At 41.0% G+C, this 115,343-nt stretch carries 92 protein-coding genes and 2 pseudogenes (1 of these 94 running past the window's edge); 35 read left to right on the top strand and 59 right to left on the bottom strand.

All coding sequences use genetic code 11. The annotated features are described in order from the left end of the window. The 16 genes from WH223_RS14205 to WH223_RS14130 all read right to left on the bottom strand — a co-directional run. Nucleotides 1-416, bottom strand: the 5' end (the start) of a protein-coding gene (locus WH223_RS14205; RefSeq protein WP_340048405.1) for a DUF4434 domain-containing protein. 520 nt of this gene lie to the left of the window's left edge; 416 of the gene's 936 nt are visible here — the first part of the coding sequence; it begins with the start codon at nt 414-416; its stop codon lies off the left edge, out of view. 1 nt (nt 417) lies between these two features. Beyond that, the gene (locus WH223_RS14200; protein ID WP_340048404.1) at nt 418-1,101 is read right to left on the bottom strand and encodes a GDSL-type esterase/lipase family protein; all 684 of its coding nucleotides are present in this window, start codon (nt 1,099-1,101) and stop codon (nt 418-420) included. Between the two features lie 3 nt (nt 1,102-1,104). Continuing rightward, nucleotides 1,105-1,788, bottom strand: coding sequence for a GDSL-type esterase/lipase family protein (locus WH223_RS14195; protein ID WP_340048403.1), 684 nt, complete (start codon nt 1,786-1,788; stop codon nt 1,105-1,107). Nucleotides 1,789-1,819: 31 nt separating this feature from the next. Then, the gene (locus WH223_RS14190; RefSeq protein WP_340048402.1) at nt 1,820-3,220 is read right to left on the bottom strand and encodes a DUF5009 domain-containing protein; all 1,401 of its coding nucleotides are present in this window, start codon (nt 3,218-3,220) and stop codon (nt 1,820-1,822) included. Nucleotides 3,221-3,230: 10 nt separating this feature from the next. Further along, nucleotides 3,231-4,109 carry a hypothetical protein gene (locus tag WH223_RS14185; RefSeq protein ID WP_340048401.1) on the bottom strand — a complete coding sequence of 293 codons (879 nt, stop codon included), beginning with the start codon at nt 4,107-4,109 and terminating at the stop codon, nt 3,231-3,233. A 7-nt stretch (nt 4,110-4,116) separates the two neighbouring features. After that, a complete protein-coding gene (locus WH223_RS14180; RefSeq protein ID WP_340048400.1) occupies nt 4,117-5,316 on the bottom strand; it encodes a copper amine oxidase in 1,200 nt (399 codons plus the stop codon). A 5-nt stretch (nt 5,317-5,321) separates the two neighbouring features. Further along, nucleotides 5,322-6,242 carry a DUF5017 domain-containing protein gene (locus WH223_RS14175; protein WP_340048399.1) on the bottom strand — a complete coding sequence of 307 codons (921 nt, stop codon included), beginning with the start codon at nt 6,240-6,242 and terminating at the stop codon, nt 5,322-5,324. A 15-nt stretch (nt 6,243-6,257) separates the two neighbouring features. Beyond that, the gene (locus WH223_RS14170) at nt 6,258-7,832 is read right to left on the bottom strand and encodes a RagB/SusD family nutrient uptake outer membrane protein (RefSeq protein ID WP_340048398.1); all 1,575 of its coding nucleotides are present in this window, start codon (nt 7,830-7,832) and stop codon (nt 6,258-6,260) included. A gap of 19 nt (nt 7,833-7,851) precedes the next feature. Further along, entirely contained in the window at nt 7,852-10,989 is a 3,138-nt protein-coding gene (locus WH223_RS14165; protein WP_340048397.1) for a SusC/RagA family TonB-linked outer membrane protein, read from the bottom strand. 39 nt (nt 10,990-11,028) lie between these two features. Beyond that, a complete protein-coding gene (locus WH223_RS14160) occupies nt 11,029-12,897 on the bottom strand; it encodes an FAD-dependent oxidoreductase (RefSeq protein WP_340048396.1) in 1,869 nt (622 codons plus the stop codon). After that, nucleotides 12,897-13,922, bottom strand: a complete 1,026-nt coding sequence (locus WH223_RS14155; RefSeq protein ID WP_340048395.1) for a phosphodiester glycosidase family protein — start codon at nt 13,920-13,922, stop codon at nt 12,897-12,899. Before WH223_RS14155 ends, WH223_RS14160 begins: the two co-directional genes overlap by 1 nt. A 208-nt stretch (nt 13,923-14,130) precedes the next feature. Next, a complete protein-coding gene (locus WH223_RS14150) occupies nt 14,131-15,450 on the bottom strand; it encodes an alpha amylase family protein (protein ID WP_340048394.1) in 1,320 nt (439 codons plus the stop codon). Nucleotides 15,451-15,524: 74 nt separating this feature from the next. Continuing rightward, nucleotides 15,525-17,201 (bottom strand): DUF5018 domain-containing protein, encoded by a 1,677-nt coding sequence (locus tag WH223_RS14145; protein WP_340048393.1) that lies wholly within the window; start codon nt 17,199-17,201, stop codon nt 15,525-15,527. A 4-nt stretch (nt 17,202-17,205) separates the two neighbouring features. After that, complete coding sequence (locus tag WH223_RS14140) at nt 17,206-18,894, bottom strand: RagB/SusD family nutrient uptake outer membrane protein (protein ID WP_340048392.1); 1,689 nt, start codon at nt 18,892-18,894, stop codon at nt 17,206-17,208. A gap of 11 nt (nt 18,895-18,905) precedes the next feature. Further along, nucleotides 18,906-22,079, bottom strand: a complete 3,174-nt coding sequence (locus tag WH223_RS14135) for a SusC/RagA family TonB-linked outer membrane protein (RefSeq protein WP_340048391.1) — start codon at nt 22,077-22,079, stop codon at nt 18,906-18,908. Nucleotides 22,080-22,689: 610 nt separating this feature from the next. Next, nucleotides 22,690-23,973, bottom strand: coding sequence for an MFS transporter (locus tag WH223_RS14130; RefSeq protein ID WP_340048390.1), 1,284 nt, complete (start codon nt 23,971-23,973; stop codon nt 22,690-22,692). A gap of 262 nt (nt 23,974-24,235) precedes the next feature. Here WH223_RS14130 and WH223_RS14125 point away from each other — a divergent pair, with 262 nt between their 5' ends. After that, complete coding sequence (locus tag WH223_RS14125) at nt 24,236-25,465, top strand: ROK family protein (protein ID WP_340048389.1); 1,230 nt, start codon at nt 24,236-24,238, stop codon at nt 25,463-25,465. Between the two features lie 61 nt (nt 25,466-25,526). On the opposite strand, the gene WH223_RS14120 is transcribed toward WH223_RS14125, so the two are convergent. Then, entirely contained in the window at nt 25,527-26,114 is a 588-nt protein-coding gene (locus WH223_RS14120; RefSeq protein WP_340048388.1) for an outer membrane beta-barrel protein, read from the bottom strand. Between the two features lie 300 nt (nt 26,115-26,414). On the opposite strand from WH223_RS14120, the gene WH223_RS14115 reads away from it, so the two are divergent. Further along, nucleotides 26,415-29,429, top strand: coding sequence for a glycosyltransferase family 117 protein (locus WH223_RS14115; protein WP_340048387.1), 3,015 nt, complete (start codon nt 26,415-26,417; stop codon nt 29,427-29,429). 30 nt (nt 29,430-29,459) lie between these two features. On the opposite strand, the gene WH223_RS14110 is transcribed toward WH223_RS14115, so the two are convergent. Next, a complete protein-coding gene (locus WH223_RS14110) occupies nt 29,460-31,130 on the bottom strand; it encodes a glutamine--tRNA ligase/YqeY domain fusion protein (protein ID WP_340048386.1) in 1,671 nt (556 codons plus the stop codon). Nucleotides 31,131-31,282: 152 nt separating this feature from the next. On the opposite strand from WH223_RS14110, the gene lipB reads away from it, so the two are divergent. Next, complete coding sequence (gene lipB, locus WH223_RS14105) at nt 31,283-31,987, top strand: lipoyl(octanoyl) transferase LipB (protein ID WP_340048385.1); 705 nt, start codon at nt 31,283-31,285, stop codon at nt 31,985-31,987. A gap of 67 nt (nt 31,988-32,054) precedes the next feature. Here lipB and WH223_RS14100 read toward each other — a convergent pair whose 3' ends face one another. Further along, nucleotides 32,055-33,566, bottom strand: a complete 1,512-nt coding sequence (locus WH223_RS14100; protein ID WP_340048384.1) for a SusD/RagB family nutrient-binding outer membrane lipoprotein — start codon at nt 33,564-33,566, stop codon at nt 32,055-32,057. 10 nt (nt 33,567-33,576) lie between these two features. Then, nucleotides 33,577-36,630 (bottom strand): SusC/RagA family TonB-linked outer membrane protein, encoded by a 3,054-nt coding sequence (locus WH223_RS14095; protein ID WP_340048383.1) that lies wholly within the window; start codon nt 36,628-36,630, stop codon nt 33,577-33,579. Nucleotides 36,631-36,880: 250 nt separating this feature from the next. On the opposite strand from WH223_RS14095, the gene WH223_RS14090 reads away from it, so the two are divergent. Continuing rightward, nucleotides 36,881-37,756 carry a helix-turn-helix transcriptional regulator gene (locus tag WH223_RS14090; protein WP_340048382.1) on the top strand — a complete coding sequence of 292 codons (876 nt, stop codon included), beginning with the start codon at nt 36,881-36,883 and terminating at the stop codon, nt 37,754-37,756. Nucleotides 37,757-37,804: 48 nt separating this feature from the next. On the opposite strand, the gene nagB is transcribed toward WH223_RS14090, so the two are convergent. Next, entirely contained in the window at nt 37,805-39,727 is a 1,923-nt protein-coding gene (gene nagB / locus WH223_RS14085; protein ID WP_340048381.1) for a glucosamine-6-phosphate deaminase, read from the bottom strand. 311 nt (nt 39,728-40,038) lie between these two features. On the opposite strand from nagB, the pseudogene WH223_RS14080 reads away from it, so the two are divergent. After that, a pseudogene (locus WH223_RS14080) lies at nt 40,039-40,710 on the top strand (TlpA family protein disulfide reductase). 83 nt (nt 40,711-40,793) lie between these two features. Here the strand turns inward: WH223_RS14080 and radA are convergent. Beyond that, the gene (gene radA / locus WH223_RS14075; RefSeq protein ID WP_340048380.1) at nt 40,794-42,179 is read right to left on the bottom strand and encodes a DNA repair protein RadA; all 1,386 of its coding nucleotides are present in this window, start codon (nt 42,177-42,179) and stop codon (nt 40,794-40,796) included. A 90-nt stretch (nt 42,180-42,269) separates the two neighbouring features. Here radA and WH223_RS20125 point away from each other — a divergent pair, with 90 nt between their 5' ends. The 7 genes and pseudogenes from WH223_RS20125 (at nt 42,270) to recG (ending at nt 47,791) form a co-directional block, all read left to right on the top strand. After that, nucleotides 42,270-42,434, top strand: a complete 165-nt coding sequence (locus WH223_RS20125; RefSeq protein ID WP_445265619.1) for a sigma factor — start codon at nt 42,270-42,272, stop codon at nt 42,432-42,434. 12 nt (nt 42,435-42,446) lie between these two features. Beyond that, nucleotides 42,447-42,788, top strand: a pseudogene (locus WH223_RS14070) (RNA polymerase sigma factor); the annotation flags it as partial. Continuing rightward, nucleotides 42,776-43,393, top strand: coding sequence for a hypothetical protein (locus WH223_RS14065; protein ID WP_340048379.1), 618 nt, complete (start codon nt 42,776-42,778; stop codon nt 43,391-43,393). The pseudogene WH223_RS14070 and the gene WH223_RS14065, both read left to right, overlap by 13 nt. A gap of 188 nt (nt 43,394-43,581) precedes the next feature. After that, entirely contained in the window at nt 43,582-43,968 is a 387-nt protein-coding gene (locus tag WH223_RS14060; RefSeq protein ID WP_340048378.1) for a RidA family protein, read from the top strand. A 2-nt stretch (nt 43,969-43,970) separates the two neighbouring features. Continuing rightward, entirely contained in the window at nt 43,971-44,894 is a 924-nt protein-coding gene (locus WH223_RS14055; RefSeq protein WP_340048377.1) for an EamA family transporter, read from the top strand. 58 nt (nt 44,895-44,952) lie between these two features. Beyond that, nucleotides 44,953-45,648, top strand: a complete 696-nt coding sequence (locus WH223_RS14050) for a hypothetical protein (RefSeq protein ID WP_340048376.1) — start codon at nt 44,953-44,955, stop codon at nt 45,646-45,648. A 37-nt stretch (nt 45,649-45,685) separates the two neighbouring features. After that, nucleotides 45,686-47,791 (top strand): ATP-dependent DNA helicase RecG, encoded by a 2,106-nt coding sequence (recG, locus tag WH223_RS14045; protein ID WP_340048375.1) that lies wholly within the window; start codon nt 45,686-45,688, stop codon nt 47,789-47,791. Between the two features lie 8 nt (nt 47,792-47,799). On the opposite strand, the gene hflX is transcribed toward recG, so the two are convergent. The 9 genes from hflX to surE all read right to left on the bottom strand — a co-directional run bounded on the left by hflX (nt 47,800) and on the right by surE (nt 57,199). After that, nucleotides 47,800-48,990 carry a GTPase HflX gene (gene hflX / locus WH223_RS14040; RefSeq protein WP_340048374.1) on the bottom strand — a complete coding sequence of 397 codons (1,191 nt, stop codon included), beginning with the start codon at nt 48,988-48,990 and terminating at the stop codon, nt 47,800-47,802. 45 nt (nt 48,991-49,035) lie between these two features. Beyond that, entirely contained in the window at nt 49,036-49,521 is a 486-nt protein-coding gene (locus WH223_RS14035; RefSeq protein ID WP_340048373.1) for a GNAT family N-acetyltransferase, read from the bottom strand. Beyond that, the gene (locus tag WH223_RS14030) at nt 49,521-50,090 is read right to left on the bottom strand and encodes a thiamine diphosphokinase (protein WP_340048372.1); all 570 of its coding nucleotides are present in this window, start codon (nt 50,088-50,090) and stop codon (nt 49,521-49,523) included. The genes WH223_RS14035 and WH223_RS14030 overlap by 1 nt, the downstream gene beginning before the upstream one ends. Nucleotides 50,091-50,139: 49 nt before the next feature. Then, on the bottom strand, nt 50,140-51,333 hold the full coding sequence (locus WH223_RS14025; RefSeq protein WP_340048371.1) for a M20 metallopeptidase family protein: 1,194 nt from the start codon (nt 51,331-51,333) through the stop codon (nt 50,140-50,142). A gap of 11 nt (nt 51,334-51,344) precedes the next feature. Then, a complete protein-coding gene (locus WH223_RS14020; RefSeq protein ID WP_340048370.1) occupies nt 51,345-51,800 on the bottom strand; it encodes an SPOR domain-containing protein in 456 nt (151 codons plus the stop codon). A 16-nt stretch (nt 51,801-51,816) separates the two neighbouring features. Further along, nucleotides 51,817-55,110: a preprotein translocase subunit SecA gene (gene secA, locus WH223_RS14015; RefSeq protein WP_340048369.1), complete on the bottom strand. Its 3,294-nt coding sequence runs from the start codon at nt 55,108-55,110 to the stop codon at nt 51,817-51,819. Nucleotides 55,111-55,245: 135 nt separating this feature from the next. Beyond that, nucleotides 55,246-56,118, bottom strand: a complete 873-nt coding sequence (locus WH223_RS14010; RefSeq protein ID WP_340048368.1) for a 1,4-dihydroxy-6-naphthoate synthase — start codon at nt 56,116-56,118, stop codon at nt 55,246-55,248. 29 nt (nt 56,119-56,147) lie between these two features. Next, nucleotides 56,148-56,423: a hypothetical protein gene (locus WH223_RS14005; RefSeq protein WP_340048367.1), complete on the bottom strand. Its 276-nt coding sequence runs from the start codon at nt 56,421-56,423 to the stop codon at nt 56,148-56,150. Then, complete coding sequence (surE, locus tag WH223_RS14000) at nt 56,420-57,199, bottom strand: 5'/3'-nucleotidase SurE (protein WP_340048366.1); 780 nt, start codon at nt 57,197-57,199, stop codon at nt 56,420-56,422. The genes WH223_RS14005 and surE overlap by 4 nt, the downstream gene beginning before the upstream one ends. A gap of 174 nt (nt 57,200-57,373) precedes the next feature. On the opposite strand from surE, the gene WH223_RS13995 reads away from it, so the two are divergent. Then, nucleotides 57,374-58,546, top strand: coding sequence for a trans-sulfuration enzyme family protein (locus tag WH223_RS13995; RefSeq protein ID WP_340048365.1), 1,173 nt, complete (start codon nt 57,374-57,376; stop codon nt 58,544-58,546). Nucleotides 58,547-58,603: 57 nt separating this feature from the next. On the opposite strand, the gene WH223_RS13990 is transcribed toward WH223_RS13995, so the two are convergent. The 3 genes from WH223_RS13990 to tpx all read right to left on the bottom strand — a co-directional run bounded on the left by WH223_RS13990 (nt 58,604) and on the right by tpx (nt 60,894). Next, nucleotides 58,604-59,281, bottom strand: a complete 678-nt coding sequence (locus WH223_RS13990) for an ABC transporter ATP-binding protein (RefSeq protein WP_340048364.1) — start codon at nt 59,279-59,281, stop codon at nt 58,604-58,606. Further along, nucleotides 59,256-60,197: a hypothetical protein gene (locus WH223_RS13985; protein ID WP_340048363.1), complete on the bottom strand. Its 942-nt coding sequence runs from the start codon at nt 60,195-60,197 to the stop codon at nt 59,256-59,258. Before WH223_RS13985 ends, WH223_RS13990 begins: the two co-directional genes overlap by 26 nt. A gap of 199 nt (nt 60,198-60,396) precedes the next feature. Further along, nucleotides 60,397-60,894 carry a thiol peroxidase gene (gene tpx, locus WH223_RS13980; RefSeq protein WP_340048362.1) on the bottom strand — a complete coding sequence of 166 codons (498 nt, stop codon included), beginning with the start codon at nt 60,892-60,894 and terminating at the stop codon, nt 60,397-60,399. 174 nt (nt 60,895-61,068) lie between these two features. On the opposite strand from tpx, the gene WH223_RS13975 reads away from it, so the two are divergent. Together WH223_RS13975 and WH223_RS13970 are read left to right on the top strand one after the other, a co-directional pair. Further along, nucleotides 61,069-62,289, top strand: a complete 1,221-nt coding sequence (locus tag WH223_RS13975; RefSeq protein ID WP_340048361.1) for an OmpP1/FadL family transporter — start codon at nt 61,069-61,071, stop codon at nt 62,287-62,289. A 5-nt stretch (nt 62,290-62,294) separates the two neighbouring features. Beyond that, complete coding sequence (locus WH223_RS13970) at nt 62,295-63,614, top strand: SGNH/GDSL hydrolase family protein (protein ID WP_340048360.1); 1,320 nt, start codon at nt 62,295-62,297, stop codon at nt 63,612-63,614. Between the two features lie 125 nt (nt 63,615-63,739). Here WH223_RS13970 and WH223_RS13965 read toward each other — a convergent pair whose 3' ends face one another. The 3 genes from WH223_RS13965 to WH223_RS13955 form a co-directional block, all read right to left on the bottom strand. Then, complete coding sequence (locus WH223_RS13965; protein ID WP_340048359.1) at nt 63,740-64,027, bottom strand: hypothetical protein; 288 nt, start codon at nt 64,025-64,027, stop codon at nt 63,740-63,742. Between the two features lie 124 nt (nt 64,028-64,151). Beyond that, nucleotides 64,152-64,511, bottom strand: coding sequence for a hypothetical protein (locus tag WH223_RS13960; RefSeq protein ID WP_340048358.1), 360 nt, complete (start codon nt 64,509-64,511; stop codon nt 64,152-64,154). 124 nt (nt 64,512-64,635) lie between these two features. Continuing rightward, nucleotides 64,636-65,571, bottom strand: coding sequence for a hypothetical protein (locus WH223_RS13955; protein ID WP_340048357.1), 936 nt, complete (start codon nt 65,569-65,571; stop codon nt 64,636-64,638). A 208-nt stretch (nt 65,572-65,779) separates the two neighbouring features. Here WH223_RS13955 and WH223_RS13950 point away from each other — a divergent pair, with 208 nt between their 5' ends. Further along, complete coding sequence (locus WH223_RS13950; RefSeq protein WP_340048356.1) at nt 65,780-66,196, top strand: OsmC family protein; 417 nt, start codon at nt 65,780-65,782, stop codon at nt 66,194-66,196. Here WH223_RS13950 and WH223_RS13945 read toward each other — a convergent pair. Continuing rightward, nucleotides 66,189-67,235 carry a DUF2157 domain-containing protein gene (locus WH223_RS13945; protein WP_340048355.1) on the bottom strand — a complete coding sequence of 349 codons (1,047 nt, stop codon included), beginning with the start codon at nt 67,233-67,235 and terminating at the stop codon, nt 66,189-66,191. The two genes, WH223_RS13950 and WH223_RS13945, sit on opposite strands and share 8 nt — an antisense overlap. 155 nt (nt 67,236-67,390) lie before the next feature. Between WH223_RS13945 and uvrA (WH223_RS13940) the strand changes: the two genes are divergently transcribed. Genes uvrA (WH223_RS13940) through WH223_RS13920 form a run of 5 tightly spaced genes read left to right on the top strand, consistent with a single transcriptional unit; the run spans nt 67,391 to nt 74,866 of the window. Then, nucleotides 67,391-70,249 carry an excinuclease ABC subunit UvrA gene (gene uvrA, locus WH223_RS13940; RefSeq protein ID WP_340048354.1) on the top strand — a complete coding sequence of 953 codons (2,859 nt, stop codon included), beginning with the start codon at nt 67,391-67,393 and terminating at the stop codon, nt 70,247-70,249. A gap of 12 nt (nt 70,250-70,261) precedes the next feature. Next, nucleotides 70,262-72,136: a DNA mismatch repair endonuclease MutL gene (gene mutL / locus WH223_RS13935; RefSeq protein WP_340048353.1), complete on the top strand. Its 1,875-nt coding sequence runs from the start codon at nt 70,262-70,264 to the stop codon at nt 72,134-72,136. A 16-nt stretch (nt 72,137-72,152) separates the two neighbouring features. Continuing rightward, complete coding sequence (locus WH223_RS13930) at nt 72,153-72,863, top strand: rhomboid family intramembrane serine protease (RefSeq protein ID WP_340048352.1); 711 nt, start codon at nt 72,153-72,155, stop codon at nt 72,861-72,863. 2 nt (nt 72,864-72,865) lie between these two features. Then, nucleotides 72,866-73,744, top strand: a complete 879-nt coding sequence (locus WH223_RS13925; RefSeq protein WP_340048351.1) for a rhomboid family intramembrane serine protease — start codon at nt 72,866-72,868, stop codon at nt 73,742-73,744. 3 nt (nt 73,745-73,747) lie between these two features. Beyond that, nucleotides 73,748-74,866 carry an endonuclease/exonuclease/phosphatase family protein gene (locus WH223_RS13920; protein ID WP_340048349.1) on the top strand — a complete coding sequence of 373 codons (1,119 nt, stop codon included), beginning with the start codon at nt 73,748-73,750 and terminating at the stop codon, nt 74,864-74,866. On the opposite strand, the gene WH223_RS13915 is transcribed toward WH223_RS13920, so the two are convergent. Continuing rightward, complete coding sequence (locus tag WH223_RS13915; RefSeq protein WP_340048348.1) at nt 74,863-76,311, bottom strand: S41 family peptidase; 1,449 nt, start codon at nt 76,309-76,311, stop codon at nt 74,863-74,865. The two genes, WH223_RS13920 and WH223_RS13915, sit on opposite strands and share 4 nt — an antisense overlap. A gap of 388 nt (nt 76,312-76,699) precedes the next feature. Here WH223_RS13915 and WH223_RS13910 point away from each other — a divergent pair, with 388 nt between their 5' ends. The 3 genes from WH223_RS13910 (at nt 76,700) to WH223_RS13900 (ending at nt 79,278) form a co-directional block, all read left to right on the top strand. Then, nucleotides 76,700-77,269: a hypothetical protein gene (locus WH223_RS13910; RefSeq protein WP_340048347.1), complete on the top strand. Its 570-nt coding sequence runs from the start codon at nt 76,700-76,702 to the stop codon at nt 77,267-77,269. A 73-nt stretch (nt 77,270-77,342) separates the two neighbouring features. Next, nucleotides 77,343-78,740 carry a class II fumarate hydratase gene (gene fumC, locus WH223_RS13905; protein ID WP_340048346.1) on the top strand — a complete coding sequence of 466 codons (1,398 nt, stop codon included), beginning with the start codon at nt 77,343-77,345 and terminating at the stop codon, nt 78,738-78,740. Nucleotides 78,741-78,744: 4 nt separating this feature from the next. Continuing rightward, entirely contained in the window at nt 78,745-79,278 is a 534-nt protein-coding gene (locus WH223_RS13900; RefSeq protein ID WP_340048345.1) for a fumarate hydratase, read from the top strand. Here WH223_RS13900 and WH223_RS13895 read toward each other — a convergent pair. After that, complete coding sequence (locus WH223_RS13895; protein ID WP_340048344.1) at nt 79,275-80,459, bottom strand: dipeptidase; 1,185 nt, start codon at nt 80,457-80,459, stop codon at nt 79,275-79,277. The genes WH223_RS13900 and WH223_RS13895 overlap by 4 nt on opposite strands. Beyond that, complete coding sequence (locus tag WH223_RS13890; protein ID WP_340048343.1) at nt 80,434-82,170, bottom strand: serine hydrolase domain-containing protein; 1,737 nt, start codon at nt 82,168-82,170, stop codon at nt 80,434-80,436. The genes WH223_RS13895 and WH223_RS13890 overlap by 26 nt, the downstream gene beginning before the upstream one ends. 151 nt (nt 82,171-82,321) lie before the next feature. Between WH223_RS13890 and xseA the strand changes: the two genes are divergently transcribed. The 5 genes from xseA (at nt 82,322) to WH223_RS13865 (ending at nt 85,474) form a co-directional block, all read left to right on the top strand. Then, on the top strand, nt 82,322-83,593 hold the full coding sequence (gene xseA, locus WH223_RS13885; RefSeq protein WP_340048341.1) for an exodeoxyribonuclease VII large subunit: 1,272 nt from the start codon (nt 82,322-82,324) through the stop codon (nt 83,591-83,593). After that, complete coding sequence (gene xseB, locus WH223_RS13880) at nt 83,583-83,831, top strand: exodeoxyribonuclease VII small subunit (protein WP_340048340.1); 249 nt, start codon at nt 83,583-83,585, stop codon at nt 83,829-83,831. The genes xseA and xseB overlap by 11 nt, the downstream gene beginning before the upstream one ends. Nucleotides 83,832-83,958: 127 nt before the next feature. Next, complete coding sequence (locus WH223_RS13875; protein ID WP_340048339.1) at nt 83,959-84,582, top strand: hypothetical protein; 624 nt, start codon at nt 83,959-83,961, stop codon at nt 84,580-84,582. A gap of 131 nt (nt 84,583-84,713) precedes the next feature. Further along, nucleotides 84,714-85,076 carry a hypothetical protein gene (locus WH223_RS13870; protein ID WP_340048338.1) on the top strand — a complete coding sequence of 121 codons (363 nt, stop codon included), beginning with the start codon at nt 84,714-84,716 and terminating at the stop codon, nt 85,074-85,076. 149 nt (nt 85,077-85,225) lie between these two features. Continuing rightward, nucleotides 85,226-85,474 carry a hypothetical protein gene (locus tag WH223_RS13865; protein ID WP_340048337.1) on the top strand — a complete coding sequence of 83 codons (249 nt, stop codon included), beginning with the start codon at nt 85,226-85,228 and terminating at the stop codon, nt 85,472-85,474. Nucleotides 85,475-85,545: 71 nt separating this feature from the next. Here WH223_RS13865 and WH223_RS13860 read toward each other — a convergent pair whose 3' ends face one another. From WH223_RS13860 to WH223_RS13845, 4 genes are all read right to left on the bottom strand, one after another. Then, entirely contained in the window at nt 85,546-87,777 is a 2,232-nt protein-coding gene (locus tag WH223_RS13860; RefSeq protein WP_340048336.1) for a HEAT repeat domain-containing protein, read from the bottom strand. 128 nt (nt 87,778-87,905) lie between these two features. Then, entirely contained in the window at nt 87,906-89,465 is a 1,560-nt protein-coding gene (locus WH223_RS13855) for a DUF6850 family outer membrane beta-barrel protein (protein WP_340048334.1), read from the bottom strand. A gap of 5 nt (nt 89,466-89,470) precedes the next feature. Next, complete coding sequence (locus WH223_RS13850) at nt 89,471-90,655, bottom strand: DUF4876 domain-containing protein (RefSeq protein WP_340048333.1); 1,185 nt, start codon at nt 90,653-90,655, stop codon at nt 89,471-89,473. An 11-nt stretch (nt 90,656-90,666) separates the two neighbouring features. After that, the gene (locus tag WH223_RS13845; protein WP_340048332.1) at nt 90,667-93,429 is read right to left on the bottom strand and encodes a TonB-dependent receptor; all 2,763 of its coding nucleotides are present in this window, start codon (nt 93,427-93,429) and stop codon (nt 90,667-90,669) included. Nucleotides 93,430-93,628: 199 nt separating this feature from the next. Here WH223_RS13845 and uvrA (WH223_RS13840) point away from each other — a divergent pair, with 199 nt between their 5' ends. From uvrA (WH223_RS13840) to WH223_RS13830, 3 genes are all read left to right on the top strand, one after another. Further along, a complete protein-coding gene (gene uvrA, locus WH223_RS13840) occupies nt 93,629-96,442 on the top strand; it encodes an excinuclease ABC subunit UvrA (RefSeq protein ID WP_340048331.1) in 2,814 nt (937 codons plus the stop codon). A 14-nt stretch (nt 96,443-96,456) separates the two neighbouring features. Next, nucleotides 96,457-98,094 carry an alkaline phosphatase PafA gene (gene pafA, locus WH223_RS13835; RefSeq protein WP_340048330.1) on the top strand — a complete coding sequence of 546 codons (1,638 nt, stop codon included), beginning with the start codon at nt 96,457-96,459 and terminating at the stop codon, nt 98,092-98,094. Nucleotides 98,095-98,156: 62 nt separating this feature from the next. Beyond that, nucleotides 98,157-98,591, top strand: coding sequence for an RrF2 family transcriptional regulator (locus WH223_RS13830; protein WP_340048329.1), 435 nt, complete (start codon nt 98,157-98,159; stop codon nt 98,589-98,591). A 60-nt stretch (nt 98,592-98,651) separates the two neighbouring features. On the opposite strand, the gene WH223_RS13825 is transcribed toward WH223_RS13830, so the two are convergent. Both WH223_RS13825 and WH223_RS13820 read right to left on the bottom strand, forming a co-directional pair. Further along, complete coding sequence (locus tag WH223_RS13825; RefSeq protein ID WP_340048328.1) at nt 98,652-99,959, bottom strand: UDP-N-acetylmuramoyl-tripeptide--D-alanyl-D-alanine ligase; 1,308 nt, start codon at nt 99,957-99,959, stop codon at nt 98,652-98,654. Nucleotides 99,960-100,043: 84 nt separating this feature from the next. Beyond that, nucleotides 100,044-100,862: an ATP-binding protein gene (locus WH223_RS13820; RefSeq protein ID WP_340048327.1), complete on the bottom strand. Its 819-nt coding sequence runs from the start codon at nt 100,860-100,862 to the stop codon at nt 100,044-100,046. 351 nt (nt 100,863-101,213) lie between these two features. On the opposite strand from WH223_RS13820, the gene uxaC reads away from it, so the two are divergent. Beyond that, the gene (gene uxaC, locus WH223_RS13815) at nt 101,214-102,635 is read left to right on the top strand and encodes a glucuronate isomerase (protein WP_340048326.1); all 1,422 of its coding nucleotides are present in this window, start codon (nt 101,214-101,216) and stop codon (nt 102,633-102,635) included. An 88-nt stretch (nt 102,636-102,723) separates the two neighbouring features. Here uxaC and WH223_RS13810 read toward each other — a convergent pair whose 3' ends face one another. The 4 genes from WH223_RS13810 to WH223_RS13795 all read right to left on the bottom strand — a co-directional run bounded on the left by WH223_RS13810 (nt 102,724) and on the right by WH223_RS13795 (nt 107,536). Continuing rightward, nucleotides 102,724-105,168 carry an outer membrane beta-barrel family protein gene (locus tag WH223_RS13810; protein ID WP_340048325.1) on the bottom strand — a complete coding sequence of 815 codons (2,445 nt, stop codon included), beginning with the start codon at nt 105,166-105,168 and terminating at the stop codon, nt 102,724-102,726. A 373-nt stretch (nt 105,169-105,541) separates the two neighbouring features. Then, nucleotides 105,542-106,828 (bottom strand): PspC domain-containing protein, encoded by a 1,287-nt coding sequence (locus WH223_RS13805; protein ID WP_340048324.1) that lies wholly within the window; start codon nt 106,826-106,828, stop codon nt 105,542-105,544. Between the two features lie 66 nt (nt 106,829-106,894). Further along, nucleotides 106,895-107,170: a hypothetical protein gene (locus tag WH223_RS13800; protein WP_340048322.1), complete on the bottom strand. Its 276-nt coding sequence runs from the start codon at nt 107,168-107,170 to the stop codon at nt 106,895-106,897. 21 nt (nt 107,171-107,191) lie between these two features. Then, the gene (locus WH223_RS13795; RefSeq protein ID WP_340048321.1) at nt 107,192-107,536 is read right to left on the bottom strand and encodes a PadR family transcriptional regulator; all 345 of its coding nucleotides are present in this window, start codon (nt 107,534-107,536) and stop codon (nt 107,192-107,194) included. A 250-nt stretch (nt 107,537-107,786) separates the two neighbouring features. Between WH223_RS13795 and WH223_RS13790 the strand changes: the two genes are divergently transcribed. Then, nucleotides 107,787-108,125, top strand: a complete 339-nt coding sequence (locus tag WH223_RS13790; protein WP_340048320.1) for a VanZ family protein — start codon at nt 107,787-107,789, stop codon at nt 108,123-108,125. Between the two features lie 130 nt (nt 108,126-108,255). On the opposite strand, the gene WH223_RS13785 is transcribed toward WH223_RS13790, so the two are convergent. The 4 genes from WH223_RS13785 to WH223_RS13770 all read right to left on the bottom strand — a co-directional run bounded on the left by WH223_RS13785 (nt 108,256) and on the right by WH223_RS13770 (nt 111,885). Further along, nucleotides 108,256-108,948 (bottom strand): ComF family protein, encoded by a 693-nt coding sequence (locus tag WH223_RS13785; protein WP_340048319.1) that lies wholly within the window; start codon nt 108,946-108,948, stop codon nt 108,256-108,258. 128 nt (nt 108,949-109,076) lie between these two features. Then, a complete protein-coding gene (gene rlmN / locus WH223_RS13780; RefSeq protein ID WP_340048318.1) occupies nt 109,077-110,141 on the bottom strand; it encodes a 23S rRNA (adenine(2503)-C(2))-methyltransferase RlmN in 1,065 nt (354 codons plus the stop codon). A 43-nt stretch (nt 110,142-110,184) separates the two neighbouring features. Further along, nucleotides 110,185-111,228 carry an LLM class flavin-dependent oxidoreductase gene (locus WH223_RS13775; RefSeq protein ID WP_340048317.1) on the bottom strand — a complete coding sequence of 348 codons (1,044 nt, stop codon included), beginning with the start codon at nt 111,226-111,228 and terminating at the stop codon, nt 110,185-110,187. Nucleotides 111,229-111,303: 75 nt separating this feature from the next. Beyond that, nucleotides 111,304-111,885, bottom strand: a complete 582-nt coding sequence (locus WH223_RS13770) for a tRNA-(ms[2]io[6]A)-hydroxylase (RefSeq protein ID WP_340048316.1) — start codon at nt 111,883-111,885, stop codon at nt 111,304-111,306. Nucleotides 111,886-112,215: 330 nt separating this feature from the next. Here WH223_RS13770 and WH223_RS13765 point away from each other — a divergent pair, with 330 nt between their 5' ends. Beyond that, the gene (locus WH223_RS13765) at nt 112,216-112,641 is read left to right on the top strand and encodes a hypothetical protein (protein ID WP_340048315.1); all 426 of its coding nucleotides are present in this window, start codon (nt 112,216-112,218) and stop codon (nt 112,639-112,641) included. Nucleotides 112,642-112,830: 189 nt separating this feature from the next. Here the strand turns inward: WH223_RS13765 and WH223_RS13760 are convergent, their stop codons facing one another. The 4 genes from WH223_RS13760 to WH223_RS13745 form a co-directional block, all read right to left on the bottom strand. Next, nucleotides 112,831-113,076, bottom strand: a complete 246-nt coding sequence (locus WH223_RS13760) for a hypothetical protein (RefSeq protein ID WP_340048313.1) — start codon at nt 113,074-113,076, stop codon at nt 112,831-112,833. Nucleotide 113,077: 1 nt separating this feature from the next. After that, nucleotides 113,078-113,650 carry an RHS repeat domain-containing protein gene (locus tag WH223_RS13755; RefSeq protein WP_340048448.1) on the bottom strand — a complete coding sequence of 191 codons (573 nt, stop codon included), beginning with the start codon at nt 113,648-113,650 and terminating at the stop codon, nt 113,078-113,080. 136 nt (nt 113,651-113,786) lie between these two features. Continuing rightward, nucleotides 113,787-114,287 (bottom strand): SMI1/KNR4 family protein, encoded by a 501-nt coding sequence (locus WH223_RS13750; protein WP_340048312.1) that lies wholly within the window; start codon nt 114,285-114,287, stop codon nt 113,787-113,789. Nucleotide 114,288: 1 nt separating this feature from the next. After that, a partial coding sequence (locus tag WH223_RS13745) for an RHS repeat-associated core domain-containing protein (protein WP_340048311.1) occupies nt 114,289-115,343 on the bottom strand: 1,055 nt, incomplete at its 5' end.

The following is a 115,343-nucleotide window of genomic DNA, read 5'->3' as shown; positions in this document are numbered from 1 at the left end:
GTTTGGCGACTTATTTCCATACTTAAATACCAACCACCAAAGCTGCTATAGTGCCCATATTTCGCCCATACTTCATCAATCACAAAGCGGTTAGCATCAATCTCATGCTGCATATTTCCGGTATCCCAATACTTACCGCTGTCGTAAAGGCCGAAGTAGAACTTCATACCATGCTTTTCTGCTAGCTGCAAAAACAGCTCGACCAAATCTGCAGGAGGCTCGTAGCAGCCCATATTATCTTGCAACCATAGTGAAGGATAAGTAATAAATTTTCTATACCCACTACGAATCATAATCACCGTATCAATCCCTACAGCTTTCATGTATTCAAAATCGCGGTCCCACTCTGCTCTACCCCAATTTTGATGGGGTATATCGTGGCTTATCTCATCTAAAAAAGTCCCAGTAATTTTCATCTTATAAATAGTTCTTATCCTTTAAATACTTCACCCAACGCAAATAGCCGTCGGTGTTTAAGTGTATACCGTCGCCAGTATATTCGGCCTTTAATATATAATCGTCGGCAAGCACTTCTTTCACATTCACGAATGTTAGCTTATACGTCTTCGCCAAGCGTTCTATACCTTCATTTAAACGACGTATACCTGCTTCACGATTTAGGAGATAGTCGTACTTCAACACCGACTCATTGAGTGGTAGTGTGCTTTGCGCATATATTTTTGTCTTCGGACTTTCGCGTTGAATAATTTTTATGATAGCCTCCCAATTTGCCAAGGTCCACTCTGTCGGTAAGCCTCTACCGACATCGTTAATCCCCATCATCAAAAATATTCTCTTGGGTTTATCCTTCACAATATGCGCAATACGCGCTTTCATCCCAAAAGTATTATCGCCGCCAATACCCCGATTTCCTATTGTATATTTACGACCGATTAGCTCCTGCCATGGTCCACCTTCGGTGATGCTATTTCCAAAAAATACAACATCGTATGATGTCCCCTCCAAGGCCGTATACAGTTTTTCACGCGAAGCGTAATACCAATTTGTATAGCTGCTATCGCGCGAAAGATCTTTTTTCTCTTGCGCCACAGCGGTCAACATACAACATAGACCGAAACAAAGTGTTAGTATCTTTTTCATTGTTTACAGGGCTTTTAACTTTCTTAAATAATTAACTAATTCTACGTAAGCTGCCACTTCAAGGTGTATACCATCGGGTGTAATCTCTTCACGTAGATTCCCCGAATCATCTGCCACAACCAGGTGTAGATTAATAAACGTAACGTTCTTCGTCTTAGCACTCAACGCCTGCAAGCCGACATTCAACGTAGCGATATCGCCATTGTTTACCGCTTTAAAAGAAGCTATCAACTTCGTTGGATGTATAGGCAAAATACTGTTCAGATAGATTTTCGTCTTCGGTGAATCTTTTTGAATCTGCTGAACGATACGTGCATAATTAGCGATAATAGTAGTCGTAGGAATTCCGCGCTTTAGGTCATTAACACCAATCATCAAGAAAACCTTTTTAGGCTGATGCCTTGTGATTTCGTCTAAGCGCGCCAATACACCATAAGATATATCACCACTGATTCCACGGTTAAGAATCGGAAGATCAGGAGCGATATCATTCCATCGTCCAGCGTCGGTCAAACTATTCCCCAAGAAAATTATAGCTCCTGGCAGGGTCGGCATCTTTTTATGTATAGCCAGCCTGTCGGTATATCCTGAAAACACATAATTGCTATCTATAGCAGTCGTCACCTGACTTTTAGCTGCCGTTAAGGCAAAGCACAAGGTTATTAAGAGCAAACAGCTTTTTTTCATTTTTCTTATTTTTAGTATAATATCTAATGTATTAAGAGCGCCAAAACCACTTTTTATTCGTCGCGAAATTGGTAATCAACACCATCAGCAGAATAAAGACAGCGGTGCGTACTAAACCCAAATAAGGATTCATTGCCGCCAGCGTATCAAAAAGAGGCAAGATATGGAGCAGCCCCAAAACAGGCGTAATGCAAAAAGCCGAAACGCAATAGGCAATCATCGGATTTTGTCCATTTTTAACAACAGCGGAAACCACCATATTATGTGGAAACACTTTCGTTATATAGTCACAAACGATGTAGAAGATAAAAGCTAATCCACTCGTTAAGAACCAATAGCTAAAGGAAGAAGGATCTTTTTTAATTCCACCATCTAGCGGTTCAAAGAACAGCGCAACCGAAGCAAAGGTGAAGCCCCACGCCACGAGGATTTTGTAAAACCCAAATTGTCCTTCATTTCGTTGACGAAAGAAAAAGTAAAAAGCAAGTCCAAAAAGTGCATGTCCAGCCAGATTAAGCTGCAACAGACGCATATACAAGGTGACAACATGAAAAGCGACAAAAGCGAAGCCCATAAGCGCCAAAATACGTGCTCCAGCTTTTTCTTCCAGCGTATAGGCATTATTGGTTATGGTTTTATGCTTGACAAGCAAATCTCCTAGAATCGACCCCGGAAGGACAATGCATAAGTACTTTAAGAAAGCAAAATTGTAAAACCACTTGCTATCAGGGTGAAAATTCCACACCGCAGCCGTCCAGCTTCCGGGTAGATCTTTGGTAAACCAAATACCCATGAAAGCAATTAAGATGGCGATTCGCAATAAGAAACTTTCGGCTGTCAACAACCAACAAAGCGAACCAAATACGGCCATATTGGCCAATACCAAAATGATAATATTGTTCTTAGACTTACTGAAGGTATTCCCTAACACTTCACTGTGGTAATACACCAACAATCCAATTAATAAGAAGCCCAACAGCTGCAATCCATAACGTTTTGCTTTGCTTCCTTCGAGGCGTAGAAACACAAGGAAGAAACAGAAAAAGGTCAACAAAGAACTGAGGTAGTTCACCCATTTTGGGCCCGTTAGATTATCTGGCGTTAAGTAGGCTAATATAATGGCAAAAAATACCAATAATGCCCCGCGCTTCACCAATCCCGTACCGATCAGGGTATATTGCTTGGCGGCAAGCTTATTACGTAAAGCCAACGGAAAAGCCGCTCCCATGGTAAATAAGAAAAAAGGGAACACTAAGTCGACCCAAGTTATCCCAGGATTATTGGGGTTAAATTTAAAATCCGGCGGAGCCACTTGCGCATGGTACATCCATCCCGGAAAATCGGCCGTCCAAGGAAGTACAGCGGCCAAGACCATCCCTATGATGGCCAAGCCGCGCAGTAAATCTATGCTATAATTTCTTTTGAGGAGCATCTGTTATTTTTTAATATCCAGCACCATTTATATTGATTACCTCTGCCCCTATTCCTTTATCCTTCGCATCTGCTTGGATGGAGAAAAATTTGAGTTCAGGACAGCTCATTTCCGTGTAGCGACCCTTATGGAAAGGAGTTTTCACCACTTTACCATCTTCTAGACGCAACAAATCGGTATGTTTCCACTTCCCTTGTGTCACCGCCGTTTTGGTGGCTTGCGCAGGCTTACCCTCATTACTCATTTGGTCGATGGCATTTACACGCTTGAACTCTCCTTTATTTTTTAAGGAATAACCAGCGCACTCAAAAGTCGTTTCATAACTCTTACCAGCTCCTTTAATTGTAAACTTCACCAAGCCGTCGCCCACTGTTTCTAGCGACATGAAAACTTCATCACCAGGATACCAATAATAGGCAGCCTCCGCCGGACCGTTGACAAAAATGGCCTGTTGTCCAGATTTATGACCTGTACGACGCAAAAACGGACGAAAAGCAACGCGGGATTCTGAAACTCGCCCTTGTTCATCTTTTATCACTTCCCAGCTTAAGCCAATATCTGTCTCTTGACCATCCACCAATCCGCCTAGATACACGGAAGGATTATCTAGATATTGCTTTAAGTTCTTGGGATTTTTACGCGTCTCATCAAAAGCAATTTGTGGCAAAACTACCGTTCCACTAATACCCACCCAGCTGTCCGTACTAGACACTAACTTACGGTAGTAAGCACCAGCAAAACATGGTTTTGAGGCTACAGGACGAACTTCATTGCTAAAAAAAGGATACGTAGCAACTTCTGGTTCTACCTGCTTTTGCTGTACATTTTGTTGTTTAGCACAGCCCATAAGACCAAGCAGCGGCACAGCGATATAAAACAATCTTATCATCTTCATCTTACTTCAAATCAATAGGTATAAGAATCAAAGGTGTCGGCAAGCAGGAAGCTCCTGGCGGCGAATAGGTGAAATTAATCTCCTGGATAGCCTTCGTCGGGTCGGGCTTATAGATTTCAATAAGGATAGTCTCTGGCGCCGCCTTGGTCACTAAAGCATCAATCGGCAACTGGCGAACCACTTTATTTCCCTGTTGGTCGAACAGCTCCATGGTTAATCCCATGCCGCCACACCATTGATTATCCGCGGAACGCGAGTTCCACGTCACAAGAGCTAAGCCTTTACCATCGGTACTTTTCCATTTTATTTTCGTGTTGTACAAGACGCCGTAGTTTCCAGCATTGCGGGCAAAAGCTTTTTCAGCACCTATGGTTCCGGTGATCCAGGGGTCATCCTGTCCATCCGCGATAATCAATTGGGAGATTCCATTTTTTGTATCTAGGGTATCCGTTGCCGCTACGGCATAGTTGGAAATGCCAAATAAGCCTCGTCCTGCATTCCCATGACTATGGGGAATAATATTTTTAATCTTCGCAAAAGCTTCTGGTCCTTTGTTTTCTGGAGCCGTTTGTAGCACCGAAATTTGTGCCGGCTGATCGACGACAAACTCATAGAAGCCGTGTACGAGCTCGTCATAGCCGACAATATTTTTTTCTAACTGCTCATCAATAGCGATTACCTCACCGGGTTTCACTTTACGGACATCGTTTTGCACCGTAGAAGAGAAATAGTCCTCCAATCCCCTTTTTCCTACATCAAAATAATTCGTACTAGGCTTCTGTGAGGCATACTTCAACATGCGCAGCGACATCACCTCTTTCCCTGTATTCTTAATCACAGCCGTTATCTTACGCGGCATCTTCTGTGGTTCTTTCACCCCATTTACGTTATAAACATACAGACGTACGGCACCAGGAACGACATCTTCCTGCAAGGCGATTGCTTCTGGAACACGAATATATTCCGGATCATCAGAGATGATGAACTCCGGTCCTGGCTGTACCGTTTGCTTAAATTTTATTTTGGGAAAATCCGTCCGTAAAAAATCAGGCAATTTGATGATGCTTCCCACTTTACCTTGTTTAATAATTTGCTGCACGCTGCTATTCGCATCGTGTCGAGCGGGGATAGCTTGCGCGACAGACTGTTGACTATAAGTTAGGGTAGCACATAAAAGAGCTACTTTAAGGATATTCTTCATGAGTATTATTTTACGATTACTTTTACGGTCTTTACGGTTTCTTTTACGTCGTTATAATTGCCATTGACAAATACAAAAGTCACTTCGTACTCCCCTGCTTTAGAAAAGGCGTAGGCAAATTTTTGCATCTTATTATCTGGGTATTTTTTTATAGACTGCCCATTGTCGGGCGCCACCTTGTTTGGATCAAAACGTTTCGAAATAGCCCATCTTTCTACGTCCAAGAGATTGCTCTCTGGGTTGTAGTAGATCATATCGCTATTGTTAAAAATCCATACTCCTTTGTCGGATGGCACCGTCGTTACGGAGGTCCAGGCAGCACCTATGCGGTTGGATACAGGAACAATCTCTGTGTCGGAGAATTTATTCTGAACATTAAACTGGTAAACCCGCCAAGTACGCTGCTGTGCAGCTCCTGTTGTAGACTTTCCACCTTTGTATTTAAAGCCGAAATAAATTGGCTGCCCCGGCTTTAAAAGGTCTTTGATACTCGCGTAATCAGATACCGTGCGCACTCCTACTGCACCGGAAGCTGCCACACACCATTTGAGGCGGTCGCTGATATCTACCCAATTGGCTGCAGCAACGCCATCAGCAGTGTAGGTTCCCGTAAAATCAGTCGACACAAATAGTTTCAGGTTATCGGTTTGCGTCCCGTACAAAACTTGCGTTTCCATATTTAAACGCAGGTCTCCACCTTCAAGCTCAACGCGATTGCGGTGTTTATATTCTTTACCTTTTTCGCCCGAATAGAAGGTTATCATGTCGGCATCATCGGTAAATTGAAAGCGAACAGAATCGTTCACATTATACACGACCTTATCGGTTGTTATTTCGGCAGCAGAAAAATCAACTTCATCGCGTTGACATGCGCTTAATGCCGCTGCCAATAGGGCTACGGTCAAAAATTTCTTAAACATTTTCATAAAAAATAGGCTTAATTACCATCCTGCATTTTGTTTCATGAGTTTATTAACCGTCATCTCATCGCGTGGAATGGCATACAGCGTATCCCTTTCGGTGATGTACTCGGCCGTTCTAAAGCCATACTGATAACTCGCATTAGCGGCTGCTTTATGAGGTAACAGGCCCTTCATCGTTTGCACAAAAATTCCCCATCGCGTTAGGTCAAAACGACGCATACCTTCAAAACCAAGTTCTTTAGATCGTTCTTCTTGAATCTGCTGTTGAAAATCAATCGCATCGAGACCTTTTGGCAAGTCGGCCACATTCACATCCGTAGCACCTGGCTTCAACTTCCCATAGGCTCTTCTACGCACCAAGTTTACATACTCGTCCGCTTCAGCACCACGCCCTTCTGCTGTGGCATTTGCCGCCTCTGCATACATTAATAAAATATCCGCGTAGCGTAAAAGAGGAAAGTTGATAATGGTGGTGTTTGTACTTTTTACAGGGGAGTTTTCAAACTCACGACGCCATTTTGCGGCACAGCGGTTGTAATAGATGGTTGCCGCGCTGCCTGTATACAGGATGCGCCCAACACTAGGTGCTGTTTCATAGTAATAGTCGTTGATATTCCAGTCCCGACGCTCATCTCCCGTCTTAAACAAATCATAGTAAGGCTTCATCACTTTCTGTGCACCATAGCTATACCCGATTGCCGTATTTGCGGTACCAATACCATTGATAGAGCCCACACTACCTTCTTCATATTGACCACCAGAAATATAGGCAAACTCCACCTCCCAGATAGACTCACGGATATCGTAAATTTTCTGTGAATGGTTTTTAAAGACTTGTGTATAGTCGGGATTCAGACGATGAAAGCCCATATCAATCACTTTAGCGGACCATTTTTTCGCTTCGGCATACCGACTTTTATCTTTCAGCGGTGCGCCAGCCATTTTTAAATTTACACGCGCCAAAATCCCCCAAACGGCAGATTTTGAAATGCGGCCAGCATGGTTATACGTCGTGATATTGCCGACTTTATCCGCTGCAGTTTCCATATCTTGGACTATCTGCGCGTAGATTGTTTGTAAGGGCGCTGGTGCCATATCCACTTCTGATGGTGATTTAGTGGCTTGCAAACGCAAGGGTACCGCCCCCCAGTTGGAAGTCAGTAAAAAGTAGTAGTAAGCACGTAGAAATAGTGCTTCACCGCGGTATGTTTCCCGCACGGCATCCGACATGTCTGCTTTATCGATGTTCTCCAACAGCATATTTGCACGGTTGATACCATCGTAAAGTGTAGACCAAGTATTTAAAAGTTTGGTATCACCGATATCGTAGTTGTATAATGCTATATCTTGACTATTGCTGGATAGCGCAAAATAGCCTTCATCACTCATATCCATCTCGAAAAACAGGTAACGACCATACGTAGCCGATTTCCCCAGCACATCGTAAACCCCTGTTAAAGCCGAAAGGACTTCTTTTTCATTTTTATAATAATTGGATGGCGCTACAAAATCAATAGGATCCTCATTCAAGAACTTATCACATGCGCTAAACAACAAAGAGCCAAGGATGCTCGTTAATATTATCTTTTTCATTGTTTCCTTCATCTAGATTTTAAAATGTGACATTCAAACCAAAGGTGTATGTCTTCGCACGTGGATAGGCCGAATAGTCAAAGCCTGTTGTCAATGCCGAATTGCGCACCGATACTTCAGGATCATAACCAGAATAGTTCGTCCAGGTGTATAAATTCTGTGCAGAGAAATAAATCCGCGCTTGCGCAATTTTCAATTTGCTGAGGTAGGCTGTCGGAATGGAATAGCCGAAAGCCAATGTTTTCAAGCGTAAGAAAGAAGCATCTTCGACAACGCGGTCGGAATAGGTTTTATAAATTGATCCACGCGCCGCTGGTAGGGTTCCTTCCGGATTACTTTCGGACCAACGGTCTTTGTAACTCGCAAACTGATTAGTGTTATACTTGTAACCAGACTCCATGATAAGGCGATTGGCGTTCAACACATCGTTGCCATACGACCACTGGAAGAAAACATTTAAATCAAATCCTTTATAGCTGAAATTATTCGAGAAACCACCAAAATGTTTTGGTATCGGATTGCCGATAACGACTTTATCATCATCATTAATCATACGGTCGCCATTCACATCTTTATATTTGATATGTCCAGGCTGCACATTGGTTGTTCCATTTGTCGCAACAGTTGACTTCAAGACATAATTTTTTCCATCGAAGTCGAAGTCATCATATTGGTAGACACCGTCCCAAAGCACACCGTAAAATTGCGACACAGGCTTACCGATTTTTGCGACATACGCTGGCACGGTACGCCAGTCATCGCCCCAACCCATACCGGTAAGGCGTGCCGTCTGGTTATCGACAAGAGCCAACACCTTATTTCTATTGAAGGAAATATTAAAATCCGAAGTCCATGTAAAAGCCTTTTTAATAGGCACGAAGCCTAAGGTAATTTCGATACCGTCGTTTTGGATTTTACCGATATTCTTAATAGCTGCAGCGTAGCCTGTAGATGGCGAAAGACCAGCATTCATCAATAAATCGTGACTTTTCTTACGATACAAATCAAGCACAAGGGTTAGTCTTTCGTTGAAGAACCCTAAGTCTAATCCGACATCGGTTTGTTCAGAGGCTTCCCATTTCAAGGCTGCATTTCCGAGCGACGTAGGAACCATACCACGAACGATTGTTCCTCCATAGCTATACCCGGAAGCATTTAAACTTTGTAAAGCAGCATGTGCAGCGAAGTTCCCTACAGCATTGTTTCCTGTACGTCCCCAAGAAGCACGTACTTTCGCATTCGACACCCATTTCACCTGTTTCATAAAAGGCTCGTTATTGATGCGCCATGCCGTTGCGACGGATGGGAAAAAACCGTAAATATTATTCCCCAAGAAGCGCGAAGAGCCATCTAGACGGTTCGTTAGGGTAACCAAGTAACGTGAATCATACGAATACATCGCCCGCGCCATAAAACTCGCCATTGTCGCTGCCGAGCTTGCTGAAGTGATGCTACTAGGCTCTCCTTCATTTAAGCCTGCAAGGCCAAGATTTTCATTCAACAGGCGAATCGCCGAAGCACCAAACGTCAAGTTTGTAGAGCGCTCGGCCGTAAAGGCGGCCATCGCATTGATATAATGTTTCTTCGCAAGCGTCTTTACAAAGGTCAGCTGGTTGGAAACATACCAACGATCGGATTCGATAAAGCTACGTGAGCCGTTCAATTTAGAGTTCGTAAACTCATGACCGGTACGCGAATTAGAACCATTATAGGTATCATAGCGTCTATTTCCTTTGTAGTAGGTTCCAGAAAGCTTGTATTTTAAATTTTTAAGAATCTCGTATTCTCCGTAACCATTTACCGTAAACGTGGTACCATAATTTTCACGCAATTCATTTTGCGTAGTCATAATCGGGTTAAAACGGTGTTCCTGTGAGGATTCAATCTCCGGGTCGATACCTTCTTCTAACAGGTTAACATTCGTCACAGAAACTGGTCGAAAGGCCCATACGCTAAATAGTAAGTTCAGCTCATGGTTGTAGCCTGCCGCTGAAGTTGGCGTTCCGTAGTTTTTGTAATTCGAATAGTTCGCATCAAGACCAAGTTTCAACTTTTTATTCACCTGCTGATCAAGCGTCATCCTTCCTTGCGTTCTGCCGAAGCCTGAATTTAGGATAATACCGTCTTGGTTAATACGTGATAGCGAAGCGCTATATTTTGTTTGTGCCGTTCCACCAGAAAGTGAAAGGTGATGGTTTGACATACGCGCCGTACGCATTACCTGATCTTCCCAGTTGATGCCATCGAGCAACTTATAGTCTTCCATATCGACCTCTCCATTCTGCAGATAAAGTGACTTTGTACGAACAGGGTCGATATCCCATTGTAGCTTCACAAAGTCATAAGGGCCTAAAACTTTCTGTCTTTTAGAGCTATTCTGAAACCCATAATAGGTATTGTAAGCAATCTTAGGTGCTGATAAAGCGCCACGCTTCGTGGTGATGATCACAACACCATTTCCGCCACGCGCACCATAAATAGCGGTAGCCGAAGCATCTTTTAAAATATCAATAGAAGCGATGTCTGCTGGGTCGAGCGCATTAATCGGGTTAGCGGCCATATTTCCATCGTTTGGATTTTCTACCGGCATCCCATCGATAACATATAAGGGACCCGTATTTTGCGTGATAGATCCTACACCACGAATCACAATATCAATGTTAGAGCCAGGCTGTCCTTCGGAGGAAGTTACCTGTACCCCTGCCACTCGTCCGGCCAATGCTTCATCGAATGATTTCACTGGAGCCTTTTGCAGATCTTGCATTTTAACACTACCAATAGCTCCCGTGAGGTCGGCACGCTTTTGCTCTCCATAACCAATCACGACAACATCTTCCAATACAGAATTGGTCTCCAACAAGGTGACTACTATTTTTGTTTGTTCATTTAGGGTAATGGTTTGTGGCTCATAGCCCACCAAATTAAAGAACAATTTGTTGTTTGGATTTTCCACGCGAATAGTAAACTCCCCTTTACTATTTGTTTGTGTAGCAGTAGTCGTTCCGACCACACGCACCGTAACCGCCTCTAAAAGCTCCCCTTTACGGTTAGTCACTTTCCCTCCAAACTGCTTTACTTGACCGACTGCACTACTAACAAAACAGAGTAGTAACAGCACAATCGTTCCCCGTGAAAACCAATGAATTGATTTAATCATAATTTGTTATTTTAGGTTTTCTTATAAAAATTAGTCTTTTTAGCCCCGCTTCAGCTGCCCCTTAAAATCAACAGGACGCTCAAACACATACAGGTAATGCTCCAGCAAAATAGATACAGCACGACGGTTCAATATCGTTTGCTCATCTGCAGCAACAGAAAGTCCGGCTTTTGCCAGCACCTCTTGTATGCTACGCACCGTAACATCTACTTGCACCGCATGGATGATTTCTTGAAAATCTTTAATGGTTAAAGCTGCCCCCGAAGCCGTCCAGTTGTTTTCCAACACCGGATAATAAGCGCGTAAACCAAGCATCAGCTCATAGCCACTGATTTCACGCTCTGGATAAAACCAAGTTTGATTTGCCCACTTATAAGGAATGCCCACTCCTTTTAATATGCCTGTAGCGCCAACTTTCTGTAATATCTTGAAGTGAGGGTCGCTCGTTGGCACATCGATATAAGGCATGATATAGGCCTTATTATCCAACAATGTAGCCTGTACATCGCGTATAGCCACCTGCGAAGGTGACACATTTTGTTCTACCGCAAGCGCTGCCACAGCGCCAGCGGCTTGACCAATGCCAAGCACAACAGGCTGTAAACGTGTCGCTCCATTTACAATATTGCTTACACCAATACTTTTTTCCGCAACAATAAGCCCTTCATAATTCTCCGGAATCAAAGATCCCATCGGCACATTATAGGAAGGAACGCGAATTTTTACAAAATCAATTTCAGGTGCATTCCCATATTTATAATGGTGATGGTCAATGGTGTAATCACCCACGACAACGCCTGTACGATAATAAGCCTCTGCCGTCTCAAAAGGTGACATAATATGCTGTAGCGAGAAAAAAGATTTTGCTTGTAGACGACGTGATTCCCGGTGATAGGGAATCATCGGAAAGCCATCTTTCGTAGGGTATTCCTTATAATCGATTCCGAAATGTTTATAGCCCAATTCATGTTGAATATAGTAGACAAAACGTAAGGTCATTTGCTTGGCTTCTTCCAACAGTAACGTACGCTCTTCGGGTGTTTTCTCCACGATATTGAGATAAATATCGTTTCCTTTCTTCGGCCAATTAATCATAAACTTATTATTCGGCAAACGACCGTAGGTCAACATCTTGAAGCAGTCGTTATTATCTTTGTTAAAAGTCGCCGGATCCGAAACATCACAACAGCCCGCAAACTCTTCTTTTTTATAGTTCTTTGGCTCTTTAATCGTCTTGTCAGCACCTTGCCCGAAGTCTTTTAGCGTCACCACATAGGTTAAATCTTGCACGATATCATTTCCTTGCTCCAAGGCAAAGGGCTCATTATTCAGGCTTTTGCTATCCATCCCCAGATAATAAGGAACCTGTAAAGAAGCCATTACATCACCCAACTCCGTTGCATCAATCAATACCTTAGCATCGACGGTACTTTCTTTTCCATTTTTAGCTTTTACATGCAAGGTCCATCCCGTAGCAGTTTTTGTTGCCTTTGTCCAGCGCGTCTCAAAAAGAACCTGCACATTTTTTTCCGCAGCAACCATCTGCTGCAATATTTTATTTCCTACAGAAGGTTCAAATAACGTATTGCTCACCCAGCCCGTCTCTACCGCAGCAGGACCGCCATAATAAGCATACAACTGTTGACGGAATTCCCCCCATAATCCCGAAGGAAGACGATGGTTACCATCAATTGCCGATACACCAGCCGAAGTCAACATGCCGCCCAACCAAACTGTTTCCTCCACCACGGTTGCTTTCACACCCAAACGGGCAGCTTGGATCGCTGCCATGGTGCCACTCGCCCCGCCTCCAACAATAAGAACATCGGTTTTTAGCTGAGCAAAAGCCAGCTGAAAGGTTCCTACACATACAACTAGACTTTGAAAAAATAGCTTCTGTATCTTCATTATTTCTTTTTAACTAAAATTGCACTCATTACTTTACGTTCTCCTGCCGCGTCAGAAGGTTTTATCGTTTGTTGTCCATCGACAATCAAGGAAGAAGAACCTCCACCATCAAGATTAATAGCACCAACACAGCCTGCTTCCAACATCACTTGCGCAAGCTCTTTTAACGTCAATCCAGGTGCCGTCGTTGGCGTCCCTCCATCGGCAGCAACCAAAACAATATTGCCGTTTTTAAGGTAGCCTATTGCTGAACGAGCGCGTGAAGATGTATTATCTACAGCAATCAACTCTTGTATATCAGTGATGTTAACAACAGAATCTTTAACCAACATAGGCGACCCACCAATAGCGGAAGTTTGTTGCCAAAGCGCTCCTCCAGCAGGGAAAGCGGCCGTCGGAACGGCTTGTGGAGCCTTACCTTCCTCATTCGAACTCGGCTGCGGATAGGCATACAATTCTCCATTGCCCGTACCTACACTATACACCCACGCAACAGCAGGCACTAAATCCTTATTTAAGCCAAATGCAGCACGTGTAGGGTAATAGGTAGCATTAGCGCCGTTCAAGGTGCGCGTTAAGCTTTTTACATTCACAGAAGCGGTTACGTTATTTTGTAAGACCAAGCTTAGACTGCTCGTTCCAAAGAAGAAACCAGCGTTAATACTCGCGTAGACCGTCCCTGGCTCATCTGCGAAGAATTGAGATGGCGTTTTAGCGGTCGTCGAAAGTACCGGTTTAAACTCGATATTAGCCTTCGGATTAAAAGCAACGAGATATAGCTTTGTTCCTTTATTATTAATGGTTTGCACACTGCGATAAACCTCAACCCCCTTTGGGAATGTCGCGGTTAAGCCTTCTTGCTTTTGCCAATGATCAGCCAAGGCAACAACAGGCTTTGGTACTGGATTTTTATATTTATCGAGTTGATAAATAGAGTATAAGCCAACTTCCTTCTTTTTATCGCATGCCTGAAAAAGGCACAGAAGTAGGCATAAAAACGGGATAATAAATATATAACGTTTCATAATTTGGTTTTTGCAACACTAAATAAGAAAAAAAATACTAAAACAACAAGCTAATTTTAATTTATTTTAAAAATAAGATTAAAATTAACGCATTATATCATTAACTAACCCTATCAAGTATCCGTTTTATAGAAAAAGCCCCTTCCTGTCTTTACAAGACAAAGGGGCTTTAACGAATTTAAACACGGCTAATAAACAACATAAACGCTTATTGTTTACGTAATCCTACGGCTAAGTGATCCCACCAGCCATAATTAATAATATGAACGATATCAAAAATCATAGCACCTTGTGATTTTGCGCGACACATTTTTAGCGCCTTTACAAATTGTGCTGGATTATCTTTATATTGTTCTACGTAAAGGCCAGCATAAACTGGTGTCTTCCCCATGGTAACTTTATTAACCAGCTCCGCAGATCCTTCTACGGTATACCAATCTTCTTTTTTCACCACCAAACCAGATTCCAGCGTTTTCTCTGCATCGGCCGCCTGTTTTGCTAACTCCGATTTTTCAACCTCAAAATAGTAGTTTCCTGTTGTGAAAAGATCCAATGCTTCGGCATAGCCATTGTTTTTGTAGGTAGGTGATGCCCAGTCAAAATCAGCACTTGGATCATACGATTTACTCGCAAAGTTAACGCCCACATCAAAGTATAATGGATACCAAGAACCGGTGTAGTCACCAAAAATAAGCTTAGAATTTATCGCTTTCAAGGCGCCTCGAGCTTCATAAATAAAGTCGTGAATAATTTTTGAGCGCCATTCCAACCAAGGCTTAAATAGCTCACCATCTTTACGTTCTTTATTTTCAAAGGAGAATATATCTGCAGGAAAATTAGTTACTTTCTTACCAATATAGTCTTCAAAAAGCAATCGACTAGCGTCGGAAAAATCAGCGTTTAGATTATCAAACCGTACTCTATCTAGAATAACACCATCCAGCTTAGGGTATAATTCCACCAGCTCTTTCAAAATAGCCAATTCGTAGTCCCTCACTTCTTGAAGCGCCGGGTTAATCATCGCTGAATATTTATTCTTTTGCTCCGTAATAGGCTTCAATCCCTCTGGCAAGTAGGAAATTGTTTGCCATTTTGCTTTAGCACTATCCGAATAAACAACACCACGGTTGAAGTAATTATGGCCAGCCACAAAAACATTCGTCGATGCATGTACCGTCAAGCCAAGCTTATGCCCTTCTTCAATAAAGTAACTCAGCATATCCCAAGAAAGATCCTTTTGCACCTTACTGTCCCCCCATGAGGTCATAACAGGAGCAATCTTACTCGGGTATAAAACTTCACCCGTAATAGGCTTAACATCGACAACAACGTCAGTAATACCGGCTTCTTTGGATTTTTTCAAATAATAAACAATGGAATCTTTGTGGCAAAACCGGTCAAAATTAGCCGTTGCATCGAACCATAAGATATTACGATCTATAAAATAATTGACTTCTTTTTCTTCCTTTGGAGAAGACGCACATGAAATCAGGGTCGTCGCAAATAATAGATAAAATAAACGTAGCATATAAATAGGTAATTAGTTTTTCAAATCGATAAAATGGTACAGGACAAAACATATCCTGTACCATTTCGCTTTTTCTATTTCAAGGAATACTTGGTAAACTCTTGTGCTAGCACACCACCATTGGTTAACAATAGGTAGGCTTGCATCGTTTCACCATCGGCACTCACACCAAAGCACACATCAGAAGTCGCATTTCCATTGCTTACCCCGGCTTTAATCTCTTCCGAAGCAAAAATCCGGAAATCAGCAAAATTAGAGTTACTCGTTTTCAGCAGGTAGTTGGTCGGATTTGTTATATCATACACCACCAAACGTGCTGCATCATAGAATGTGCCTATCAATCTTAAATCGGCCATTGCTAAGAACTTCGCATTATTAAACTCCACGTAGTTTAAAGCACCAGCATACCCCGCTTGGTCTACATCGATATTGTTGAGTACCGATTGTGAAGCACCACTCATATAACGCAGTTGGTCATTTTGGAATCCCGCAAAGTAATTGCTACTACTCGATAGGCCAAGTGGCTGAATGGAATTCTGTACACCAATAAGCTCTGGCACATCATTCATTTTCACCAACTCTGGAGTCGTGCTAGCGATAACACCATTTGCGAGCTTCCAACGGTAGAAATATGGCGTATTCGCGATAGAAGATACCAAAACTGCATCCCCGTTAAAATCACCAAAAGCACGTACTTTTCGTCCTAATGCACGGTCGCCAGTCGTCACCCCTACAGGAGGTGTATGCACATAGCCCATTAAACGGACAGGTGCTGTATCGTTTACATTTTGATATTTATACACTTGGAAAGTACCGTTCAACCCGGTGTAGGTTGTCGTAATGATATGCCCCTTAGCATCACTAACAATTTGGAAAATCTGTGGACTTGCAATCGGTTGGTACATATCTTTAACATATGCACCTGTAAAGCGGTTATACACTTTAAGTACCGACGGTAGGGTACGATGCAATACAATTAAATAATCGCCACTCACCGCAATCGACGTGTTATTATTTGTTGAGAACCCCAAATCGGCACTCGATTTAAAGAATAAACGACGATTTATCCCTGCTCCTACAGCCAGCTTAATCGGCTCTCGAACTTCCACCGTATAAGCCTTCACTTTATTGCCTGGTGCTGTAATAACGAAAGGTAAAGTCCCCGAAGTTAAATTGACAACAGACTCGTTTTTAATACTGCCACTAGCATGTTTATTCAACACATAGCTAAACTTCGCTTGCGAAAGATCAATCCCTGGAAGAATAAAAAAGATAACCTTATCACCATTGATAATTCCATCGGCCAGCTTCTCTTCCCCATCTTGTTTGTAACTAATTTTAGCCGATTTTAAGTTCGCATCGCCTTGCTTAACCGCAACGACCACATACTTCTTCTCCGCACCATCACCAGCAACGACGGTAATGTTTTTTGGACTCGTTAAGTCTGTAAAACCGTCCAATGACGGAACGATACGTGAATCTTTTGGAATAGATGCTTTTAAAAGCATCTTCGTCAAATCAACCTCCGTATCAGAATCTACAGGATAATGGTAATTCACATCGACATAGATGGTATCGTTAGCCATCCGACTTTCAAACAGTCTATTGGTGCCATAACCATCCGTCGAGGCGTAGAAATCCGAAATCACATTCTCCGTGTTGGGATCTACATAGTTAGGCTTTTCACAGGATGTAAACATCCCTACCAGAACAGCCACAGCACTTGCTATTTTTATAAAATATCTTTTCATCAGACTACCATCCTTTAATTTGTGTAAGACCTTTATTTTTCTGAATCTCGGCTTCTGGAATCGGTAGATAATAAAGCCTTGCCGGGAACTCCCGATTAGCGATATCAGCATCTACGAATTCGTAGGTATACCCACTTCCTTCTGGCGTAATTTTATGCCCTTTCACCCGCTTACCATCAAGCAGTATGTGCGCCTTACGCAGACGTCGCAAATCCCAGAAACGCTGCCCTTCAAAGGCCAATTCCACGATACGCTCATGCTCTACGCGTGCCATCGCATCGGTAATAGTATTGTAGTTAACATCGGGAAGGCCTCTCTTTTGTCGCAACGCATTCAGCGCCGTCACCGAACCCGAAAAGTCATTCAGCTGCGCTTTCGCTTCCGCTAAGACAAGATATACCTCTGCATAACGCAGCTCGATCCAATGTTGGGTACTTTTATTTTGCACAAAGGTGGTGTTATTAGGATCTAAGAACTTCTTCGTGTAATAGCCTGTAACCGTTCTTTTAGGGTCACTCATCTGTCCAAAAGGGATAAAACCTTCTTTCACATCCGCCACGGTAGTATTTAGCACCCGTCCTTTCCAGGCAGCACCATTATGAAGGATACTCGCATAGAAGCGTTTTTCACGATTCGCATACGGTGCTGCAGCATGCACCGGATTACTCCAAGAGAATTTAGTACCATCTGCCATTTCAAATTCATCGACAATATTCGCTGTTGGCACCCCATAAACGGAAGTCTGCCCTTCAGCATCCCTCGGTGGAGCATAACCTGCGTCGTACTGATGCACCACATCAGGGGCAATATAAGTCACCTTATAAATTGCTTCTTTGCTCTCCTTAGCGGTGAACACAGTCGCAAAATCATCTGCTAAAGCATACATACCAAGGTCAATAACAGCTTGCGCAGCATCTCTAGCCTGCCCATAATAAGCATCTGCTTTAGCCTCTGGAATGCCTGTTAGCTCATCTGTATTAAACTGCTTTTTATCGAAACGCGCAATCGAAGCCGCATGGAGTGCCACGCGTGCTTTTAGCGCATACGCTGATCCTTTGTCAGCCTTGCTCGTTGCCACCTTAGTTGGTAAGTTCTGCGCAGCATAGTCCAAATCGGCAAGTATAAAATCATAAATAACCCCTTCGCTAGCACGCGGATGGTCTTTCACACTATACTCATCGATATTTTGCAACAATACCACACTCCCGTGCAATTTGGCTAACCAGAAATAACAGTAGGCACGCACAAAGCGTGCTTCTGCTTCAAATCGAGCTTTGGCACCTTCATTTAAGGAGGATTTATGGAGCCCATCCAAAAATTCATTCACACGTCGGATACGGTCGTAGCCGCTATTCCAATAGTTTAATCCAACACTTGCCGGCGAATAGCGCCCAGCATCCCCGATGAAAAGATTGACAGTACCATTACCTGCCGTGTTGGAGGTAAACTTCATACCATCCGCTAAGGCATCCATAGCATTATCGTAGCCTAAGCCCGGGAAAAAGGTGAATTGGAAACGACGGAACTCCGCATACATTCCATTCACATACATCTCCACATTGGCTTCATTCTTCCATACATTCTCCTCGACGAAGCGATCTTGCGGTACAACATCAATATTACAGCTACTTACGAGGGCAATAGCTCCACTCATCAAGCCTAATACTTTATATTTAATTTTAAAAATCTTCATGGTTGATACAATTAAAAAGTAACACTTACACCAAATGCATAAATCTTCTGTTGCGGATAAAATCCGTTATTCACATTTGGCATCTCTGGGTCTAGGTATTTTAAAGAATCCCAAGTGAAGAGGTTAGACCCTGTAATGCTTAGGCGTACATTTTCGACCTTTGCTTGTTGAAGCCATGCTTTTGGCAGGGTGTAGCCCAACTGAATAGATTTCAGACGTATGTAATCTCCTTTACGTACCCATCCTGAGTTTTTATGCGCATTATGTGCCGTATAAGTAGATGCTTTATAAGCCGATAAACGTGGAAACTCGGCATCGGTATGGTCAGGACGCCAAGCATTCTCTACTAAGAAATAAGGAGAGTTACCATAATTGTAGAAAGCACGGGTGAACGGTGTGTTATCGTCTACACCCGAAGTACCAGAAGCCCCTTCATAGGTACCCGCTAAACTTACATTTACCAAGCCTGCCCCTTGGAAAAGAGCCGAGAAATCAAAGCCTTTATAGGCCATGTCGATATTCAAACCATACATCAGCTCGGGCACATTCGGGCGACCGATATACGTCATATCCTCACCACGGGTAATTTTACCATCACCATTCAAATCTCTATATTTAAAGAATCCTGGAGGCGTGAAAGTTACTGATGGCGAAGGTGTATTCCTTCCTTCTTCCCATGTTTGCACCATACCATCTACAACAAATCCGATTTTCGTATCAATAGGTTTCCCTATCAAACTTTGATAAGAAGGGGTGCCTGGTGCTTCATCCAGTTTTAAATAACGGTTCTTAGACCAGTTAACATTTCCAGTTAAGCCCAATTTAAAATTGCCGAACGTATTGTTATAGCGAAGCTGCGCATCAAACCCTTTATTATCAGCTTCACCAACATTGGCAATACTCGGGTAATAGCCACCAATAGATGGCGGATATAAATTGGACACCGGCGCTAAGATGCCTGATGTATATTTGTAGAACCACTCGAAATCAAAACCTATTTTACCATTAAGGAAACGGGATTCAAAGCCGACATTATACATCGTAGAGGTCTCCCATTTCAAATCTGGATTCTGTAAAGGATTTACGTAAATTGGGTAGACAGGAACGCCTCCGATAACAACTCTATTTTTTTCCAAACCATTAGAGCCATCCGTTTGTGAGAAACTACGCATGTAGGGGAACTTGCCTAAGTTCGCACGGTCATTTCCGGCAACACCAATAGATGTTTTCACCTTTAAATAATCCATAAAGGGAACATTACGCTTGAAAAAATCTTCCTTGGAGACCACCCAGCCTAAACCTGCTGCTGGCGAAGGCTTCCAGCGATTTTCTTTCGCAAAATTCACGGAAGCATCCCAACGCGCAACAAGCTCCACCAAGTATTTCTCCTGAAAACTGTAGTTTAAGCGGGTAACAATACCGGCTCTAGACTCATCCGCTGAGGTAGCCCCTGTGGAAGCAATAACATCATTCGGCGCTTTAGAGCCGAAGTCAATATCCTGGATAATATCAAGCGGAAAATTACTCGCTCCTGCAGCGAAATAATTGCCCGTACCTCTAGAGTATTCGTACAAAGCCAAAACGCCAACCTGATGATCTTGTGCAAAAGTGCGTGCATAGTTAATACTTCCTTGTAACGTCTTGCGTGTGCTCGCTCTATACTGTTGGCGTAAGCTTGACTTATCAATGCCTGGAACAGTCGTCAATGCAATATAATCACCCGTAATCTGCTCACGTGCTCTACCCATTAATGGGTAAGGAGAAAGCCAAACTTTGGATTCCATCCCCGAGTTGTCGTAACCTAAATTCAATTTAGCGGTCAATCCTTCAACTTGTGGAATAGTCAACTGCACATGAGCCTGCCCCTGCACCACATTATTTTTATAGTTTTGATAACCCGATTTCTCTACCGAAGCGATTGGATTTACCCAGCCTGCACCCGCCTGGTAGGCCGTTGGCAAGCCATTTGGCGCATACATCGGTAGGTTTGGTAACATACGCACCGCTTGGTAAAAAGGATTCATATACGCCGTATTATCAGGCGAAAGCCCTGGTGTACGCGTGAGCTCTTGGCGCAAACCGAGATTCAAACCAAAACTGATGTAATCATTTACTTTCGTAGATAAATTTGTACGTACGTTATAGCGTTTAAAATTTGTATTATCTATAATTCCGTCTTGATCAAGATGATTAATAGCCGCAAAATATTGCGTATTGTCGGATCCGCCCGAAAGGGTAGCCGAATGATGCTGTGAGTGCGATTTATTATCCAGAAGTAAACCAATCCAATCTGTATTCCCAAATAATGGGTTTGCATTAGAACCATCACGAACCGCGTCGATAAGCTCCTGTGTATACAAGTAAGGAACTGTTTTCTGTCCTGTATTTTCCAATAGCTCATTATCCACCTCAGTTCCTTTATTGTACCAAGTCATGTAATCTGGTCCATCTAAGAACTTAGGAAAACGGGTATTCTGACCAATATTGTAGCCAAAGTCATACGAAATCTTGGCTTTCCCCCGATTACCAGATTTCGTCTTCACGACAATAATTCCGTTGGCAGCCATTGCCCCATAAGCCGCTACTGCAACCGCATCTTTAAGCACAGAAATAGATTCAATCTCGTTGGCATCTAAATTTGCTAACGTTGAAGCAGGACGTTCAATATCATCGACAATAATTAAAGGGCCTCTTGTTTCGCCATAGGTTCCTATACCACGAACATACAACTGCGCATTATCAGCACCTGGCCGCCCCGATTGTTGTACCGCCGTCAATCCCGGCAAACGACCAGCTAGAGAGTTGGTGATATTCATCGCAGGAGCCTTTTTAAGCTCATCACTTTTAATCTGCGCGACAGAGCCCACCATCGTACTTTTCTTCTGCGCACCGTAGGCAACTACGACAACCTCATCGATAGAACCGCCTTTATTTTGCAGCTGTACATGAAGTGATTGACGGTCTGTAGCACGTAGCGACACAGGATCAAAACCAACATAGCTGAATTCCAATTGTGCGGGATATTTATCCACCGTCAGTTGAAATGCTCCATTAGCATCCGTCAATGCTGTTAATGTCGTTTGCTTAACGCGGATGGTAACTCCCGCTAAAGGCTTGTTTTCTGCATCCACCACCGTACCACGAACAGGTACCTGTGCATGGGCAAGAAACCCCTGAACAAGCATAAAAAGCAAACAACAGGTCCGTATACAACAGAACCTTATACTGTTTAGATACTTCATAATTAAGTGTTTATTAATTTGTTTACAAAAATTGTATGTATAAAATGGTTTTAAGGTTGTCTACTTATTCTGCTTTTTATCAGCCGCAAGCAATTTATTACCTTTGCAAACTTTGAAATCCAGCCTATCCATACGTGTAGTCTTTTTGCCTACAACATGCTACGTTGATATGCTTGCTCATTGACAGCGGTCAGTGAATAATCTCAAGGGCTTATAATAAATTATAAGCCTAATCTACAAGGGCATACAGCCTACGTAAACCGGTACCCGCTAAACGGGTGAGTCAGAATAATGGTAAAATTTATTTAGTGTTTATAGGGCACTAAATAAGAAATAAAATATTTAATATCCAATATATTTTTAATTTTATTTTTTAATAAGCGTGTTTATTAAATTTTATTTACAAAAAAGAAAGTACGAAACCTTTTTCTGGAGCGGAGCAATACAGCTTGACATAATAGCTCAGTAGATCAAAGGGAAGCGAAATATTAAAACAAAAAAAAAGAGCTTCCTAAAAAGCTCTTTCCTCAACTATAACCTGTAAAATAAAAAATTAGTCTTCTGTTTCAATTTCTTCGGCCTTACGCAACGGCACTAACCAAGTCACAATAAAGGCAGGTATGGTCGCAATAAGCACCCAAATAAAGAATTCTTTATACCCCATTAAATCACTTAACCATCCACTAATCATAGACGGAATCATAAACCCTAGATTCACCAAGCCACTAGCAAATGCATAGTGCGCCATTTTATATTTACCCGGCGCTATGTTTTGCATGATAAAAAGAATCAATCCAACAAAACCAAAGCCGTAGCCAAAATACTCAACAACAACAGCTGTTCCGATGATGTACAAATCTGTCGGTAACTCAATCGCCAAAAAAGCATAAGCGGCAAATGGAAGATTAAAGAAAGCACATAAAAGCATCAATGTATTTCTATTCAGCCCTTTCTTTGCAATATAATTTCCGGCCACGATAGAGCCCAACACAAAGGCTATAGCGCCAAAAACGCCATATAACAGTCCTATTTGAGAGGTCGTTAGCTCCAAGCCTCCTTCTGCACGCGTGGACTTAAAAAATAAAGGGATAATTTTTATAGCCTGTCCCTCCGCAAAGCGATAGAGCACAATAAAACATAAGCTGTATGCTATATTCTTCTTTTGGAAGAAGCTAATGATCACATCTTTGAGGGTAGCAAGGCCTTCTTTCAAGGAGGTCGTCGAAGCTGCATGCTGCCCTGAGGGCAACATACGCATGCTATACAAACCTAAAAGCAGCATGATGATACCATAGGTAAACATCACGACCATCCAAGCATTAGCAATGCCTATTTCTTTCTCCAATTGTCCTGCCAAATAAACCAGCGCTCCTCCCGAAAATACCTTCGCCAAGTTATAAAAAGCACCTTGCCAACCGACATACTTAGCTTGTAACTTGGGTGTCAATTCATTCAGATAAACCCCATCTGCCGCCGTATCATGCGTGGCACCACTAATTGCTATGATGGTAAAAATGGCAATAGAAAGGCTAAAAAAAGCATCTAGCTGCAAGCTCAATCCAACCAATCCGAATAGAAGTCCTGTGAAAATTTGTGTGATATAAACAAAGAACTTTTTCGTTTTGTACAGCTCAAGAAAAGGGCCCCATAAAGGTTTTATCGTCCATGGAAGCATAATTAAGGAAGTCCAGAATGCAATTTTCGTATCCGAAATATCCATATTTTTATACATAATGGAGCTTGCTCCAGACAAGGCGACAAAGGGTAATCCCATGGCAAACCAAGTAGTAGGAATCCAAAAGATTGGACTTATTGACTTCGCTTTAATATCTTCCACTTTAAATTGTTATTTTAGGTTTATGGAGCGGAGTTTTGTTTTCCACTCTATTTTTGATTCTGTAAGACAAGCCTTCTCGGTAGGTCATTCTTGCAGACGAAGAATCAAAGGCCAATTTTATCAATAAAAAACTTATCAAGCAAGTAATTATTAAATTATTTTAATAATATTGAGAAATAAATAGCTTTTCGCAAAGTATAACAAGAGCTTAAGTAACTTTTTTATTATATTTAACCACAGATTGATTTATTAATAAAAAAGAATGAGCGCAAACTTTCTGACCGACTTACACAATGCCCACATCAGCGGTGTGGCCTATAAAAACATACGTCTTAAAAAGAAAATATTAGCCTACTTCGCAACACATGAATTGGGAACGATTGCTGAATTAAGCAAGGCGTTTAATATTAGTATTCCAAAGATAAATGAATCAATCAATGAGCTCATTGAGGAAAAACTGGTTAAGGATTATGGAAAACAGACCTCCAACGTTGGGCGTAAGCCTAACAACTATGGTCTTGAGGCCAACTCGGCCTTTTTTCTAGGCGTTCAAGTTAGCCATGACTATTTAAGTATAGCCATGATAAACATGAAAAAAGAACTCGTAGCGAATAAACATGAGATACCTTTTTCACTGGAAAACAATGAAGAATCGCTCAAAAACATCTGTAAAGAAATAAAAGACTTCATCGGTAAGTTGAATATAAAAAAGGAGAAAATACTAGGAATAGGCATAAACCTCTCCGGACGTATTAACTACCGCACCGGATATTCTTACAGTTACTTCAATTTCTACGAAGATCCACTATCTAATTATTTTGAGCAAGAAATCGGCATCCGCACGTTCCTAGAAAACGATACCAAAGCACTTTCCTATGGCGAATTTTCAAGCAGCTTGGTAACAACAGAAAAAGATGCGCTATTTATTAACGTCGATAACGGAATCGGACTTGGCATCATGATTAACAATCAAATTTACTATGGAAAATCAGGCTTCTCCGGGGAATTTGGTCATATCCCTATTTTTGATAATGATATCATCTGTAAATGTGGTAAAAAGGGATGCTTAGAGACGGAAGCTTCTGGCTACGCCTTACGCCAACGTGTCATCGAAGAAATAAAAGGAGGTGCAACGAGCATTCTTACCAAAAAGTTCACGAATATCGAAGATATCCGATTACATGATATTATTGCGGCAGCAAAAATTGATGATACCCTATCTATTGAAGGCATCAATAGTATCGGGGAGAAACTAGGCCGCGGATTAGCAGCGTTGATTAATATTTTCAATCCAGAGTTGATAATTATTGGCGGTTTATTGGCTAATTCAGAAGAATACCTAAGCCTTCCGCTAAAGAACGCGATTAACAAATATTCATTATCAATAGTCAATAAAGACACTAAGATTGTGATGGCTCACTACAGCCAAAAAAGCGCCGCTATTGGCGCCTGTCTACTACTTCGCGACAGACTGTTATCCATCATCGAGTAAAAATAAAAAAGCCTATGCGCATACGCGCATAGGCCTCTACTTATGTTATAGGGCGATCTGCTTAGAAGATATACTTCAATCCAAATTTTACGCCGTTCTGAAACCCTGAATTAATTCCAATTCCAAAATCATTACTTGTATCACCATCTTTAGGTTTTGATGCAGTCCATCCTACTAAACCAAATGATGCTTCCATAGAGAAGTTTTTGCTGAAGAAGTAATCAACACCAGGAGATAATTGAATACCGTAACCTGTTGTTTTTTGCTCTACTTTAGCAGCACCACCTTCAATTGTTTCTTTACTGAAAGTTAATGGCACTGCCGCTTGACCGAAAATCAAGAAGTTATCAGCAATACCCCAATATTTACGTGCTAAAGGTTGCACAATAAAAGTGTTACTTTTTCCAGTAAGAATCTCAGATGTATTATCTTTCGATCCTAAATAACCTACACCTAATCCGATTGCTGTGGTAGGCGCAACAAATGTTCCTACTACTGGCAATATACTATACTGTTTAATGTCACCATCCGATTGTGTCGAATAGCCGGCTTCTCCCATAATAAACCATTTACCTTTAAATCCTTGTGCTTGTGCTGCAGAAACTCCCATTAAAAGGAACATACCCATAGCAAATACTAATTTTTTCATAGTGTTAATTTTTGTTTTACAACACTAAGGTAGCCCTCATGCTACCTGAAAAAGATGACTATTGTCATGAATAAAAATAAGTCTGACAACAATTAATTGCTAAGAAAAAACAAAGAAGAAAAACACTGTAAATCAGCTATTTTGTTAAAAAACGTTAACTAATTGTAGATAAAAATGACTTTTCTTAATTTCAGTATCATATTATGAATAAGAAAACACAATTTGTATCAGGAGCTGTTGTTATCGGAGTCCTCTTTCTTATAAATTGACACACAAACTATAGTACCTAAATAAATGATCATGCATTACCAAAAGATTAACAATCTTATCGGCTGGCTTTGTGCTATACTAGCTACCCTTGTCTATGGCTACACAGCAGACCCCTACACCAGCTGGTGGGACACGGGCGAATTTATAGCCTCAGCCTATCGGTTACAAATCGTTCATCAACCCGGTGCGCCGTTATTCCTGATGATCCAGAATGTTTTTTCCAACCTCGCTCTTTCCGATCCCACCAAAATCGCTTATGCGATGAATATAGGGTCGGCCGTCTGTAGCGGACTAACTATTTTATTTTTATTTTGGACCGTCACCGCGCTTACGCGCAAAGTATTAGGCAGACAGGAAACCGTTGAAGGCAACCGCTGGCAAACAGCCAAAGTGATGCTGGCAGGGGTAATTGGTGCCATGGCCTACTGTTTTACCGATAGTTTCTGGTATTCTGCTGTAGAATCAGAAGTCTATGCTATGTCTTCCTTATGTACTGCGGCCGTCTTTTGGTTGATTCTGAAATGGGAGAGACGTGCAGACGAACAAGATGCTGCACGATGGCTCATCCTCATTGCTTACATCATGGGACTATCCATTGGTGTCCATCTGCTGAACCTACTTACGATTCCTGCACTAGCCTTGGTGATTTATTTCAGAAAGCAAGAAAAAATAACGCTTCTAGGTGCTGCTAAAGCTTTGGCGATTGGCATTGCTGTTCTCGCCGGAATATTATGGGGCATTATTCAGTATACCGTTCGCGCAGCAGCAATTACAGATGTTTTCTTTGTCAATCAATTGGGACTCGGTTTTGGTTCGGGTGTCATCTTTTTCACTTTACTCGTTATCGCACTCCTAGCCTGGGGAATCTATTACAGCATAAAGCGACACAAACCAATATTAAATATCGGCCTGCTTGCCACAAGCTTTGTTTTATTTGGCTACATGTCTTATGCCATGCTTGTGATACGCGCACATGCAGATCCATCACTCAATAATAATGCACCAGACAATGTATATTCCTTTCTCGGCTATGTCGCTCGCGAGCAGTACAGCAGTGAGCCGCTGTTTAAAGGACCTACCTTTGATGCAAAGGTTAATCAAGTAAAACCTACGGAATCATACAAAAAAGGAGCTACTAAATATGAAAAAATAGCAGGCCGTTCCAGCTATAGCTTCGATAAAGAAATGTTGTTTCCGCGCATCTACAGTGATAAGCATGCCGACTTTTATCGCTATTACTTAAACCTGTCACCAACGGAGTCTCCGACGTTTTCCGACAACGTAAAGTTCTTCCTCAACTACCAGCTAAACAATATGTATACGCGGTATTTCCTGTGGAACTTTGTGGGACGCCAAAATGATGAAACAAACTACGTCGATGCACGTAAAGGAAATTGGTTAACTGGAATTAAACAGTTAGACCATACTGCGCTAGACAATCCGTCGCAGCTACCAACAAGCATGCAAACCAACCCCAGTAGAAATGTTTATTACGCACTACCCCTACTTTTAGGGCTCATTGGCTTATTTTGGCATGTACGCAATGATAAACGCTCTGCAACCATTGTGGCGCTACTCTTCTTTTTTACGGGTATAGCTATTGTTCTCTACCTCAACCAGAGCCCCATGCAGCCACGAGAAAGAGACTATGCTTATGCGGGATCTTTCTATGCCTTTGCTATCTGGATTGGGCTGGGCGCTATCGGCATCACCGAGTTCTTTCAACGTAAGCTACACCACAAAGCGGCCCTGTTATCAGCAGGCCTACTATGTTTATTTGCAGGCCCATTGTTACTCCTGCGGGAGAACTGGGATGATCACGACCGCTCTTCAAGATCTGTCGCTAGAGATGTTGCCTACAACTACCTAATGTCTTGCGAACCCAATGCCTTATTATTCACCTATGCAGATAACGACACCTTCCCTTTATGGTATATGCAAGAGGTCGAAGGAGTACGTACCGATGTCCGTATTATTAATCTGAGTTATCTACAATCTCATTGGTACGTTCGTCAATTGAATAATCAAGTCAATGCTGCAGCTCCGGTAAAGCTCGGTTTTGACAGCGATAAAATGCGTGAAGGCGTACGCGACTATCTTCCTTTTGTCGACAGAGGAATTAGTAATCCCGTAGATTTAGACACGTTAATTGCTTTTTTGACATCTGACAATCCAAAGAATCAAGTAGAGATGCAGAATGGAGAAATGTTTAATTACCTACCGGCCAAACGCATAGAGATGCCGGTAGATAAAAAAGCAGCATTAGCGAGCAACACCATACCGCAACAATGGCATAACGCTATTGTTGATAAAATGGAATGGGATTATCCATCGCAATACATGACTCGGGCCGAATTAAGTTTAATGGCAATTATCCTGGAGAACAATTGGAAAAGACCAATATACTTCACCAATTACCTACCTTCCCAAAGTTTGATAGGTTTAGATAACTATATCGTGGACGAAGGCTTGGTAAAGAAATTATTGCCGATAGCCTTTTCTGAAGAGCAGCATGCTGGCACAATTGTACATACGGAAAAACTTTACCAACACATCACGCAGGATTTCAAATGGGGAGCATATAATAAGGTAAACCACTTGGATGTCGATTCTCGACGGTATTTGGAAGGATTTGTGTATCCTGACATCTATGTTCGCGCTTCGAGCTTGTTGAAAGAGGAAGGTGAAATGGAAAAAGCACGTGAAGTAGCTATTAAATCATTGGCCCTACTGCCGAAACGTGCCTACAGTATCAACGAAGCTTATTATTATAGCGATATCGTAGACACCTTGTACAAAACTAAAGAAGTAAGCTTAGCGAACGAATTGACAAAACGCAACTTAAACCTGATACAGGATGAACTGCACTATACTGAAAGCCTCGCGCGTGATAAGCCCGAACTTTTGGACGTTCGAAGCATCAAGTTTGCTTTGAGCACACTGGAATTATACGATCGTATATTAAGTCAGACAGATGACAAGGCGATGTATGCTAACGTAAATAAAGTATATCTGCATTATAAAGAAAAATACGGTATCAAATAAAAAAGGAGGTTTAAAAACCTCCTTTTTTATTTATCCTTTTTTAACCTCTTTTGCCCAAGAGTCTTTCAGCGTCACCGTACGGTTAAACACAAGCTTGTCTGAAGTAGACGTTGTATCTAAAGTATAGTAACCTAAACGAATAAACTGATATCCTTTGCCTAAGGTAGCGTTTGCTAAATCAGGCTCGATATATGCCTTTTCGATAATCTGTAAACTATCTTTATTAATAGAAGCTTTGAAATCTTCTGCGGCCACAGGGTTTTCCTCGTGGAACAGACGATCGTATAAACGCACTTGCGCTTCTTTGGCATGTGCCACAGAAACCCAGTGAATAGTACCTTTAACTTTGATGCCTGAAGTATCTTCACCTGATTTTGAAGTCGGCTCATACGTACAGTGCACTTCTGTTACTTTACCATCAGCATCCTTCACAAAATCATGACAAGTAACGATATAACCATGTTTCAAACGAACAGAAAGGCCTGGACCTAAACGGAAGAATTTCTTAGGAGCATCTTCCATAAAGTCGTCGCGCTCAATCCACAACTCGTTAGAGAATGGAATCTCACGTACGTCACCACCACCTTCAAGCTCTGGGTTATCTTCACCGTGTAGCGTCTCAACTTGTCCCGCAGGATAGTTGGTGATTACTAACTTAATCGGGTCTAAAACAGCCATTCTACGGCTTGCTGTTTGGTTCAAGTCTTCACGAATACAGAACTCTAATAAACTAACGTCAATCATGTTCTCACGCTTCTGAATACCAATACGCTCACAGAAGTTACGAATAGAGGCCGCTGTATAGCCACGACGGCGTAATCCAGAAATCGTAGGCATACGTGGGTCATCCCAGCTTTCTACGAAGCCTTCATTCACCAATTGCAACAACTTACGCTTACTCATAACCGTGTAGGTCATGTTCAAACGGGCAAACTCATATTGCTTAGATGGGAAAATTTCAAGCTTATCAATACACCAATCATATAAAGCACGGTGCGGAATAAATTCCAACGTACAAATAGAATGCGTAATTTTTTCGATAGCATCCGACTGACCGTGTGCAAAATCATACATCGGGTAGATACACCATTTATCACCCGTACGGTGATGGTGTACATGACGAATACGGTACAATAAAGGGTCACGTAAGTGCATGTTCGGATTTGCTAAATCAATCTTTGCACGCAATACTTTCTCTCCATCTTGGTATTTACCAGCACGCATATCTGCAAAAAGCTGTAAATTCTCTTCCACGGAGCGGCTACGTCCAGCTGTAGGAACACCTGGTGTCGTTGGCGTACCTTTTGCTTCCGCAATTTCTTCTGCCGTGCTATCATCAACATAAGCGAGCTCTTTCTTGATAAGATCTACAGCATATGCATATAAAGTCTCGAAATAATCCGATGTATAAAGTTCTTCAGCCCATTGAAATCCTAACCACTGGATATCCTGCTTAATACTATCTACATACTCGGTATCTTCCGTTACCGGGTTCGTATCATCAAAACGCAGATTGGTTTTGCCACCGTACTTCTGCCCTAAACCAAAGTTTAGACAGATAGACTTTGCGTGCCCAATGTGGAGATAGCCATTGGGCTCTGGTGGAAAGCGTGTTAACACGCGTCCATCATGCTTCCCTGACCGAAGATCCTCTTCGATAATCTCCTCAATAAAATTCAGTGATTTTTCTTCATTCAACATAAGAACAAAGTTAGGTATTTAGGCCGATATGTCATGCGCCCGTATAAAATTTATGGGAACCGCACATTCGTAGATAAATCCGTAAATTTGCCTAGCAAAATTGTCTTTCATAAAGAAGAAAGCCAAAGCCATAGCAGAGAGGAGCTAAACGTATGCAAAATAAAAAAGTTGAATTTATAGATTGGGGCTTAGTAGACTATCAGGAGGCCTGGGATAAACAGGAACAGATTTTTACGCGCACCGTAGAAGTTAAGCAAAGCAATAGGCTCAATGAGGTACACGAGCCAACGCCAAATAGCCTCATCTTTACAGAGCATCCCCACGTTTATACCCTAGGAAAAAGTGGACACCAAGACTATCTGCTGCTCGATGAAGCAGGCCTAGAAGAAAAAAATGCTAGCTTTTATAAAATCAACCGTGGAGGCGATATCACCTACCATGGTCCAGGGCAATTGGTGGGCTATCCCATCCTTGACCTCGACAATTTCTTTACAGATATTCACCTCTACCTACGCACTCTAGAGGAAGCCATCATCCGTTTATGTGCTGACTATGGCATTGCCGCAGGCAGATATCCCGGCTATACAGGTGTTTGGCTTGATGCCGACAACGATAAAGCCCGCAAAGTATGCGCCATGGGCGTGCGTGCCTCCCGTTGGGTAACGATGCATGGATTTGCCCTAAATGTAAACGCTGATTTAAATTATTTCGGCCATATTATCCCTTGTGGAATTGAAGACAAGGCCGTCACCTCTTTGGAAAAAGAATTAGGACAGCCCCTGGTGATGAGTGACGTTAAAGAGAAGCTCAAAAAACATATAGCCGATCTATTTGAAATGGAATTGTTTCAAAAATAGAAATATATAAAAAGGGGTTAAACATGTATGTTTAACCCCTTTTTCAGTTAAATAGTCAATACTTTAATTAGCGAACGTGCCACCATACTTTGGCCGTCAGCACGCCATTATCTCCTTGAGCCAATACATTTTTCTCATTGGTATTGATCTCGGTCTCTGGATACATAAAGCGCAACGGATAAGAATTACCATCAACCGCAGCAACAGAATTAGGGAATTTAGGATAGCCTAAACGTCTAAAGTCATTCCAAGCACGAATGTTATTAATACCCGATAGGGCTAACCATTTCTGCTGAATAATGCGTTCAATCTTGTTAGATGCCGATGAAAGTTTCACCTTCTCTTGATCCAAATAACCTACAATATTGTGGTTTTTCACATTGAACAGGTAATTGAAAGACGCTTGAATACCGTCTTTATAGTAAGCATCCGCAGATCCATCAACCCAACCACGCGTAGCCGCTTCGCTCAACATAAAATTAGCCTCAGCCAATGAAATCATTACCGTCGACTGGTTAAACGACTTTAATAAGCCTGCAGGAAGATTACTAGATTCGTTAGGTCCTTTGAAGGATGAGGTATTCACAGCGGCATATTCCGTTTTTATGCTATTCTCACCAAAGATAACACCTGCATAGTCACCTTTCACAGCATTAAAATTTTGCGCTAAACGCGTATCAGCAAGCTCCTTATATTTCGAAATCAAATATTGTGTCGGACGGATGTTCGTATGGTTTGCCACCGCAACACCCGCGTTATTACGGTAAAAGTTTTCATAGAAAGGATTCATCTTTCCTTGGGTATTCAAATAACCAGGATTAACACCGGCATCTTCTAAGATAAAACCAGCTCCATTAGCTTTTATTTTTGCGAGCTCCGCTCGGATATAATCTGCCTGAGCGGAAACCTCCGACTGCGTCAATAGTGCACGTAGCTTTAATGTATTCGCGAAGCGGAACCATTTATTTTTATCTCCTTTGAATAAAACGTCATCACTCGTCGGCAATAAAGAAGCATCCTTAATCTCCTCAATTCCTTCATTAATTAGATTAATTGATTTCTCGTATACATCTTTGCCCGTATTATAGGTCGGGTGAAGAAATACAGATCCATTTAAAGCGTCGTCAAAAGGAACATTATTATAGAAGTCTACCAAAGTGAAGAAATGGTAAGCCATCATAATTTTAGATATACCCATATAATAACGAGCATCCTCTTCGATGGCCTGATTAAGAATCTTTTTGTAGAATAATAAAGTATTGTAGTTATTCTCCCATACAGGCACCCCATCGCGGGAATCACGAATAGCAGGGCCATTATACAATTTTAAAGCGGTAAAGCTATTTACGCCTTCATTGGAGGTACCCCAGTATCCTCCCCATAAGCCTCCAATTTGATTGAGAGTCGTCGTCTCATAGTTTGCCGAAGCAACCAATGCAGCAGGAAGCTTCACATTTAAACTTAAATTCTCTTCTACCGGTCTGTTAGGGTCTGTATTAACATCAAAGAAGTCGCTACAGGAAACGCTTGTTAACGCTAAGACCGATAGTAAGCCTATTTTATAGAGTGTATTTTTCATTTTTGTCTGATTAGAAAGTCAAGTTCACATTAAAACCTACGGATCTCGAAGTTGGAATTTGTCGGAAACTAGCATAACCATCCGTTTGGTTATACAAAGCCTCTGGATCACCAATTTTATTAGATGAATGACGGATAATAAACAAGTTGTTAGCCACAAAGCCGATACTTGCTTTTTTCAAGAAATTCTGCTTCTGCAATACTTTGGCAGGCAAAGCATAACCGATGTATAGCTCACGAAGCTTTAAATAATCAGCTTTTGCCGCTGTAACAGTCTGCACATTACTGTAGCGCGTCCACCAGTTTTTATCCCCTGCAGAATACACGCTTGTATTCTCTACAATAGAACCATCATCTTGCTTAATCATAGAATTTGGTAAGATAAATTTATCACGTCCATATTGGGCTGTCTCTGGGTGTGTTCCTGCAGCATACATACGAGGAACAACCTCTGAATACATCCAGCTACCAAGACGTGAATCAATCTGTAGGCCTAAAGAGAACTCTTTATAACGGAAGTTTGTGTTAAATCCGAAAAGGTATGGAGGAACCATCGTCCCTAAAATCACCTCTTCTTCATTCATGAGAACATTTCCATTTTTATCTAAAACGATTTTCCCATCTTGACGTAAGAAATCGCTCATCTGTAAGGTTGGATAAGCATATCCCTTAATTGCATAGGCTTGACGGAAGATTTGGAAACGATCGCCAGCATACAAATCCTTAGCTTTAGTATCCGTATACGTGAAGTTCAAACCGAAGCTCAATTCCATTTCTGGCTTGCGAATAGCCGTTCCTGTCAACATCACCTCTAATGTTTTATTGATCATACGACCAGCATTAACTTGCGTAGAATTGAATCCTGTAGCACGCGACATGCCGGCATTAAAAATTTGTCCATCAGAATCAGAATACGCATAAGCAATATCCGTATTCAAGCGACTGTTGAAGAAACTTAACTGTGTTCCCACTTCATAAGAAGTAACAAACTCAGGCTTCAATAATCTATTAGGCTCCACTAAGGATGGTGTAAACCCAACAAGGCTACCAAATGGGAAACCATTAAGTTGGCTATAGGTAAGGTTTAAGCTATAGGGATCCAACGTTACATTTCCCGTACGGTTGAATGAAGCAAAAACACGACCATAATTCAACAATGAAGAACCTTTCAACGATTCGATAGCATCTGTAAATACAAAAGAAGTACTTACGCCAGGCGTGAAATAGGTATTATTCTTAGGATCTAGTGTAGATACTTTATCGCTACGTCCCACTAATGTCAAGAACAAATAGTTACGATAATCAACGGTAAACTCACCGTAGCCAGCCATCGAGCGATATTGCGTCAAGGTAGAACCTCCCGCCAATTCGCCGATGCGTGAACCTTGATTAAAGATGTCTTCTAAAAGTAGATTGTTGGCCGCCACATTCATGTCTTTACGATCATCCATGCGCACATTGTAACCTAATAATAATTTTGTAGAGAAATCACCGAACTTCTGACGGAAATTTAAGATGAAATCATTATTCAAACGCTTAAAGTTTGAGCCTGTATCGTTTACCGTTCCGTTGATATTACGCGTTGAAATATTAGAAACTAGCTTCTTATTTGTTACACGTCCATCCTGTGATTGCAAATAATAACCCGTTCTATTTGTTGCTGAAAACCAGTCCGTAAAATCATAGGTAAACTCTAATTTTGAATTTAACGTATGCTGATCGAAGGTATTTCTGTTATTATCCGCCATAAAAATAGGATTTCGGGTTGAAGCCACTGGGTTGTACCAGTTCAGCGGATGGTTTGGAGAAGTAGGATCTTCCCAATTGCGCGCTTCTTTATAGTCAATGTTGGCCGGCTGTGTATACACCGACAACCAAGGGCCATCACTCGTTGTATTGTTCTTAAAGAACACATAGTTTACGGCATAAGAAGTTGATAATTTATTGAAAGAACGTGAACCGTTAAAACGGGCCCCTGTACGACTCGAGCGGTCTCCTGGAATGACACCTTTGATACGTACATCTTGCAAAGACATAAAATAGGTACTTTTCGCATCGCCACCAGAGAATGATAAATCGTTCTGCGCTGTAATTCCAGTATCGAAGAACCCTAAACGGTTATCTTTACTTGGTGCAGCATATAATTTTTGCGGCTGAACGCCATTAATCGGCAAGCCGAAATCGCGCATAGAGCCATCAAACAAATCACCCCATGAATCATTGGCAACAGCACTATAAACGCCGTTTTGCCCCTGTCCATATTGGTTTTGAGCTGGTGGCAACAAATATACATTGGAGAACGTTGTGCTATTAGAGAAGTTAATCTCGCCTACATCAGAACGACCCGACTTGGTGGTAATCATAATCGCACCATTCACCCCTTCAGAACCATATAATGCGGCTGCATTGGCTCCTTTCAATACAGTAATATCGGCAATATCATTTGGATTGACCCGTGTAATATCTGGCAATGGCACTCCATCCACCACATAGATAGGATCATTCTTACTACGATTTAAAGAACGTGTACCACGCATACGAATTTGAATGCCTGGATCAGTCTTTCCAGAGGTAAGATCCGTTGCATTAATACGAAGGCCAGCTACTTTACTCGATAAAGCCAATAAAGGATTTACAGCTTTACCTAAGTTTAAAGCCTCATTGTCTACAGATTGCGCTGAAGTACCAAGCTCCCGTGAAGAACGTTTAATCCCTAAAGCTCCTGTTACAAATACTTCAGAAATAGCGTTAATATTGCGCTCTAAGCGAATAATAAGGTTATCATCGCCCCCTTTTAATACTTGCGAATAGCTATGATGTCCAATCATCTTTACTTGAAGCGTTTGCCCCAGATGTGCATTCAATAAAAAGCCTCCTTGACTACCCGAAATCGCAGAACCGGAGCGGGTATTTTCTAAAATTGTAATTGTTGCCCCTTCAAGAGCTACACCTGTTTCGGAATCTAGGACCTTCCCTTTGATGACGATATGCTGCTGCGCATAGGCAGTACTCAACATACATAAAAGTCCAATGGAGAGCAGGACTCGTTGAAAGAAAAATTTCATATAATTAAGAATAAATAAAATTAAAAAAGCGCTAGCGTTTAGAACTAGTCTAAATAATTACGGCCAAAATTAGAATTAATCTAAACAAGCTGATGACGTAATCCGAAAAATATATTACAGTAAAAGAAAAATAATAGGTAGTTGGGCCAAAAGAATCTTCCCTTTCTTGATGAAAGGAATTTGTTTACGTAAAGAAAAAAGCTATCTTTGACATAATTAGAATAAGTCTAAATAAAAATGATTTATTGACATGCCTTTTATTTCTGCACAATATAATTTCAAACACAAGCTTGTCGAAGGAGCACATACGTTAGCTTATAACGCACAGGAAGCCCATTATTTAAACATTATATTAAGCGATGACTCTGATTCCATCAATTACCGAATAGATGACCACCAGTTTCTACTCGAAAAAGGATTCAACACCATCCATTATATTAATGCAGGTGCTACTATAGACTTTATCAGTCCTTGCCCTAGCAACCGTTGTGTCATCATAATTTTCTCGCCCGAACACTTACATTTTTTTCACGAAAAGTACCACCAAGAGACAGACCGTTTCCTTTCGGGCTATTTTACGCGTAGTGATCAACACTTACGTTTACTATTTGAACAAATTTGTGGACAAACAGAAAGTGAAGATTTCTTTAAGCTGAAAAGGGAGCTTATCCTTTTAGAAATTATCCTGCGCCAAGCAGAAACGCTGGTTGTAGAGAGTGAGAATCATGAGGTTATTGCCTTAAAAAGCCATTACGACAAAATAGTGCTCGCCAAACAAATCATAGAAGACGATCTATCGCAAAGTCATAGCATCCCAGAGCTGGCGAAGCAGGTGGGCACAAATGTTCAATACCTAAAAAAATATTTTAAGCAATATTTTGGAAAAACGGTGATGAACTACATCACGGATAAGAAAATGGAATATGCAAAAGAGCTCATTATGACGGGGCAGCACCGTATTTCAGATGTAGCACACATGACGGGTTATAAACATTCTACCCATTTCACAACGGCTTTCAAAAAACACTACGGTTTTATTCCGAACTCCTTAAAATATACATTTCTATTACAGCAGGGAGCTACGGTGCTCAGCGAACTAGAAACAATCATTCAACAGATTTTATAATAACAAAAAAAGGGGCTTCATAAAGAAGCCCCTTTTACTTTTATCTTATTATTGGAAGTCCCATCTTACGAATGCTTCGATAGCTTCATAATCTGCTAATCCCAACTTGTGGTATAAACCAGCTGTTTCGCTTGTACGATCCTCAGCACGCACCCAGAATTCACGTGGATCATCACCCGGGAATACAGGAACATCTTTTTGTGACTGGTGCTTGAAGATGGCTAGACGCTTACGCTTAACCTCCTGCGGAGAAAGTGGAACAGCCATTTGAATCTCGTGGATTGGATATTCATGCCAAGCACCACGGTATAACCATAACCAACAATCTTTTGTCCACTCGTCAGTTTTCGCTAAGCGCTGTAATGCTTCAAATAGGATATCAAAACATACGCGGTGCGTTCCGTGCGGATCGGCAAAATCGCCTGCCGCAAATACTTGATGAGGCTTCACATGGCGTAATAACTCCATCGTTTGTTGCACATCATCTTCGTAAGAAACTTCCTTAGAGAATTTCCCTCTATCATAGAAAGGTAAATCTTGGAAGTGGATATTTTCGTTAGGTAACCCTACAAAACGCGCTCCAGCGATAGCTTCACCTTTACGGATTAACGCTTTAATTGTACGGATAATTTCTGGATCTACCTGATTTGGTTGTTTTGTTTTAAAGAACTCTTGTGCATCGGTATAGATTTTCTTCGTCAACCCTTGATCATCATCGATAGCACCAGCGAAATCTTGAACAAACTCTAAATAACGTAATACATCATCATCCCATACCGCTGTATTTCCTGAAGTTTGGTAAGCAACGTGAACGTTGTGTCCTTGATCAGCCAAGCGGATGAATGTTCCACCCATAGAAATTACATCATCATCTGGATGTGGAGAGAATAAAATTACATTTTTACGCGCAGGCTCAGCACGCTCCGGTCTGTTGGTGTCGTCCACCCCTGGTTTACCACCTGGCCATCCCGTAATCGTACGCTGCAATTCGTTAAAAATCTTGATATTGATGCTGTAAGCTGGTCCTTTTTCCGTTACCAACTGTGCCATACCATTATTATTGTAGTCTTCGTCAGTAAGCTTCAAAATTGCTTTGTTCAATTTCAAAGACAACCAAACAACTGCTTTTTTCGTTAGGCTATCCGTCCATACAACTTCATCGGCTAACCAAGGTAAGTCGAAACGTGTCAACTGAGAAGCAGCTCCTTCGTCAAGAATAAATTCTACATTCGGCGATAGCTGTAAGAATGTCGCTGGAATTTCTCCAGAAATTTCCCCTTCTACGGCTTTCTTAATGATTTCAGCCTTTTTCTCATTCCAAGCCAATAACACAATCTCCTTAGCTTTGAAGATTGTTCCTACCCCCATAGTAATGGCCTTGGTTGGTACATTTTCTTTACCACCGAAATCACGTGAAGCATCACGACGCGTTAAATCATCTAAAATAACTAAACGTGTTCCCGAGTTTGGCGCTGAACCAGGCTCATTAAAGCCGATGTGTCCTGTACGTCCGATACCCAATAATTGAATATCTAAACCACCAAGGCTGGAAATCTTCTGCTCGTATGCCTCACAGAAAGCATGAATTTCACTCTCTTGTAAAGTACCATCAGGAATATTGATATTCTCAACAGGGATGTCGATGTGGTCAAACAAGTTTTTCTTCATGAAAGTCACATAGCTTTGATCAGCATCTGGCTTCATTGGATAATACTCGTCCAAGTTGAAAGTAACCACATTCTTGAAGCTTAATCCTTCTTCTTTATGAAGACGTACAAGCTCTTTGTAAACTTTCACCGGAGTCGCTCCAGTTGCGAGTCCGAGAACAGCCGTTTCACCTTTTTCTTGTTTTTGTTTAATGATGGTAGCTATGCGCTGAGCAACATCAACAGAGGCAACGTTTTGATTCTCGGATACCGTTACTGGTACGCGTTCAAAACGTGTCTCCTCTAGTAAATTTAATCTTGCCATTTAATTTAGGAATATATACTGTTTAACAACCTGAATAACAAATTTAAAAATAAAAGATTGGGAAACCGAAAAAATCATGCGAAATCCTGCAAAAAAATGCATTTTTACCAGCTAAATCGATTGTGTTGACTTATTTCTCTTAATTTCAAGGACTTCAAGCGAGAGAAATCAGCCTACATTTCCCATTTTTAAGACGGAAAGGTCCTAAAATTTGTTTAATTTCGAATTGAAAGCTTTTTGTCATTTTCCAAACACGCATAACCTACTACTCTGGTAGATTTTATATATTTGGCTATTAAATATTAAAACGCATGAAAAAACTTTGGTTAACTACCCTACTTGCTATACCGTTTTTCCTTTTCGCACAAACCGAAAAGGAGACACTAAAGGAACAAGTAAAAGCGAATCCAAAAACTGTAGAAAGTATTAAATTGATACAGAAAATTGGTGGCTATGATCCGGATTATCGTGAACTACGCACGCTATTCAGCGGACTGGACAAATCAGTGCGTAAATCAAAGGAAGGCCAAATTTTTGATTACTATCTAAAACGACTAGAAAATGCGGCTGTTGGTAAAAAAGCACCTGCAATTACGCAGCTCACACCCGATGGTGATCCTTTTTCGTTAACGGATTTAAAAGGCAAATACGTATTGGTTGATTTTTGGGCTTCATGGTGTCCGCCATGTCGTGCCGAAAACCCAAATTTAGTGGCTACCTACAATTTATATAAAGATAAAAACTTCTAAATCTTAGGGGTTTCCTTCGATAGAAAGCATGAAGACTGGATCAAAGGTATTGCCGACGATAAGCTGACATGGAAGCATGTGTCTGACCTTCAAGGATGGAACAATGCCGCAGGAACACTATACGGCGTGAAAGCTATACCACAGAACATTTTGGTTAACCCAGAAGGTGTTATTATCGCTAGAAACCTTCATGGTGATGCCCTTAAGGCTAAATTAGCCGAAATTTTAAAATAAAAAATAATGCTGCCCTTTGGAGGGCAGCATTATTTTTTATAAGACGAAGTCTATATTTCATCCCCCGCAGGAGATTTTATTTTTTAACCAAACAAGGCATTGAACAAATTCTCTAAGGTTGCCATAGGGCGAATAGCAATATTGAATTTTTTAGGATCCAAACCTTTAGTATTGTACTTCGATATAAAGATTCCTTCAAAGCCGAGCTTCTCAGCCTCAGCAATACGCTGTTCAATACGATTTACGGCACGTATTTCTCCAGACAGCCCTATTTCACCAGCAAAGGCAAGATGACCAGGAAGAGGCATATCTTGCTGCGATGAAATTATAGCCGCTACGACGGCCAAATCGATAGCCGGATCTTCAACACGCAGACCTCCAGCAATATTAATAAACACATCTTGAGCACTCAATCGGAAACCGAAGCGTTTCTCTAGCACCGCCAATAGCATATTCAGGCGCTTCGAATCGAAACCCGTAGAGGTGCGCTGTGCATTCCCAAAAGCAGTAGTACTCACTAAGGCCTGCACCTCAATCAAACGAGGCCTCGCTCCTTCCAACATGGCGGCAATAGCAACGCCACTGACAGGCTCTTCACGCTGCGATAGCATAATCTCTGAAGGATTAGACACTTCGCGTAAGCCTTGCCCCTGCATCTCGTAGATGCCGAGCTCTGAGGAAGAGCCGAAGCGATTTTTTACGGCTCGAAGAATCCGATATACATGATGACGATCACCTTCAAACTGCAACACGGTATCCACCATGTGTTCCAACACTTTAGGCCCAGCAATGGAGCCGTCCTTCGTGATATGACCGACAATAAAGACAGGCGTGCTTGTCTCTTTAGCGAAGCGAAGCAGCTCTGCTGTACATTCACGCACCTGCGAAACTGACCCTGGAGCCGATTCAATCTGCGATGAATGCAAGGTTTGTATCGAGTCAATAACCACAATATCTGGCTGCACGACTTCAATTTGCTTAAAAATTTGTTGTGTAGAGGTTTCCGTTAGGATATAGCAATTTGCTTTTGCATGTTGAGACAAGCGCTCTGCACGCATCTTTATTTGCTGCTCACTCTCCTCTCCCGAAATATACAATGTTTTAACCTGCGAAAGGCCTAAGGCCACCTGCAGCATGAGCGTAGACTTCCCAATACCGGGCTCCCCGCCGATGAGCACCAATGAACCTGGAACAATACCTCCACCCAATACGCGATTAAACTCTTTATCGGGTGTCGCCATGCGTTGTTCATCTTGATATACAATCTCATGGATAATGGCCGCTTTACTTGTCTTTTTCCCTGAAATTTGTGTTGTACTACTGCGCCAATCGGGCACTTTAGAGCTCCCTTGCTCGACAAGTTCTTCAACAAAAGTATTCCAGTTTTTACAGGAAGGACATTGTCCCAACCACTTCGCCGAAGCATAGCCACACTGCTGACAAAGGAAAGAAGATTTTGATTTAGCCATCAAACGAAGGTAACAAAAAGCAAAGAATTTATAGCTAAATTACCGTCACAGTGTAACATCTTATCCCTATCTTCGACTTATAGGCTGTACATGGATAAAAACCTCGAAATAGAATTCGTAAACCTGTTGGAACAACACCAAAACATACTGCACAAGATATGTAGGTTGTATGCTTCTGACATGGATACACATAAGGATTTATTTCAGGAGATGGTCATCCAGTTGTGGCATGCTTATCCCCGATTCAAAGGGTAATCAAAATTCTCTACGTGGGCCTATCGTGTGGCATTAAACACGGCGATATCCCTCTTCCGCACGAAAAAAAGAAAAATTGAAACGGTAGCTTTAGATAATAGCTTCCTCAACATCTCTTACGAAGAATATGATGCCAAGCAAGAAGAACAGCTTGCGGTACTCTACCAAGCGGTACACAGGCTCAACGACATTGAAAAAGCACTCGTCTACATGTACTTAGAAGATAAAGATTATGCGGAGATTTCCGAAACGCTAGGTATTACCGAAGGGAATGCCCGTGTGAAGATGAATCGCATCAAAACAAAACTGAAAAACATGTTAAATCAGAAAGGAGAAGCATCATGGACGGACTAGATTTACTGAAACAACATTGGCAAAAAGATAGTAACTTCCCCAAGATCGACAAAGAGGAAATACGAGTGATGCGCCATAAAAGCTCCTCTTCTATCGTGAAGTGGATATTTATTATCAGTGTCATTGAACTCGTTGTAGGCTTTGTAATGGGGCTTTTTGTCAATACAGAACGGATGGATCAGTACCCGCACTTGTCGGTTATCTATCAAGTATATGCTATTTTATTTCAAATAATTATCATCTACTTCATTTATCGTTTTTTTAAGAGCTATGCCACGATTCGAAATACAAAAAACACCAATGTTCTCCTCAAAAATATTTTGAGTACACGACAACAGGTTAATAATTATATAAAATTTAATATCTACTGTTTTGCGATCGTGTTTCTACTCGTCATCGTTGAAGAAACGGTTATGAAGCTACAAACACGCACGGAAGAAGGGCAAATGATTGTTCTCCTCATAACGGTTCTTTTTTTAGTAATATTCGGTATTCTTTTCATTCTATTGATGAAATTTTACTACAAACTCTTATATCAAAGATTACTCAAAAAGTTAAATGCGAACTACGAGGAGCTTAATCGCTTAGAAACGGATGAAGAATAAGGATAAAAGCTTTGTTTTGCGGGTGAAGCATCGTAAATTAGCTTTATGAAGCCACAAGATAACAAACCTTTCCTATCCAAGTCTTCGCAATTTAACCGAAAAGCGATGCGCATCATGAATATTATTGCGATTAGTATGTTCTTGTTGGCGATTATTTACAAAGTATTTTTTTCGAAATAACAAGCTACATGTCTAAGAAACAACTTTTAAACACAACGAATGCGCCAGCAGCGATTGGCCCTTACAATCAAGCCGTTAAAGCGGGAAACACCTTATATGTATCTGGGCAGGTTCCTTTTATTCCAGAGACGATGGAATTGGTAACTTCAGGCGTTGCCGACGAGACACACCAAGTACTTAAGAATGTAGAAGCTATCTTAACCCATGCGGGTTACAGCTTTGCTGATGTCGTAAAAGCGACAATTTTTATCAGCGACATGAACGACTTCGCAACAATAAACGAGGTTTATGCACAGTATTTTACGGAAGAACAACCTGCTCGTGAGTGTGTTGCCGTAAAGACGCTCCCTAGAAATGTAAACGTAGAAATATCCGTTATTGCCTGGAAAGCATAAACGTGAACAGCGAACAAAATAATCAAGAAAGCCGCAGTACGTATTTTATTGCGGCTTTTTTACCACCTTTAATTTGGGGATTTATGTCAATCCCTGTGCGACAAATTCAAGCGTGGCCAGCAGATGATATCCTAAATTATCGCATCATTACTGCTGTACTCTTACTGAGCACCTACCTCCTATTATTTCGTCGCAAAGCCATCTTAAAAGATAAAGCTACTTACTTAGCGCTCTTACCTAAAGAACGTAAAAAGTTTGCCGTACAAACCTTTTTAAGCGCTATTTTAATCTTCGGAAACTGGTACAGCTACATCTACGCCATCAATAATATAAGCGTACAAGCAGCTGCTTTTGCCTACATGATTTGCCCTTTAATTACCGCTTTTGGTGCTTTTTTTCTGCTCAAGGAGGAATTATCTAAACAAAAATGGATAGCCTTACTCCTCGCTAGCTTCAGTGTATACCTACTGATGACAGGCTCCTTACTCCATGTCGTTGTATCTATCACTATAGCCGCCTTTTATGCATTCTACCTGATTATTCAACGCACGGTAAAAGGTTTTGACAAATTAAATCTTCTCGCTTTGCAATTGCTTATTTGTAGTGTCTTTATCATCCCTATACTCCTACTACAACATCACCCTATACCGACAAGTGCTCATTTTTGGTTTAATATCGTATTAATAGCCGTGCTATTCACCATCATTCCTTTGTTCTTGAGCATGTATGCCCTGATTAAAATATCATCGAGCACCACCGGTATTCTGCTCTACATCAACCCTATCATAGCCTTTCTCCTAGCTCTATTTTATTTCAAGGAATATGTAGACCCAAGACGATATATCGCCTATGGCATCCTACTCCTCGCCATTGCACTTTTCAACGGGGAAACTATTGCTAGACTATTCATCAAAAATAAAAAATAAAGGCTGTAGCACAGCTTACGTGTACAACGTTATAAAAAGACTAACTAATCTTATTTTCATGAAAAGAATCTTCTTATTTCTAGTGCTTTGCACGGCTGTATTGGCGTGTAGTAAGGATGAAAAAACGTATGAGCATTGGTCGAACCTTGCTAATGAAAAACTAAATGAAATTCAAGCACTTAGCCAAAAAGTTTCGTGCACAAATATTGATGACTTTGAGGTCGTTTCAATAGGCTATAACATATATAGCTTAAATCATCCCAGTATCAAAAAAGAGTTTGAAAAACTCCAAAAAGAATATAATAACTTTCGTGCTAAAGCCGACAAAGCTGCCGGAGATGGTCGCGTATATAATGATATGATTATGTTGCCTGCAACACCGCCCATCCGCAAAGAATGTAAAAATGGAAAAGCGACATTAGTGCTTATTAAAGACCTTAATTTAGCGGAAACAAATAAAGAGATTGCAAGCAGAAAAAAAGAAATTGACACTTTCTACAAAGATGTAGTCTGTGGAAATGCGAACGATTGGAGTCTAATAGCCATTCCTAAAGACTGTTGCCCAGAATTTATCCCTATAAATAACAAAATTAAAAGAAACGAATTTCTCGTTCTGACCAATACATACACACAATTAGTCAGCAAAAAGCAAATCTTAGAAAACAAAACCTGCGTAGGCATTGTGTGTGGACAAAAGCCGCCAACAATAGCCTGCGAAGGTGAAAAGGTCGTTCTTAAGCCATCAACACTATAATTTTTAGCCAATATTTGTTAAATTAGCCATTTGAAGGATGGCTAATTTAACAACAATAACTCCCATAGACTACCTCAAAGGGGTAGGCACGCAGAAAGCTGATGTACTCAAAAAAGAGTTAGCGATTTTCACCATTGGTGATTTATTGCAGTATTACCCATTCCGTTATATTGACCGCACGCAATTTCATAAAATAAAAGATATACACCCCGACATGATTGGTGCGCAGGTGCTTGGTCGATTAAGTCACATCAAAGAAGTCGGGCAGAAGCGTGGCAAGCGACTAGTAGCGCAATTCAGAGATGAAACGGGCGTCATAGAACTCGTTTGGTTTCAAAGTATTACCTGGTTAAGAAAAGGACTTAAGGAAGGTGCCGCTTATATTATCTATGGTAAACCGAGTTCCTTTAACGGGCAATTATCCATCACACATCCGGAAATGGAGCTGTACCAATCGCAAGAGAAAAAGATTGGTAACTTAACGATGCAACCCGTTTATTCATCGACAGAAAAACTAAAAAAGTTTAGTTTAGAAACCCGAGGCATTCAGAAGCTACAGCAAAGTGCGCTAGAGCTACTCTACAACGGCCTACAGGAGACCATGCCTGAACATATCATCGCTGACCATAATTTAATGAGTCACCAGAAAGCGGTATTAGCCATCCATTTTCCGCAGAGTGTACAAGACCTAAACGCCGCAATTCAACGTTTAAAATTTGAAGAACTTTTCTTTATTCAGCTGCGTTTACTTCACAACAAACAACTGAATACCAGCAAATATAAAGGTCATCGATTTGATAAAGTGGGAGAGAAGTTCAACACCTTCTTTCAGGAACGTATTCCGTTTCCGTTGACCAATGCGCAAAAGCGTGTTATCAAAGAAATACGCCTCGACACTAATACTGGCGCTCAAATGAATCGTTTGGTGCAGGGAGACGTAGGATCAGGAAAAACTGTTGTTGCCCTGATGTCCATGCTTTTAGCGATTGACAATGGCTACCAAGCCTGTATGATGGCGCCTACAGAGATTTTGGCTCAGCAACATTATGCAGGCATCCGAGAGTTGCTAGGTGAGGGGCTCGCCTCTGTAAAGCTATTGACAGGGTCTACAGGAGCAAAAGAGCGTCGATTAATCCATCAAGAGCTGGAGGAAGGCTCTTTAGATATCTTGATTGGTACGCATGCCCTCATTGAAGATAAGGTAAAATTTAAAAATATTGGTTTCGTCGTTATCGACGAACAACACCGCTTTGGGGTAGAACAACGGGCGAAATTATGGCGCAAGAATGTTATTCCACCACATATGTTGGTCATGACAGCTACACCAATCCCGAGAACCCTTGCTATGACGATGTATGGCGATTTGGATATCTCTGTTATCGATGAGTTACCTGCAGGTAGAAAGCCTATCAAAACGGTTCATTTTTTTGAAAACCAACGTCTTCGTTCTTTCGGGCTTATGCGTGAAGAGATTGCCAAAGGACGCCAAATATACCTCGTTTATCCATTGATCAAGGAAAGCGAAAAGATGGATTTGCTCTATCTAGAAGCAGGATTAGAAAATTTGCAGCGTGAATTTCCAGCGCCTAAATACCACATCAGTATTGTGCATGGCAAAATGAGTGTCAAAGAAAAAGATTTCGAGATGCAGCGTTTTATTAAAGGAGAGACACAAATCATGGTTGCTACAACGGTTATTGAGGTGGGGGTAAATGTGCCTAACGCATCGGTGATGATTATTGAAAACTCCGAGCGATTTGGCCTTTCGCAGCTGCATCAGCTACGTGGCAGGGTAGGACGTGGAGCCGAACAATCGTATTGTATCCTTATGTCGAGCAATAAGCTCAGCAAGGAGGGACGTACGCGCTTAGAAACAATGGTACGCACCAATGATGGATTCGAAATCGCAGAGGTTGATCTAGAGCTCCGTGGGCCGGGTGATATCTCTGGAACACAACAGTCGGGTGTGCTGGACATGAAAATAGCGAATTTAGCCAGCGATCAAGCTATTTTAACACGAGCGCGTCAAACGGTGATTCAACTCTTTAAAGAAGATCCCCAACTTCTGGAGCATAAAAACCAGCTCTTAAAACTGTTCTTACACCGACAGAACTCGGGGATCACCTGGGATAAAATATCCTAAACTATTTCTTAATATAACAAATTGCTATAGGGGTAGCGCTCGTTATGAAGCTTAACAATGATTTCATAAAGCTTCACTTTGAACTCTTCTAGATTTTCTTTGTTCGTTGCTGAAATAAAGAGCGCAGGATCTGCATTTTTTGCCATCCAGGAGTTCTCAAAGTCTTTCAAAGTAACTTTAATCTCTTCACCTTCTTCATTTTCGGATACAGGCGCTTTATACAAATCTATTTTATTGAATACGGTAATAACAGGCTTATCCAACGCTTTAAGCTCTTCTAAGGTGTCGTTAACGGCAACAATATGATCTTCAAAATTAGGATGCGAGATATCAACCACATGAATTAAAACATCGGCTTCACGCACCTCGTCCAACGTTGATTTAAAACATTCTACCAGATGGTGAGGTAGCTTACGAATAAATCCTACGGTATCAGAAAGCAAGAAAGGCAAGTTATCGATAACGACCTTACGAACGGTTGTATCTAAGGTTGCAAAAAGCTTATCTTCAATTAACACATCAGACTTAGAAATCATGTTCATAATCGTCGACTTACCCACGTTGGTATAACCCACTAAAGCTACACGAATCAACTCGCCACGGCTCTTTCTTTGTGTTTCATTTTGCTTATCAATAGCCTTCAAACGCTCTTTTAACAAAGATACCTTGTTAAGAATCATACGTCTATCCGACTCAATCTGGCTTTCACCAGGACCACGCATACCGATACCACCACGCTGACGCTCCAAGTGGGTCCACATACGCGTTAAGCGTGGCAAAAGATACTGCAACTGAGCGAGCTCAACCTGAGTCTTTGCTTGTGCCGTCTGCGCATGCTTTGCAAAGATATCTAAGATAAGATTGGAACGATCCAATACCTTAATCTGAAATTCCTTTTCTATATTTCGTAATTGTGAAGGCGATAACTCATCATCAAAAACAACCATATCGATTGATTCTGCAATAATATATGCTTTCACATCTTCCAATTTACCACTTCCAATAAAGGTAGCTTTATCTGGTAAAGTAAGCTTTTGTGTAAAAATTTTATCTACAACGCCACCAGCAGTTTCTACCAAGAAAGCAAGCTCTTCTAAATACTCGTGCGCTTTCTCGTCTGTGGTATGCTGTGTAATGACCGAAACCAAAACTGCTCGTTCTTGTTTAATGGCCGTATCGTATATTTTGGTTTTTCCCATGTAGTAATTATCTTTTTATTTCCGTTTATACAGCTGCCCGCAGTGCTATGCCAGCTTCCGCTGCATCACGAAATCATCTAAAACATATGCAAAATAAGGAATATCTACCGTTTCTGTTACCACAAACCCCTGTTTTAGGTAAAAATTATAGGCATTGGTATTTCCTCTATTTACATTTAATTCAAGATAAGGCAATCCTAATTCAGTGGCCTTATCTGCCGCAAAATTAATTAATTGTTTACCATATCCTTTTCCTTGGCCCGTTGGCACAAGGTATAGCTTCTCAATACGCAACAAGTCACCCTTGGGAAGAATCGTAATAAAGCCTACATTGATTCCTTCGTCCCGAAGGATAAAAAAAGTATCTCCTTTTTGTGTAGCTTCTTCAAATCCCTGCTCTTTGTAACTGCGGCTGAGCATAAAATCAATCTGCTCTTCAGCCAAAATTCCAGCATAGCCGGTACGCCAACTTTGTTCGGCCATTTGGCTGATGCTTTCCCAATCTAGTGCTGTTGCCTTATATATTTCCATTAAATAGTTTCTCCTACCAACACAAAATCCGACGTATTAAACGCCAAATAAATAAAACCATCGTGCTCTACCTCAAAGGTATCGTCAGCAACTTTACGCACTCCAACGAGCGACTTAAGTGCTGACTCTTTCACAAATAACAAATCGCCTTGCTGCTTCCATTTTTCATAATCGGTATGAACCAACACATGGCGCACGCCGTCAACGAAAAACACCAAATTTATAGCCTTCGCAAAATCAGCAATCCCCTCTGGAATAACATCTGTTAGGATATTTACCGCCTTATAATTATTGGCAATAAGATAGTTCAAAGCAGTATCAACAAAGGAGCCATCGGGGCTGATAAAGCGTGTTTGTTCTTGAAAAAAGCCTGTATCGTTAGGCTTTTCGCCAACCACAAAATCCACTTTAATTTGTTCGGACAATAGAAAATCAACAGTATAGTCGCTCGCAAAGATGGAGGGACTCCATTCCAAAAGCTGACCTAGATATTCTGCATTTAAGCCCTTCAAAGAAGCGACAATCAATGCAGGTTCTTGATTTTCACGAACGATATGATGTGAAGACATATAATAAATTGATGCTAATTGTAAAACCCTACCAAAGGTTCAAAAGCGATTATTTAGCCGCTAGGCGACGTAGTGTGATGTAAGCCATCAAACCAATACCTGTTTCTAAAGCACGCTCCTCAATATCGAAGTTCGGTGTATGCACCGCAGAAGTTATTCCACGTGCAACGTTGCCCGTTCCTAAACGATAGAAACATGCATTAATAGCCTGCGAGTAGTACGAAAAATCTTCGGCCGCAGGCCAAATATCTAACTCAACCACATTTTCGGCACCGAGGAAATCTTCAGCGAAAGCACGCGAAGAATTGGTTATTTCCGCCTCATTAATCAAATATGGATAACCTTTACGGACCTCAAACTCACAAACCGCGCCCATACCTTCAGCAATACTCGTAGCCATCTTAACCATTTTTTGATGCGCATCGGCACGCCAATCTTCATCAAAAGTACGGAATGTACCTTCTAGGTAAACTTCATCAGGGATGATGTTTGTCGCTCCATTTCCAACAATTTTACCCCAGGACAAAACAGTAGGTATGCGTGGGTCAGCATTACGGCTTACCACTTGTTGCAATGCCGTAATAATTTGCGCAGTAATAGCAATAGGGTCGATATTTTGGTGTGGATGTGCTCCGTGACCACCTTTTCCTTTAACGGTCATAAAAAGCTCGTCGCAGGAAGCCATATATTTACCTGCACGGAAGCCTACTTTTCCGGCTTCTATAAAAGGCATAACATGTTGACCGATGATGCCTTGTGGCGCAGGATTCAGCAGTACACCTTCCTTAATCATCAAAGAAGCACCTCCAGGAAGTCGTTCTTCACCAGGCTGAAAGATAAGCTTAACGGTACCTGCAAAATGATCACGCATAGCAACTAAAATGCGGGCAACACCAAGGAGAGAAGCCGTGTGTGCATCATGCCCACAGGCATGCATAACACCCGAGTTTTGCGAGCCGTAGCTGCGTCCTTCGACCTCTTGAATCGGTAGTGCATCCATATCAGCACGCAAAGCTAATACCTGATCAGAAGGACTATTCCCTTGAATCAAACCTACTAAACCTGTTCCTGCCATCGGTTCAAAAGGAATTCCTAATTCACGAAGTTGTTCAGCGACATAAGCCACTGTTTCATACTCCTCAAAAGAAAGCTCTGGATGTTGGTGCAGATGTCTGCGAATGGATACCGTATCGGCAAAATAAGCTGCCGCTAATTCTTTTACTTGATCTTTAAGTGTGGACATAGCGCTATTGATTATTCATAAACCCAGATGTCTTCCGTGAAGACAAATACATTGCTGTACTGGGAACGTAATTCGCGCATAAAGTTGGTTGCTTCTGTCCGGTTTCGGAAATCGCCTACCTTAACCCGATAATTGGGCTCATCATACGTGACATAACTTCCCATATCAGAGAAGGAACTTTGAAACCTTGCCTGCACGGCATAAGCATCATTACGGTTCCCTCCAGAAAAAATCTGAACACGAAAGCCACGTACTTTAACACGGCGGGCGGTTTTCTTATCTACTTCCTTCGCTCCAATTTTTACAACCGTACGCGAAGTATTAGGGTTGATATTGTTCTCCGAACGAAAGGCCTGCAACAAGCTTATTAAGGAATCCTTATTAACTTGAACACCCCCGGACTGTGCTTTTGAAATTTGCACAAATCCTAAACATACGAGAACACCTATCAACCCTTTTTTTAACATCTTTAATTCTTATTTCTTAACTGTTCTTTCCGTGACAGTTTTTATATTTCTGACCTGAACCACATGGACATTCGTCATTACGACCTGTCGTTTGTTCTTTCTTAATCGGCTGTGTAACCTGAGGCTCTAAATCTTCTTCAGAAACGCCTGTTGGCGACGCAAGCTCTTGCTTTGTAGCTTTCACCTGTGCTGGTTGTGCTGGAATTGGACGCGCCGCTTGAACATCTTCTGGCTCTTGTTGACCTGGGATCTCTCCTTTAAACAAGAAACTAACCACCTCTTTATTCATGGCTGCCAACATTGTTTTAAACAAGTTGTATGCCTCCATTTTATAGATAATGATTGGATCCTTTTGTTCATAAACAGCGTTCTGAACAGATTGTTTCAAATCATCCATCTCACGTAAGTGCTCTTTCCACGCATCATCAATCAATGCTAGAACAACACCTTTTTCAAAAGATTTAAATACTTCTTTACCTTCAGACTCTACCGCTTTTAACAAATTTGTCGCAACTTGTATGCCACGAATTCCGTCAGAGAAAGGAACGACCACATTTTCAATCATCGCACCACGCTCTGCCAATACATTTGTTAAAACAGGCAACGTTTGACTAGCAATATGTAACGCTTTGTTGTGGTAATGCGTAATTACTTGTTGGAAAAGCTGATCTGTTAAGCTTTCAATATTTCCACTTGCAAAATCTGCCGGTGTAATTTCAGGATTAATAGCAAATAAACGAATTACTTCAATTTGGAAATCCTCAAAAGTACCGCCTTCTTTTGCTTCCGCTACCACATCTTCAACAACGTCAAAGATCGTATTATTCAAATCTACATCCAAACGTTCGCCAAATAAAGCATTTTTACGCTTCGAGTAAATAACTGTACGCTGCGAGTTCATTACGTCATCATACTCTAATAGACGCTTACGAATACCGAAGTTGTTTTCTTCTACTTTACGTTGTGCACGCTCAATAGATTTTGTCAACATGCTATGTTGCATTACTTCGCCTTCTTCCACACCCATTTTCACCATGATGTTAGAGATACGCTCTGACGCGAATAAACGCATTAAGTTATCTTCTAAAGACACGAAGAACTGAGATGAACCTGGATCTCCTTGACGACCTGCACGACCACGTAACTGACGGTCAACACGACGAGACTCGTGACGTTCCGTACCGATAATCGCTAAACCTCCTGAATTTTTAACCTCATCAGTAAGCTTAATATCCGTACCACGACCAGCCATATTCGTTGCGATAGTAACCTGACCTGGACGACCTGCCTCAGCCACGATATCCGCCTCTTTTTGGTGAAGCTTAGCATTCAACACATTGTGTTTGATACCACGCAACTTCAACATACGGCTTAATAACTCTGAGATCTCAACCGAAGTTGTACCGACTAATACTGGACGGCCTTGCTCTGTTAGTGTTTGGATCTCTTGTGCTACAGCATTATATTTTTCACGTGCCGTACGGTAGATAAAATCCTGACGGTCATCACGCTGTATTCCACGGTTTGTTGGAATCTCAACAACATCTAATTTATAGATCTCCCATAACTCCCCTGCTTCTGTAGATGCCGTACCGGTCATCCCTGAAAGTTTATGGTACATACGGAAGTAGTTTTGTAAAGTAATCGTCGCGTACGTTTGTGTCGCGTCTTCCACTTTAACATTCTCTTTCGCTTCAATCGCTTGGTGTAAACCGTCAGAATAACGACGACCATCCATAATACGACCTGTTTGCTCATCAACGATTTTCACTTTTCCTTCGTCAACGATATATTGATCATCAATTTCAAATAAAGTGTATGCTTTTAACAATTGGTTGATGGAGTGAATACGCTCCGATTTAACACCGTAATCACGTAACAACTCTTCTTTAGCTTGTGCTTTTTCTTCTAAAGTAGCGCTTGAACGCTCGATATCAGCAATCTCAGAACCTACATCTGGAAGAATGAAGAACGTTGGATCTTCACCAGACGCCGTGATCAACTCAATACCTTTTTCTGTTAATTCTACTTGGTTATTTTTCTCATCAATAACAAAAAACAATTCCGCGTCTACCTTCGGCATGTTACGGTTTTGCTCTTGCATATAGTAGTTTTCAACTTTCTGCAAAATCTGTCTGTGATTGCTTTCCGATAAAAACTTAATCAAAGCTTTATTTTTAGGCAAACCACGGTAAGCACGTAATAAAGACATACCACCACCTTCAGCATCGCTATTTCCTGCAGCAATAGCTTTCTTAGCGTCGTTGAAAACAGTATTGATATATGCTTTTTGTGCATTTACTAAGCGCTCGATTCTTGGTTTCAATTGGTAAAACTCATGCTCATCACCACGAGGAATAGGTCCTGAGATAATCAATGGTGTACGTGCATCATCAATTAATACCGAATCCACCTCATCAATCATCGCGAAGTGTAACTTACGTTGAACCAATGCGTCAGGCGTCTGTGTCATGTTGTCACGTAAATAATCGAAACCAAACTCATTGTTCGTTCCGTATACGATATCAGACAAATACGCTTTTCTACGTTGTGGTGAATTTGGTTGGTGCTTATCGATACAGTCAACGCTTAAACCGTGGAACTCAAATAAAGGACCGTTCCACTCGGAGTCACGACGTGCTAAGTAATCATTCACGGTTACAATATGCACACCTTGACCACTCAATGCGTTTAAGTAAGTAGGCAATGTACCCACAAGGGTTTTACCCTCACCCGTAGACATCTCGGAAATTTTACCTTGGTGTAATACCACACCACCGATTAACTGTACATCATAGTGAACCATATTCCAGACCACCTCTGTACCTGCCGCTAACCACGTATTTTTCCAAATCGCTTTCGCTCCTTGAATAATAACATTTGGTTTACGACCAGCCAGCTCTCTGTCAAAATCAGTAGCTGTTACTTCTAACTCTTTATTTTCGCTTAAGCGACGTGAAGTCTCTTTAACGACAGCAAAACCTTCTGGAAGAATCTCTTCCAAAACTTCTTCTAATTTTTTATCACGATCTTTCGTCAACTTGTCAACCTTCTCGTAGATTTCTGTCTTAACAGCCATATCTACATCGTCGCTATCAGCTTCAACTTTTAGCTCGGTGATTTCACGATCAATATCCGCTAAATACTCTTTAATGCGTTCTTTGAAAGCAATTGTCTTCCCTCTAAGCTCATCGTTAGACAATGTCGACAACTTTTCGTACTCCTCTTTGATTTTGTTTACAATAGGTTGGATTGATTTGATATCTCGCTCAGACTTACTGCCAAATAATTTACTTAAGAATTTTAACATAATATTTTTTTAACTCTGTTTATCGCTGTGCAATAATGACTCCAATCGCATTTGACAGACATTTTGGCACTAATCGCGCAAATTTAATTATTAGATGTGATAACTTACAGGCTTATACCTTATTTTTTTACTTTCTTAGGTTAAAAATATTTTTTCGGTGGATGTAGGAACAATATTCAATTCCTTAGCTTGGTCAAACAAGTACTGAATTGCCTTTCTTCCCTCATCACCAAGGTTTTCCGAATAGGCGTTAACATATAGTTCAATATGCTTATAAACCACCTCTTCTTCCATCTCTTGTGCATGCTCTTTAATGTAGGCTAAACCCGACTTCGGATTAGCAAAGGCGAAGCGCACACTCTCCGCTACCAGCCTGTTTAATTGCAACTTAAGAGCTGGATCCAGCGTTCTTTTCACCACAATACCGCCTAACGGTATAGGAAATCCCGTTTTCCCTTCCCAATAGTCGCCTAAGTCGACAACTTTATGCAGTCCTTTCTGTGCATAGGTAAATCTATTCTCATGGATAATTAAACCCAAATCAATGCGCCCTTCTAATAAAGAAGACTCAATATCAGAAAAAATAAGCTCTTCTTTATTTTGCAATTGAGGGAAAGCTAATCCCAATAAAAAATTTGCTGTTGTAAATTTCCCTGGAATCCCCACACGCAACCCTGCCAAAACATCCGGTAGTGCAACACCATCTCGCAGTAAAGCTTGAAGCTGTTCTGCCATTTTCGCATCTTTCGTGATGAGCAAAGGTCCTACACCAAAGCCTAATGCGCTTCCAGCATCCAAAAGCTCATAATCTTTTGCAGCATATGCAAAAGCATGATAGCTTAATTTGGTAATATCCAAATCTCCGTTGAAAGCCTTATTATTTAATGTCTCTACATCCTCATACGAAACTTCAAATTCTAAGCCTTCCGTTTCAATCTTATGATGAATTAAAGCATCGAAAATAAATGTATCGTTCGGACAAGGGGAGAACCCAAGTGTCAATTTCATGATTTTAACAATTTAAACAAAATGATGCACTAAACATGCAAACCATCAATTTTATGTATATATAAAAGCACAAGCATCGCAACAAAAGTAATTAACATAACTCCTTTTGCTAAGCGATCTTTCTGCGGATTGCTTCTATAAAAAAAACGTACAATAAGTAGATTTAATATAACAGAAACGAAATATATCCCTAATCGTTTCTCACCAAGAAGTGCCTCTACCAATCCGCTATAGCGCTCTAATAAAAAAGCTAAAAGAGGAGCTATTAATCCTAGCGCTAGCCCTTGCCAAAAATTATTTTTCATTCTTTAATATCAAAACTCCACGAATTAATCTCTGGTATAACATGGTGCGCTGTCATATCAAACTGTGTAGGCACCACGCATGCATATCCGTTATGCAGGGCAAATACATCCGTTTCCTCTCCGCGGTCATTCAGCTCAAACTTACCCGTCATCCAGAAATAATCCCGATTATGAGGATCTGTTCTTTCTTCAAACTCCTCTACCCAGCTGCCATTTGCCTGACGGCATATTTTAATACCCTTGATATCTTCTCCACGAGGGAAGTTTACATTCAAAAGTGTATTCTTTGGAAGTCCATTCGCTAAAACCTGCTCCGTTATCCCTAGTACGTAAGGACGGCAAAAAGAAAAATCCGCCTGATGCGAAAAGTCATCTAACGAAAAACCAATAGATGGAATTCCTTCAATAGCCCCCTCAACCGCAGCCGACATCGTCCCTGAGTATAAAACATTGATAGAATAGTTCAATCCATGATTGATGCCCGACACACATAAATCAGGCTTCTGACCATTATAAATCTTATGCATAGCAAGCTTCACACAGTCGACAGGTGTTCCCGAACATTTATACATCTCCACACCTTCATATAAATCAATCTTGTCTAAACGTAAAGGTCGACCAATAGTAATCGCGTGTCCCATGCCCGATTGTGGACTATCAGGAGCAACCACCACTACATTACCTAGCTTTTTCATCTCCTCCAGCAAAACCTTGATACCGGGAGCCGTTATGCCATCATCATTTACAACGAGAATATTTGGTTTCTTCTTTGCCATAATGCGAATTTATAAAAAAAACAATGGCATCCCTATACAATCTTACGCTACAGCCTTAATTGAACAGCTTTTCTGCAGAAGAAGGAAAGAACTCAACGGGTTAGCCAAAAAAAGAGACAAAAAAAATAAAATATACTAAAGCAGTCGGTTAAAAAAAATATAAATTTGCTCATCATGAAAAAAGATCAATCTAAAATCATTCGGGAGCAAGTTCCTAGATCCCCAATCCGGGAGCATGCGGCACCACTTTACCTTACCTCAAGCTTCATCTTTGATAGTGCCGAACAAGGACGTGCCATCTTTGCTGAAGAGGAGAGTGGTTTGGTGTATTCTCGTTACGCAAACCCAAACACAACAGAGTTTATTAATAAAGTATGTATCCTAGAAGAGGCTGAGGCAGGTTTAGCATTTGCTTCTGGTATGGCGGCAATCTTCGCAGCTTTCGCTGGAATTGTAAAAAGTGGCGATCACATCGTTTCTTCCAGAGCTATCTTCGGGTCGACACACCAGCTTTTCACGCAGCTATTTCCACGATGGGGCGTCACGACGACCTATGTTGAGGCAGCCGATAATGACGCTTGGGAGAAAGCAATCACCCCAAACACCAAAATATTATTTTTGGAGTCACCATCAAATCCAGGTTTAGAGCTTGCTGATTTAGAATTTCTTGGTGAACTCAAGAAAAAATATCCACATATCATTTTTGCTATAGACAACTGCTTTGCAACACCGCACTTGCAAAAGCCTCTACGCTATGGTTTTGACCTTTCTATCCATTCAGCAACGAAATATATGGATGGACAAGGCCGCGTTATGGGAGGCGTCATTGTAGGTAAGCAAGTTCTTATCGACGAGCTGATGTTTTTCATCCGCCATACAGGCCCTGCTTTATCACCATTTAATGCATGGACGATTTCCAAAAGCTTAGACACTTTAGGCCTTCGCATGGATAGACATTGTGAAAACGCATTAGCATTAGCTGAAACCCTATTTGAGCATCCTGAAGTCGTAGCCGTAAACTATCCTTTTCTACCAAGCCATCCACAGTATGAGCTTGCGAAAAAGCAAATGAAAGCCGGCGGTGGTATTGTCACATTTGAAGTAAAAGGTGGACAAGAAAGAGCATATCGCTTCTTAGACACTTTGCAAATGATTCGCTACACATCTAACCTCGGTGATGCGCGTTCTATTGCGACGCACCCAGGATCAACAACACACTCTAAACTTACGGAAGAAGAACGACTAGCATTGGGTATACAACCTGGAAGCATTCGTTTATCTGTAGGCCTAGAAGATAAAGCAGATATTATCGCTGACATTGAGCAAGCGCTCGCAGCAACAAAATAAAAAAAATCCCGAACAGTACTGTTCGGGATTTTTTTATCTATAGTCTATTTCTACACGCTAAACAAACAACTGATTAATATCTTGATTTAGGATCTGCTCTTTAAGCATTTGCTCCAACAGCAAAAAATCATGCTGATGCACCTGCTGTTTGAAAACACCTTCTGAAAGCCATAAGATTTCATCACAACAATCACTTAATGTTGCAAAAATATGTGACGCTATTAGAATCGTTTTCCCCTGTGACTTTAGCTTTCGTACAATCTCTGTAAAAACAAAACTACTTTGCAAATCAAGCCCGTTATAGGGCTCATCAAATATAAAATAATCATTCCCTTGCAAGAGCACTGCCGTTATTGCCAATTTCTTCTTCATTCCTGTAGAAAAAGTATCAACATATTGTTTCAACGGTAAATCAAAAATATTACGTGACGGCAAATCATCAACCTTTCTTCCGCGAGCCTCTGTCATCAAAAAAATATACTCTTCGGCCGTTATTTTAGGCAAATAATAACTTTCCGTTGGCAAATAGCCCAAATGATGCTTTAGCGGCATTAAATCAGACTTTATGCTCCCTTGATATTCAGTCAAGCCTGCAATACATCGAAAAAGAGTCGTTTTTCCGGCTCCATTTTGACCAACAACTCCGTATACCTTTCCTTTCTCAAACGTCGCGCTAATGGCGGAAAGAACCGTTTTTCCAGCAAATGTTTTATGCAATTTTTCGAGTTGAATCATAATCTCTAAACGTTAAATTTCGATGCGCCTTCCGGTAATAATAAGGAATTAAACCGATTAATAAAAAAGGTAAACACGTAGCAATTAGAACCTGCAACTGCAGAATAATCCCCGCATGTTCAGGAAACACCGAATACTTCATGAACACTATAAGTATCAATACAGCGCTAACAATAACACCTATTAGCGCCAACCAAATCATATAATCTGGAAACACAACCGCCCCAACTAACAAAGGAGCGCCCAACATTAAACTCTGCTGAGCAACAGCTCGTTTTATTTTATGCTGCAAGAAAGCAGTAGTCGACATGCTATAATTCCATAGCAACTCTTCCGGTTCAACCTCTGCATAAGCCTGCCACCCCAAAAAACCTAAGAGAGCAACCACCACGGCCAGTAAGTTAAAGTTATGAACGACAACCGCAATTATGGCTATAGCGTACAGAAACAGATATACAAACCAGAAACGCCGAAAAAGAATAATAAACTCAAAAGGATAGCGCCGAAATGGGGTTGGCAAGCTTTTTTTCCAGCGGATGGAACGGTCAAAATAAGCGAAGGTAAAAATTCCGCAGACCAGCACTATCGCCGCAAAAAAATAAAAAAAGCAAACACTTAAGATTAACAAAAGTAAAAGCACGGAAAAATTTTCCAGAATTCGTACAGTTATAAACTGTCTTTTCACAGGAAATAAGATTTTCAAAAAGCCAATACGTTCGGCTCCCTGAAGCATAAAAAGAAAAGAAAGCCCCAGATATATGAACCCGTATTCAGCATACTGTGGAAACCTTCGTGAGGCCGCGTACATTAATAAACAAAAAACTAGGGCTAAAAGCCCTGCCGTAAACCAAGAAAGACCCCATGCATTCATGTTTCTTTTTAGTATGCGACCGAGTAAAGAAAAGTAATACTTCATCGACTATCCGACTAAATTTTTGCATTAATAAAATAAGCTCACCATTTACCGCAAAACGGAGAGTGCCCTTAAACATAGCATTAAGCACTACCTATAAGGCGCGCAAGGAGAACAAATCACACAAAAAAGGAGCAATAATCATTGCTCCTTTTTCTATAGTAGTTACTGCAAAAACAAACACTTTGCAGAACAAAAAAAACTACAATGCCGCTAAAGCGTTTTCGTAGTTTGGCTCTTCCGAAGTTTCTGCTACTTGCTCCGTATATGTAACGACACCTTGCTCATCAATAACAACAACAGATCTGCTCAACAAACCTGCTAAAGGACCGTCTACAATACGCACTTGATATGCATCTGAAAAATTATTGTCTTTATATTCTGACAAGGTAATGACATTTTCAATGCCCTCAGCAGCACAAAAGCGTGATTGTGCAAAAGGTAAGTCTCTAGAGATGCTCAAAACAACCGTATTTGCCAAAGCTGCTGCTTCTACATTAAATTTACGAACAGAAGCTGCACACGTGCCTGTATCAATACTTGGGAATATATTTAAAACAACTTTTTTACCTGCAAAATCCGATAAAGCCTTCGTAGACAAGTCTCCAGCGGTCAACGTAAAATCAGGAGCTTTATCACCAACTTGAGGTAGTGTTCCTTGCGTATTAATTTCGCCTCCTTTAAATGTAATTTTAGCCATTTCTATCTTTCTTAAATTGATTATAATGCGTTAAGATACACATATTTCTTGAAAATGAAACCGCACAAGAAATGTTATTTATTTTCGCCACGAAATTTGTTTTTGAGACAAAAAAATACTATGTTAGCATATCATTATTTGAATGAGGCATATATAACCATAATAAACATTCTCATGAAAAGATTACTAATCGGAATGTTCCTTGCCAGCCCTACGCTCGTACTCGCACAAGGATCCCAAGTAAACACACAAAGCCAGAAGGCTGTCGGAATGGCAGGCGCTGGTTCTGCACTTTTTGTCGACGAGTCCTCCATTTTTTACAACCCAGGAGCACTTTCCAAAATGAAGCACAATGCTATTTCTGCAGGAGCAAGTACAATCATGTACCGTTCGGCATTCACGGAGGTTAATAGCACCGAGCTCCACAAAACTAGAGCTCAAGTAACACCCCCATTTTCTGTTTTTGCGACCTTTGGCCCTAAAGATGCCTGGTGGAAAGCTGGGATAGGCATTTACACTCCTTTTGGGGGAGCCGTAGATTGGGGCGACCAATGGCCAGGTAAATATGAGCTCAACTTCTTAAAAATGCGCGCTATTTATATACAGCCAACAATTAGTTTCAAGATAAATGATAACCTCGGCATCGGTGGTGGATTTATTTACAACATTGGCTTAGTAGACCTCGCGCGTTCACTTCCCGTTTCCTTTCCTGATGGTAGCGCTGGTAAGGCAGAGCTTTCTGGAACAGGTAAAGGAACAGGATTTAATGTTGGTGCACACTACAACTTCGACAACAATGTTGCTATCTCCTTAAGCTACCGCTCTAAAGTCATAACAAGATTGAAAAAAGGAGATGCTGAATTCACAGTACCAGACGCCGTAAAAGCAAACTTCCCTAACACCAAATTTACGGCAGAGCTTCCTTTACCGGCCAGCATAAACTTGGGTATTAGTGTTCCTGTAACCGAAAAAATTGATATCGCAGCCGATGGTACGTTTCTTAAATATGACATCTACAAAGAGCTAACATTTAAATATCAAGACCATACGCCAACATTACAAGATACCCAGCAACCAAAAAATTATAAAAATGCGTTCTCTGGGAAAATTGGTATTAATTACAAAGCGAAAGAAAACCTTGCTCTGCGTGCAGGAACAGGCTATGTCGTTACTCCGGTTCAAGATAATTTTGTTTCACCAGAAACCCCAGACAACAACAGATTTATGGTTTCCGCAGGTTTCACTTATGATATCAACGATAAATTTGAACTTACTGGCGCCTATGTTCTTCAAAGCATAAAGGCTAGAACAGTAACAAGCGCAAGTACAGGTTTAGCAGGAACCTACAAAACCTATATTCATGCCCCAGGCATTTCGTTAACTTATAAATGGTAATTACGATGAAAAAGATATTTAACGCTGGAAAACTTTTCTTTGGCGCTACCGCAACGCTAGCATGGCTATTCGCTTGCGCCCCAGACATTGACGTCGTCAAACCTAGCAGTGGACAGGCAGACTTCACCAAATATATTGCTATAGGGAACTCCCTAACAGCTGGTTTTGCGGATGGAGGCCTCTACCTTGACGGACAAAAAGTAGCCTATCCGAATCTCATTTCTGAGCAGCTACAAAAAGCTACTGGAAGCACCTTTAATACGCCTTTCTTTACAGAAGAACAACGTAATGGCTCCGGATATATCCGTCTAAAGGCACTTGTAAATGGTCAGCCGGTAATGGAAAACGTTACCGACAAATTGGCTATACGAGGATTAAATCCGGCGGGCAAGCCATTGTACACAAAAAACACGACCGAGATAAATAACCTCGGTGTACCCGGTATGCGCCTTGACATGGCTTTTTTCCCAGGTATTGGTACCGTAGCTGGAAACCCCTACTTTGAACGCTTATTGCCGGATAATACAGCCCCGACCTATCGTTATTTTGACTATGCTAACGCACAAAATCATACGTTCTTCACTTTTTGGCTCGGCAACAATGATGTTTTAGGCTATGCTACGAACGGAGCAGTAACCAACCCTGGAGACCCAACCACCGTATTGACATCTGTAAGTACATTTACACAACGCTACGGCGATTTTATCAGTGCTTTGACGGATAAAAAACAAAAAGGGGTGGTGGCCACAATTCCGGATGTTACCGCCGTACCATACTTTACAACGGTCACACGTGCCGCTTTATTGGCTGGAGCCAATGCTGCAGGAGCTAACGTAAAGGATTTGTACATCGTTTCTTCTACTGGAAATAGAGCCGCGACAGACCAGGATTTGTTCGTCCTTCCGTTCTCATCATCAGGATTATTAGGAAAACCAACGCCCGGAAATCCGGCTCCTTATGGCCTGCACCCGAACAATCCTATTGAAAGTAAATATGTTCTCGACCCTGAAGAAGTCGCTATAATTAAGAAACAGGTAGAGCAATTTAACAATGTGATTAAGAGTACCGCCGAAAGCAAAGGATTAGCTGTTGCTGATGCACATACTTATTTAAATAAAGTAAACAATCCGGGTATTCTGTATAATGGTATTGCCATAAATGCAAAATTTATTACCGGAAATGCTTTCTCTTTAGATGGTATACATCTTACTCCGATGGGTAATGCAATGATTGCTAACCTATTTATAGATGCTATCAATGCGAAATACGATAGTCGCATTCCAAAGGTTGACGCAACACAATATCGTGGCGTCATAATTCCATAGTAAAACAATAACTAAACATAATGAACAAAAGCGGTTTCCATACGTAATAGAACGTATCGGAAATCGCTTTTTTAGTTTGACACACACAAAACAGCTACGAGGATAACAAGCTCTGCTCTTACCCTCTAGATACCTTCAAGCTCCGCTATGGTCAACTTCGTAAAACGAGCGATTTCGTCTAATGAAACACCGGCCAACTTCATCTCACGAGCAACAGTAAGAACACCCTCTCTCAAACCGTCCTCCTTACCTTCTTTCAAACCTTCTTTCAAACCCTCCGCCTTACCTTTCTTTAGCCCTTCCTCCTTACCCTTCTTTAGGGCAACCGTAGTTGCACGCTTAACAGCCTGTTTTGTAACAATATCTAAAATATCCATCTTAATTCCTCCTCCGGTTAATTTAAATGCATCCATTGTAGTACAACAACCAAGAATAATGAACAAAAGCAGTTTCCATACGTATAAAACGTATCGAAAATCACCTTTTTAACTTTACACACAAAACAGCTACGAGGATAACAAAGTATGCTCTTACCCTCTAGATAGCGTCAAGCTCCGCTATGGTCAACTTCGTAAAACGAGCGATTTCATCTAATGAAACACCGGCCAGCTTCATCTCACGAGCAACAGTAAGAACACCCTCTCTCAAACCGTCCTCCTTACCTTCTTTCAAACCTTCTTTCAAACCCTCCGTCTTACCTTTCTTTAGCCCTTCCTCCTTGCCTTTCTTTAGCCCTTCCTCCTTGCCTTTCTTTAGCCCTTCCTCCTTGCCTTTCTTTAGCCCTTCCTCCTTACCCTTCTTCAGGGCAACCGTAGTTGCACGCTTAACAGCCTGCTTTGTAACAAAATCTAAAATATCCATCTTAATTCCTCCTCCGGTTAATTTAAATGCATCCATTGTAGTACAACAACCAAGAATAATGAACAAAAGCAGTTTCCATACGTATAAAACGTATCGAAAATCACCTTTTTAACTTTACACACAAAACAGCTACGAGGATAACAAAGTATGCTCTTATCCTCTAGATAGCGTCAAGCTCCGCTATGGTCAACTTCGTAAAACGAGCAATTTCATCTAATGAAACACCGGCCAGCTTCATCTCACGAGCAACAGTAAGAACACCCTCTCTCAAACCGTCCTCCTTACCTTCTTTCAAACCGTCCTCCTTACCCTTCTTTAGGGCAACCGTAGTTGCACGCTTAACAGCCTGCTTTGTAACAATATCTAAAATATCCATCTTAATTCCTCCTCCTGTTAATTTGTTTAATCGCGCATCAAAGTCCCGATTAACACACTCACTATCAATATACAAAAAGTTTTTCAAGAAAATCATAAAGCTTTTCACGTGTTCATAACTATGCTTCTGCTTGAGTAGACATTCCGCAATTCTCAATCTAGCTTCCCCTAGATCAACATCAGAAACATACCCCTCAAGAAATGCCTTTTGACACGCTAAAATTACCAGAGCAAAGATGTTACCCCCCATCCCCAACAATTCCTCTTCACAGTGATCAAAAATATGATAGCAAAAAAAAGAAAAATATATACGCGAGAAAAAACCTTCCGCACTATAATGATTCGGTCTCTTCTGTCCCTGAGCTCCTGTATAAATAACAATGGTATCGACAGGCATTTTATTCTTGTCAACCAGTCGATAATAATATTGAAACAACCGAAAAGAAAAATCCTTTTGACTCGCCCCTTCGATTTCCGTATGCACTAAAATCCACTTCTCAGCACCACTTTTGAGGTAGACTTTAGCCAGCATATCAACAATACGTTTACCTGTGTTACGCCCTCGTTGAGGCTGCAAAAGAGCCAGCTCCGTATTCAGGAACTCAATAGGTCGATTAAAATCAAAAACTACATCAGCTTCGGGATGCAGAAAGCGCAAGAAGTCTTCAAAGTATTTCTCCAATACCCCTTTCAACAATTCATCATTTTGTTTAGCGAACATAGGCTTCGCACAATTGGTTTAACAACAATATACCAATTATCCTCCTTGATTCTATAGGTGCAATTGTTAAAGTTGGGCAACAATACATCCCTTCAAAAAGCGCATATGCCTACAGGAACAAAACAAACCTATCTACACATCCAACGATAGGGCTTTCACCTTGCTTATACGCCGCATTTTAGTTAAATTTGAATCTAAATCAGCCCATATGAAAATCCATTTAGAGCGAAAAAATAAAGCGGTCCATTTTGAAGGATCTAGTGAGTTATCACCAATAAAAGTACAAATTGATGGTTCTGACGCTATCGGCGGAGAGGGAAAAGGGGTCCGTCCGATGGAATTAGTATTAATGGCCTTAGGTTCCTGTAGCGTATTCGACTTGAGCACAATATTGAAGAAACAACGTCAAGATGTTCAAGACATTCAAGTAGAAGTGGCTGGTGAGCGTCGTGATGAAGTACCTAACATTTTCACAAAGATTCATATCTCCTTCACCCTTAAGGGAGATATCGATATCGAAAAGGCCCAAAAAGCAGCAGAATTAGCAGTCAAAAAATACTGCTCTGTACATGATATGCTCGCTGCAGGCGGTGTAGACATTACCTACAGCTTAAAATTTAATTAGGACTATCCTTACGCCATAATTTTTCGGCCCATCTTCCGACCAGCCAAAACGAAAGTGCTAGCACAAGAAAGAAGATGGTCCGATTTATATTATCCCACAGATACTCCACAAAACGAGTATATAGGTTTAAAATAAAAAATACGAAACCAATATCCCGAGAAGCATTATCTTTCGTTTTCATGCCATAAAGCGCCAAAGCCAAGGACAAAAGAATTGCTAATACACCCCAATAAAGGATATGAAACTGCCGCACCTGTGTCCAATCATCAAAACTAGCGTAATTACCAAAGATCGATAAGCACCATAAGGCAATCATCGTATAGAGCAATCCAACCACATAGCTTGTCGGCTGAAAGGTGCGAATACGCGCTATTCGTGGCTGAACAAAGGCAGAAAAAATAGTCAGCAGCATGCCAAACAAGGTGAAACGAAGCGGGTAGTTCATTCCCCAGAATTTAAATCCCCAGTTACTTCGGTAAGCCGTTTCTGTCGCAAACCATATTCCCAACGCCACCAAGGTAAAAACCCACAGAAGGGTAGAGTCTAACTTCACGGCAAGAAAAGCATAAATCCCTATAGACAATAAAAATAAGAGCGTATACTGACTCGTTCCACGATCGAGCACCTGCCCTAAAAAGCCTATGCACGCCGCTGTCGCAAAAGCGCCGGCAAGCATCATTGTCTCATTAGAAAAATTCTTATCGGGATATTTATTTTTATGACGGAAGCCCAAAAGGTAGAAAAAGCAAGCAATAGCACCAAAGACACCACAAAAAACAATGTTAGGAGCCTCATAGAAACCCGTCACAAAACGAACCAAGGCGTCATCGGCAAACAAGGAGAGCACCGAAAGAACGAGAGAAACCAAGGCAAACCAAAAGGCATAACGCGCCAGCACTTTCCATTCAAAGCCTTTCTCTTGGATGGTATCCCGCAAAAGGTTTGCTTGTTCATGGCTCAGACTATCCGTATCTTCCCAATATTGTAATGCTTGGTCGACAATTTCCTTTTCCTGCTTACTTAAATCTAGTTTCTTCAAGGTAATATTTTCTATAATGCCAAACAGTTAGCCTATGTCTTTCGGCTCTTAACTGTCTACTGAATTTCAAAATTAGCAATTTCCACGGAACACAGGCAAGGTACTCCGCTTAAAAATCTGTACCTTTGTATCTTGCAAAAATCAGAAGAAAAAAAATGAGTTCCTCCAAACAGCATAACCACATCGATTTAGGCGAACAAAGTGAAATAGAAGTATTTGGCGCCCGTGTTCACAACCTTCAAAACATTGATGTTACTTTTCCAAGAAATGAACTCGTTGTTGTAACTGGTTTAAGTGGCAGTGGAAAATCATCCTTAGCCTTTGATACTATCTATGCAGAAGGTCAACGCCGCTACATGGAAACATTTTCGGCCTACAGCCGTCAATTTTTTGGAGGTATGGAACGTCCTGATGTAGATAAAATTTATGGATTAAGCCCGGTAATTTCTATCGAACAGAAGACCACAAACAAAAACCCTCGCTCAACGGTCGGAACCATTACCGAAATATACGATTTCTTACGTTTACTTTATGCTCGCGCCAGTGATGCCTATTCGCATGTCACAGGAAAGCTGATGCAACGTATGTCGGAAGAGCAAATTGTAGAAAAAATATTAACGGAATTTAAAGATGAAGCGATTTACATCTTGGCTCCTGTAGTCAAAGGTAGAAAAGGTCACTATCGCGAGCTCTTTGAGCAAATCCGTAAACAAGGATTTTCCAAGGTACGTGTTGATGGTGAAATCTTAGACATCGCACCCAAAATGCAGGTAGACCGCTACAAGATACACGATATCGAAATGGTCGTTGACCGCCTATATGCAACGGAGGATGATAGCAAAAGGCTTTACACCTCGGTTATGCAGGCGATGAAAAGTGCCAAAGGTATTATCAAAATTGCGAACAAAGAAGGACGTGAGCACTTCTTTAGCCGCTACTTGATGGACCCTGAATCCGGCATTTCATACGATGAACCGCAACCAAATAGCTTCTCCTTCAACTCTCCATATGGGGCATGCCCACGTTGTGATGGATTGGGCTACGTCTTTGAGATTGACAAAGACAGCGTCATCCCAGATAAAAAATTAAGCATCCAAAAAGGCGCTATCCTGCCTTTAGGTCCTGCACGTGAATCTTGGACCTTCCAAGTCGTTAAGGCTGTAGCAAAGAAATTTGATATATCAACGACAGCTCCTATGGAAACATTACGTGAGGAAGATATAAATATGCTCCTTTTCGGTGGAGAAGAGAGCATTCCATTGACAATTTCTTACGGCAGCTATGGCTCTCGTGAATACAAAGTTCAGTTTGACGGTATTTTTAAAATGCTAGAAGAGCTTAACAGCCGTGGGGGAGAGGACGCTGGAAACGTAGACGATTTCAGAACGCAAGTTGTTTGTCCTTCTTGTGAAGGCGCTCGCTTGAAACAAGATTCGCTCCACTTCAAAATAGATAATAAAAATATCTATGAGCTAGCAAACATGGATCTCACGAACCTACAAAGCTGGTTTACCGGTATTGAGGAGCGCCTTAGCGAACGTCAGAACACCATAGCTTCGGAGGTCCTTAAAGAAATACGCACACGTATAGGCTTCCTCCTTGACGTTGGCCTTAGCTACTTATCCCTGAACCGTTCTTCTAAAACGCTTTCCGGAGGCGAAGCTCAACGTATTCGCTTGGCCACACAAATTGGTTCTCAGCTTGTGAATGTGCTCTACATATTGGATGAGCCGAGTATTGGCCTTCACCAACGTGACAATGAGCGATTAATAAGCTCATTAAAAAATCTACGCGATATCGGGAATTCGGTATTAGTCGTAGAGCATGATAAAGACATGATCTTGAATGCGGACTATGTCATCGATATGGGCCCCGCAGCAGGTGTAAACGGCGGAACAGTCGTTGCGCAGGGAACTCCCGACAAGATTTTAAAATCTAATTCTTTAACGGCACAATACCTGAATGGCAAGAAAGAAGTGGCCATCCCAGCAACACGCCGTAAAGGAAATGGTTTAGAGCTATCTTTAAAAGGAGCAACAGGCAATAACCTTAGAAATGTAGATGTAGACTTCCCTTTAGGGAAAATGATTTTGGTAACGGGCGTCTCTGGGTCGGGCAAGTCAAGCTTAATCACAGGAACATTATACCCGATTCTTAATAAACATTTCTTCCGGGCGAAAGCGACACCAATGCCTTACAAGAGCATTGATGGCTTAAAGCACATCGATAAGGTTATTGAGATTGACCAAAGTCCAATTGGACGTACACCACGCTCTAATCCATCAACATACACAGGTGTGTTCTCTGATGTCCGCAGCCTTTTTGTTCAGTTGCCGGAGGCAAAAATAAGAGGCTATAAGCCAGGAAGGTTCTCTTTCAACGTGAAAGGTGGTCGTTGTGAAACCTGTCAAGGAGCTGGCTTGAAAATTATTGAGATGAACTTCTTGCCGGATGTGCAGGTACCTTGTGAAACCTGTCAAGGCAAACGCTATAACCGCGAGACACTCGAGGTACGCTACCGCGGAAAGTCAATTTCGGATGTATTAGACATGAGCATTGACGACGCCGTTCCATTCTTCGAAAATATTCCGTCGATCTACAGAAAAATTAAGACGCTTCAGGATGTAGGCTTAGGTTACCTAACGCTAGGTCAATCATCAACTACTTTATCCGGTGGTGAGGCACAGCGCGTAAAATTAGCCACCGAATTGTCAAAAAAAGATACAGGAAACACGTTCTATATTCTTGATGAGCCTACAACAGGCTTACACTTTGAAGATGTAAACGTATTGTTGGGTGTGATAAATCGCTTAGTAGACCGTGGAAACACCGTTCTTATCATTGAGCACAACCTTGATGTGGTGAAAACTGCTGACTGGGTTATTGATATGGGGCCTGAAGGTGGTAGAAATGGCGGACAATTAATGTTTGCAGGTCTTCCGGAAGACCTTATCAAGGAAAAGAAAAGTGAAACGGCGAAGTTTTTGAAATTGGAGATGCAATCATTTTCGTAACTTTGTTCTTGTATGTCGGATATCATTCAGTTATTACCAGATTCGGTAGCCAACCAAATTGCAGCGGGAGAAGTTGTACAACGCCCTGCCTCAGCAGTTAAAGAGCTTATCGAAAATGCTATCGATGCGGGAGCAGATAAAATAAAATTAATAGTCAAAGACGCCGGGAAAACACTAATCCAGGTGATTGACAACGGCTGTGGCATGACTGTCACAGACGCTAGGCTGTGCTTTGAGCGACACGCGACATCCAAAATTCGCAAAGCGGAAGATTTATTCGCTATCCGAACAATGGGTTTCCGTGGGGAAGCAATGGCTTCCATTGCGGCTATTTCGCAAGTAGAGCTTAAAACACGCCGTATAGAAGATGAATTAGGAACCATCATCCACATTGAAGGGTCCAAAATAGTTGATCAGCACCCTGAGGCTGTGCCTGCAGGAACAAGCATTTCGGTTAAAAATTTATTTTACAATATACCAGCACGTCGGAATTTTCTAAAAAGCAATTCTGTAGAGATGCGTCATATCATAGACGAATTTCAACGTATCACCCTAGCGCATCCTGAAATATTCTTCAGTCTGCACAGCGAAGGTAATGAACTTTTCCATCTCCCTGCGGAGACATTGAAACAACGTATCGTTCACCTTTTCGGGAACAGTTACAACCAACGTTTAGTACCTGTAGAAGAGGAAACTACTATTATCGATATCAATGGTTTTGTTGGAAAACCAGAGTTTGCTAAAAAAACTCGTGGTGAACAATTTTTCTTCGTCAACAAGCGTTTCATAAAAGATCATTATTTGAATCATGCTGTAATGAATGCGTATGAAGAAATCTTAGCCGGAGAAACTTTTCCGCTGTACGTATTATTTATCGACATCGATCCTGCAAAAATTGATATCAACGTTCACCCAACGAAGACAGAAATAAAATACGAAGATGACAAGTCTATCTACGCTATTTTACGCTCGGCGGTGAAACGTTCACTAGGTCGTTATAACATCACGCCGACGCTTGATTTCAACCAAGAGACAAGTTTCAGCGGCTTTATTACGGATAAACCTCTTGATGAGATACAGGCGCCGACGATTACGTTCAACCCTGACTTCAATCCTTTCGAGCAAAAAAGGTCGAATGCAGCATCACGCTCTGCGGCATATGCTGAAGGCTTTGAAAAGAAAACGGGGATTCCACAAGATTGGGACACGTTATATAAAATCACAGAAGAGGAAGAGGATATAGATGAGCAATTATCACTTATCCCAGAGGAACCCGAGCAGAAAAAACCTGTTATCAATGTAATTAACACAGAAAATAGCAAGCAATTTTTCCAGCTGCACAACCGTTTTATTGTTTCTCAGATACATTCTGGTTTTATGTTGATTGACCAGCAGGCGGGCCATGAGCGCATCCTATTTGAGCACTATCAAGAGCAGCTAGAAAATAATCAAGGGAGTAGCCAGCAGAGTCTTTTCCCACAAACATTAGAGTTAAACCAAGCAGATTTCGCTTTGATGGAAGACATTCTTCCTGAAATTCAAAGTCTAGGGTTTCAAATCCGTCCTTTTGGAAAAACTACGTATATTGTAGATGGTATTCCTGCGGATTTGGGCACTGGCATCAGCGAAACAACGATACTTGAGCAATTATTAGAAGATTTTAAAAACAATAAAGACGAACTTAAACTTAGTAAACGAGAAAACTTAGCGCGAAGCTTAGCTAAAAATGCATCAATAAAAGCAGGACAAGCCTTGGACAACCAAGAAATGGCTGAACTAATTGATCGTCTTTTTGCCACAGCCTCCCCAAATATCTCTTTACATGGCAAGCCCATCATTGTGACCATCACGTTACAAGAATTGATGGAAAGATTCGGAAAAAACTAATTTTATAAAACAGCATATGAATAATCTTTTTTCAAACTTAACTCCAGTTGTTAAAAATCTATTAATCATAAACGTCCTCTGTTTTATAGGGTCTGCTATTTTTACGCAGTCTACGCATTTTTTCGGCATTTACTACCCCGACTCACCTTTCTTTCATGTATGGCAGGTGGTCACGTATATGTTTATGCATGGAGGATTTAGCCACATATTTTTTAATATGTTCTCGCTATTGATGTTCGGACCAATTATCGAGCAAATATTGGGGCAAAAGCGTTTTTTAAACTTTTACTTAATTAGTGGTCTTGGAGCATTAGTATTACAATATGGCGTTCAAGCATGGGAAGTACACCAAATAACGGGTACCGTCCGCGCACTACAATTTCTCGATTTTAACATGCTAACAAATCAAGTTTCTACAAACTTGAATATATCAAGAGCAGACTTCAATACCTTAACAAGTATTTATGGAACACCACTAGTAGGGGCTTCCGGGGCTATTTATGGGTTATTGTTAGCCTTTGCCTACCTGTTTCCGAACATGTCTTTATACTTGTTCTTCATCCCTGTTCCGATCAAAGCGAAGTTCTTTATTCCTATTTTAATTCTTATTGAGATTTACTTAGGTTTTTCAAACAGTGGTAGCTCAATCGCCCATCTGGCACATGTTGGTGGTGCTTTATTTGGTTATTTACTGCTTAAAATGTGGGGTATTAGGAAAGGAATATAATCATGAGACAAAGTGGATTAAAAACTTTCTGGACGAATACCTATACTAAGGATACACCTATTCCTATCCTTATCTCCATTCAAGTTATCCTCTTTGTCGTCATCTTTAGTTTTGATTTACTGAAGGAAGTAGGAATCATTCAAATCCCGCTCTATGAGCTTAGCGTAAACTACTTAAGCCTACCTCTTTCATTTCAGCATTTCCTACAGCAACCATGGTCACTGATTAGTTTTCCATTTTTGTATACCGGGATTTTCACGCTGCTATTTGATTGCTTGTGGCTCTTCTGGATGGGAAATACATTTTTGGTGTTTCTAAACAAACGCCAGCTGCTGTTTATTTACCTTTCTGCTCAACTATTAGGTGCCATTTGTTTCTTAGCAGTAGGGACAATTCCTGCCCTTCAACAAAGCACACAAACATCCTTCCAAGGAGCGACTTTCGGATTGGCGGCGTTAGCAACGGCTATAGCGACTCTTGTTCCGCAGATGGAAGTGCGTATGCTCCTTCTTGGAAATATACGCTTAAAATACATTGCACTGGCCTTCGTAGGCTTATCAATTATTTTCAATGCCCTCACGAATAGTGCCGCAGCCATAGCCATTCTAGCCATGGCAATCTGGGGTTTTATTTTCATCAAACAGTTACAGGAAGGGCGCGATTTTAGCAAAATTTTGCAAGCGAGAGCTAAGAAATCAAAATTGAAAGTCGTTTACCAAAATCATCACGCAAAACCAACGGTAACAAATCGAGGCAGCAAACATGTGCCAAATCAAGCTGAGGTCGACGAAATCCTAGATAAGATTTCCGTAGGCGGATACGAAAGCTTAACTTCACGAGAAAAAGAAGTATTATTTAAAGCGAGCGAGAGCGAGTTGTAGACAATGGCAAAAAGGAAACTCTTAAAAAAGGACTTAGGCTTTTTCAGTAAAACAGTATTTCTCGGCAATATCATTGCGGTTATTTTACTGTTGCTAAGCTATTCGGCATCCTTTATAAATCCTATTGTTGTGTGGCCTATAGCTTTTTTCGGGTTAGGCTACCTCCCTATCTTACTAATAAATCTTGGTTTTGTCGCTTACTGGGGGCTACGTCGATTTAAATACACGCTCTTATCACTCATCCCTATTCTTTTGGGATGGAGCCTGCTGACTAAGCATTTCGGTTTTCGCAAGGCTGTCGATGAGCCTAAGAAAACGGAAAACAGCATGCGTATTATGACGTATAATGCGCACCTTTTTAAAGATATCAAAGACAACGAAAACCCTGACATCAAGAATGAGGTGCTAAATCTCATCAAAAAAACAGACCCTGACGTGCTTTGTTTTCAGGAGTTTTTCACAAAAATAAAAGGATCTAAAAAGTTTGTTGACCGCATTAATGAAGAAGCAGGCTTTGGAAATTTTTATTTCGAGCCCGTCATGAAAAGTCGCTCTGAGGCCTATGGTCAGGTTATTTATTCTAAGTTCCCGATTATCAATTCGGGCGTTATCGCTCACAAAGAGTATGGCATCAATCGCATTATTTATGCCGACATTGTCAAGGAGCAAGATACCATCCGTGTATACAATGTACACCTCCGCTCATTTGCCCTACAAAATGAGGATAAAGAATTCGTACAAAACCCATCGGCGAGCAACGAGCCAAACGAAGATATGTCGCGCCGTTTAGGAAGAAAGTTGAAATTCGCCTTTAATAAAAGAAGTGATCAGGCGGCAGCCTTAAAGCATCACATCGACTCTACACAATATCCGATTTTGGTGATGGGCGACTTCAACGATACACCGATGTCGTATAGTGTCAACTTGATAAGTAAAAATCTAAAGAATACATTTCAGGAAAAAGGACAGGGCTGGGGCGTAACGCACTACGAAATGCTCCCTATCTTCCAAATCGACTACATCCTGTGTAGCAAGCGATTTGAGGTTGGCAGCTACAAAATAATAAAAAAGAAATTATCTGACCACTACCCAATTTTTGCAGACGTAAAATTGCTAAACTAGCCGTCTGCTTTATTAAAATGGTCTATCGCCCTCTTCACGAAGACATCACTTCGATTTTTAACCTTAAAATAAGCCTCTCTACCGAAATAGTACCGACCTACTAAGGCTTCAATATCACTCTCTATAACTTCACGCAAATCATTTTTTTTACGATCCGGAATAACAATTCCCGCTGCGCGTACAAAATCAATGAATTTATGGTACTCATAGTCTGGCAAATTATAACCCGTTAGGAAGTTGTCAATAGAATAAGCAGGGAGCTTCTTGGTGAAACGTCCATACACAAACTGGTCAACAAGGCCGTAACGAATTAATTGTTGATAAGGGCCATAAAAAGAGCTTGAATCCAACGGCATTTGGATATCAGGCAAGATGCCTCCGCCACTGTACACCGCCTTGCCGGCCTTTGTTTTATAGGTCTGTCCATGTGCATACAGGGTGTCTAGGGCCCACAAACCGCTATACATGCTATTAAAATCCACCATATTGGACCAATTCGGCGTATACTTCTTCTGAATGCTACGTCCTAGGGGCGTAAAATAGCGTGCTATACTTAAATTGATGGTCGACCCATCAGAAAAGCCAAACTGCTCCTGTACGATTCCTTTTCCGTAAGAACGGCGACCAATGATAACACCACGGTCCCAATCTTGCACAAAACCGGCAACTATCTCACTCGCCGACGCTGTCTGTTCATTAATCAATACAGCAAGCTCACCATCAGCAAAACCACCTCCTTCGTCGGAGAAATAATCCTGACGTGTTTCATGCGCTCCTTCGGTGTATACGACCAAACGACGGTCTTTAAAAAAGGCACTCGCCATTTTTATCGCCACATGAAAATAACCACCACCATTATCACGTAAATCTAGGATAAGTTTCTGAGCACCTTGCTTCTTTAGCGCTGCAATAGCAGTGTTAAACTCCTCGCCAGTATTAATCCCAAAACGTCGAACCTTAATATAGCCTACAGTAGGCTTAATCATATATACAACATCAAGAGAGCGAACGGTTACCTGATCACGGATCACTTTAATTGCTGTAGGAAGCTCTGTATCATCTCGTTTAATTGCAATATTAACTGATGTTCCACGTGTACCGCGGATTAAAGCCTCGATTTCTTCTTGTGAAATATTAACGCCAGCAACAGACTTATCGTCAATACGTAACAACTTATCGCCTACACGGAAACCCGCTTTCTCCGCAGGTCCATTATTAATAAGGGAGACTACCAATAAGGTATCACGAAGGTTAAAATATTCCATACCTATCCCTTCAAAGGTACCGTCAAGAATCTCCGTTTGTCGTGCAGCCTCATTGGGCACCAAATACGTAGAATAGGGATCTAAGTGGGAAATAATATGATTAATAGCACCATTCTGTACGGAGTCGATATTTACACTATCGACATAAGCGCTGTTCAACAGGTCGAGCAACTGTTGCATCTTCCAACTATTATCAGACAGACCAATGGGCACCAAGCTGCTACCCGGTCGTGTGCCCTGTTGGTTGTCATAATTTTGCCTAAAATAATAACCAAAAGCAGAACGCCCGCATAAGTTGCGGCAACAAATATATTACGTCTTTTACTGTTCTGCATGGTCAATATCTCGGTGCAAAATTACTATTGTTTTTTGAAATAATCTCGGCTTAGTTCATGTCATAAACCGCAAAATGTAGTCCAATTGCTATAATCTTGATAATATTTAAGTAATATTTTGATTTTAAGCAAAAAACAAACTAAAAACAGCTTTTAAAGACACTTAACAACATAAAATTCTATGGCAACAAAAAGAATTTAGTTAAGTTTGATGACTATCAAAATAGAATGCTGTGCACGAAATAGAACCATACTACAACTGGCGCGACGATTACATTGCGGCAGAAGACGAGAAATCTCCCTTTTATGGCGTTGAATACAGTGAGTTTGAATTCGACAAACAAATCTACAACTTCCTTCTCCATCCGCAGTGGGACGACTTTGGGTCGCAAACACTCTACTTAAAAATTCTATTCGTTGATTATGATAAAGGCTTTGCCATCATCGAATTTATTGGCGAGTGGAACGATGCCATTTACAATGACATCATGCTTCTTAAACGAGAAATTATCGACCTGCTCATACAAGAAGGTGTGCAGAAATTCCTCCTTATCGGCGAAAATGTGTTAAACTTCCATGGTGCTGGCGACGCTTATTACGAAGAATGGTATGAAGATATTGAAGATGGCTGGATTGTTGCTTTAAATTTTAGAGAACATGTAATTCAAGAGTTCAAATCAGAAGGTATAGATTATTATATAAACTTCGGTGGCGATCTCAATGAGTTTCCGTGGCGCACCTTAAAGCCCAAACAGCTGTACCACCATATTCAAGAACGCATCAATAAACGATTAGGCATGTAAAAGATAGCCCCCTATTTAGCCGGGCTTCACTATATTTTCATTAACTTTGTTGTACCACTAAATACATTTAATTATGTCATTCAGAATAGAAAAAGACACGATGGGCGAAGTGCAAGTCCCAGCAGACAAATACTGGGGAGCACAGACAGAACGTTCACGTAACAACTTTAAAATTGGTCCAGCGGCTTCTATGCCGAAAGAGATTATTGCAGGCTTTGCATACTTGAAAAAAGCGGCAGCCTATGCAAATCATGAATTAGGCGTATTACCGATTGAAAAACGCGATGCTATTGCTGCTGTCTGCGATGAGATTCTTGCTGGTAAATTAGCCGATGAGTTTCCTTTAGTAATCTGGCAAACAGGTTCTGGAACACAGTCCAACATGAACGTCAACGAGGTTATCGCAAACCGTGCACAAGTACTTTCTGGCGGTAAAATCGGCGAAGGTGAGCCTGTATTAAAAGCAAATGATGATGTTAACAAATCACAATCATCAAATGATACTTTCCCTACGGGAATGCACATTGCAGCTTATAAAGCCGTTGTAGAAACAACAATTCCTGGTGTTGAGAAATTACGCGATACGCTACAGGCTAAATCTGAGGCTTTTATGGATGTCGTAAAAATCGGACGTACCCACTTAATGGATGCGACACCATTGACATTAGGTCAAGAAATTTCGGGCTATGTAGCACAGTTGAACTATGGTATCAAAGCGGTAAAAAACACATTAGAGCACCTTTCTGAGGTAGCATTAGGTGGTACTGCAGTAGGTACGGGTTTAAATACACCAAAAGGTTATGATGTAACCGTAGCTAAATATATCGCTGAGTTCACTGGCTTACCTTTCGTTACCGCACCAAACAAATTTGAAGCTTTAGCATCGCATGACGCTATTGTGGAGACACATGGTGCTTTAAAACAATTGGCTGTAGCTTTAAATAAAATTGCAAATGATATCCGTATGATGGCTTCAGGTCCACGCTCAGGTATCGGCGAGATTTTAATTCCAGAGAACGAGCCAGGGTCGTCTATCATGCCAGGAAAAGTAAACCCTACACAATGTGAGGCTTTAACTATGGTTGCGGCGCAAGTTATGGGTAATGATGTAGCCATCACTATCGGTGGAACACAAGGTCATTACGAACTAAACGTATTTAAACCTGTTATGGCGGCAAACTTCTTGCAGTCGGCACGTTTGATTGGTGATGCATGTCTTTCGTTCGAGGAGCACTGTGCAATTGGTATTGAGCCAAACCACCAACGTATCCAAGAATTGGTTAACAATTCATTGATGTTGGTAACAGCGTTAAACACTAAAATTGGTTACTACAAAGCGGCAGAAATTGCACAAACGGCACATAAAAACAACTCTACGTTGAAAGAAACAGCGATTGCGTTGGGTTATGTTACGGCAGAGCAATTTGACGAATGGGTAAAACCAGAAGAGATGGTTGGCAACTTAAAATAGATCTGTGAGCTATCAATCAAGCATAAATATTTTTCAAAAAGCATACCTAATCATTGCGTTAGGTATGCTTTTTACCGCAACAAGCTGTGTGCGTCATTCAGAGATGCAAACCGAAGGTGCCGATTACCTACAAGGTGTATGGGTACAAGATAGTATTCCTTTTCAATCACAAATGATGGATTATACGCTACATGAGTTTCGCTTCATCTGCGACTCGGTGTATACCACGATGCGTGTACATGCGGAAACGCAACGTGTTCCAGATAGCTGCTATAATGATGGCAACTGGGATGAATATGCGAAGGGTGTTTACGTCATGCGTGGCGACAGCCTTATTGGTGAAGGAATATACACCAAGCCAAATGGTAAATATAAGGCTTCTGGCTGCCATAAGGTAGGAACCTATTTACCACGCTACCGTGTTGCTTACCATAGCAAGGATTCCTTAGTATTGGAAAACCGCTATGATCAGCGTCCGATTATTCTTCGTAAGACACAAGATATAAGCTGCGTACCTAAGAGAAGATGGGAAGACTAAGGATTCTCATTTTCTTTTAAAATACGTAAGAAATTCTGCCCCATTATCTTAGCAATATCTGTTTTAGCATAACCGCGCTTCAACAAGGCTTCTGTCAACAATGGGAATTTAGAAACATCTTCTAACCCCTGTGGTGACGATTCTATACCATCAAAATCAGAGCCTATCGCCACGTGGTCAATACCTACTTTTTTAACGAGATAATCGATATGCTCTAGTAACTTTTCTAGTGGCGCATCAGCCTTTCTCCTCAACGCTAGTGGCAGCCGCTCATACTGACGTATTGGCGAAAGCTTATCAGATGCTTGAGCGCCAAAATGTTGCTTGTACAGGTGCTTAACACGATCATTAAAGCCTGGATCTAGAAAACCTGAATAAAAATTGACGCCAATTACACCGCCATTTTTCTTTAATGCGGCTAACTGTTGATCTTTTAAATTTCTATAGTGAGGCATCAAGGCATAAGCATTACTATGTGACACCAATACCGGCTTGGTCGTTATAGCCATAACGTCATAAAAAGATTTCTCCCCAACGTGTGAAAGGTCAACCATCATCCCCAGTTCATTCATCCGTTTAATGATAACCTTTCCCTGCTCACTGAGTCCTTTTCCTTTATCCGACGAAGTCTTCGACTCTATAGCCGCCGCCGTCACCCAAGGAAGGTTGTAGTTCCATGTCAAGGTCAGATATCGCGCACCTCGTTTATACAGCACTTCCAAATTTTCGACTGAACTTTCAATCATATTTCCGCCTTCAACACCAATAATAGCGGCAATTTTTCCAGCATCCAGCGCCAACTGCACCTCCTTAGAATTTTTCACAAGGGCAATCTCCTTCGGATACTTATTTACCATAGCCTCCAAGGCATCAATTTGTGCATTAGCGTGTTTAAAGGCTTTCCCCTTCGGGAATTTTTTATCATCCGACCACACTGCAAAAACCTGAACATCAACACCTCCTTCACGCAAGCGTGGTAGATCGGTATGTCCCTGCTTTAGACGCTTTCCGATATCGCGCCCCGGAAAGATGGACTCATAAATCACGTCATTATGGCCATCGACCACGATTAAGCCTTTATGAAAATCGGAGGCAGACTGCTGCCCCATACTAACATCGAAAGATAGTGTGCAGACAGCCATAAGGCCTAATATTTTAGGGTTTAGCTTGAATAGTTTCATAAATAACATCTTGAATGCGGCTACGCACATTAAGCTCGAGCAATTTCGTACTTACTTGTGGATGCACACGATTGGACAAAAAGATATATACCAATTGGTTTTTGGAATCTATCCATATACAGGTTCCGGTATAGCCAGTATGGCCATAGACTGTGCTGTTTGCTAATTTTGATGGATACTCCTTGCCTGCACCAGGGTCAAAACGATCAAAACCTAAGCCACGTCGGCTCGTTTTTGATTGCCTAGAGGTGAATAAGTCTACCGTCTCTGGCTTAAAATAACGCACACCACCATATGTTCCTCTATTTAATAAAAGTTGCCCATAGATTGCTAAATCATTCGCGGTAGCGAATAGGCCAGCATGACCAGCCACACCACCCGCCAATGCTGCTCCTTGATCGTGTACATAGCCTTCTAAAAGCACTTTGCGGAAAGACGTATCCAACTCTGTGGGTACAATTTGTTCTTTAGCAAAACGATTACGCGGATTATAGCCGGCTGTTTTCATGCCAATAGGACGGTATAAAAAATCCTGTACATATTGCTCCATCGGTATAGCGGTCTCATGCTCGGCGACTTCCTTCATCACATACATGCTGATGTCACTATACTCATAATTGCCGACTGGTTTCACCGCGGAGGCTAACATTTCGGGCCACATTACATCGCGGTAATAGTTACTGCGTAAAAAAGCACCATCAGCAAGCTTGACGTTATGCTGCGCATCTTCGTGCGTCTGCACATCACCGGCCTTTAAATATTTGTAAAATGGAATAAAAGGCGTAAATCCTGCCTCATGCAGCATCACCGAGCGTAGGGTAATATCTTTTTTATTGCTACTCTTAGCTTGCCATAGGTAATCGCCCATCGTTTTATTAAGGTCAATAACGCCTTGCTCTTGCAAATGCATAATAACAGGCGTTGTACCTGCAATCTTACTTACGGAGGCTAAATCAAAGATATCCGTCGTCCGCGTTGGCGTCTGCTTATCATAGGTATGCGTACCATAAGCTTTATCAAAAATAACCTTTACGTCTTTTACCGCCATGACCACCATGCCAGGCGCTGCTTTCTTGGCGATAGCATCCAAAGCAATAGCATCTATTTGGGTCGTCATCCGATCCAGATTAAAGGCCGACTGCTCTATGCCGTCATACTGTATGCGACTTTTAACCGTATGATTTTTGCCTGCCGTGATGGCTACACCTCCAAAAATGGACATCGCAGCAGCACGCTGGCTTACCTTTGCGTTACCGACATTCGTCGATAACACGGTGAAACCAGGCTTTGGCGTCATCATGCTCAGTGTTCCAGCACTACTAGATGTAGGGTCTACAAAATAAAGCAGAGCGACATTTTTCTTATTAATCACCGATTGGTTGACCATCAGGAGCAGGTCGCTACGCAGTTCTTCGGGTGTTCCCGCAACGATGAGCGTATTAAAATATTTGGTATGCTCGTCATATTGGTTGAAATCTAGACTGGTCACCTCCGCATATTGCTGTAAGGTTTCGATAAAATCAGTATAGCGCTCGGGAAATGCCGTCACTACAGCAATTTTACGCTTCTCAAGACCTGTCAGCGGAATTAAGCTTTGCTGATTTTGAATCAATGTTATTTGATTCAATTGCATTTTTGGTTGCTGTGCATAGCTCCCCATCGCCATAGCGCCAACCATTAAAAAGGGTAAGAAAAGTCGTTTATTTATCATAATTTATAACAGTTTTCTTCCGTAAATGTAAAAATAAAACGCAAGAATACGCAACAGTTGGTTTTAACAAATTCAGCCTGCGCTATTTACCAAAAAGCTATTTTTTTTGTGTTTCGACTTTTTAATTTTAACTTCAAACGAGATTTAAGCAATGCCAGAACAGATTCAAAATAGAACCATTTTCTCCTTATTGGAGGTATCCCGTAGTATTCAGAAAACTATTGCTGACCGCTACCAGAGTTTGTATTGGATCAAGGCGGAGATGAATAAGCTAAACCTTTATACCCATTCAGGGCATTGCTACCCCGAGTTGGTGGAGAAAAAAGATGGTAAAATTGTTGCCGAAATGCGTTCCATTTTATGGAAGACAGATTATGAACGTATCAACAGACAATTTATCGAACTCCTCAATGAGCCTCTACGTGATGGTATCACTATTCTCTTTCAGGCGGGCATTTCCTATGACCCTATGTATGGTTTCAGCCTTAAAATCGTCGATATTGACCCTACATTTGTATTGGGAGAACTGGAAAAAGAAAAAATAGCCAGCATCAAGAAACTACATGAAGAGGGAATTTTCTCGGCCAACAAACGGCTACCCTTTCCGACAATACCTAAGCGCTTGGCTTTAATTTCTGTAGAAACAAGTAAAGGTTTATCCGATTTTTTTAAGATAATTAATGGAAACCCTTGGGGCTATCATTTTGAGAATACCCTTTTCCCGGCCTTACTGCAAGGGGATAAATCGGTACCATCGATCATCAAGCAGCTCGCTGTAATCGCTGAAAAGCAAGACGAATTTGATGCTGTAGCAATTGTTCGTGGTGGAGGTGGAGAGGTCGGTTTATCGTCCTACAACAACTACCTGCTAGCCAAGGCCATTGCTATTTTCCCGATTCCGGTGCTTACTGGAATTGGCCACTCCACAAATGAAACAGTAAGCGAGATGGTGGCCTATAAAAATGCGATAACACCGAGTGAATTAGCGGATTTCCTCATACAGAAGTTTCACAACTTTGCTATTCCTGTTGACGATGCACAGCGCCGTATGATTGCTGCCTGTCAATTAATTTTCAAGCAAGAGCATCAGCAACTGCAACAGTATAGCCAACAAATATCATGGTCTAGTAAATCGTTCTTACAGATCAAAAAGAATAAAATAGATAATACATTAAAGGATTTACAGCTTTTCTGTAAGCAACAGTTTAAAGAGCAGCAAACGAATTTGGTAAATGCGAGCCGATTAATCAATATCGCGAGTCCAAAACAGCTACTAAAAAGAGGATTCAGTATAACTCGTTTTGAGGGTAAAGCTATTATTGACCCTGCGAATTTGCCTGAAAACACATCCATAGAAACAGAATTGTACCAAGGAACTTTATACAGTACACTCACTTCAAAAGAAATTAAAAATGACCAATAAAGTATCTTATAACGACGCCTTTCAAGAGCTACAACTCATTGTTAGTCAAATTGAAACTGGCGAAATAAATGTAGACGATTTAACGGATAAAATCAGTCGTGCTTCTGAATTAATTACCGTCTGTAAGGCCAAACTTACCGCATCAGAGGAGGAAGTAGAAAAACTATTAGCGAAGCTACAGGCTCCAGATCAAGAAAATAATCAGCAGTCTGAAGGCAACGCTTCAGAAGAAGAGTAAAAAATAGTAAAAAGAAGGGTTCTACCGCTGACGTGAAAAGCAAAAAAGCGTTAAAAAAGGGACAAAAAGCACCTCTCAACGCCCTAAAGCCAAGTTAATTGTGTATTTTTGCAGAAACGAATACCCGATGAAAAAAATTAGTATACTTGTGCTTGCGGTACTTTCTTTCACCGCTGTTCTAGCACAGAAAGTGGATCGTAAACCGCTCCCGAAAGAGGTTCAAATAAAACTGGCGCTGCAGGCTGCTCCGTCAGACCTGAGAAATGGTGCCAAAGTTTATGGATACGATGATTCTGGAAAATTTATCGTTCTTCAAGAAGCGAGCAATAACAACAAAATGGTATGCTTAGCTCCTGACTATAAAACGTCTACCTACTATTCTTACGCTTATCCGCAATCTATGGATGCATTCATGGAAAGAGGGCGCCAATTAATTGCCGAAGGCAAACGTAAACAGCGTGACGAAATTCGTGAGCAAGAATTTAAAGCTGGTAAACTTCATATTCCACAAACACCAACCATGCTTTATGCCTACTGGGGCGATGCTGCCGATGTAAACATGGAAACAGGTGAAATTAAAGACGCTAAAAGAAGATATGTAATCTACATGCCTTTTGCGAAAGCAGAAGATATCGGATTATCTAGCCAACACAACAACTTGGGTATGCCTTGGTTGATGGATGAAGGCGGCTATAAAGCGCATATCATGATTACGCCGCCATTGGAGCAGCATAAACATGGAAGTCGCTAATTAAAGTATAAATACCTTTACAGGAATGGCCCTGCAAACCATTCCTGTAAAGAATCTTTCCCCTAATTTTCTTGCCCTGCATCATGCATATTTGAGAATCTTAAGTACGGGAAATCAAACGAACACAAATCATGAAATTTTTAGTTGCAATACTTCTTTTATTAAGCCTTCAATCATGTCAACTATTTTCCGGACTAGGAAAGAAAGATAATGATGCTTTATACATTAATACGATTATCCCAGCACATACTTCGCTGGATATCTCTACAAAAGAAGGCGAACCTTTTTCTTTTGATGCGCAAAACAAGTCATTAAATGCATTAACATTAATCACTAAAGAGGTAAGTACGCCGCTTGAGAAAGACAAAAAATCAAGCGTACAAGTATCAAAAAAATCAAGTGTTATGCTGAAAAACACATCCAACAGAGAAGCTTCTGTAAAACTTAAGGTATACAACCATAGCTCGGAAGTGATTCAAAAAATGAAACCATAAGCAGAAAGTATAATTTACTTACGCTCTTGATAAAAAAGGCAAAATCAATATATTTGTTCCATATAAATATATTGATTTTGCCTTTCTTGTTAAAAGAACATAGAAATGTAAAGTCTATTAAGGTATGACAATCTCAATCGAACCAAACCATGGCTACCAAAAATTTAGAAGATTTAGACAACGAAGAGTTGCTAAAGGAATACAAAAAACGCAAGGGGATGTACATCAGCAACTGTGTACTCGTAGGCATGCTTATCGGTACTGCCGTATACTCATCAATAAATAAAGGATTCGGATTTTTCACGTTTTTTCCCCTTTTCTTTATTCCGTTAATGGCTCCTACATGGCATTTTTACAATAAAGCGAAAGCAGAGGCTAAAAGTAGAGCACTTATATAGCCCGCAAGCGTAAAATAAAAGCGGCTGCTTCAGGTTATGAAGCAGCCGCTTTTATTTGGCAGTGTATGTCACTAGGAATGCTGTTTAGACGTTACTCTTTTCTTCGTCTTTATCGCTTCTTTTTTAATAACATCAACCTCATTTGGACGCGCTGCAATTTCATCACAAGCGGCCGCAATTTCAGGTCTACGCACAGAAATATTGTACCAGCCCATCACCTCTAAGGCCGTACGACGTACGTCATCCGAATTCTCTGCATCTTTAGCCATAGCAATCAGCGCTGGAATCAAGGCATGATTTCTATACAAACGTAAATTATTAATCTCACCGATACGGTCTTTATCTAATTTCTTTTTATCCGTGATCGTAGCCAAAGTTGTTGCTGTTTTCTTTTGACTAACCTCAATATCTCGGTCTAATTTATTCGCCAATGAATCGCCTTGTACTAAGGCTTTATTTTCACGAATAAGCTCATTCACATACTGACGTGCGAGGGTAGGATTTAAGAACTGTAAATTCCAACGCGTGCGGTAAGCGACGCGCTCTGAATGTGGATCTGAAACATAAAACTCTAACTGATCTTTAACGAAATCATCTCCACCAAAATCGGCTAAATCGTAAGCTACACGGCGACGAATGTACTCATAAGAGTCATTTTTCGCGGCATGTAATACGTCGAAATAGTTCTTATCTTCAAAGTTGCGCAACAACTGGAATGCTTCCATACGCACCGTCTCATAAGCCGACTCAAAATAATACTTACGCAATAAATTGGAGGCTTCTTTTGCGGGCAATAGGCGACTTAAATAAATCAATGATAAGGCCTGCAAATCGGCATCAGGTGTTTTCAACAAGTCTTTCCAATAGCCCGCTTGTCCAGTTTTCACAGCCAAAGCTTGGTTTAAACTAGCCGCACGTGCTCCGCTAAACGCGAATGTAGGGTCGCCTAATATATGTGTCTCTAAGTAAGCCGTATGCTTTAACCAATTTCCGACACGTACACCGTGCTGTAGAATTCCAATCAATTCTCCTGGCCACAGGTCTTGTAAAACCCCGACAGAGTTGGCTAAGGCCACTATAGTTTCATTTTTAGAGAAGGGATAATAACCTGCAATATATTCTTTCAAGTGAAAAGATCCCGTCAAGCAAGAGTTTAAATAAACCAAACGTGCTTGTATACCTGCATCTTTCACATCGTAAAACTGCATATCCATATTTTCATTATAGATAGAGTCTTCTACAATAGAAGAGGCTACAAAAGCATCTTCAAACCATTTATCATTAACACCTAAAGAAGCTTGAAAATCGGCTTTCACCTTTTCTACATCGCGACCATCTTCTTTTGCCGCACGCATCTTTGCACGTAGGTAGCGTGCCACATTCTGCATCGACGGTTGCGGATTGGAAACCGATGGATAGCCATTCAGTACCTGCTGTGCTGCCGTGCCGTGGCCCGTCATAAAAGCAAAGTCCATCCCAGGACGTTTCAACTCGGCCAACATATTAAACTTGATGAAATCTGTATTTCTAAAGTTCATGAACTTAATAGAATTGCCGGGCATAAAAAGAGTCGGGAATTGTGATTTCAACGCCAAGGCGTCGCCTAAAGCAGAGTTTACAGCGTTGGACGTATAACCATGACCTGTAGACACCATCATATCTGTCAACGGATTATTCTCACCACGCAGACGTACTACCTTTTGCAAGTAATCCTTAATTTTATCTTTAGCATCTTCACCTGCTACTACAGGAGGCTTAATACGCGCGGTATAGATATCCATCTCGATAAACTGATTGGACTGCTCATTCAAACTGTAGTAAAAATAGTTTTCTTTACCAGCCTCTGTTTCTTGACGCAAAAAGTCGAAGCGTAAATCAAAATCATCATAAAAACGGTCGGAGGGAACAGATGATTTATCCCAACGTATTTTTTGATTCATCTTAAATGCTGATGTCAAAAATTGCGCATCACGAATCATCGGAACAGGAATCTCACCGACCAAAACTGCGCCTTCCAAACGGCCCGTTTTCTGGCGGTATAAATCTTCTAAAACTGTTTTTATCTGCTCTGGTGAGGTCCATTTCTCAACGACAATATAGGTCCCTAAACCGTCCTTCTCTACAGCCTGTTTGTAGGCTTGTACCTCTGCTTTTGCATACTGATAGGTATCTTTATCAATAACAATTGCAAAAGTAGTCTCCGATTTAATACGCGGTTTTTCAATCTCTTGAGCCTGTACACTCACCTTACCTAAAGATAGGAGAGCAAGCGTTAAGGCAATCATTTTTGTGTTCTTCATCATATAGAAATTCTTCGTTCAGCCCTTTTACAGCTTTGCCTTGGACAAGGAAATTATAAAATATCCCTACCCAAGGCAACAAAAAAGCGCTATTTACTATTCGTCTAAAGCATCCTTAAAGGCTTGCTAAATTAAAAGGAATAAATTCCAAGTGCAATCTCTGCTGTTGTTCTTGACATTTTTTTCGCAAAGTATTCGTTTGTCGTTGTCGGCTTTAAATAGCTCCCGCTTGCTTTAATGTATAACTGTGAACCTGTTTTCTGCATCGGCTTAAATACATATTGAACCGCCGCATTGGCTTGCCAGAATTTGGTCGACAGAAACGCATTCGTCGGATATAAAATCTCCTTAGCTACAAAGTTTGTTGCGTAGCTTTTCTCCGGATAATTGAACACCGTTTTTAATACATCCGCGTAAGCGCCCCCCAGCTGAACGACAAAACCAGATTGGTCTTTAGCCATAAAGTAGTGGGTAAAATCAGCTTGATAGGTCAACCTATCTGCCGTCTGTTGGCTTAGATTTGTGGCATAGCGGTTATCGACCCCTTGATACTGGGCTCCTACGCCAGCTTTCCAAACCAAATCTTTCCCATTAAGCTTCCCAAACTGGTAGCTTAACGAAGATTGGGTAACTAGGTTTGTATTGAAAACGCCAGAAAATAAAGTCTCGTAAACCTTCGTAATAGGATCTTGGTATTGATGATACTCCGTATTTGCAATATCTTTCTGATCCCATGAAGCGCGTAGGCTATGAATACCGTAATCTTGTGTCTGACTCAACGAAGCATTAAATCCATAAGCATGGTAACGGTGGGTTCCTGGATTTTGCGGATAGGTTGTCCCGTCGGTTGCTGTTTCCTTATGGTGATTATAGAACCCTTCCACATAGCCTTTAAAGTCACCTTTATTTAGGCTGTAGGTCAATCCTCCACCGAAGGTGTCGCCTGCATAGCGACGTGCAAAACCTCCTGCCGCAAGAAATAAAGGAGAACTACCGACATATTCGCCTAAGCCAATAAGCTTATAGATATTGTGTACCGTGTTTGTATTTACATTCGTAACGGTCAAATCTTCCACAAAATAATTGTACTGACCATATAGCCCTACGATATTATGCTCATCCAACTTATAGGCCACCGCAGGCTTCAAGTTCAACAAGTTTTGCGTATTCTGCGGACGAGGGTCACGCTGGCGTGCTCCCGTACTCACTTGATAACTTAAGCCTAGACCTACCGCAACACGGTCATGGAAATAAGGAGAGGCTACTTGTACATCAAAACCGTAATGCTGCTTATTCCAGTCGCCCTGCAAAGAGTCGACTAAAATATAAGGATTTAAGCGCAGAGGATTAAGTTGCGTCGTGTAGGCAACATCTTTTTCTTTACCCGCTTTGAGGTTAAAACTACCGTATAACTTCCATCCTTTTAAATCTTGGAAACGGCTAGATTTAAATCCGAAATACTGGCTTTTATTTGCTAATAGGGGATGTTTAAAGCTCCCATCTTCGTTGGTATAGCTAATGGCAGACTCCCCGAGGTTATCGACTTGCATTTGCTGCAAAAAGACAGCATTCTGACTCTGAACGACCGTTTCTTGTAAATTTAATTTATCCTGTTGTTGGCGTCCTTCTTGTGCAAAAGCGCCCGCCGTTGCACCACTAAAAAGTAGTCCTAATACTATTCTTCTATTCATCGCGCTTAATTCCATTTTTTAGGTGAAGGCGTATTATTAATTTCAAAATCTTGAGCGGAGTTATTGGTATCTTGGAAGATGGTACGTCCGTTAATGACTGTTTTCACTTTACGGCGCACCGATTTACCATTGTACGTAGCTCCAGTGGTGGTCATACCAGCATCGACAGTCGTCGGAAGACGCTTTTTATCGGCCGTGATGTTAGCATTCGTCACACAGTCTACACCATCAAATATAGTTGCTATTGGAATAGCCTTATACTGCGTTGTTCCCGCAACATTTGGCTCTCTCATTACAGGAAGCTCTTTAAATGTTGGGCTATTAAAAATCACCAATCCAGAACCAAAAACACCAGGCAACCAAGCAAAACCAGCGGTAGTACTCGCATAGGCATGTACTAAATTGGGCACATCAGGGTTATCTGTTGTCTTATTTCCATATGGCCAATAGGCCTCAAAATCAGAAACCCCTGCCCCTAAGTTCACCGGCGAGTTTTTATTACCATTCGGATCACTTTTATGATTTATGGCATTCGAAGCGATCACGAAAGAAGCACCCGGTGCTAGAGGATGATCTTTTCCTGATCCAGGAATCATCCATACTTGCGACAAGTACACGAAATCCTTTTCGTTGATAAAACCATACGCACTTGCACTGGCAGCCTTCGTATTTCCTAAGTACAAACTATCCAAATAAACAGTCTCATTGGAGTTGTTATAAATCTCTACAAAAAGGTCGTAGAAATAGGAAGTCGGTACACCAGCATAATAAAACTCACGAATAACCAAACCACCAGCACGGCTACCAAGCAAGGGAACTTCCACTTGACTGGTCTCAGGAGAAATGAGTAAAGGTGCTACACTAGCATTCACAAAGGACTCCTGTGCATAACCGGTTAGTGCTTCCGACTCTTCCGCAGTATACGAGCGGGAAGCTGTTAAGGAGTATGTGCCTGGCAATATAGAAACCGTAATTTTACCGCTTCCATCTGTTGCTAAGTTTTGAACTTCTCCCGTAATATTATTTTTTAGCCTTACGTCGACTTTTTCAGGATTAGCATCCGCTTTAAAATTTTCAGGAAAAGCCAATTGAAAAACAACAGGCACCGTATCAACCGACACAAAATCCTTTCTACAGCTATGTAAAACAAGCGATAACACGCTTAGAAGTATAAAATATCTTTTTTTCATTTCGCTACTAATTAAAACTTAAAGGTCAATTCGCTACCAAAGAAAATCGGCAAGTTACGTTTCTCATACTGCGTAGGGTTACGCGTGCCCGCTCGTAGTGGTCGGTTGTTGGTAACATTATTTGCATAGAAAGAGAATCCGTAGTTTTTACCAAACTCTTTAGTCAGCTTCATATTAAATAACCATGTTGGTTTCCAAGAATTCTCCCGGTAATAACCGTCATCCACACTTAAATACAAGCTCGACGTTTCTGGAATAGCGGCAATTTGCGCTGCTGTTAAATAATCTATAGCCCCAGCGCCGCCTTCAGCAATATTGATAACACCATATGGACGACTACTATAGCCCAAATATTTATCCTTATCCTTCCATATTGTTTGCGCTGTTACACTGACAATCAGGCGTAATTCTGGGATATGATGAATAGCACGAATTGTGCTCACAAAGCGCTCGTAGGTATGCCCTCGTCCTTCAAATACACCTAATTTCGTATAAGGCTCATTCGCTACACGACGCGCATAGACAAATGGTGAGTTATCTAACTGTTTAGTCGATAAGTAAGCACCATTCACCGTAAATGATGTTCTAATCGCATCAATGCGACCAAAATCGACATCAAATTCAAAGCCTTTATTGGTAATATTAGCATTATTCGTTGGTCGTGAATAATCTACCACATATAAAGAATCTTTTACGACAGGGCTTAAAACAGGCTTTTCTCCCGTTGCTTGCGATTGAACGCTATACATTGGGATATTCGCGAAGTTATAGTACTGATACATCGCATAGCCATTCTTCGTTTGCTCGTTGTAGTACGTCAAGGAAACGCGTTTATTTTTCAAGAAACGGTAGTCCAATCCAAGTTCTGCTTTTTTAGACTTTGCCATCTTCAAATCGCTATTCTCCGTAGAGAACACGCGGGTGGTCATCATCGCTAAACGTTCAGCAGGATTATCTTTATAATGATTTAGGCTGAATACATCCACATATGCATTATCAGGATATAGATACACCAAAGAAGGAGCTTTAACGCTATGCCCATATCCACCGCGGATTTTTAAACCTTCAAATAAGTTGTAGGAAGCGTTCACACGTGGTGAAAATGCATTCTTGGCATCCGAACGGAAAGGCTGCACCTGATCATAACGTACACCAGCCACGATACTCAGCTCTCTATTTAGGATGAAAGCCGATAATTTATCCTCCGCATAGAAAGAAAGCTGCTGCAAAGCAGGGATATCACTGAAAGCACGCGGACGAAAGCCAATGTTTGAATTGCTCTTCGGCGGGAACGCTGGATCGTAATATTTACCGGCACCGAAGTTTTTGTCTAAACTATATTGACCACCAATCACGACACCGTGTTTTACGCCACCACTAGTGAAGTAGAAATTATCAGACAATTTAGCCTGTATGCTCAACGGCTTTCCTTTAATCCATAGCTGCTGTAAATAGCTTGATGGAAGGTAAGGCACTTCAATGGTACTATTTTCTAAGTTATTAGATATTACGCTTACATTACCTGTTGTTTGCGACTGCTGAAATCCATTTTGCGAACCATATTGCCCAGAAAGGACATAATTAATATTACGTGCAAAACGCTTATTTAGGTTCCAGCGGCCATTGGTCGAGAAGCGAAAGTCATAATTCTCTGCTCGATTAACGATATTTAAAGTCGCTAAGTCTGGATCTAGACGGCTATTATCAAAGTAGCCCCCAAAACTTAAACTGCTGTTGGTATACAATGATTTATTACGTCCAAACGTGTTGGTATACTGCATAGACGTATTGATACGCTGGTATACTTCAGAAGTTTTAATCTGATTGTCGGAAGCATGGGTATAATCGACATCGACAAATAAAGCGCCGGCATCTTTACCGACTTGGAAACCTTGACCTACCCAAGCCTGACGCATCGTCGGGTTTAAGCGGAATTTTGCCTGCATAGGCTCTACAGAAGCTTTGGTTTTAACGTCCAAGATACCTGAAGTCAACTCTCCATATTCCACAGATGGAATACCACGAATAACTTCTACCGACTCCACATTGTCGGCCGACAACTGGCGTAAATCCGTTCCCATACCCGCAGCGGAAGAAAACGTCGATAGAACACCCGATCTTGCTGTATTTACGGATTGTAAATTGGCATTATTAGATAGCTGCGCCCCATTGATAATGATGGCTGTTCCCATCGATGAAACATTACCTAAGGACGCTTTATTAAGACCATTCGCATCGGTAACTTGACGAATATTAGGCACCCCAACATTTTGAAACGATGGGTTTGCAATGACTTGTCCAGGCAATAACTGTAGTAGCTCGCCCAAATTTGTCGCTTGAAGGTGCTCTATCGCCTTTCTTGAAATATAAGTAGAAGTGGCTCCTTTTACATTAGACACTTGCCCCACAACCTGCACATCCTCAATAGCAATGGAGTTTTCCTGCATATCCACACGCACTAAGCTTTGGTTTGCAGCAATTGCCATTTCTTGCGGTTTCATGCCTGTATATTGAACAGATAGGGTATAAGCGCCAGAAGGAAGTTGGTTAAAAGAAAACTGACCATTTTTATCTGTAACAGCCACCAAATCAAGCTCAATAAGCTTCACCGTAGCTCCACGCAGTGGTTTGTTACCTTGGAAAACTTGCCCTGATAACTGGCGCTGAGTAGCCTGATGGGTCTTAAATTTGTCTGGCATCGCTCCCTTTGCTATAAAAGGGCCAGAGGAATACAAGCCTGTACTTATCGCGATAGCTAATAATACGTTATTCATTTTCAAAGAAATAGGACGCAAAGATAATAACTATTTAGACGAAATCTAAATAAAAAACTCTATTTTTTATGTGTTTAACTTTTAAACATGCAGAAAGCAGTAAACTGGATAAAAATGAACTATGATACAATTGCTGAAATACAGGACAAAAACAGACAAAGATGGGAGTAGCCAAGAGAAATGATTAACTTTGTGAGTTATGTCGAAAAAGTCAGCAGAAAACTCAAAATCATACATCCAAATTCATGGAGCGCGGGTCAATAATTTAAAAAATATTGACGTCGATATCCCTAAAAACAAACTCGTTGTCATCACCGGCATGTCGGGATCAGGGAAGTCCTCTTTGGCCTTCGATACGCTCTATGCCGAAGGGCAACGTCGTTATGTAGAAAGTCTTTCTTCCTACGCACGTCAGTTTATGGGGCGCATGAATAAACCCGAGGTCGACTATATCAAAGGTATTGCGCCTGCGATTGCCATCGAGCAGAAGGTTATCACCTCCAACCCACGCTCAACGGTGGGTACCTCCACGGAGATTTATGATTATTTGAAGCTACTCTTCGCCCGTATTGGAAAGACTATTTCGCCCGTTTCGGGCCGAGAGGTTACCAAAGATACGGTCACTTCCATTGTCAATGAGCTGACGCCACTTCCTGAAGGAACCACACTTACGCTCTTTGCACCACTTATTCCGCTGAACGACCGTAAGCTGAAAGAAGAACTTTCGTTGCTCTTGCAAAAGGGTTTCGTCCGTGTACGCTATAAGGATGAACTGCATAAAATTGAAGCACTTATTGATGATAAAAGTGTTAAAAACAACAACTTCAAGGCCAATGAGGTACAGATTGTTGTTGACCGGATTCGCTTGGATAAGGACGACGAAACAATCAGTCGACTGGCAGACTCACTACAAACGGCCCTTTTTGAGGGAAAAGGGGAGTGTGTGGTTGATGCAGATGGCGAGCAGAAATTTTATTCCGACCGTTTCGAACTAGACGGTATCAGCTTTGAAGAGCCTACACCAAACTTTTTCAGCTTCAACAACCCTTACGGGGCCTGTAAAAAGTGTGAAGGTTATGGTAAAGTCGTGGGTATCGACCCGGATTTGGTCATCCCCGACAAAAGTAAGTCTATTTATGATGGTGCCATCGCTCCTTGGCGTGGCGAAAAGATGGGCGAGTGGCTCGACAAACTTACGCGTAGCGCCATAAAATTTGACTTCCCGATACACCGCGCGTATGCGGATTTGACGAAGGATCAACAAGAGTTACTTTGGGCAGGGAACAAATATTTCCAAGGGCTTGATGCCTTCTTCGAAGATTTAGAAAAACAAACTTATAAAATTCAATACCGCGTTATGCTTTCCCGCTACCGCGGAAAAACAGACTGTCCGGATTGCAAAGGCTCGCGTCTACGCAAAGATGCGACCTATGTTAAAATACAAGAAAAGTCGATTACAGATATCGTCCTGCTTCCGCTGGACGAGGCATTGAAATTTTTTACCTCTTTAGAACTCAATAAAAACGAGCTCATTATCGCCAAAAGATTATTGGCAGAGATTGAAAACAGACTACGCTTCTTGTGTGATGTGGGTTTAAGTTATCTGACCTTAAATCGCTTGAGCAACACCTTATCTGGTGGTGAGTCGCAGCGTATCAACTTGGCGACATCGCTAGGTAGCTCCCTTGTAGGCTCTATTTATGTGTTGGATGAACCGAGCATCGGCTTGCACCCTCGCGATACCCAAAAGCTTATCGGCGTCCTCAAATCATTGCGCGATGTCGGCAATACGGTTGTAGTCGTAGAACATGAACAAGAGATGATGGAAGCAGCGGACTACATCATTGACATTGGGCCAGAAGCAGGGATTAACGGAGGTGAGCTTGTCTTTGCGGGCAATTATGAGGAAATCCTACAAAGCGAAACCAGCCTAACGGGAGCTTACTTAAGTGGCAAAAAACAAATACCAACACCGACATCGCGTCGCAAATGGACCGATAGCATCCGCATTAAGGGGGCTCGTGAAAATAACTTACAAGGGATAGACGTAGACTTCCCGCTGCATAACTTCACGGTCGTAACCGGTGTTTCTGGATCCGGTAAAACCTCCCTGGTGAAGCGTATCCTTTATCCGGCACTACAAAAAGCAATAGGAAACTATTCGGGCGAACAATCAGGTTTATTCGATGGCATCGAAGGCAGCATCGATGCTGTAGAGCAAATCGAAATGATTGATCAAAATCCGATTGGAAGATCATCACGTTCAAATCCGGTTACTTACGTTAAAGGATGGGACGAGATTCGTGCTGTATATTCTAATTTACCGGCTGCCAAAGCAGCAGGACTGAAGCCTGCGGCATTCTCCTTCAATGTGGAAGGTGGCCGTTGTGACGTTTGTCAAGGTGATGGTCAAGTAAAAATAGAGATGCAGTTTATGGCCGACATTGTACTTCCTTGTGAGGCTTGTGGTGGTAAACGCTTCAAGCAGCATGTGCTAGATATCACTTATAAGGAGAAATCGGTATCTGATATCTTAGATTTAAGCGTAGATGAAGCCTTAATCTTCTTCCACGATCAGCCGAAAATTTTAGGAAAAATACAACCGCTACAGGATGTTGGTTTAGGCTATGTGAAGCTGGGACAGCCTTCGAGCACGCTCTCGGGTGGTGAAGCGCAACGTATCAAGCTTGCTTCCTTCTTAATCAAAGGTAATAACAGTAAAAAGACACTTTTCATCTTCGATGAGCCAACCACAGGCTTACATTTTCACGATATAAACAAGCTTATCAAGGCTTTTGATGCTTTAATAGCCTTAGGGAATAGCATTTTGGTCATTGAACATAACATGGAAATGATTAAGACAGCCGATTGGGTTATCGACATCGGCCCTGAAGGAGGAAATAAAGGAGGATATGTGGTATTTACCGGTACGCCGGAAGATCTTGTTAAGTGTAACGAATCTTATACAGGGAACTTTTTAAAAAATCACCTACATTTAGCAACTCATTCATAAATAAAAATACTACTATGTGGAAATCATTTGTATCAGGAGTATTTGGTTTAGCACTAGCTTTCCAAGTATCCGCACAACCCGCACGTCCGAAACTAGTCGTCGGTATGATGGTCGATCAAATGCGTTGGGATTATTTATACCGCTTCGCCGATCGTTATGGCGATGACGGTTTTAAACGCTTGTTGAAAGAAGGTTTTTCCTGTGAAAACACCGTTATTAATTACATTCCAACTTACACAGCTATTGGTCATAGCTCTGTGTACACCGGTTCTGTTCCTTCGATTCATGGTATCGCGGGTAACGATTGGATTATTCAATCAACAGGTCAGCCGATGTATTGTACGCAGGATGACAATGTGGAAGGCGTAGGAACAGTAGAAAGAGAAGGCAAGCAATCGCCTAGAAACCTCTTGGCATCTACGGTTACTGACGAGCTTAAATTGGCGTCTAACTTCCGTTCAAAGGTTATTGGTATCGCGATTAAAGATCGTGGAGGTATTCTTCCGGCGGGCCACTTTGCAGATGCTGCCTACTGGTTTGAAGGGAAATCTGGCGACTGGATTACCAGTACGTTCTATATGAAAAGCTTACCTAAATGGGTAACTTCTTTCAACAACCAGAAATTAGCTGATAAATATTTAAAGCAAGATTGGAATACCTTGTACCCAATCAATACCTATGTAAATAGTATTGCTGATGACAATCCTTACGAAGGAAAATGGCCTGGTGAACAATCACCAACTTTCCCAAGAAAGACATCGGAACTAATGAAAGATGCTGGTTATGAGCTTATCAAATCAACACCGCAAGGTAATACCATCACTTTAGATTTCGCGAAAGCTGCTATTGAGCATGAGAAACTAGGGAAAAACCCTAATAATGTAACCGACTTTTTGTGTGTTAGCTTATCTTCAACAGATTATGTAGGCCACCGTTATTCTTTATCGGCTGTAGAAATCGAAGATACTTACCTACGTTTAGACCGCGACATTGCTAACTTCTTACATTATTTAGATGCTACGGTGGGTAAAGGGAACTACACGTTCTTCTTAACGGCGGATCATGCTGCATCGTACAACCCGATGTATTATACGGACCAAAAAGGCAATGGCGGGTACCTTTTCACAAGAGATATCCAACGCAACTTAAACGCTACGCTAGCTAAAAAATTCGGCACCGACAAAATCGTTCGTAGTTTAATGAACTACCAAGTACACTTAAACTATAGTTTGATAGACTCCTTAAACTTAGATGTAAAACAAATTAAGGAAGTGGCGATCAACCAACTGAACAAAGAAGAAGGTATTGCCTACGTGGTGGATATGGAAGGCAGCCAAAACATGTTCTTACCAGCACCAATTCGCGAGAAAATCATCAATGGCTACAACCGCAAAAATAGTGGTGCCATCCAAATTATTGCAGAACCACAGTGGTACGCCGGCACACCACGCTCTACGGGCACAACCCATGGTGTATGGTCGGGCTACGACTCGCATATTCCTTTAGTGTTTATGGGATGGGGAATCAAACCAGGCGTAAGCAACAAAGAGGTACATATCGTGGATATAGCGCCTACCGTAGCGGCATTACTCCATGTTATGGAGCCTAATGGTTCTATTGGTAAACCAATCGTGGAGGTCTTGGGTCAATAGTTTTATTAGCAAAGGAATTTACGTATCTTTGCTAATCAGGAACACCCATTAACAGGTAAAATATGCTTTCTAAGAAAACAAAATATGCGATTAAAGCCCTCATGGTTTTAGGACGTAATTACGGAAAAGAGCCCATGCAAATTGTTAAAATTGCAGATGAGGAACGTATTCCAAAAAAATTCTTAGAACAGATTCTCTTGGAGATGCGTAATGCAGGAATATTATACTCTAAGAAAGGCGCTGGGGGCGGATATAGCCTAAACAAAGCACCAGAGGACATCTACTTATCGCAGGTTATGCGTTTGATTGATGGACCGATAGCCTTGTTACCTTGTGTAAGTTTAAACTTCTACCGCTCCTGCGAAGAGTGTAATGAAGAACATGCATGTGGGATACGCGACACCTTTGTTGAAGTGCGTAATGCCATGCTGCAGATCTTAAACGACACGAGCGTTGCCAATCTGATCAATAAAGAAAAAGAACTTTCCTTAGACTAAGGAGCAATAAAAAGGGACATGTTAAACATGTCCCTTTTCTATTTAAAGCCATTTCTGGTCTTACAATACACCAATTAAATTTTCGAATGCCATCCCACGAGATCCTTTTAATAGTACCGTACTCCCTGCAATAGGATTAGCTAACAAAGCAACTTTTGCTGCTTCTGTGGTCTCATAAAACTCGGCTTGGTCATTACGCTGCTCATAAAAGGCTTTACCAACAAAAATTAAGCGCTCTACACCTATGGCTAAGGCTTTCTCAATGACTTTCTCATGCTCTAGGAAAGACTCATCGCCCATCTCAAACATATCGCCTAGGACAATCACTTTCTGCTCGGCCGCAATCACAGCCATGTTATCTAATGCAGCAGCCATACTACTCGCATTCGCGTTATAATAATCTGCGATGACAATATTCTTTTCCGTACGTGTAACCTGCGAACGGTTATTCGTTGGCACATACCCTGCTATTCCTTCATTTATCGCCGTAGGCGTCAAATCAAAGTATAAACCGACCGCAACAGCCGCTAATATATTCTCTAAGTTATAGGAACCCACCAAATGTGTGTGGACAGTGGACAAAACTGTAGGTTTGCTTTTTTCGAACCACGAGAAACTCAATAGAGGATCTGCTTGTTCCAGCTTGCCAATAAGCGCATTATTAGGAGAGAAACCATAGCGTACAACCTTATCAATGCCACGCTGTGCTTCCATTTCTTCTAACCAGCTATTATCGCCTTGCAAGAATAGGATACCATCTGTTTTTTTCAAATAGTCGTACAACTCACCCTTCGTTTTACGCACCCCTTCAAAGGAACCAAATCCTTCTAAATGGGCTTTCCCTACATTGGTGATTAAACCATGTGTTGGCTCTGCGATAGCACATAAAAAGGCAATTTCTCCTTGATGATTTGCCCCCATCTCAATGATAGCCATTTCTACATCCGAGCCAATAGCGAGCAAAGTTAAAGGAACACCGATATGGTTGTTTAGGTTGCCCCTAGTGGCATAGGTTTTAAAACCTTGGGAAAGTACGGCATAGAGCAATTCTTTCGTTGTGGTCTTCCCATTGGTACCCGTAATGCCGACAAACGGAATATGCAGTTGCTTTCTGTGGTGATTGGCAAGTTGCTGCAAAGCCGTCAAAGCATCATCAACGAGGATATAACGCTCATCTGCCTGCGCATATAAGGGGTCATCAAGCACGACATAGCGAGCGCCAGCGGCCAAAGCTTCTGTCGCGAAAGTATTCGCGTTAAATTTATCGCCTTTTAATGCAAAAAAAATAGAATCGGGCTGGATATTCCGTGTGTCGGTTGATACAACCGGATATTGCTGATATAGCTTGTAAAGCTCCTGAATATTCATTCTTTATATTTTACACAAAGTTACACATCGGCCATTAAAAATCTAGACATAATTTTAGCTTCCTAAACGACTTTTATCGACCAATTATTCCAGTCGATAAGCGATAACACTATTGTTATTAAATGTTGGGATATAAACGGTATTTGTCGACGGATGGAAGCCTAAATCTGCGGTATTCATCTTACCACGGACGTCCAATAGCAGGTCAAAGGTGCCATTAGCATGCACATAATAAATTAATCCGCCCCAGCAGGTAACTAAAAAATCCCCTTTGCCGACAGGCTCCAACCCATCGCCACCTAATTCAAAGCCTTTCGCTAGTACGGTTACTTTTTTAGCACGATCTATCTTCCATAGCTCTGGACCGGCGAGCGCATATAGATAATCGCCAATAAACTTAAGGCCGTTTACATTGGTTACATTTTCCATGAAAACAGACGGCTGATTATCACGCAACACATGAATTTTATTTGTACGCGTGTCTGAAACATAAACAACTCCATTATCATCAATGGTAACATCGTTTAAAAAAACAGCTCCAGGAACCTCTACACAGTCGATTTCGTTGCCCGATATAATATCAATAACAGATACCGCAGTTATATCAGCCACGTAAAGTACATCTTTATAAATAGCTAATCCTTTTGGTGCATCCATGCCTGTGATCCAATTTTTATCCTTTACACTACCATCAAGGTTAAGCAAAGCGACTCCTCCTTTACCATCTTTATCGGATCCTCCGCCGTCTATCAACGAAACATAGAGTAGATTCGTCTTCGGAGAAAACAAAACAGATTCAGGAACAGGCAGGTCTTTCGTCTCCCACAACTGCACCAATTTCTTCTGCGCCCACACGGAGCTTACGCTCAAAGAAAGAAGAGCTATCAGACATAGATATTTCATAACATACTGGTTTTAAATTTTCAATAAAGCTAAATATATGAAATATTTAGCCAACTATTGCGCTGGCTCAAATCCTGTGAAGCGATAACGTTTGCGTAGTTTATCACACAGAAAGTAATCATTTTCTAGTACAATTGTGTTCGGTTCATAGCATTGTAAGCACATGCCAATTTATCAAGAAAACATACTTTTACAACAGTGCAATCCCTTTTCAACTTTAGAAATCAGGTCTTTTAAAGATCTAATTTCCAAAAGAGTATTGCAAAAAGAATTAAGATATCTCCATTAGACTTTTCTATGGAAAAAACCGTTTTATATTTGTTCACATAGCCAACCAAAGCATTAAAATTCATGAAACCTTTTTTAGACGATCATTTCTTATTAAATAGCACGGTAGCGCAAGAGTTGTATCACAATTTTGCGAAACAACAACCTATTATCGATTATCACAACCATTTGCTCCCTGAGCAAATAGCGAAAGATATACGTTTTGAAAACTTAACGCAAGCTTGGCTTTATGGCGACCATTATAAATGGAGAGCAATGCGTGCCAACGGTATTGACGAGCAATTCATCACCGGAAAGGGGAGTGATGAAGAAAAATTTATCAAATGGGCAGAAACGGTGCCGTATACGCTACGAAATCCACTATACCACTGGACACACCTGGAGCTGCAGCGCTACTTCGGCGAGCAGGAGCTTTTGAGTCCTAAATCGGCAAAACGTATCTACGAAGAATGCTCAGCAAAGCTTCAGACGGCAGATTATTCCGTGCGTTCGCTACTTAAAAAGATGCGCGTAGAATCGTTATGCACCACAGACGATCCTTTAGACAATCTAGAGCACCATCGTTCTTTCGCACAAGAGAAAGAAAGCTTCTTGATGCTGCCTACTTTTCGCCCAGACAAAGCTATGGCTGCCGAAAATGTAGCAGGCCTTAACGCGTATATCCAGCAATTAGAAGCTCTGACGAACAGCACGATTAGTACGCTTACAGACTATTTAACGGCATTGAAAAGCCGTCATGATTATTTTGCGGCCAACGGATGTTTAATTTCTGATCATGGTTTAGAGCATATCTATGCGGAAGATTATACGGAAAAAGAGGTTCAAGATATCTTTGTCAAGATAAAACTACAACAAGATTTAAGTCCGCTCGAGGTAAATAAATTTAAATCTGCTTTGCTCATTTATTTCGCGGAATGGGACCATGAGAAAGGCTGGGTGCAGCAGTACCATTTGGGCGCCTTGCGCAACAACAATACGCGTAAGCTTGATCAACTAGGGCCAGACACAGGCTGGGATTCTATCGGAGATTTTAGTCAGGGCAGAGCTTTATCTAAATTTTTAAACCGCTTAGATCGAGAAGATAAACTGGCTAAAACAATCCTCTACAACCTGAATCCTGCCGACAACCCCTTGTTTGCTTCTATGGTGGGCAATTTTAATGATGGCACCGTTGCTGGAAAAGTTCAATTTGGATCGGCTTGGTGGTTCTTGGATCAGAAAGACGGTATGACACAACAGCTAAACACTTTATCTAATATTGGCTTAATCAGCCGCTTAGTAGGTATGTTGACCGACTCTCGAAGCTTCTTATCCTTCCCGAGACATGAATACTTCAGACGTTTATTATGTAATTTATTTGCTGATGATATCGTTAATGGGGAACTGCCTCATGATATCGAATGGATAGGTCAAATTATTCAAGATATCTGCTACAACAACGCAAAGAGCTACTTCAACTTTCAGCCAAGCCCTGCTTTTAAATAAGCCGAAGGCAAAGATGTTTAAAAATAGAGAAGGCCGCGGAATGGGATTTCCGACGGCCTCTCGTAACTAAACATTGAAACAAATTCTTCTATAGTGCACGGCTTTTCTCATCCGAGTCTGTATTTTTTCTTTTTACTTGTTGTTTTAAATTACCAAACTTGTAGCTGTAGGTTAAGCGAACAGCGCGGTTATCATTGTACTGACTAACCTTCATATCGTACTGATCGAAATTCGTTGACAGTTTATTTTTCTGCGTCTTGAAAATATCCGTAGCCGCAAGTTTCAACGAGCTACGCTCATCTTTAAAGTTGTAGTTAACACCTAAATCTGCTCCCCAACGGCTTTTCATCTTGTACACATTATACATGAACGGGCTGTTGTAGTTTACCGACATCTCCGCGGAGAAAGCTTTGGAGAAACGGAAGTTATGCGCACTACGTCCTTGGAAGAATACAGAACCTACGTTCAGGTAAGATCCTGCGATAGGGCCTTTATAATTCATGTGGATACTTGTCAAATTATTATTAATGCTCCAGATTTTACCGATACGAAGTGGCGCATTGATATTCAAATAAGAACTTACCGTTTTACCTAAATTATCTCTCGTCACCCATCCTTGTCCTGTTTCTGTATTTTGTCCTAAACTTTCTACAATAGCATCGCTCGTGATATCAGTACCTAAGGTAAAGTTGAACATCTTAAGCAAGGTATAGTTCAGGGCAAAACCATCTGTATATTGTGGGTTTAAATAAGGATTACCACGTTGTGAGGTAAACTTATCAACAAAATATTCAAAAGGATTTAGAAAACGATAGTTAGGTCTCGATACTTTACGGGCATAGCTCAATGACAAGATATTGTTTTCATTTGCGGTATAGCCCACCGTTGCTGAAGGAAATAAATCTAAGTAATCGCGTTTCACGTGGTTGCTTAATGTTATGGAGTTTCCGTCAGACATGGTGTACTCTGCACGTAAGCCCAATTTCGTACTGAACTTGCCGAAGGACGCGCTGTAATCAGCATATCCAGCAGCAATTTGCTCAGTATAGGCAAAATGATTCGAGCGTCCTGGGTATGCTTGCCATTGATTATTTACAAACTGATCGAACTGTAGATCATTGTCTGATTTTATGCGGCTATATTTACCACCAAACAGCAATTTAGACTTACCAATAGTTTGTTCATAATCTAACTTCACGGCATAGATATCAATATTTGAAGGCATGCTGCTTTTTTCAATCTCTGGAGCGTGAACTAAGCTTCCGTCGGGGAAAGTAGTAGTATAATCATAGTCTGTATTTGCACGATTACGAAAAGCACTCCAATCGAAATCAAATGTCAATTTACTCGCTTTATTAATGACAAACTCATTATTTAAGTTCGCCGAGTAGCGGTTAAAAGGAGACCTGCTAACAGAAGAGGATTGCAATATAGAATCCAACATGTTACCTGGTTTCCCAATTAATGTAGTCGCATAGGTATGGTTACGTTCCGCATTGTTATCACCTGTAAACTGCACCAATAACGTATTACGGCTCGATGTTTTTTGTTCAACACCAACTTTATAGCTATGTCCCACGCCTCTTTGAGCAATGGTAGATTCTTGATCAAAGTTACGTACACCAGTATTTGAATTAACGTTACGGAAAATATCAAGCTGAATCTCTCTAGGATTTGAAGAATAGCCATAGTTACCAAATACCGTCGTATTTTCTTTCTTGTAACTAAAGTTCACAGAAGCGTTATTTCTAAATTTTTCCCCTTGTGCGATACTCGCTAAGGCTGAACCCGTAAAGCCTTCTAGTTTATTCTTTTTTAAGACAATATTTATGGAACCTACCGCACCTTCAGCATCCTCTTTAGCGCTACGTGACGTACTTACTTCCACACTTTTAATTTGATTACCATCCATGGTCTTTAGGAAAGACGCTAACTGATCTCCAGTCATATAAGTCTGGCGGCCATCAATCGTAATCTTAACACCCTGCTGCCCCATAAGGGTCAGGTTATCATCTTTATCTACCGCTACACCTGGTGCACGTTGAATAATATCAAGAGCAGTATTTCCTGCTGCTAAAGTAGAGTTTTCTACGTTTAGCACGAGCTTACCGTCTTTTTGCTGGATCAATGGTACACGAGCCTCCACACTTATGGCTGCGATAGATTGCGTTTGCACCTTCAACAGGATAGGCTCAACTTGTACGGCAGCTGCTTTTACAGAAAAAGCAACGCTACGTCCCGTTTCGAAACCTACAGCTGTTGCCTGAACGATAAAATCGCCTGTAGGCACTTGAGTGAAAATATATTCTCCTTGTTCGTTGGTTACCGATGTTTTTATAACCGCTAATGTTTTCGCTGTCATCAGGTAAACAGCCGTATTCCCTTGTGGCTTTTGATCGTCGGCAAGTACTTTTCCTTTCACAACCAGCGTTTGTTGCTGCTGTTGCTGTGGCTTCTGTTGTTGTGCAGAAGAACTTAACGCTTGAAATAGGGCAGTTAAAGTTAAGGCGATGTATAGGTAAATTTTAATCATCTTATTGGTATAGTTTGTTGTTTCGTTGTTTGTTTATGATTCAAAAGTACCTGTCGTTGGGCTTTAATAAAATGTGTTTTAGACCAGCAATCCCTTTTTTTCGGTAAAAGCCTCAAAGTTGTCGGTAAAAACCACGGCTAGACAAAAGGATAGACGACAAATTATGCTTGGAGGTTGCACAGCATGACACGAAAAGTTAATCTAGCTGGGTAAAATATAGCCTACAAGCAGCAGGAATTCGGCGGAAAACAAATAGGCAGGCTTCACAACAAGGACAGACAACAAAAAAGCGGCAAACAGAATCCTGTTTGCCGCTTTAGCTATCTTTGATATAAAGCTTAAGAAAATAAAGCCCTTAGATTATTGCCTAAACTTAGGTTGTCTCTTCGTTTTGGTTATCCTCATGCTCATCGTCTTCATCAGATTTATCTTCTTTTTTCGCGGGCTTGGTACACATCAATCCTGTTTTCGTCATCTTCCATTCTGTATACTTCGGTTGTTCTTCTTCGCTATAGTTATTACGACAATCATCATAAGAAAAGCCTCTTAACTTCCTCTGGATTTCTTCATGAAGAACAACGGAAGCACCAACAGGCAGATACACCACTACACCTACACGCTGGTCACGATTCAAACTATGCTTAGACAATAAGAAATGACTCGGGAACAATACCGTATTTTCCTCTTGAATAGCTTCATAAACAATACCCTTAGCGCGTGTCGCCGCCAGCTGATAGCTTGATCCTTTTGCCGAATAGTTGTATTGGATATACGGCTGACTTAAAGAATCTAGGCTTTCAAAAGAAATATTGATATCATTACGTAAATAGTTGCGTAAATCTTCCCCATCGATATTCATATTGAATTTTGACTTTAAAGAATCTTTATCATTAGCATCTAAAATGCGTACATCTTTTGCTGTAAAACTGTATATATTCTGCGCCTTCATCTTTTTCTGAATGCTAATGGTACTTTTTTCTTTGAAATCTTGCGATGTAGAAACACAGAAATAAATAATACCGAATATAGATACCGCCCAAACAGCAAACATCGTTAATGATAAATAATTGTTCAGCTTCTCTGTTTTGAATAACAACTTAATCAGCAGCAATGAGAAGGCAAAAATCGGAATACTGATTGCTAAGAATCCAAAAGTGATGGCAATTACAGCGTCTTCCTTAACTAAAAGCTCCAGAGGAGGGAAAAGCATTGGATTTTCTAAACCGAATAAATTCATCAAATTGAAGGCATAGAAAATAGATAAACCAAACAATGACATCCCTGAGCCAATTAAAAGCAGCCAAGCCACCATCTTTATTAAAAAGCCAAAGCAGCCGCCCATCGCGTTGCCTGCTCTCCGTGCTCCATGTGTCAACTGTGCTCCTGCTTCAGAGAAGTTGTCGGCAAAATTACGAACGTCTTCGTCAAAAGATTTCTTAAAGTTTTGCAAATTAGGCTCTTCACCGCGCATCGCCATTTTATCGGCACGTGTCTCTGCTTCTGGCATCACTATCCATAAGATGAAATAAAGTAAGAAGCCCGATCCTCCAATTAATAGGAAAAGAACAAAAAGTACACGTACCCAACGTGGCTCTATTTTAAAATAATGACCTAAACCGCTACAAACACCACCTAGCACCTTATCGTCAGGGTCACGCATCAGCTTTTTACCGAATGAATCGGAAAATGCATCTTGCTGTGCTTTCGCTTGGTTATAGTCGTGTGTTTAATCTTGACGTTGATCAAAGTCGCTCACTTGGCCCATTTGCTGAATGACTTCACGTACGTCTGCCTGGTTAATAACCTCCTTACGTCCGCTATGAATACGCTCGCTAAACATCTCCGCAATTCTATTTTCAATATCTTCTAAAATCTCCTTACTTTCTGTAGAATTTCCGAAATGCTTTTTAATATCAATCATATAGGCACGCAATGCTTCATATGCGTCTTCCTCTATATGAAAAACAATACTGTTGATGTTTATAATAATTGTCTTATTCATGACTTTGTGGCTATAATTTTTTTAGTTATCGATTGTATCATTTCCTTGCAGTGACATCTCCACCGCAAAAACTAACTCTTTCCAAGTAAAATGCAGCTTTTCCAGAACTTGAAGCCCCTCTGCAGTAATTTGATAATATTTACGCGGCGGACCAGCGCTTGATTCTTGCCAATTATAACTTAGCAAGCCATTATTCTTCAAGCGTGTAAGCAATGGATATAAGGTGCCCTCAACAATTAATAGCTGCGCCTTTTTCAGCTCACTAATAATGTCGGATGCATATATTTCCCCACGGGATATAATTGAAAGAATACAGTATTCCAGTATTCCCTTCCGCATTTGGGTTTGTGTATTTTCAGCTATCATAACAATACAAAGATATATGCTTTATACTGTACCATGCAATACATAGTACTATATTTTTTAAAAACAAATTCACAACAAACTGATTTACAGATAAATAATTTTAAAACAAATTTCAACTATAGCTCAAAAAACATAACTGTTTTTAATTTTCACGCACATTCCTTTGAAAGCTGAACAAATAACACGACTTTTATAACTAATGCTACGTTTCATTTATAATTACGCTTGGTCCATTATTTGGCTTATAATTATGGTCACCCTGATGGGTTTACCTTCTAATGATTTGCCAACGACGAACTACTTCGAGGGATTCGATAAGTTAGCTCACTGTGGTGTTTTCTTTGTGCTCACGATACTTCTTTTCCTCGGAACGAATGTCAATAGCAAGCGCAGAGCTTCCAAAGTAGCAACAGCAGCTATTGTACTGCTCATCACGGCTTTTTTCGCTTTCTTAACCGAAGCCATTCAATATTTGGGTGGAGCGGGCAGAACGGCTGATTGGTGGGATATTTTTGCTGATTTCGTAGGAATAGGCATGGCTATATTCAGCTATTTATTACTTTACCGTAAAAGAGAATCTTACAAATAATATGAAATATCTAAAACGTCCTGCTTTCTATCTTCTTTTTTTGGTTGGCTTAAGCACATTAAGCTCCTGTTCAATCTTCAAAAAAGACTGTGGCTGCCCTTCTGTATCTAGCGGTAAGCGCAAATAAAAATTAAGCTAACGCTAAAGTTGCCACCGAAATGCGTAGCCCTTCAATTTCTTTTAAAGCTATTGCGGCACCATAAATGGTCGCTCCTGTAGTCAATACATCATCTACAAGGAGGATATGCTTGCCTTCAAAAAGGAGTGGATTTCTACAGAAAAAAGCTTTCTCAACATTCGCTAATCGGTTAAAATCAGATAAACCGGTTTGACTTACTGTATTTTTCAAGCGAATTAAATTATCGACACTTACGGGAATCTTCAAGACCGAAGCGATAGCTTCTGCTATAGCGGCAGCTTGATTATAGCCTCTTTTACGCTTCTTTTTGGGATGGAGTGGAATAGGGACGATATAATCAAAAGGAACCGTCGGCTTAGCATTTTGAAGTTGTTCTCCGAGCAGCCTTCCAAAATAATAAGCTACATCAATTTGGTTTTTATACTTTAATTGGTGTATAATAGACTGAACAATAGAAGATTTAGAATAACTCATATAGGCCAATCCACGATCAACCAATACGAAGTTTGTCAAGCGACTGACGGCAGCGTTATCGGGAAAAAGATGGAAATCATGTGTGGGTAAATGAAACTCACAGGATATGCATAGCAATTCTTCGTGCTGCAGCAACGTTTCACCACAGCCAACACAGAGTGGGGGAAACAAAACGGCCCATAAACTTTTCCAGTAGGATTTAAGTACCATAAGCTAACATCGTTATGCCTAACAGGATGCCGAAATATAAATCAGCAGATAACATCTTTTAAAAAGAGGTTTCCCGAAGCAATAGGTTATGGGCGAGGGGGGAATCTAAAAAAATAAGATAGCAGAGATTAGTTTGTCTCTGCTTCTTTTTCTTTAATAGCCAGCTGTCCACAAGCGGCATCGATGTCTTTACCACGGCTACGACGCACGTTGGTAATTACACCTTGACCACGAAGGTAGGTAGCAAAACTATCTATCTTATCGGCTTCAGCATTCACAAAATCGGCTAAAGCAATAGGATTATATTCAATAATGTTAACCTTACACGGTATGTGTTTACAGAAACGAGCCAATTCTTTGGCATCTTCCAACTCATCGTTGAAATTATGAAACACAATATATTCGAAGGTAACTGGATTTTTCGTTTTAGCGTAGTAGTATTTAAGCGCTTCTGCCAATGCCTTCAATGAGTTTTGCTCGTTGATTGGCATGATCTCGTTTCGCTTATCATCATTAGCAGCATGCAAAGACAAGGCTAAATTAAAGCGTACCTCATCGTCACCTAGTTTTTTAATCATCTTCGCGATTCCTGCCGTAGATACGGTAATACGTTTAGCGGCCATATTTAAACCATCAGGTGCCGTAATACGCTCTACAGACTTCATCATGCCACTGTAATTCAACAATGGTTCACCCATCCCCATATACACGATATTGGTCAATGGCTGTTGATAATGTTCTTCGGCCTGCTTTGCTATTAAAACGACTTGATCGTAAATCTCGTCTGCATTTAAGTTACGCTTACGATCCATATAGCCTGTCGCACAAAATTTGCAGGTCAAGCTACAGCCCACTTGGGAACTCACACAGGCAGTCATACGCTCAGGAGCGGGAATCAAAACACCTTCAATAACATTTTGATCATATAGGGTAAAGCTACTCTTAATCGTTCTGTCGGAGCTAATCTGTGATTGGCGTACTTTCACCGCATGAATAACAAAGTTCTCCTTTAATTTTTCACGAAGTGGTTTACTAACATTGCTCATCTCATCAAAATCAGTACAAGATTTCGCCCAAAGCCATTCGTAAATCTGCTTCGCGCGAAATCCTTGTTCACCCATTTCGGTGAGTTTATCTTTTAGCTGTTCTACAGACAAGCTTCTAATATCGATTAATTTATTCCTTTCTACCACGTTGCAAAGATACAGCAAAAAATATTAACTCAATATCATATTCCTATTCGGCCTTTTTTAAGGCTTCTCGAACTTTAGGGGCAATCTGTGTTCCATAAAGCTCAATAGATTTCATCATGTCTTTATGATCAGGGCTTCCGACATCCATATGCGCAGAAAAACGTGTTAAGCCAAACAACTCAATGGTATGTAAAATTTTATCTACGGACTCGTTGACATCGCCAACAATTAAATGTCCATGGATAGAACGCCCGAAGTCATATTGTGACCTTTGGTATGGTGGCCAGTTGCGAGAAGCACCAATGCGGTTCATCTGCGCAGCGTAAATTGGGTAATACTTGTCAGCAACGGCTTTTGAATCAGCGCCAAAGAACGAATGCACATGCACACCTACTTGAAAGTCATCCATCGAATGCCCATTATCCACCCATGCTTGTTCGTACATCTCAAACAAAGGTTTGAAATTCTCTGGTGCTCCACCGATAATAGCGAACATAACTGGCAAGCCTAAACGTGCTGCACGAATCACAGAAGTCGTTGTTCCGCCAACAGCCACCCAAATTGGTAAGCTATTGTTCACCGGACGAGGAAATATTTGCTGATCAATTAATGGTTTACGGAATCTACCGGACCAGGTAATATGATCTTGTTTATTTAAGCGTGTTAAAAGCTCTAATTTCTCATCGAATAAATCGGCATAATCTTTTAAGTCATAGCCAAACAACGGGAAAGACTCAATAAAGGAACCTCGTCCAGCCATAATTTCGGCACGACCATTAGAAATAATATCTACAGAAGCGAAATCTTGGAAAAGCTTTACAGGATCTGCTGAGCTCAATACAGAAACAGCACTCCCCAACTTAATATTTTTTGTAACCGTAGCCGCAGCAGCCAAAATAATTTCAGGTGATGAAACAGCATACTCTTCACGGTGATGCTCGCCCATACCGAAGAAATCAAGGCCCACTTGGTCCATCAATTTTACTTCTTCAATAATCTCCCGCATGCGTTCTGCTGCAGGTTGAATTTTTCCTGTTGTTGGGTCGATTTGTACATCGCCAAACATACCAATACCTAATTCTATCATTTTTTGTTCTCCTTACTTTTAACAAAAGTCGGTATACACGACAAGCTATGCATTGATGTATATCAAGAAATGCACTTAACCGTGAATGTATTCTTTCGTTCCGTAACTTTGAATCAACTGACCTTCAAAATCGAGCCATTCTTGCCAACGCTTATCGACGTCAATCTGTTCACTATACTTACGTGCGAAATTTAAGAATGTCGTATAATGACCTGCTTCCGATACCATCAAGTCGTGGTAAAACTTAGCTAACTCTTGGTCTTCGATATTTTGCGAAAGCACACGAAAACGTTCACAGCTGCGTGCTTCAATCATCGCAGCAAACAAAAGACGATCAATAAAAGCCATATTTCTTGAACCGTCTTTGCGTAAAAATCTCATTAGCTGACCTACATAATCATCCTTACGCTCACGCCCCAACGTGTAGCCTTTCTCCTTAATGATATCTATAACCATCTTGAAATGCTCCATCTCCTCAATGGCAATCGCCGTAAGCTCATGCACCAAATCTTCAAACTCGGGGTTTTGAGTGATCAACATAATTGCATTCGAAGCCGCCTTTTGCTCACACCAAGCATGGTCAGTTAAAATTTCTGATAAATTCGATTCTGCAATATTCGCCCAACGTGGGTCTGTTAACAATTTTAATCCTAACATATCTTTTTCTTTGTGCCCCACAAAATTACAAAATAAAACCAGCATGCCTGACCTGATACCTTAACAAGCCAAACAAGAAGAATGTTCATAGGTGCAGCCTATTTTTATGATAGCTATGAAGTCCTTTAACACTAAATAACAATAAGTTGATGCAACCTTAGCTCCAACGAAGACGTCTACTCTTTAAACATGTATAACCTTTACCGATAAGATGCCGGCTTTTACCGAGTAAAGAAGTTCACTAATCTAAATCTTGTTTCACGGTAGACAGATGTACCCTAGTTTTGAGACATCAAATACCGAAAACTAAAAAATTAAAATCATAAAAATATGAAAAAGACACTTTACACCATTGCCGCGCTATTCTTTATACTAACGAGTATGAGCGCTTTTGCAACGGCGCCAAATCGTAGCGTCATCTTAAAAAGCAAAGCTGAAGTTCTTAACGCCTATATTTCGGCAGCGACACTTGGCAATGATACTTGGGACAAAAACTTACTAGCCTACGACTTCTTATACATCAATACTGCAACCGGTAAAGAATATGGAAGAACAGCCTACAGCAACTTTTTGAAAGCTAATAAAGGATTAAAATTTAACTGTACCATTAGCTACGAGATTATCAATGAGACAGGTGAGCATGCGACAGCAAAAGCCATAATGAAATTTGAAAATTTTACACGTGTGGACTACATCACGCTCCAGCCTAGAAAAAGAGGGTGGGAGATAGCTAAAGTAGTAACCACTTATCCATAAGCAATTACTCAATTTTATTTCAATTTGTAAGGCCTGCTGAGAAGTAGGCCTTTTTTGTTGATTTTGTCCCGTCCTGAAATAAGTTGAACCGTTTATATGGTCAGTTTAATATTTATAATTTATCTGGAAAAGGTGGAAGGCTACCAAAAAGGTAAGGCTACACATTCTCTTTCATAAATATTGTTTTTATTATTCATATACTAATTCTATTATTGACCAATGACAGCTACATGAAAATAAATTTTTTTTCTGTCTCGTTATTTTATCTATAGTAATACTATCAATTTCCTTAAAATATTTACCTTCTAATCTAAAGTACAATTCATGAAAATGATAATCATTCACTTTCTGCTCTATTATTTTAAATCCATGATCTAAAATAATCTTAATTAATACATCCACTGCTTCACAAACCTCAACGCTATCTATTTTCATATTAAAATAAGTTAATCGGATTATCTATTGGTTTTAAAACACTTCTAAAATTATCTACAAAATATTGTACCGCGCCACCTTTTCCTAGATGAGGGTTAGCACGAACTATAGAACTTGCAATATCTATATCTTCCAATACTTCATATTTTTGAATTTTTGATCTATAGCCAAATACATCATGTGCTTTTACTTGAGCACTTTTCCATAATGCCTCTTTTGATCCTTTAGCTGCATCTATACTAACTTTAGATAAGTAAAATTCAGATTGTCCAGGAACTCCTCCATAAATAATATCTCCTTTTTTCAACCGACCCATTTTCCAGTTATCTACACCTGGATAATGTCCTTTTCCTTGCCATTTAGATGCTTTTTTAGTTATAGTTTCTCCACAATTTTCTAACCCAAAAACATCCACCCAACTATTCGTATCACTCACATACCCATAAAGCGTTGGGTTGTTTCCCGCTAGTCCAATCGGATCTTTGCTAATATACCCACCAATATCTGGGGAGTAATAGCGGAATCTGCTGTATACTAAGCCTAGGCAACATTTCCCTTCCCGCGAACTTAATATTCAGCAGCTGACCTAATTCATTTTTTAGTTGAGATTTGAGTTTAAGATAAAATAAACCATTTTTAGGCTTATTGAAAAAATGCAGCCTCTCTTTAAAATACAAACCTCCCTCTAAAAACTTAGAGGAAGGTTTGTACTAATCGTCATATGCATCTCCGTATGATTGAAAATCTGATTCTGTCCAATACCACGTTTTTCCTTTTGATTTATATAACTGTTCTAATAATTCGGTAAAACTCTTGGCAATTATATTACTTTCTCCTGGTGTAGCATGAATATCTAAAAAACTATCATAGCAATATCCATTATTGTGTTCACCTAAATCTATACTAATATATTGACTTTGTTCTTCTGATTCTGCAATCAAATACCAGTTATTACTAATATCTCCTTCCAGTTCTTCCCAAATAACATCACCTTCAGGAAAAAGTCTTTGGCTTGTTGGTATAAAATCTTTAGTGGAAACTATTCTAATCCCAAAAGATTCATCAGCAAACAATTCCAATGATTCGTAATGTTTATAAAAATATTCTAAGTCTTTTGGAAGGATTAAGCTATCTATAACATCTGAAATTTTTCTTTTCAATTTACATTTACTATCAAGTTCAATTTGTTTTAATATTTCTTGTATTTCCATTTTAATGACATTTTGTATAAATGTATTGATTAAATTTTCTATAAAACTGTTCTCTTGCTGCTTTCGGAACTTTGGCTGCATCAAACATTATCTCTGATAATTCTTGCATTTGACGAGCAGTCATCTTATCCCAATTCCCCCTGACTTTATCAAAATTTTCTTTCATCCATTTTCTCTCAACAGCATGTGCTGCATCGTGTAATTCTTTTGTTAGTTGAATTGTTGGCTGAGCTGATTGTCGGCTTATATATCCAGAGATGTTATTTTTAGCCCAAGCATCCATTATATTATGATGATTCAATAAATTATGGCTTTTATTGCCATATTCTACGATGTCATACAAATTCCCATGAAGCCCCCACGGATCTATCCAACTATTACTATCACCTACATATCCATACAACGTCGGGTTATTCCCAGCCAGTCCAATAGGATCCTTACTGATATACCCGCCAATATCTGGGGAGTAATAGCGATACCTATTATAGTAAAGGCCGATTTCTACATCATCATATTGACCTTGATAGCGAAATGGACAGTCTTTCAAAGAGCCTTGTAAGGTTCTTACTTTTCCATAGATATCTAACGTACATTCCCAAACTTTCTCCCCTTGGGCATTGTACATGAAATTTGGAGTTCCCAAATAGTCGGAAACGATACTGTAAGTATCTTTTCCAACAATCTTACCACAAGGTACGAAAGAATTCTCTTCAAATAACCACGTAATCAGATTTTCCACGGGTTCGGCTTCCTGCTGTAGCTGCTTACTTTCATCTACGCTGAGCTCGGGTGGGTATACTCCTTCGTATTGCCATTCGTGCAGCGGAACATTGCCATCCCACAGCCAACGGGTTACTATTGAGTTTTTCTTCTTGGCTATGCGGCGCCCCAAGGCATCGTAGTAAAAAGATACTTTATAGCCTAAGGGATGCACCACGCTTTTCAGCATGCCGTTGCCGGCCCATTCGTAAACTGTTCCTTTTCCGCTTGCCTTTATCTTGATGTTGAGCATCTTCTCTAGTACACGGCGTTCAAATAATGCTGGATAGCCTACTT

The organism is Sphingobacterium sp. MYb382, assembly GCF_037572665.1.
In the GTDB taxonomy this organism is placed as follows: Bacteria; Bacteroidota; Bacteroidia; order Sphingobacteriales; family Sphingobacteriaceae; genus Sphingobacterium.
The sequence above is the reverse complement of the archived record's forward strand: the minus strand, read 5'-3'. Positions and strand labels throughout refer to the sequence as shown.

Bases quoted from the DNA above. Each gene is read 5' to 3' on its own strand.
- WH223_RS13970 (WP_340048360.1), top strand. From the start codon at position 62,295: ATGAAAAAGATATTTAACGCTGGAAAACTTTTCTTTGGCGCTACCGCA.
- WH223_RS14020 (WP_340048370.1), bottom strand. From the start codon at position 51,800: ATGTTAAAAAAAGGGTTGATAGGTGTTCTCGTATGTTTAGGATTTGTG.
- secA (WP_340048369.1), bottom strand. From the start codon at position 55,110: ATGTTAAAATTCTTAAGTAAATTATTTGGCAGTAAGTCTGAGCGAGAT.
- WH223_RS13830 (WP_340048329.1), top strand. From the start codon at position 98,157: ATGCTTTCTAAGAAAACAAAATATGCGATTAAAGCCCTCATGGTTTTA.
- WH223_RS14030 (WP_340048372.1), bottom strand. From the start codon at position 50,090: ATGTCTTCACATCATATCGTTCGTGAAAATCAAGAACCTGCATTGATT.
- WH223_RS13925 (WP_340048351.1), top strand. From the start codon at position 72,866: ATGAGACAAAGTGGATTAAAAACTTTCTGGACGAATACCTATACTAAG.
- WH223_RS14140 (WP_340048392.1), bottom strand. From the start codon at position 18,894: ATGAAGATTTTTAAAATTAAATATAAAGTATTAGGCTTGATGAGTGGA.
- WH223_RS13875 (WP_340048339.1), top strand. From the start codon at position 83,959: ATGAAAAAAATTAGTATACTTGTGCTTGCGGTACTTTCTTTCACCGCT.
- WH223_RS14145 (WP_340048393.1), bottom strand. From the start codon at position 17,201: ATGAAAAGATATTTTATAAAAATAGCAAGTGCTGTGGCTGTTCTGGTA.
- WH223_RS14160 (WP_340048396.1), bottom strand. From the start codon at position 12,897: ATGAAGATACAGAAGCTATTTTTTCAAAGTCTAGTTGTATGTGTAGGA.
- WH223_RS13865 (WP_340048337.1), top strand. From the start codon at position 85,226: ATGGCTACCAAAAATTTAGAAGATTTAGACAACGAAGAGTTGCTAAAG.
- WH223_RS13930 (WP_340048352.1), top strand. From the start codon at position 72,153: ATGAATAATCTTTTTTCAAACTTAACTCCAGTTGTTAAAAATCTATTA.
- hflX (WP_340048374.1), bottom strand. From the start codon at position 48,990: ATGGGAAAAACCAAAATATACGATACGGCCATTAAACAAGAACGAGCA.
- WH223_RS13860 (WP_340048336.1), bottom strand. From the start codon at position 87,777: ATGATGAAGAACACAAAAATGATTGCCTTAACGCTTGCTCTCCTATCT.
- WH223_RS13825 (WP_340048328.1), bottom strand. From the start codon at position 99,959: ATGAATATTCAGGAGCTTTACAAGCTATATCAGCAATATCCGGTTGTA.
- WH223_RS13770 (WP_340048316.1), bottom strand. From the start codon at position 111,885: ATGTTAGGATTAAAATTGTTAACAGACCCACGTTGGGCGAATATTGCA.
- WH223_RS13820 (WP_340048327.1), bottom strand. From the start codon at position 100,862: ATGAAATATCTATGTCTGATAGCTCTTCTTTCTTTGAGCGTAAGCTCC.
- WH223_RS14065 (WP_340048379.1), top strand. From the start codon at position 42,776: ATGGACGGACTAGATTTACTGAAACAACATTGGCAAAAAGATAGTAAC.
- WH223_RS14025 (WP_340048371.1), bottom strand. From the start codon at position 51,333: ATGTCCACACTTAAAGATCAAGTAAAAGAATTAGCGGCAGCTTATTTT.
- WH223_RS14095 (WP_340048383.1), bottom strand. From the start codon at position 36,630: ATGAAATTTTTCTTTCAACGAGTCCTGCTCTCCATTGGACTTTTATGT.
- mutL (WP_340048353.1), top strand. From the start codon at position 70,262: ATGTCGGATATCATTCAGTTATTACCAGATTCGGTAGCCAACCAAATT.
- WH223_RS13765 (WP_340048315.1), top strand. From the start codon at position 112,216: ATGAAAAAGACACTTTACACCATTGCCGCGCTATTCTTTATACTAACG.
- WH223_RS13950 (WP_340048356.1), top strand. From the start codon at position 65,780: ATGAAAATCCATTTAGAGCGAAAAAATAAAGCGGTCCATTTTGAAGGA.
- WH223_RS14060 (WP_340048378.1), top strand. From the start codon at position 43,582: ATGTCTAAGAAACAACTTTTAAACACAACGAATGCGCCAGCAGCGATT.
- nagB (WP_340048381.1), bottom strand. From the start codon at position 39,727: ATGGCAAGATTAAATTTACTAGAGGAGACACGTTTTGAACGCGTACCA.
- WH223_RS14100 (WP_340048384.1), bottom strand. From the start codon at position 33,566: ATGAAAAATACACTCTATAAAATAGGCTTACTATCGGTCTTAGCGTTA.
- WH223_RS20125 (WP_445265619.1), top strand. From the start codon at position 42,270: ATGGATAAAAACCTCGAAATAGAATTCGTAAACCTGTTGGAACAACAC.
- WH223_RS13965 (WP_340048359.1), bottom strand. From the start codon at position 64,027: ATGGATGCATTTAAATTAACCGGAGGAGGAATTAAGATGGATATTTTA.
- WH223_RS14200 (WP_340048404.1), bottom strand. From the start codon at position 1,101: ATGAAAAAGATACTAACACTTTGTTTCGGTCTATGTTGTATGTTGACC.
- WH223_RS13855 (WP_340048334.1), bottom strand. From the start codon at position 89,465: ATGAATAGAAGAATAGTATTAGGACTACTTTTTAGTGGTGCAACGGCG.
- WH223_RS14050 (WP_340048376.1), top strand. From the start codon at position 44,953: ATGAAAAGAATCTTCTTATTTCTAGTGCTTTGCACGGCTGTATTGGCG.
- WH223_RS14010 (WP_340048368.1), bottom strand. From the start codon at position 56,118: ATGAAATTGACACTTGGGTTCTCCCCTTGTCCGAACGATACATTTATT.
- uvrA (WP_340048354.1), top strand. From the start codon at position 67,391: ATGAGTTCCTCCAAACAGCATAACCACATCGATTTAGGCGAACAAAGT.
- WH223_RS13870 (WP_340048338.1), top strand. From the start codon at position 84,714: ATGAAATTTTTAGTTGCAATACTTCTTTTATTAAGCCTTCAATCATGT.
- radA (WP_340048380.1), bottom strand. From the start codon at position 42,179: ATGGCTAAATCAAAATCTTCTTTCCTTTGTCAGCAGTGTGGCTATGCT.
- WH223_RS13985 (WP_340048363.1), bottom strand. From the start codon at position 60,197: ATGAAGTATTACTTTTCTTTACTCGGTCGCATACTAAAAAGAAACATG.
- WH223_RS14190 (WP_340048402.1), bottom strand. From the start codon at position 3,220: ATGCTCCTCAAAAGAAATTATAGCATAGATTTACTGCGCGGCTTGGCC.
- WH223_RS13995 (WP_340048365.1), top strand. From the start codon at position 57,374: ATGAAAAAAGATCAATCTAAAATCATTCGGGAGCAAGTTCCTAGATCC.
- recG (WP_340048375.1), top strand. From the start codon at position 45,686: ATGGCTAATTTAACAACAATAACTCCCATAGACTACCTCAAAGGGGTA.
- uxaC (WP_340048326.1), top strand. From the start codon at position 101,214: ATGAAACCTTTTTTAGACGATCATTTCTTATTAAATAGCACGGTAGCG.
- xseA (WP_340048341.1), top strand. From the start codon at position 82,322: ATGCCAGAACAGATTCAAAATAGAACCATTTTCTCCTTATTGGAGGTA.
- WH223_RS13810 (WP_340048325.1), bottom strand. From the start codon at position 105,168: ATGATTAAAATTTACCTATACATCGCCTTAACTTTAACTGCCCTATTT.
- WH223_RS13895 (WP_340048344.1), bottom strand. From the start codon at position 80,459: ATGAAACTATTCAAGCTAAACCCTAAAATATTAGGCCTTATGGCTGTC.
- WH223_RS14155 (WP_340048395.1), bottom strand. From the start codon at position 13,922: ATGAAACGTTATATATTTATTATCCCGTTTTTATGCCTACTTCTGTGC.
- tpx (WP_340048362.1), bottom strand. From the start codon at position 60,894: ATGGCTAAAATTACATTTAAAGGAGGCGAAATTAATACGCAAGGAACA.
- pafA (WP_340048330.1), top strand. From the start codon at position 96,457: ATGTGGAAATCATTTGTATCAGGAGTATTTGGTTTAGCACTAGCTTTC.
- WH223_RS14180 (WP_340048400.1), bottom strand. From the start codon at position 5,316: ATGAAGAATATCCTTAAAGTAGCTCTTTTATGTGCTACCCTAACTTAT.
- WH223_RS13960 (WP_340048358.1), bottom strand. From the start codon at position 64,511: ATGGATGCATTTAAATTAACCGGAGGAGGAATTAAGATGGATATTTTA.
- WH223_RS14175 (WP_340048399.1), bottom strand. From the start codon at position 6,242: ATGAAAATGTTTAAGAAATTTTTGACCGTAGCCCTATTGGCAGCGGCA.
- WH223_RS14035 (WP_340048373.1), bottom strand. From the start codon at position 49,521: ATGGAAATATATAAGGCAACAGCACTAGATTGGGAAAGCATCAGCCAA.
- WH223_RS13920 (WP_340048349.1), top strand. From the start codon at position 73,748: ATGGCAAAAAGGAAACTCTTAAAAAAGGACTTAGGCTTTTTCAGTAAA.
- WH223_RS13800 (WP_340048322.1), bottom strand. From the start codon at position 107,170: ATGAATAAGACAATTATTATAAACATCAACAGTATTGTTTTTCATATA.
- WH223_RS14135 (WP_340048391.1), bottom strand. From the start codon at position 22,079: ATGCTTGTTCAGGGGTTTCTTGCCCATGCACAGGTACCTGTTCGTGGT.
- WH223_RS14170 (WP_340048398.1), bottom strand. From the start codon at position 7,832: ATGAAAAAGATAATATTAACGAGCATCCTTGGCTCTTTGTTGTTTAGC.
- WH223_RS14185 (WP_340048401.1), bottom strand. From the start codon at position 4,109: ATGATAAGATTGTTTTATATCGCTGTGCCGCTGCTTGGTCTTATGGGC.
- WH223_RS13750 (WP_340048312.1), bottom strand. From the start codon at position 114,287: ATGGAAATACAAGAAATATTAAAACAAATTGAACTTGATAGTAAATGT.
- WH223_RS13990 (WP_340048364.1), bottom strand. From the start codon at position 59,281: ATGATTCAACTCGAAAAATTGCATAAAACATTTGCTGGAAAAACGGTT.
- WH223_RS14125 (WP_340048389.1), top strand. From the start codon at position 24,236: ATGAGCGCAAACTTTCTGACCGACTTACACAATGCCCACATCAGCGGT.
- WH223_RS14165 (WP_340048397.1), bottom strand. From the start codon at position 10,989: ATGATTAAATCAATTCATTGGTTTTCACGGGGAACGATTGTGCTGTTA.
- WH223_RS13805 (WP_340048324.1), bottom strand. From the start codon at position 106,828: ATGCGTGACCCTGACGATAAGGTGCTAGGTGGTGTTTGTAGCGGTTTA.
- WH223_RS13975 (WP_340048361.1), top strand. From the start codon at position 61,069: ATGAAAAGATTACTAATCGGAATGTTCCTTGCCAGCCCTACGCTCGTA.
- WH223_RS13890 (WP_340048343.1), bottom strand. From the start codon at position 82,170: ATGATAAATAAACGACTTTTCTTACCCTTTTTAATGGTTGGCGCTATG.
- WH223_RS14090 (WP_340048382.1), top strand. From the start codon at position 36,881: ATGCCTTTTATTTCTGCACAATATAATTTCAAACACAAGCTTGTCGAA.
- WH223_RS13760 (WP_340048313.1), bottom strand. From the start codon at position 113,076: ATGAAAATAGATAGCGTTGAGGTTTGTGAAGCAGTGGATGTATTAATT.
- WH223_RS13845 (WP_340048332.1), bottom strand. From the start codon at position 93,429: ATGAATAACGTATTATTAGCTATCGCGATAAGTACAGGCTTGTATTCC.
- WH223_RS13775 (WP_340048317.1), bottom strand. From the start codon at position 111,228: ATGATAGAATTAGGTATTGGTATGTTTGGCGATGTACAAATCGACCCA.
- surE (WP_340048366.1), bottom strand. From the start codon at position 57,199: ATGGCAAAGAAGAAACCAAATATTCTCGTTGTAAATGATGATGGCATA.
- uvrA (WP_340048331.1), top strand. From the start codon at position 93,629: ATGTCGAAAAAGTCAGCAGAAAACTCAAAATCATACATCCAAATTCAT.
- WH223_RS13790 (WP_340048320.1), top strand. From the start codon at position 107,787: ATGGTCACCCTGATGGGTTTACCTTCTAATGATTTGCCAACGACGAAC.
- WH223_RS14115 (WP_340048387.1), top strand. From the start codon at position 26,415: ATGCATTACCAAAAGATTAACAATCTTATCGGCTGGCTTTGTGCTATA.
- WH223_RS13850 (WP_340048333.1), bottom strand. From the start codon at position 90,655: ATGAAAAAAAGATATTTTATACTTCTAAGCGTGTTATCGCTTGTTTTA.
- WH223_RS13915 (WP_340048348.1), bottom strand. From the start codon at position 76,311: ATGCAACAGTTGCTCGACCTGTTGAACAGCGCTTATGTCGATAGTGTA.
- WH223_RS14120 (WP_340048388.1), bottom strand. From the start codon at position 26,114: ATGAAAAAATTAGTATTTGCTATGGGTATGTTCCTTTTAATGGGAGTT.
- WH223_RS13785 (WP_340048319.1), bottom strand. From the start codon at position 108,948: ATGGTACTTAAATCCTACTGGAAAAGTTTATGGGCCGTTTTGTTTCCC.
- WH223_RS13955 (WP_340048357.1), bottom strand. From the start codon at position 65,571: ATGTTCGCTAAACAAAATGATGAATTGTTGAAAGGGGTATTGGAGAAA.
- fumC (WP_340048346.1), top strand. From the start codon at position 77,343: ATGTCATTCAGAATAGAAAAAGACACGATGGGCGAAGTGCAAGTCCCA.
- lipB (WP_340048385.1), top strand. From the start codon at position 31,283: ATGCAAAATAAAAAAGTTGAATTTATAGATTGGGGCTTAGTAGACTAT.
- WH223_RS14150 (WP_340048394.1), bottom strand. From the start codon at position 15,450: ATGCTACGTTTATTTTATCTATTATTTGCGACGACCCTGATTTCATGT.
- xseB (WP_340048340.1), top strand. From the start codon at position 83,583: ATGACCAATAAAGTATCTTATAACGACGCCTTTCAAGAGCTACAACTC.
- WH223_RS13795 (WP_340048321.1), bottom strand. From the start codon at position 107,536: ATGATAGCTGAAAATACACAAACCCAAATGCGGAAGGGAATACTGGAA.
- WH223_RS14110 (WP_340048386.1), bottom strand. From the start codon at position 31,130: ATGTTGAATGAAGAAAAATCACTGAATTTTATTGAGGAGATTATCGAA.
- WH223_RS14195 (WP_340048403.1), bottom strand. From the start codon at position 1,788: ATGAAAAAAAGCTGTTTGCTCTTAATAACCTTGTGCTTTGCCTTAACG.
- WH223_RS14005 (WP_340048367.1), bottom strand. From the start codon at position 56,423: ATGAAAAATAATTTTTGGCAAGGGCTAGCGCTAGGATTAATAGCTCCT.